This window comes from Aquibacillus kalidii (assembly GCF_014280935.1).
Lineage (GTDB): Bacteria > Bacillota > Bacilli > Bacillales > Amphibacillaceae > Aquibacillus_D > Aquibacillus_D kalidii.
Window position 1 is genome coordinate 1 of the sequence record NZ_JACLZI010000049.1, and the last position, 85,336, is coordinate 85,336.

Below are 85,336 nucleotides of genomic sequence, written 5' to 3' on the forward strand. Positions count from 1 at the left end.
TTCGCTTTGTTAAAGGGCAGCTAACATCGCGAAATTAGAAATACCATAAGATTTCGCTTTGTTAGAGGGCAGCTAACGTCGTGATATTAGAAAAACTATAAGATTTCGCTTTGTTAGAGGCCAGCTAACGTCGTGATATTAGAAAAATAATAAGAATTCGCTTTGTTAAAGGGCAGCTAACATCGCGAAATTAGAAATACCATAAGATTTCGCTTTGTTAGAGGGCAGCTAACGTCGTGATATTAGAAAAATAATAAGAATTCGCTTTGTTAGAGGGCAGCTAACGTCGTGATATTAGAAAAATAATAAGAATTCGCTTTGTTAGAGGGCAGCTAACGTCGCGAAATTAGAAATACCATAAGATTTCGCTTTGTTAGAGGGCAGCTAACGTCGCGAAGTTAGCGGAACAATAAGAATTCGCTTTGTTAAAGGGCAGCTAACGTCGCGAAATTAGAAATACCATAAGAATTCGCTTCGTTATATTGCCTATCCAACTTCTTACTGGTGATTCTATACAAAATACTATTACTTCACATCCAATATTATTGAAAATTTCACTTGAAAGATGAGTCCTATTACAGTTTTATTTCCCTACAACAAAAAAACATGCCATCATAATTTAGAGGCATGTTCAAAGATAAGCTTATCAAAATCCACTGTAAGAATCCCTGTGAAACCGACCATTGGCTTGGAAAAGGTAGTTTTCTGGAACAGCCTTTTCAATCATAGGAAAAATAACTCTTTCCTCAAGACGCACATGATCATTTAAAATTTCCCCTAGTTTTCGAAATGTATCCAGATTAGGGCGCTGCTTTCCTCGAATCTGTTGCACAAGACTGCGTATCTGAACATGTTGAATTAGCATATCTCGAATAGAATCCTGATCGACTGATTCGTATTGCGCATAAAGGGGGAGTAGAACCTCTTCCTCATCACGGAAATGGTCTTCTCCATCTGTTTGCCAGAAGTCTATTACTTGTCTTGTCATCTCTTGAATACTACTGTTCTCATCAGCCTTCTTTAGCTGCTGAGCCATTACTAAGGCATGATGATGGTGATGAGATAATGGATGTAACGCCTCATGTCTTTTCAAGATAAGATTCCTCCTCTTCAGCTTATTTATCCTAGTGTAACACTTCTATCAGTTATATTATGCACCTAAAATTGAACACTGTTTAAACAATACCATTCAAAAAAGGAGTTTGGAACTTAATCCATACTCCTTTTTACAATTTTATAACTTCGCTGTAGCTGCCAGGTTATTTAGTTCCTCAGCAAGTTTAGATAATTGTCCAGCACTTTGTGTTACCTCATCCATCGAGCTACTAGTTTGTTGGATAGATGCTGATGTTTGTTCAACACCAGCAGCTGATTCCTCTGATACAGAAGCTATTTCTACTATAGAACTACTCATTTTTCTACTATTTTCAGTCATGGAAGATAGATTCTCGGTTACCTTTTCGATGCTTGTAACCATATCTTTCATGTTTCGATTAATTTCTTTAAATGTTTCACCTGTCGTTTTAATTTGGCTTGTACCCTTTTCAACTTCTTTATAGCCGCCTTCTAATGAAGAAGCAACACTAGTTGATTCCGTTTGGATGTTTTCTACAATCGTTGTGATATCCGTAACTGAATCTGCCACTTGTTCTGCTAGTTTACGAACTTCGTCAGCTACTACTGCAAATCCTTTTCCATGTTCACCGGCACGCGCAGCTTCTATCGCGGCATTCAAGGCCAATAGGTTCGTTTGATTTGCTATATCTCTAATGACGGAAACTAATTGGGAGATCTCTTGTGATTGTTTATCTAAGCCTTTTACTTTTGACACAGCTTCTTTTACAATCGAGTCTACAATCGACATTTGTTCAACAGAATCATTCATTAATTTGGCTCCATTACTAGTGATACCCAATACCTGATTAGATGCTTCATAGATCTCTTTACCATTTTCGCTTGTCTCATCCATTTTATTCACAAATACTTCCATGCTAGATGATAAGTCCCCTGCATAACTTGCTTGTGACTCCGTACCAGACGCAAGCTCTTCCATTGTACTAGCAATTTGGTCTGAACCAGTTTTTACTTCATTAGCCGACTGGTGTAGTTCTTCACTTTGGTTAGAAACAGTAGTCGATACACTATTGATTTGTTGAAATAAATACCTTAGGTTATCATTCATTTGATTTGTTGCAGATACTAATTGCCCTACCTCATCTTTTGCTTCAGACTTCATAGGCTCATGACTTAAGTCACCGTCTGCAATTGACTTTAATCGTTGCATAATGGCTTTTATCGGTTTAGAAATTTGTCCTGATGTGAAAGTAGCAATAATAACGCTTAACACTACAACAATTAAAGCAATCACGGTTCCGACTATTAGAGTACCTTGACCCATTTTCAGTATTTCTTCCCCATGCTCTTCCACACTAACTTCACGGTTTTTGGATAGTTCCGCAAAACCACTCATAATTTCTCTCGCTAACGGTTGTGCATTGTCTTTCAGGTTTTGGATGGCAACCTCTTCATTACCCTGATCATATGTTTCAAAAATTTCAGACTGTACCATTTTTCGCCATTCGATACTTTTATTAATAAGTTCTTTAACTCCTTCAGAATGTTCTCCAGCAAGAATCTCCTCCTGGTACTGAATACTATCCGCTGTATAGAAGTCAAATTGGTCCTTAAACTCTTGATCACCATATAACACATAACCCCTTGCAAGAGCAATTCGTTGCGACATATTAAATGACAACTTTTCATCTGCAATTAACAAGGGCAATTCATCGTGTATTATTTTTTCTGTGTCAGTGTTGATTGCCGAAATGGATACAAAATTTATAATTCCTAATGCTATTACTAAAAACATGACTAAGCTGAACCCAAACATGATTTTCTTTCGAATACTCTTGAAATTTAGTAGTTTTTTCATAGTAATCTCCCCCTTATGTATTAATATTGTAATAAAAGCTAAGCAAAGATTCGTATGACTTGTGACCGCTTAAAAACTATAACTCATATAAATATATAAAAAGGCTATTCGACATTTACGTGAATAGCCAACTCAATAAAAATAAGTTTGGTAACCAGGCGTTTCCTAAAGATCATCGCTTTAGACCCTTGGCTTCGCACCCTATCCTTTCAGATAGTTTGCCTTTTCATCTGATATAAGTAATTTGTTTTTATAAAGTCAATAAATTTGCTCTTATACTTATTATATTACCGCATAATTCGACAATATTCAACAATATTTTCAAACGGTAGAAAAATGAGCCTATGACACTAAACATTCAACCTGTCTCTTATTTCAATATATCAAGTTTGGTCGTAAATTCTATCTAGTACGGAAACTTATGTTAACTTAGGACAAATGATTTAAAATCGACTTTTCCTGAACCCTTATAAGTAAAATACAAAGCCTGTTTCCCTCTCCCAATGTTCACTTCTTTACGAAAATAGGTATAGCTTAAACTCTGTTTAATCGGAATACTTGCAATCGGTTCAGAATGGAGTGAGGTAGCGATTAACATTTCTCCTGAACCAGTACAATTAACCTGGACTGCAATTCCCTTCAAATCCTTAAAGAAAAAATACTTATAGCCTGCAACTGCTCCATCTCTCATATTAGCTATGTATTGCGTTGGGTTATTTTCTCTATCTTTACCAGTTTGTGTCAAGTAAGGATGACCTCTAAACGTTATGTTGCCAAAATATGTACCATATCTCCCAGCACCGTTTTTTGACATAAGGTTGCATGCTATATACGATTCATACTCTCCTTTCCCTTGTAGAGGACCGTTGTTTAATCCAGAGCTAGTCATCTCTACCTGGGCAATAGAGCCATCCTCCTTTATTTGGATAGGTTCGGCAAGTGCTTGTCTGGAATAATGATGCCTATTCGTTTGTCTGTGGTAGAAGACGTACCATTGCCCCTTTACACAAACAATGCCTCCATGATTATTACCAATATAATTATAAGCATCTTTATCCTCATTAGATCCATTTATATATAAATCTCCATTACTTATAATGGTTCCTCCAAAAGTAAATCCTGCAGTCGGACTCTTACTAGTTGCATAACATAATTCATGTCCATTAATGGAAGAGTATATAAAATAATAGGTATCCTTAATTTTTCTAATAGAGCTTGCTTCAAAAAATTCATGACCCTCAAAACCAGTCCCTTCCGCTTCCCCTATTTTAGGAAAGAGAAGCTTTGGTTCACTAACAACGGTTTTCATATCAGAACCTAGCTCTATTACATACCCTCCTTCAAAGGTTCGTTTCTTAAAATCAGTAAGTAAACTAGGAACTCCTTGTTTTGGTGCAAACCCAGAGTATAAGTACACCTTTTCATCATCATCGACTAGTACACCTGGATCAAACAAATATGGATCACCTTTTTTATTCCATAAAAGTTCACCGTCCGGAAGACTAATATACCCATAGAATTCAAAATTCCCACTCGGAGTATCACATACGGCAACCCCGATAATACTGCGAAAACCAAGTGTATAGTATAAATAATATTTTCCATCTATACCTCTTGTTACATCAGGTGCAAACATTTGATAAAGTCCTAGTTTATTTTTAGGGTCCTGCTTCTTCCTGTAAATTATCCCTTCGTACCGCCAATCACTTAAATCATCAATTGGTGCTGACCAACAAACATAATCATTCAAGCAGAACAACTTTCCATTAAACCTATCATGAGACCCATATATATATAATCTATCGCCAAACACATATGGTTCTCCGTCGGGGATATATTCATAGCTTGGCAAAAATGGATTAACCGCTTGTTTTTCCAATATAAAAACCTCGATTCTATTTAAATTGATAATAATACTCTTTTTATAACCTATATAATAAAACGCTTTCATAAATAAAAACTAATTCATACATTAAAATCCTATCTTAGATTGCAACAAAACGACAGCAACAAAAAGTTAGGGGGGCTAAACTAATTGTTGTACAATACAACAATTTAAAAATATTTATATTTCATGTTTACCCTGATGGACGATTATTATTAGTAATTAGCATTGTAAACTAAATAAGAAGAGCTGTGTTGATGTGGTACATCAACACAGCTCTGGCTTTAATACTCTATATATTGTTTAATTAATATTAGCTAATTTTATCTTTTTTCGTCTTTCCTTAAACACATGTCTCAAACCTTTAAAAAATTGGCCATTTACCATCATTAAGATACCATCTAACATTGGCATGTTCACGATGCCCCCTGTTAATCTTGCAATCCCTCTAAAAGGCATATGATAGATAGACATCATAATTAGATTAGCAGTGCTTCTCTTTCCAATCTTCCATAAAGACCAGTGCGCAAACACAATGGAATGATATATAAGACGACCGAATAACCCTTTGGCATACTGACACTGCTCGATAGTGTCCGTATACCCTAATGGTTTAGTACGGTCCCACGTAGATACTGGCACTTCTCGTTCAAGTAATATTTCAAATTCTTCCTTACTAATATTATTTGCATTACCTGAGTAATAGGATGGCAACTTCTCCTTATCATAAGGAACTGATGCTCCGGTACCTTCAATAAATATAGTATCCTCTAAACGAATATCCGCGCTAGAAGCACCGATCATTATTTCATATTCAGCTTCTTCTACTTCCCATTTGTTTGTTCTGACATTAAAATAACGAAAAGTTTTATCGTCAAATGGAATGGCAACTGTCTTTGTTTCACCGGCATTAATAAATATCTTATCAAAACCCTTTAATTCTTTTTTCGCACGGAAAATTTCACTAGACTCACACCCAACATATAACTGAGCAACCTCCATCCCCGCTATGTCACCAGTATTAGTCAGTTTAAACGTTACACCATCTTTATCAACATGAATATCCGAGTATTCAAAATTAGTATAACTAAGTCCGTATCCGAACGGGAAAAGAACATCTACATCAGCCGTGTCATAATAGCGGTATCCAATATACAATGCTTCTCTGTACTCCACGCTAGCTTCGTTTCCAGGAAAGTTCTGGAAGGAGGGTGTTTCTTCATATCTTAAAGGGTAGGTCTCTGCTAATTTACCTGAAGGATTTACGTCTCCAGATAGAACTCTAAGAATAGCTCTCGCTCCCGCTTGTCCACCTAAATAACCATGTAGTAACCCTTTCACCTTGTCAATCCAGGGCATTTCTACTGCCGAACCACAGGAAAGAATAGCAACAATATTTGGATTAACCTTATGCAAAGCATATAATAAATCAACTTGATTATCTGGTATTTTCATATTTTTCCTGTCTAAACCCTCAGCCTCTGTCATTTCATCTAAACCAATGTATAAAAAAACAACATCTGCTTTCTCAGCCAGGGAACATGCTCGATTGATTAGCTCTACATTTTTCTTTCCATAGCGATCAAAACCTCGCTCATAGCCAATACTTAAAATGCCTGATTCCTCAAAACAATTCATTGTATGATCGAGAATGGTCGGATTTACAATCGAAGACCCTGCTCCTTGATAACGCGCATCTTTCGCAAAGTCACCAACAACAGCAACCTTTTTACCAAACTTAAGTGGTAACAAATTGTCTTCATTTTTGAGTAAAACGATAGATTCCTCTGCAACCTTTTGCGCAACACGGTGATGTTTCTCTACATCAAATTCCTTCTTATATGCTTTCTCAAATACTTCATTAGTAGAGAAAATCAAATCAAGCAGACGATCCACACTCTCATCTAGTACTTTTTCTTCAAGTTTACCTGACTTGATAGCTTCGATAATTTCTCGATCTGTTTGACCATCTGTTGTTGGCATTTCTAGTTCATTTCCTGCTAACAGACCTGCGATACGGTCATTACTACCTCCCCAGTCCGTAACAACCACACCATCATAATTCCATTCTTTCCTAAGTATCTCTTGCATTAAATGCTGATTTTCATTTGTATAATCACCATTTAGTCGGTTATAAGAAGACATGATAGTCTTGGTTTTACCTTCCTTAACCGCTATTTCGAAAGCGGTTAAATAAACTTCTCTAAGTGTTCTTTCATCAACTATGGTATCTATGGACATCCGTCTTTCTTCCTGGTTATTAACAGCAAAGTGCTTTACGCATGCAGAGACACCATGAGATTGAATACCCCTAATATAACTTGCAGCCATCTTGCCCGCATGATAGGGATCCTCACTAAAATATTCAAAGTTTCGTCCACATAGCGGATTTCTTTTCATATTAATTCCAGGACCAAGTAAAACATTTACTTTTTGAGCAATAGCCTCTTCACCAAGAAAATCGCCAACCTTTTCTCCTAAGTCGGCATTCCAACTATTAGCTACAGTTGCAGCTGTTGGATAACATGTAGCTGGAATACTAGCATTTAACCCCAATTGGTCTGCTGCTGCCTCTTGTCGTCTGATCCCATGTGGCCCATCAGCAAGAAACATACTATTAATTCCAAGACGCTTTATATCTTGTGTTTGCCAGAAGTCTTTACCTGACATCAAAGATGCTTTTTCTTCTAACGTCATTTGTGTAATTAACTCTTTATATTTCATTTCGATTCCTCATTTGAAATTTCAGCGGTACTCCCCCAAAGAGATACTTCCGAAAGCCTATTTAGATTATTTATGCTAACACTATAGAGATATTCTACTATAGAATGTATTCATTTTCTAATACTTCTCACTTCAAAAATAAACCGTGATTTCCATTTTACCCATTTATTTGAAAAAAAGAAAGTTTGGAATATTTATGAACAAAAGCGCAGAGCGCCGGTTAGCGACGTACGGACTGGACTGAGCCGTAGGAGATAAAGGCAACACGGTGAACGAAGTGAACCGATGTTAACTTATCGTACGAAGGCGAGGGAAGTCTCGCTAGTCGCTGGCGCTCGGAGCTGGACGAGGCTAATCTTGTAGGTTATCCACATTTAGCAGATTTTATAACTTCCAAAACTATTAAAAAAACAGGAAACATTGTTACGCCTTCCTGCTGAAGTAAGAAAATAACCATAATATAGACAATACAATAGAGAAAGGTGAGTATACCATAATGATGTTTAATCATTATTGTTTGGTTTACTATTTATTATTTCTCTCCATTGTAATTTTCCATCTTCTAAACCGCGGATGAGAATTTCAGCTGTTCCCATGTTTGTTGCTAGCGGGATACAATAAACATCACAAAGACGTAGTAATGCAATAATGTCTGGCTCATGAGGCTGTGCAGCTAAAGGATCTCTAAAGAAAATAACGATATCCATTTCATTATTCGCGATTAAAGCACCTATTTGTTGATCTCCACCTAGGGGCCCTGATTGGAATCGATGAATAGCTAAACCGGTCGCATCCATAATTAGTTGTCCAGTGGTACCGGTCGCAAACAGTTGATGCTTTTCCAATATAGGTTGATAGGCTTTCGAAAAATTAACCATATCACTTTTTTTCTTATCATGTGCAATCAAAGCAATTTTCATTATATAATCACTCCTTCGAATTCAGTTTCTTCCTATTTATAAGTAAAACTTTAAAAAAATGAGAACATCATAATGATGCTCTCATTATTTACATATATAATTTTGAATTTAGTTAAACCCAACTAATTTTTGAGATATTTTATATGCTCCCACAGAAATTCTACGTCCGGCACGTCCCGGTAAATTTATTAAATTACCCATAATTCCAAATTTCAAGCTGTGGTATAACTGGATATCTGTATCTTTAATATATCTCCACAGTTCCCTCTTCTTTTGAAGGTTCTCAACCGTACCCGACCGAATTAATAGAATCGCAGATACAACTGTAACGATTTCTAAATGTCTAATCAAATAGTGATGAAGCTTCGGATTCTCGATCAATTCAAGGTTTGCTTCTTCAATCATCAGCTTATTTACTTTTATTTGTTGATCTATTCGCTTGATCATAATGTTTTCCTGAACAGATTGATCCTCTCGTCCTATAAAGTATCTATAAAAGTCTACATTTACATAGTAGATTTTCTTTACATGTTTAAGTGGTGTAAAGACGTATAAATTATCTACATAGAACGTATGCTTAGGAAGCTCTAATCCACAATCTAATAATAATTGTGTCCGGTAGATAACCGAGTGCATCAAGATATACTGACCCTTTCGAAATTGCTTAATGTCATCCCAAGAGAAAACCTTGTTTTGCGGAAGTACATTATCATACTTCATGATCTTCTTATATCTTGTGCCCTCTTTTTCATATACAAAATTACTTATAACCATGTCAACCAAGCTATCGTTATCACTTAAGTTTTTTAGGGATTCTATTATTTTCATATACGCTCTAATATCAACCCAGTCATCACTATCTACTACTTTAAAATACAGCCCGGACGCATTACGAATTCCTGCATTCACAGCTTCCCCATGTCCTCCATTTTCTTGGTGAATGGCTTTAACAATGGAAGGATACTTCATTGCATAATCATCTGCAATTTGTGCTGTTTGATCAACGGAGCCATCATTCACTATCAGTATCTCTACGTCGTCCCCACCAGGCAAAAGGGATTCTATACAATATCTCATATAATCTTGTGAATTATAACAAGGTATAACTACTGATAATAATTTCATACTCACACTACCTTTTCTAATTCTATTTTTCTGGCCTTTGTTTAAAAATCACTTTAAATATCGGATAAAAAATCCAGAAAGAAATAGTACCATTAATTTTCATTGTAATCATGTCTGCTGTCGTTTCCCCAGCATGACCCATTTCCCACGTATTAATCAATAAGTTATAGATTGGTTCTTTGTACAAGCCTTGTGCTGCTGCAGCACCTATTGTAATAAGAATATACGCAATAACATACCAAATTGCAGCCGTCCAAATGTTACTATTCGATTTAAAGGTAATACTTCTTTGCACAAAGAAGTTAATAACCTGTGCAATTGCAATCGTTATTTGAACTGCCAGAAAATAGGCAAGCCCTCCGCCTCCACCAGAAGCAAGTGGGCCTGCCAAATAATCAAAAACATAATAAGCAGTACCGTCAAAATTATGACCAAGCTGTAAAACTTGAAAACTGATACTTACATATGATGTTTTTGCAAAAATACCTTTTATAACTGGCATGAGCACAAGTTGTAATGCTGTAACTCCATAACTTACAAAAAGAAATACTAGAAATTGTGCAATGTTTGGGTGCTTTTCCTTAAATCTAATCCAATGAACTGATACAGAAGCAGCAAGTTTCCATTCACTGTTACGCACGTTAACTCTCCTCTGCTGCTTCTTCCTTATCTCACTTACTACCTTATATATTAATACTCTATTTTAAAAAAACAACCCATTAATTATTAAAATAAACTAAATTTTCCATACAATGGTAACTCTTATTTAGTTTCAGTCTCAGGCTTTTCTTTAAAGATTATTTTAAATATCGGGTAAAATACCCAGAATGAGATCGCACTATTAATAATCATTGTAATAATATCAGCAGCTGTTTCACCAGTAGCACCTAATCCCCATGTATTCATTAATAGGTCATAAATTGGCGCTTTGTAGAACCCTTGTGCTGCTGCAGCACCGATTGTTATCAGGATATACGCAACAAAATACCAAAAGGCTGCATTCCAAATATTACTGTTAGATTTAAATGTAATAGTTCTTTGAGCAAAGAAGTTTATGATTTGTGCTATTGCAATCGTGATCTGTACAGCTAGGAAATAAGCTAACCCACCGCCACCGCCAGCTGAGAGCGCTCCTGCTGCATAGTCAAACACATAATAATCAGATCCGTCAAAATTGTGCCCAAACTGTAAAATTTGGAAACTAGTACTTACTAGTGACGTTTGTGCAAATATACTCTTAAAAACTGGCATAAGGACAAGTTGTAAGACTGTAATTCCATTACTCAACAAGAAGAACACTAGAAATTGCGCAATATTAGGATGGTTTTCTTTGTATCTTTCCCAGAAACCAAGCAATCCTGAAGTTTGCTTTTTTGCTTTAGCTTTTTCCATACTCATTTTACCTCTCCTTTGTCACTTAGGCTATGTTAATTATTGCCTTTCGCGACTTTTAGCATCTTGCTTCTTTCTTTTAATACATGGCGTAACCCTTTAAAGAATCGACCATTAACAATCATTAAGATACCATCTAACATCGGCATATTGATAATGCCACCAGTCATTCGAGCAACGCCTCTAAACGGCATGTGATAAACAGACATCATAATTAAGTTTGCTGTTTCTCTCTTGCCTATCTTTTTCAAGAACCAGTGTGAGAAAGAGATTGAACGAAAAGCGAATCTAGCAAATCCTCCTTTAGCATATTGACACTGAGCAATTGTATCATTATATCCTAATGGTTTACTGCGATCCCAAGTGGAAACAGGAACCTTTCGGCCAAGTAGCGTTTCAAATTCATCTTCACTCACGTTATTTGCTTTACCAGAATAGTAAGATGGTAGTTTCTCTTTGTCATATGGTAGCGGCGCATTCGTACCTTCGATAAAAATCGTATCTTCCAGGCGAACATCTACACTTGAAGCACCAATAGTAATAGTGTAGTTAGCCTCTTCCACTTCCCATTGATTCGTTTTTACATTGAAATAACGGAATGTTTTATCATCAAAAGGAATGGTTACTGTTTGTGTTTCTCCTGGATTTAAGAATACTTTTTTAAATCCTTTTAATTCTTTTTTCGGACGGAAAATTTCATTAGATTGACAGGCTACATACATCTGCGCAATTTCCATACCAGCTACCTCGCCACTATTGGTTAACTTAAAAGTAACACCGTCTTTATCCATTTGAATATCAGAGTAATCAAATGTTGTATAGCTCAATCCAAATCCAAACGGGAAACGAACCTCAACATTTGCACTATCATAATAACGATAACCGATATACATAGCTTCTCTGTATTCAACACTAACTTCCTTACCAGGAAAATGATGAAATGCAGGTGTATCCTCATAACGAACTGGATAAGTTTCAGCTAGTTTACCAGAAGGGTTTACTTCTCCCTTTATGATTCTAAGAATTGCTTTTGCTCCAGCTTGACCATTTAAATAGCCGTGCAATAAGCCTTTCACTTTATCTATCCAAGGCATTTCAACAGCAGCTCCACAAGATAGGATTGCCACAATATTAGGGTTCACTTCGTATATAGCATCTAATAAATCGATTTGATTTTGGGGAATTTTCATATTTTGTCTATCTAGACCTTCTGCTTCTGTTGCCTCATCTAGACCAATATATAAAAGTACAACATCTGCCTCTTTTGCAAGAGCACATGCTCTATCTATTTTATTCTGATTTTTTTTACCATAACGTTCAAAACCTGGTTCATATCCAACACTAACAATTCCAGATCCCTCTATACATTCCAATGTATTATCTAATACTGTTGGATTTACTATAGAAGATCCAGCACCTTGGTATCGAGGATTCTCAGCAAAATCACCAATTGTAGCTACTTTGATTCCGTCTTTCAATGGTAAGATATTTCCTTCATTCTTAAGAAGAACAATCGATTCTTCTGCTACTTCTTGTGCAACTTGATGATGTTCCTTTACATCAAACTCTGTTTTGTATGGCTTATTAAAAACTTCTTCTGTTGTGAAAATTAAATCGAGTATGCGATCTACCGCTTCATCTAATACTTCTTCTTTCAATTTTCCACTTTTGATTGCATCGATAATTTCTTTATTTGTTTCACCTGCTGTTGTTGGCATTTCCAACTCGTTACCAGCTATTAAACCTGCCACGCGGTCATTACTTCCGCCCCAGTCTGTGACAACAACTCCATCATAATTCCATTCATCACGAAGAATTTCTCTCATTAAATGAATATTTTCGTTTGTATAAGCGCCATTCAACATGTTATAAGAAGACATAACCGTCTTTGTATTACCTTCTTTAACTGCTATTTCAAATGCTGTTAAATAAATTTCTCTTAACGTTCTTTCATCTACGATTGTGTCAATTGACATACGTCTTTCTTCTTGGTTATTAACAGCGAAGTGTTTAACACAAGCGGAGATTCCGTGCGACTGAATTCCTTTAATATAACCTGCTGCAATTTTCCCAGCATGATAAGGATCCTCACTGAAATATTCAAAATTTCTTCCACATAAAGGATCTCTTTTCATATTAATACCAGGTCCGAGCAAGACGTTGACTTTTTGAGCAACTGCCTCTTCACCAAGGTATTGTCCAATTTTTTCTCCTAATTCTGTATTCCAACTGTTTGCAACAGTTGCAGCAGTCGGAAAACAAGTTGCCGGCAAACTTTCATTAAGCCCTAAATGGTCCGCCGCTTCTGCTTGCTTTCTAATTCCATGCGGTCCATCTGCAAGAAAAATATTATTGATCCCAAGTCTCTCTATATCTTGTGTCTGCCAGAAGTCTTTTCCTGACATTAAGGATGCTTTTTCTTCAATGGTCATTTTTTCTATTATGTCTTTGTATTTCATGTCCCCGATACCTCTTTTTTTAAGGAAGGCGGTACTCCTTTAAGAAGTACCGCCTATCCTAGTTTTTAAGAATCTTTTTAGAAACGGTTAAATGTATTTCAATTAATAACTTAAACCTTATTCTTCTTCCATTTTCCAAGTGCGAGATACTGCATAAAGTACGTTTTTACTTGCTCTTTGTAAATTGGAAATTGTAGCAATTTTTGTATCATTATTTTTTGAAGCCTCAACCCAGATTTTGCTTTGATTTTCTCCACCTTGCCAAGCAGCCATAGTATCTAGTGAAACATCTCCACCTGCGTACAGCATTTGCATAACATCCATATGTGGATACATATTTGCATCAGTTAAGATTAACCCTTCAAATCCCCATTCATTTCTTAGAACATTTGTGAGTAAACCTTCATGTCCACCAGCCCAAGTCAAACCGATGTAGTTAAAGGAAGACATAACACCCAAGCTTCCACCTTCTTTTACAGCAATTTCAAAAGGTTTTAAATATATTTCACGAATTGCTTGTTCATTTGACCATGTAAATAATTGGTTACGAACCCCATCTTCACGTTCATTTAACGCAAAGTGTTTAACGTAGGTAATAACACCTTTGTCTGTAGCGCCTTTTACAACTTGTGCGGCAATTTCACCAGAAAGAACGCCATCCTCACTATAATATTCAAAGTTTCTTCCATTAAATGGAGTTCTATGAATATTCATTGCAGGGGAATACCATCCACTGTAGCCAAACGCTTGTGCCTCTATTCCTACGCTAGTACCCATAATATAACCAGCATCCTTGTTCCAAGTTGATGCTGTTACAGCTGGAGCAGCATAAGTAACACCTACACCTTCAACACCCATTATTGGTCCTGAATATACGTTTGAAGCAATCGCCATTGAACCATCTGGTTGTAACACCTTTGGAACACCTAGTCTTTCTATTTCAGCAAGCTGATAAGCACCAGTACCACTTATTGTTGCCATTTCTTTCACCGTCAATTGCGATACAAATTCATCCCACTTCGGATCACCGTACGGTACGTCAACCATATCTGAAAGCATAATTTTCTCATCTAATTCTTGTCCAACTTTAGGTAAATCATCAGCAGTTAAGCCTAACTCTTTATCTGTTGGCACTTCATAAGTCATTGCATCGATAATTTCTTCTGATGCAGTAAAGTCTGCTTCTTGAGGTCCTGTAAATGCGCGACTCTCAGGATTCCATTCTCTAGTTAAATAGTCATCAATATGATAAGCATCTTCAAATTGATTTGTAGCAACTGCATTATCAGTAGATCGGCTTTCATCGTTATACACAATTGTTTCACTTACGGTGTACGTTTCTGAATCGATATTATCATGCGAGTTATCTCTAAGCATTAACTGATAATCGCCTTTTTCAAGTACGTAGGCATTATTGTTCTTATAATCATAAGAAGCCATGTCTTCTGCATTAATTGTAAGCGAGTAAATTTCTGTGTCACCTGGTTTAATTTCATTAGTTTTCTTAAAGTCAATTAGGTTAACAGTAGACTTCTCTATTTCACCAGTATAAGGTGGATTGTAATAAATTTGGATGGAATCCTTACCTGCTACATCACCAGCGTTTTTAACTGCTACACGTAAAGTGATTTCTCCATCTTTTTCAGTCATTTCCACAATTTCTTTTTCAAATGTTGTATAACTTAGACCGTGACCGAATGGAAACTTAACATCCTCATCATATTTATAACTCTCATCCGTGTCATGACGAGTTTCAAAGTACTTATACCCTACATAAATACCCTCATGATACTGTGTGAAGAATCCAAACTCTTCTTTAGCATTTTCATAGTGATTAGATCCTGCCCAATCCCCATTTTCATCTAGCTCTTTATAGTTATTTGCTGCAGGAATGCTTGTCAAATCAGAAACCCATGTATCTACTAAATGACCAGATGGGTTTACTTTACCGTTAAGAATTCTTGCTAGTGACTTAGTTCCACTTTCCCCTGGGAATCCCATCCATAAAACACTCTTAATTGACGGATATTCATCTAAAAAGTCTAATTGCATCACATTTACAGAGTTTATAACTAATATAACGTTTTCAAAATTTTCACTAACTGTTTCTATCATTGCTCGTTCGTCGTCTTGTAATTGAAGATCATTCGGGCTTAAATCAATCATTTCTCCACCACCACGACCAATTACGACAAGTGCAGTGTCTGAAAATTCTTGAGCATGTTCAATAACTGTTTTTCCATCTTCATATAAAGATGTATCTTCATAGGCCTTTTCAGGTACTTCTGGAAGAATAAAATTATTTCCTTCTCCTAAGATAGCAGAATCACTTTTATTCTTAGGTGCATTTGTTTCTTTTATTGATATATCTCCACTTTTATAAAAATTATAATGAAGGTATAACAAATCTTGGTTCAATTCGAAATTCCCGTCTGAACTTTGAAGGGCATCTTCTAATTTATTAGCTTTAGTAACATCAGTAGCAGTTGAACCACCAGAGTTAAATAATGTTACTACAGATCTTGTTCCAAAAACGTTAATTTTTTCTTTATCATCTTTCGATGTTTCAATTGGAAGAAAATTATTATCGTTCTGCATAAGCACAAAACCTTCGTCCGTAATTTTCTCTATTGTTTCTACAGCTGATGAATAGGAAAGTTTTTGTTCTTCAGTATCTGGTTTGAATTTCGCAATAAGCCAGTTACCTGTATCTGTAATGACAAACCCATAAACTAAAACTGCTGCTAGTATGAATCCAAATACACTAGAAGAAATAACTATTGTTTTTTTCTTCTTACTCCATTTTGTCTTTTGTTGTTTATCCATAAGAATAAGTCCTTTCTTGTGAAAGCAGTAACCTCATTTGTGATACGCTTTCATTTATGGTTTAATTGGGTCTTTCTAAACAAAAAGAATACTCCAGATTTGTCGAAAAAGTTCTAGGATTATTAAAGACTATAAGTTCTATTGCCAAACTGACCTCCTTTAACTTTATCGAAATGATCCTCTTTAATTCTCTTGCTACTTCAATGTAACCCATTTCATAATTTACGGCTATCAACCAAAAGTTAGGGGGTAGTAACTTTTAGTTTGTTACAACAAAAAAAAGTCGATTTAACGGGCTTTTTAGCACATTAAGTCGACTCACTTTTTTTCAGTTTTATCTTTTATATAACTTTTAAACAGCATAATTGCCTTTGATTGAATCCCTCTTTTGCGGGAAACTAAGTATATATTTTGTGGAATTTTCTCTTTTAACCTAACAACTTTTAAATTATTTTGTTGTAAAGTAGTTTCTACGAAGTCGACCGAAATAGCAACAAATCCATTTAATTCACATAGACGGTGCGCGGTTAGAATATTGCCAAATTCATGAACCACATTTGGGGTTATTCCTCTATCTAAGCATTTATCTACAAAACTATGGTCTTTACCCTTCCCGGCAGATTTGACAACTAAAGGTTCGTCTCTCAAATCATCAAGTGAAACTTCTTGCTTATCAGCTAACCGGTGATTATTAGAAACTACAACGACCGCTTCTCCTGAAGCAACTAATTCATGCTCACAGTTCTCAATATCCTCATAGTCTGTCACTAACCCGACATCCACGTCCTCTTGAAACATTTGATTAAGGGAAGAATCATCAGGCAACTCTCGAATTTTCACTTGTATATCAGGATAAGTCTTAGAGAACTCGTATAAAAAATCAATAGGAATAACAGATGTTGATGAATATGTAACTACAACATTTAACGTACCTTTGCTTCCACTAATAATACTGATTTCTTTTTTTAGATCTTCCATCAGATAAACAATATGCTGAGACCTTGCATATAGTAATTCTCCAGCTTCTGTTGCTTCCATACCACGTGGACCACGATCAAATAACTCTGCCTCAAGTTCTAATTCAAGTTGCTTTATCGTTTTACTAAGACCCTGTGGTGTAATAAATAGTTCTTTAGCCGCAGAATTAATACTATTCATCTGATAAACCTTATTAAAATGTTGAAGTGCTTCTATATTCATATATTCACCTTTTTGTTTTAATCCTAATTGTAAGTCTTAGTATAGCACTCTACTAGAACTTTTTGCAATGAACACTAGAACTATATCCCTATAGGGACGAAACTTCTCTTTATTAATTCATACTACTTTGTTATAATGCTCCCATTAATATATATCTTTGACATATTTGGATAAAATAGTCCTAAATTACATAGTTTATAAGGAGATTTTACATGTATGATTATCTAGTCGTGGGCGCTGGTTTGTTCGGTTCCGTTTTTGCCTATGAAGCAAACAAAAGAGGAAAAAGGTGTTTAGTTATTGATAAGCGAGATCATATTGGTGGTAATGTCTATACCGAACAAATGGAAGGTATCAACGTTCATAAATATGGGGCACACATCTTTCACACAAACAATCAGAAGATATGGGAATATATAAATCGCTTTGCTGAGTTTAACAGATATACTAACTCACCGATTGCAAATTATAAAGGAGAAATTTACAACCTTCCCTTTAACATGAACACATTTAACAAGTTATGGGGGACTGTCACCCCTAGCGAAGCTATCGCAAAAATTGAACAACAAAAAGTAGCTGCAGGTATTACAGATCCTAGGAATTTAGAGGAACAAGCTATTTCTTTAGTTGGAACAGATATTTATGAAAAATTAATCAAGGGCTATACCGAAAAACAATGGGGAAGATCAGCGAGTGAATTACCAGCTTTCATCATTAAACGGTTACCTGTTCGTTTTACATATGATAACAATTACTTTAATGATCGCTATCAGGGTATTCCGATTGGCGGGTACACAGGTATTATTGAAAAGATGTTGGAAGGTATTGATGTTAAATTAAATATCGATTTTTTTGAACAACGAGAAGAACTGGAGCGTTTAGCTAAAAAGGTAGTCTATACTGGTATGATTGACCAATATTTCGATTACAGGTTTGGCGTCTTGGAATATAGAAGCTTACATTTTGAAACAAAGGTAATAGGTGATACTGATAACTACCAAGGAAATGCAGTGGTCAACTATACGGATAAGGAAACCCCATATACAAGAATAATTGAGCACAAACATTTTGAATTCGGTACCCAAGAGAAAACCGTTATTACAGAAGAATATCCTTCCGAATGGAAGCCTGGTGATGAGCCTTATTATCCAATAAATGATGATAAAAATAATGATACTTACAAAAAATATAAATTGTTAGCTGACGATAAAAAGAATGTCATCTTTGGCGGTCGGTTAGCAACGTATAAATATTACGACATGCACCAGGTTATTGGTGCAGCTTTAGCTACAGTAGAGAGAGAATTTAGTTCATAGAAGAAAGTTGTGCTTGAGCTATTCAATAGAAGTTTGACTAGAACCCACTTAAAAACACGTTATGAAAATTCATAACGTGTTTTTATTCTTATTTATTTACTTTTCATCCTCATTTTCATCCAATAAGGAATCCTCTTCCACTTTCTTAAATTTATTTACCTGATTATTTAAATCGGTAACAATTTCACTATTATGCGCAGCCTCATCTGTAATAGTTGTAATCGAATTTAACAGGCTGGTTGTATTTTCATTTGATTCAATGACAGCTTTAACACTCTCTTCAACCGCTAGTGTTATTTCTTGAATTCCTTCAGCCATACTGCTAGAAATGGTGCTTAAATCCCCTGATCTAGTACTAAAACGCGTTAACATCTCATCAATCGTATCCATGTCCTGTTTATAGTTATTAGCTATTTCAACAAATCCATCATAATCAGCCAATACTTTTTCCATTATATAGGACATGATCTTATTTGCATTATTAACTAGTTCTTCGACAGACTCCGTTACTAACGTACTAATACTCTGAATATCGTTGGCAGTTTGTTCAGTACTTTCAGCAAGGATTCTTACTTCATCAGCTACCACAGCAAATCCTTTACCAGCATCACCTGCTCTTGCCGCCTCAATCGACGCATTTAATGCAAGCAAATTGGTTTGAGATGATATATCCAATATATTAGCTGTAAGTTGGTTTATTTTCTCAACAGAACGACTGTTTTCAATCGAAATAGACATTGTATGGTTAATATCCTTTAGTACCGACTCTGTCTGTTCTTTACTCTGACTGGACTGCGTACGTATTTGATCCGCACGTTCCGCAACACCTGCTACATAAGTAGAGCTTGACTTCGCATCCTCTGCAATTACATTAGCTGATGAAAGAACATTCTTAGAACCATCCTCAATATTCTGAATCGTACTACTGATTTCTTCCATACTAGCTGATAATTCATTCAACGCCGCAGAAATACTCGATGTAGATCTTTTGGATTCCACAAGGTGCCCACTCATGTTCTCCGTAGATTCTTGAATAATAGTTGATCCAGACTTTATGGAAATCATCGCATGTTGTAGTGTTTCTAGAAAACGATTAATACCTTTTGTTATCTGACCAATTTCATCTTCAGAACGAACGTCAATTCTAGCAGTTAAGTCCCCTTCATTGTTTTCTAATTTTTCAATGATGTCACCTAGACTACGATTAGCATTTTTCAACGGTGCAATGATCGTTTTCATCGTAATTCTGAATGCTACGGCTACAGCTAAAATAAAAATCGCTGCCATTGACCAAATGATCATCGTGGATCTAGCAACTCTAGAATCGATTAAGCTTTGTTCATGTTCAATACTACTATCTAATACTTCTTGAAATTCACTTTCAGTTGAAACCATAGTATCTGATAATTTGGAAAGCGTAACATAACCTTGATTTGCGGTTGTTAAATCACCACTTTGAATTGATCCTACTACGACAGTAGCCTCTTCCATATACGCTTCCATATCAGCTAAATATGGTTCATACGCATTACTTAACTTATCATCCATAGATTTTTCAGCGTATCCCTTTGTTATGGAGGCGATTTCATTAATACCCGTAGTAGCTCTTTCTATACTATTAGAGATAGATTCTGTTATTCCTTGCTCATTTGCCTCGTCACCTAATAAGTACGTCTGAATAGATAATTCTATGTTTCCCATTTCCTTCTCTACTTGCACTTGCTCTTTTTCCAAACTAATAAAATAATCGGAGAATAATTTGGAGGATAATTGCACTTGAGAGTTAGTTATTCCACTTAACACAGTATTTAATGTGAAGAGAAATGTTAAAAGTATTAAAATAAATAATATGCGGTATGCTATCGACTTTCGCATAAGCTTCCCCCTAATGGTATCGTTTTCTTTATAAGAATAAGCGAAAGCGTTTTTTTATGTCTATCAACTAAAAGTTGATGCTTGATTATATCAAATAGCTTTTTCATGCTTGAATGGTTTCCCATTCATTTATAAACAGGCGAACCTATAGTGAAATCTATGATTTTTTTATGGCTATGCTACCACATTTCATCAGGTAAAAAGAACCACAAAATAATTTTTCATAAAATATTGTAGTATTCAAAACCAATAAATAAAGGTATAATCGAAAATTAAGCTTATATAAGTTTCTAAATACTTAATCAATGATGATAGGTAAAAGGAAGCAGTTATGATTCCCTGCTTCCTTTTACCACTTTTTATTATTTCACTTCTGTCCTCTCCTCATCAGTAAATAGACGAGATCTTGTCAAAAACCGCTTCCCCTCAGGTCCCTCAAGAGAGAACATTCCCCCTCTTCCACTTACAACATCAATAATCAATTGCGTATGTTTCCAATATTCATATTGATCCTTTGACATGTAGAAAGGGGTATTACCTATATAGCCCAATAAAACATCAGACTTGCCAATTTTAAATTCACCTCTTGGAAAGCACATCGGGGAACTCCCATCACAGCACCCACCTGATTGATGAAACAACAATGGTCCATGTAAATCGATTAATCTATCAATTAACTTTATCGTTTGTTCCGTTCCTACTACCTTATCAACCATTTTTTCACCTCTTTATATGAAAGTGTTATCAAAACAGTCCAGTAGCTTCTGTACTATAGCTCACCAATAGATTTTTCGTTTGTTGATAATGGTCTAACATCATTTTGTGATTCTCTCGTCCGATACCAGATTTCTTATATCCACCAAATGCTGCATGAGCAGGATATGCATGATAGCAATTCGTCCATACTCTGCCTGCTTCAATGGCACGGCCAAACCGGTAAGCAGTGTTTATGTTTCGTGACCAAACCCCTGCACCTAATCCATATAACGTGTCATTAGCAATTTCCAAAGCTTCTTCTTCATTTTTAAAAGTAGTTACTGCCAAAACTGGTCCAAATATTTCTTCTTGGAACAATCGCATCTTATTATTCCCCTTAAATACGGTAGGCTTTACGTAGTAGCCATTAGCTAACTCACCATCGAGTTGATTCACTTCTCCACCTATTAAGACCTCTGCACCTTCTTGTTTGCCAATATCTAAGTAGGACTTTATTTTCTCTAATTGCTCCTCAGATGCTTGTGCTCCCATCATTGTATCTGTATCGAGTGGGTGCCCAATTTTTATAGATTCAATTCGCTGTATCGCCTTTTCCATAAATGTATCATAAATAGACTCGTGAATAAGTGCTCTGGATGGGCAGGTACATACTTCCCCTTGGTTTAATGCAAACATGACAAGCCCTTCAATTGCTTTATCTAAAAACCCATCATCTTCATCCATGACATCCTTGAAAAAGATATTGGGAGACTTTCCACCAAGCTCAAGTGTCACCGGAATAATATTTTCAGAGGCATACTGCATGATTAATCGACCGGTTGTTGTTTCTCCAGTAAAGGCTATTTTTGCGATCCGATTGCTAGAAGCTAGTGGTTTACCTGCTTCCAATCCAAAACCATTTACAATATTGAGCACACCCTTAGGTAATAAATCGTGGATAAGCTCCATAAGGATATGGATGGAAGCTGGTGTTTGTTCAGCAGGCTTTAATATGACACAATTCCCAGCAGCTAGTGCTGGCGCTAGCTTCCAGGTTGCCATCAAAATCGGAAAATTCCAAGGAATTATTTGTCCAACGACCCCTAATGGTTCATGAAAGTGATAGGCAACTGTATCTGCATCTAATTGACTCAAGTTTCCTTCTTGAGCACGAATAGAACCAGCAAAATAACGAAAATGATCAATGGCTAATGGAATATCTGCTGCCAGTGTTTCACGAACTGCTTTTCCGTTATCCCACGATTCTGCAACAGCCAGCATTTCCAGATTTGCTTCCATTCTGTCTGCTATTTTGTTTAATATGTTAGCTCTCTCCGTTGGTGATGTGCCACCCCAACTAGCTTTAGCAGCATGGGCTGCGTCTAAAGCTAATTCAACATCCTCTGCAGAAGATCTTGCAACTTTGCAAAACACTTTCCCGGTGACCGGACTAATGTTATCAAAGTATTTTCCATTTACAGGTGCTTGCCATTCTCCACCGATAAAATTGTCATACCTTTCCTTAAAGTTAACTTTAGCCCCTGGTCTATTTGGTATTTCATACTTCATCTTATATTCCTCCCCTTCATTATTATCCAAATTGATTTAGTGAACAACAAAATTGTAATCGCTTACAATATTATACTAACCATAAAGTAAAAAAATGCCTATCTGTGTTTTTTTATTCTTCTAATCGTTTTTAAGGAAAAAACAAGACCCTTAACTTTCAGGTAATATTTATTATTCTACAAGAAGATTAGGATTAAGAGAATTGAATCACTTTCTGTCCCTACAAGATAACTGTATAAAGGCTTTTAAATATAAATCACAGGGAAAATGAATAAACGCAAAAAGACTACCTCCTTATCGTTACAGGTAGTCTCTTTTAAGCTCCTATTTTCTTACATAAACATTAAATTTCATTGCTTTGTATTGCCTAGTATTCTCTTAATTATGTTATTTAATAGATTCTTCAGTAAAGGTTGTGTGCGCTAAGTATTTCTCTCGATATTTCTTTCCCCAATCATACATGGACTCAAGAATAGGCATTAGAGTCTGCCCTTGATCTGTAAGGGAGTATTCTACTTTAGGAGGTACAACAGGATATACTTCTCGGTGGACAATTAAATCTTCTTCAAGTTCTCTTAATTGATTAACTAACATACGTTGCGTAATTCCTGGGATTAATGACTTTAATTGATTAAAGCGAAGCGTGCCAACCTTACCTAAATGCCACATAATTAACATCTTCCATTTCCCACCAATAACATTTAACGTTAGTTCTTTTTCACAATTAAATACTTTCTCATCAAAACGACTCATTATGTCCTCCTTTTAGCACTTACCCCATTAGACAGTATACTTTTATACACTATATGACTTTAAAGTGCGTACTTTTTTTTTTGAACAATTCAAATATAATGGAAACCGTACAATAGTTCAAACAACACAATTTTAAGGAGGAATAGGATATGAAATTACAACTAGCATTAGATTTAGTGAATGTAGAAGAAGCAAAGCAAGTTGTAGGTGAAGTTCAAGACCATATTGATATTGTTGAGATTGGTACTCCTGTCATAATTAATGAAGGGCTTCATGCCGTCAAAGCAATAAAAGAAGCCTTTCCTTCCCTAACTGTATTAGCTGACCTAAAAGTTATGGATGCTGGTGGCTATGAAGTAATGAAGGCTTCTGAAGCTGGTGCTGGAATCGTAACTATTCTTGGTGCAACTGATGATGCAACAATTAAAGGTGCTGTTGAAGAAGCTGCAAAACACGGAACACAAATCTTAGTAGATATGATTAACGTAAAAGACATTGAACAACGTGCCAAAGAAATTGATGCTCTTGGAGTTGATTATATTTGTGTACATACTGGATATGACCTTCAAGCAGCTGGAGAAAACTCCTTTGAGCAATTGCGCACAATTAAACGCGTTGTTTCCAATACAAAAACTGCTGTAGCTGGTGGAATTAAACTAGAAACATTACCTGAAGTAATTGCAGCAGGACCTGACCTAGTTATTGTTGGGGGCGGAATCACAGGTAAAGATGATAAAAAAGCTGTTGCAGCTGAAATGGAAAAACTAATCAAAGATGCAACTTTAGTTTAATAGGATTGATATTCTATGGAGACTTCTTATTATCTGTCAAAAGTAATAGAAGAATTAACGAATTCTGTTCAATACATTGCTGACGCTGATGCTGAAAATCTAGTTAAAGCAATTAGCTCTTCAAATAAAGTGTTTGTTGCAGGTGCGGGTCGATCAGGATTGATGGCGAAGTCCTTCGCCATGAGAATGATGCACATGGGAATAGATTCTTATGTAGTTGGTGAAACAGTTACGGCTAATATCGCCGAAAATGATTTACTCGTTATCGCTTCAGGTTCAGGTGAAACACAAAGCTTAGTTTCCATGGCAAATAAAGCAAAAGGTTTCGGGGCTAAAGTAGCTGTTATAACAATTAATCCTGAATCCACAATCGGAGAGCTAGCGGATATAGTTGTAAAAATGCCTGGTTCTCCTAAAAACCAAGAAACGAGTGAATACAAAACCATTCAACCAATGGCTTCACTTTTTGAACAAACTTTGTTACTATTTTTTGATTCCATCATTTTGAGGTATATGGAATTAAAAGGACTAAACACCGATTCCATGTTCAGTAGGCATGCTAATCTGGAATAGTAGTTTTTTTTAAACAGAAAGGTATTTTTACCTTTCTGTTTAAAATTCCCAATACATTATTTTGAACTGAATATTTCAGGTTCATAATCAGACTGGTCATCGAGATTCACTCCCTAGAATTAATACCATATTCTAGCTCAATCACATTCCAAAGTGTTACTGCTTTCGGATGCTATTATTTTGGGTCATATTAATATTTTGAAATCTGTTACCTTCTATTTATTAAGGATCAACCTTCTAATGTATACTTTTAGCGTATTTCAACATCGAAAATATTGATAGACGTAAAAAAGGTTATGAATCTACAATCTTATCTATATTGATTTTTCCCTCTAAATTTTAGAATGTTTGACTTCCAATTGACCAATGTGTTTCATTCTCCATTTTAAACGAGATTTCTTCGGAATAAATTTTCGAATATCTGTTTCACTATAGCCTACCTGGATTCTCTTATCATCTACAATAATAGGACTCTTAAGTAATCTTGGATGCTTATGGATTAGCTCGAGAAATGTATGTAAAGGTAGTTCATCTAAGTCATCATATAAACTTCTTGATACCTCTTTATATATTTTTGACCTACTAGAAACAATGCCTTCTGTCCCCTCATCTGCCAAACGTAGAATATCCTGTAGTTCACAAACAGAAAGTGGTTTTTTTATTATATTCCTTTCAACAAAGAGTATCTCGTTCCTTTCGAACCACAGTCTTGCCTTTTTCATTGAGCTACTTTCCACTCCAAAAATTTTAACACACATTCACAAAATCCCCCTATATTTCAATAATTAGCAAAATCAGGTTATCATTTCCATAAACATCCTATTCAAATATATTTCCCCTAATAAATCCCCATTCTTTTTATTCATTAACACTCTCCTTTAGGGTTGAAGCATCCCCTCTAAATATAACCACAAAGCAATTGAACACTTACGCTATTTGGAAGTTAAGACATATAGACATTACTAAATTTTCTGCTTATACTTTAGAAGTTTTAACTATTTTTGAACAAGTTACAATAGATCTAAATTTCCTGTACTTTTGACTTGAGAAGCAAAATGCTCCAATAATTATGTGAAGTATAGAAGGTAAAATAAATAATAAGAGTTCTTTTACAGGTGAAAACATCTCCCCAATCCCCTTTGAGCTACGGAGAGAAGCATTGTTACACCTGCCAAAAATGTAGAATTGCGCATATCCCTATTACAAATCTGCCTCTTGATTTAATAAACTGCCTAAACTGATATTCTTTTATAAGAACGTAAGGTATAGTTTTCATTAAAGATCACCTTTACATCAACCGAACTTACATTGAACTCATAAGTATTCAGAGCAAATTTATACTTTATTAAAACTATCCTTAATTAGTTTATTGATTAAAAAATAGTAGTCGTGGCACACTCATAGGCTAGGAAAAATGTCGACAGTTCAAATTTCATTTTAAAATCATTTAAAGTTAATATCTTATAAATTTCCAATCCTTTTAGAGCCTCTTCAATCTTCACTTCTGACGTGACTCCTTTAATATCCAAATACAGTTCATTCATTAATAACACTCCAATTTCCATTTAGATAAAAGGCATGTTTAGATTTAATAAATTTAGAACCTTTCACAAAGTTATTACATAATCCCCTTTTTCCTTATCACTATTTTAGCGAATATATGTTTACGAGTTGTCAGAGAAATGTTAACGAGATATTAATTCTAATAGATACGGACAAAAGTAGACGTTAAAGGCAGAACCCATTAAGTTATTCCTGAAAGAATAATTATTATTAACACAAAAAAGCCAGAACCTAAATTGGCCCTAGCTTTTCAAAAGTAGCAATTTATTTAATTATTATTAGGTAATTACACGAAAAAACATTAAACTATTGGAATTTATTGTTAATAATTAGAACCAATTGATAGACTCTGGTTTAAGGTTATGAAAAATATGCTTTGTTTCTGTATATTCTTCTATCCCTAGTTTTCCTAGTTCACGTCCAATACCAGACTGTTTAAATCCACCCCATGGCGCATGTGGGAAATACAGGTTAAATTCATTAATCCAAACCGTTCCCATGCGCATCTTGGCTACACAACGTTCTGCTTTTACAATATCGTTTGTCCAAACACCACCAGCAAGTCCGTAGATAGAGTCGTTGGCAAGCCTTACTGCTTCCGCTTCTGTTCGGAACTTTTCAACTGTGATAACAGGTCCAAACGCTTCATCCTGAACAATGTTCATGTCTGTCGTGCAGTCTGTAAAAATAGTAGGTAAGTAGAAAAAACCTTTTTGTAGTTCTGGATCTTCAGGACGGCTACCACCAATTGCTAATGTCGCCCCTTCTTTAACACCCATTTCAACATATTTTTCTACTTTTGCTAGGTGCTCAGCTGAAATAAGTGGACCCATTTGTGTGTCTTCTTCAAATCCACTTCCCAACTTAAACTTTTTCACTCGCTCAACAAGTGCACTAACAAACTCATCATGAATGCTTTCTTCCACAATCAGTCTAGTACCAGCTGAACAGATTTGTCCTGCATGGAAGAATACCCCGTTTAACGCTTGATCCACAGCTATCTCAAAATCTGCATCCGCAAAGATAATGTTAGGATTTTTCCCACCAAGTTCTAATGCGAGTTTTTTTACATTAATACTTGCTGCTTGCATAATTTTCTTTCCAGTAACAATTCCACCTGTAAACGAAATAAGATCTACATCGATGTTACTAGATAGCTCTGCACCAACTGTAGTACCAGAACCGAGTACTAGGTTAGCAACACCAGCAGGGACTCCTGCCTCTTCCATTAATTCGAATACTTTAATTGTTGTAAGTGGTGTAATTTCACTTGGCTTCATAATTAATGTATTACCAGTAGCCAGTGCTGGAGCTAGTTTCCAAGATGCTTGTAGTAGTGGATAATTCCATGGTGTAATTTGGCCACAAACCCCAACAGGTTCGCGAACTACTCTACTGATAGAGTTTGGTACTGGAGAATCAATTAGTTCACCGCCATCTTTATCTGCAATCTCAGCATAATAACGAAATACACCAGCAATATCGTCCATGTCTCCACGGCTTTCTTCTACTGTTTTACCTGTATCTAAAGATTCTAATCTAGCAAGCTCTTCCTTATCTCTTTCTATTAATTCAGCTATTTTTCTTACTATATTCCCTCGTTCTGTTGCAGGTGTATCCGACCATTCTCCGTTATCAAATGCTTCTCTCGCTGCAGCAATTGCTGCCTTTGCATCTGACTCATCCCCTTCTGGAACAGTGGCAATAACCTCCTGGTTAAATGGATTTATAATATCACGTGTATTACCTGATATCGCATCCACCCATTTACCATTAATATATTGTTGTTGTTTTAGACCCAAATCTATCAACTCCAGTTTTTAAATAAATTAAATTTGTTAAAAATTTATTTAACGTTTAGAAAATCGTAACATTTCTATTTACGACTGTCAAAGATTTAAATACACTTAAAAGTTTAGAAAGATTTTAAATCCAGTAGAACACTTGTAAATACTAGGTTTTAACCCTCTTTCAAGCTATTAAAATCACAAATTCCATTTGACATTTAACCTGAACACGGTATCATAAAGTTTGTAAAGAAGATTTAAAAAATATTTAACACGCTTAACTTTATGTTAAAGGAGCGACTTTATGAGTGAATCTACTGAAAAGTCCAGAAATAAAATAGAAGATGCCAAAGATAAAGTCATCGGGGCCATTGCTGAGACAATGGATTTATATGGTGTAACACCAGCTGCCGCAAATTTATATGCCACGATGTATTTTAAAGATCAAATGACTCTTGATGAAATGCGTACGGAGCTCGGAATGAGTAAACCGAGTATGAGTACGAGTGTCCGCAAGCTCCAAGAAATAGAAATGGTCAAGAAAACATTTACACGTGGTTCTAGAAAACACACCTATGTAGCAGAGAAAAACTTCTTTCGATCCTTTATGGTGTTTTATTGTCAAATGTGGGAACGAGAAGTAAAAATGAACATGGAAGCAATTGAAGAAGCACAAGAGGATTTTATAAATGTTATTAAAGATTCTACAAGCACACCAGAAGTTGTCGCAGAGGCAAAAAAATTCTATGACCAATTAGAAGAATCTAAAACATACTATCACTGGTTAGAACACTTAGTTGCGAGTATAAGAAGTGGCAAGATATTTGAATTTTTACCTAAAGATCAGCAAGATTAAAAGAACAGAAGATATTAGGTAGTTAATAGAATGAACACTATTGACTACCTAGTATAAATATTTGTTTTACTCATCTCTTTTAAAATAGAGATTAATTAGTTTTGTATTATTGTTAAAAATATTCTTAATACATTTAACGCAGAATATTTTATATAAAAAAACAAAGGGGAGTTTTTTTAAGTGAACAAATGGAAAAAAGAACTTAGTCTAATTTTAGTACTACTATTGGTTGCAGTACTGACAGCGTGTGGGAGCACTAGTGATGAGTCAGGCACTGAACAAACAAGTGCAGAAACAAAAGCCAGTGATAAAGAATTAACGATAGGTCAGATTAACTGGGCCGAAAATATTGCAGTAACAAATATGTGGAAAGCAATACTAGAAGAAAAAGGATATAACGTAAAACTTAGCGTTTTAAACATGGGTACTACAATGAAAGCTTTAGAAAGCGGCGAGCTAGACGCTAGTTTAGAAATATGGTTACCTGTACAAGATGCAAACTATTTAGAAACGTATCAAGATAGTGTCAACTTCTCAGAAGAAACCTGGTTTGATAACGCGAAAGTAGGTTTAGTTGTCCCAACCTATTTAGAAGAAGTGAATAGTGTGGAAGACTTAAATGAGCATAAGGATTTATTTGAGGGCGAAATTGTAGGATTTGATCCCGGCGCTGGTACAATGGAAGTAACGGAACAATTAATCAAAGACTATAACCTTGACTTTGAGCTATTAACTAGTTCTGAACCAGCAATGTTGGCTGAGATTGGAAAGGCTGTAAAAAATGAAGAACCGATCGTGGCACCGCTCTGGAGCCCACATTGGGTATTTTCTAAATACGACCTAAAATTCCTAGAAGATCCGCAAAACACATTCGGTGGTGTAGAGAAAATTCACCATGCTACAAGACATGGATTTGAGGATGATTACCCAGAAGTAAATGAATGGTTTAAAAATTGGAAGATGGATGACCAGCAAATTGGGCAGCTTATCGATTATGTCGAAAGTGCCGAGGTTCCTCTTGACGGAGCAAAGAAATGGATTGAAGAGAATGAAGAATTGATTGGCGAATGGGTAAAATAAGACATAGGAAATAGTAGAAAAAAACTAGAAGTTAGTCTCTTATTTGGGAGACTAGCTTCTTTTGTATTTATAAATTACTACTAGCAGCATTTAAACTAAAAAAATAAACTCCTTGTTTCGCATTTTTTTGTATGTTCGAACATTTATTTCAGGAAAACTTGAAGTAAGTGGTATTTTCATAAGTTATCTTACACGGATATTCCTCATTTCAAACGGGGACGACAGCAAGCCAGGCATCCCATCGTACGTATCGCTTTCTAAAGATTCTGGTATATAAGGTCTTATTAAAACTATATCAATCATCCAATGTGCAAGAAGCAAATGCTCCCTGTATGTTTCCTAATAAACAAGGGTTTCCTAGGAATCGACCAAGGACGATGACTATAATTCATTGAAATAACCTCCAAAATGGAATCGATAATAGTACATCTGACAACAGTCCAACTACCAAATAAAGGACTTTGACAAATTTCTCCTAGAATATAAAATGCAATACCTGCTAATAACCCCTTCCTTCCGCTTTAACCTTACCATAAAGAAACAATTTTCACTTCATACAGATAGGTAAGGGGTTAATACTTGTCATTAACTTAAGCTATTCCTAACATAAGGAAGGCACTCTTTCATTTTGGAAAGAGTGCCTTCTAAGAGAAAATAATATTATAGTATTATGTTTAAGCTTTTACTGTGCCTGCGTCGGCTGGATGTACTCCATGACGATAATAGTCGGCATTAATAGGCTCTAGCGGTTTGCGCCCAAGAATTAAGTCCGCTGCCTTTTCCGCCAACATCAACACTGGTGCATGGATATTACCGTTAGTGACATAAGGCATAGCTGAAGCATCAACCACACGCACATTTTCGAGCCCATGGACCTTCATTGTTTGCGGATCTACAACAGACAATGGATCTGAAGCTGGCCCCATCTTTGCGGTACAACTTGGGTGAAGTGCAGTCTCAGCGTCTTTTGCCACCCAATCCAAAATTTCTTCGTCTGTACGAACGGAAGGACCCGGTGAGATTTCTCCAGAATTATAAGGTGCCATAGCTGGCTGAGACATGATTTCACGAGAAACCTTAATTGCTTCAACCCATTCACGTCGGTCCTGTTCCGTTGAAAGATAGTTGTAAACCATGCTCGGATGTTCCTTAGGATCTTTCGAACGAATCTTTAATGACCCTCGAGCATCAGAGTACATAGGTCCTACGTGTACCTGGAATCCGTGTTTAGTAGCTGCTTTTTGTCCATCGTACCGTACCGCTACCGGAAGGAAGTGGAACATCAAATTTGGATAGTCAACGTCCTCGTTTGAACGAACAAAACCTCCACCTTCAAAATGGTTTGTTGCAGCTGGACCTTTACGTCCAAGCAACCATTGCAAACCAATCCACGGCATCCGAGCTTTATTTAAGCTAGGCTGCTGTGAAACCGGTAGTGGACACGAGTATTGAATGTAGGTTTCAAGATGATCTTGAAGGTTTTCCCCTACACCAGGAAGATCAACTACTGGTTTGATACCAAGTGAACGCAAGTGTTCAGCATCACCCACACCTGAAAGTTGAAGTAGCTGTGGCGTATTGATTGCACCACCTGCAAGTATTACTTCGCCTGCTGCAACATGATGAGTCTTTCCATTTCGTTGATATGTCACACCACTTGCACGGGTACCATTGAAATCTATACTTATAACAAAAGCACGAGTTTGTACCGTAAGATTCTGACGTTCCATATTAGGATGCAGATATGCACGTGAAGGGCCAAACCTTCTACCTTTGTACACATGCTTATCAAATGGTCCAAATCCTTCTTGTCGAAAACCGTTTACATCTGGAGTGCGTGAGTAACCGGCCTCGACAGCTGCGTCAAAGAAGGCTTGAAATAAAGGATTAGTAGCTGGTCCACGTTCTAATTTTAAAGGACCATCATGACCACGAAGCTCATCACCTGGTTCAGAAGCTAATGCATTTTCCATGCGTTTGAAATACGGCAGACAGTGTGCAAAGTCCCACGTTTCCATGCCTGGGTCAGCTCCCCAACGTTCATAGTCCAATGGATTACCGCGTTGAAAAATCATACCGTTGATTGAGCCCGAACCGCCGAGCACCTTTCCACGGGCATGTTTGATACGTCGACCATTCATATATGGTTCAGGGTCAGATTCATATCTCCAGTCGTAAAGACTTTTTCCTGCAGGGAAAGGTAAAGCTGCTGGCATTTGGATTAATAAATCCCATGAAAAATCCTTACGTCCAGCCTCTAACACAAGAACACTGCGTTTCCCATCTGCACTTAGACGATCACCAAGTACAGAACCAGCACTACCGCCACCAACAATTACATAATCATACGATTGCTTCATTTTCCAACCCTCCCTTCGTATTTAATATTGAATGCAGAGATCATTTGTATAGTAAAATCATTCATTATAATTTCCCCCTTAGTTATTTAAATCAGTTAGTAGATTAGTAGTTATATAAGATAGGATATTTTACACATTTCAGTCGTTTAGGATTTTGGTACCAAATAGATACTCATTCTATGTACTCCACCAAGCAGATTTGCCTTATATAAGAGTGTTCATCTATCCAAGATTTTGAAAAATATCGGTGATGTCCATCGTTGTTTCTGAACCGTCCACAACCAATTCTAAGTTGAGTCTTTTTACTCTTTGTTAAATTAATTAAATTTTTATTTAACATTTTTAACACACTTAATATATCATATAGTATTTTTTTTGTAAACTGGCGTCCATAATCTTTTAGATATTTTTGATAATAGTTGTAGGTACAATATTATATGTATCTAGTGGTTGAATTTATAATTAACCATTTGAATCTTAATAATTATAACTACAATTAGGAATGGAGGATTCCCTTGCAAGTTGTGTTAATCAGAAGGTTAGTTACACTCGATCCTTAGAAGAATGATCTGATCTGGCAGTCATTAATCCTAAAAATCATGATATGGAAGGTGATTTTACCATGAAAAGGTTTGAGGAATTAACATATAAGGAAACCTTGTCTACAATTATTAACAATATTCCAGGAGGCATACCAATCATTGAAAAAAACAAAAAAGGCTTCAAAAAATTAAAATATCCTTGAGAAGCCTTTTACTAAAGTTATTTTTGGGATAGGCATGGCTTATTACATCATGAAGCCCGCATATAATAAAGAAATAATTAAAAATACATTCTTAAATTCCTGTTAAATCAACATTTCTTTTCAATAGCTAAATTATTGCAAGCAGAGATTTTGGAAGGTATTAATTGGCACTATAGTGGTTTTAAACTCTTAACGAATCCAGAGGAACAACTCTATACGGTGTTTATGTTGCCTTAATATCATAAACGCTTTAAAATAAGAATACTTTTGAGGACAATTTATGCATGAACTTTATGGAAAGTAATAGAAATCGGTACAGAATTAACTATATAAATATAGAAATGCATTGCTAGTATTAGCCCAATCACTGCCTATCAAGGTAGTAATGGTATTATTACCAAATTAATTAGATGAAACAATCTATCACAAACAAACGACCATAGTGATTCATATAATCTTGCGGATAATCATAAGGGCTACATTAGCTATTCCCCAATCTGATATGAATATTTCAACATTTTGTACTACTCTAATTATTATGTTGTTCATCCTCTATTAATTGTTTCTCTAACTTACACGTAGCTCTTGAGAGAGTGGTTTTCACCTTACTATCTGACCAATTCAGTTTTTCCCCTGCTTCATTAGTTGTATAATCCTTAAATCTACGCAATGTAATAACTTGCCTATAAGAAAGTTTTAATTTAGAAAATGAAATCATGAAATCCATGGTGCTTTCCATTGCAGGGTCTGGATGCCATAATGAATATGAATTCATTTTCACTCGCTGCAGACATACATTTAATTTGTTCTGTTTGCGTATATAATCAACAGCTACATTGTGTGCAATGGCATATAACCATGTCAATATATTTGAGTCTTTCTTGAACGTATCCATCTTTCTATACGCCTTAAGAAAAGTTTCATGCATGAGATCCTCTGCTTGATGATAATCTTTCAAAACTCTTGTGAGATAGTATAAAATATTTTTATTGAAATTCACATATATATCCTCAAAAATTTCCTTGTTTGTCATAATAGTTCACTCCTTACTAATCCTACTAGAAAGGGAAAATTCCAATATCGTAGCTTATTTAAAAAGTATTCGTATTCATCACCTGACATTCATTTAGGTAAATAAGAAGAATTAATTACTAATACAACACAAAAGTATTAAAACAATAAATGCCCAATGCAGGTAGATTTCCTTTATTATATTAATTTCTAAAATAATATTTTAGTAATAGGTAGGGATAACTTAAAATTATTATAGCTGCTGTTAACGTCAGGAGCACCAAAGAATAATTTGAGTCCTTTATCACCCAAATAACGACATAAACTCCAATCAATAGGTATAAGAAAATAGCGAATATCAAATACAATTAACACGCCTCTCCCTTGGTATATTTTGTTATAATGTAAGGAAATGGCTGCAATTAGCCATTTCCTTACCCCTATACTGCATTTCTTTACTTTTCATTCAAGTCTAAGTTGTACATAACTTTTCTTGAACCTCTTACTTTAGGTTGTGCCACCTCTTTCATAATTTCCTCACCTTCGATATCGAATTTCGGGAGAATCTTATCTAACCATTTTGGGAAGTACCAAGAAGCTTTCCCCATTAATGTCATCACAGCAGGTACAATCGTCATTCTGACAATAAAGGCATCAAATAGTACTCCAAATGCTAATCCCAATCCCATTTGCTTAATCGTAGGATCATGGGAGAAGATAAAGCCTGAAAATACAACTACCATAATTAAACCTGCTGCTGTTACAACCGCACCATTCTCTTTCATACCTACAAGAATTGCTTTTTTAGCATCACCAGTATGAAGGTATTCTTCTCTAATCCGACTTACTAGGAATACTTCATAGTCCATGGAAAGGCCAAACAAAATACCTATACATAGAACTGGTAATAGGAATAGTACTGATGTAGAGCCTGGAAAACCGAACACATCAATTAAGTTGCCGTCTTGTACAACAAACACCGTAAAACCAAGTGTCGCAGCAATCGAAAGCACAAAACCAAGAACAGCTTTTAATGGTACAAGAAGAGATCGGAATACTACCATCATGAGTACAAATGCAAACACAACAATTAGTGTCGCAAAAGTCGGTAAAGCATCCATGATGTGTTCAGTAACATCAATGTTAACAGCTGTAGAACCAGTAACCATTAGATTAATACCGTTTGCATCAGATAGATCTCTTATTTCTCTAACTACATCTTTTGTTTCTTGATCATTCGGTCCACCCTCCGGTGTTACATTTATTAAGAACATATCACCATCTTTGTTTGGCATTGTCGGAGAGGTGCTTGCGACATGATCTAAATCACTAATTTTGTTGGATAACGTTTCTAGTTTATCTTTTGTTGCATTTTTATCATTAGCAGGATCTGCAATAACAACTAATGATGCATGGTAACCCTCTCCATATGCTTCTGTTAATAAATCATAACCTTCTCTCTCAGCAAACTCATACGGTTTACTCCCATCGTTTGGGAGTCCAAGATTTAAGTGGAAAAATGGAATGGACATCACTACTAATGCAGTAATACCTAATATTGAAATAACCAATGGATGATTGGTGACAAATTTACCCCATTTATTCGTATTAGCATCCGTTTTTTTATTAGTACGATTAATTTTCTGTAAAAATTTATTTCCTTTTTCTACCCTAAGTCTGTGACCCACTAACCCTAGGATAGCTGGTACAACTAGAACTGCTACAATAATGGAAAATAAAACGACTACAGCTGTAGCAATACCCATTGATGTTATAAACGGAATATTAACAACAGAAAGTCCTAGTAGTGCTATCATAACTGTAATTCCAGCGAAGACTACGGCACTACCTGCAGTAGCGTTTGCTATTGCAATCGAATCTCTAACGGAAAATCCTTTTTTTAATTGTTGCTTGAATCTAGAGATGATAAATAAGGCATAATCAATTCCAACTGCTAAGCCCAGCATCCCTGCTAAAGTAAGAGAAACAGAAGATATATCAAAATAATTTGTTCCAATTAATATTAATAGAATACCTATTCCCAAACCGATAATCGCTGTAAGTATTGGCATTCCTGCAACAATGAAAGATGCAAAAGTGATAGTCAAAATGACATAGGCGACAATAACACCTATAATTTCACCAGGACCTCCACCAGCTTGTGTTTTTTCGAATTCTACGCTTCCTGCTAATCCTGTCTGAATACCTTGATCACGAGTGATCTCCAAGCTTCTTTCCACTATATCTTTTGATGTTTGAGATACATCTTCAGCTGGGGTTTTGTATGTTACGATAGCATATCCGATTTGCTTTTCCGAATTAATATTACCAACTTCCGCTGGTGTAGCAACCGATTTGACCGCATCATCTTTCTTAATTTCATTAAGTAATTCATTGATAACAGCTTTGTTTTCTTCTGAATCTAAGGCTTCATTATCTTGAGCCTTCATAACAATGTCGACTTCGCCTAAACTTTCACCACTTGAAAATTCCTTATTTAATACTTTTAAAGCCTCTTCTGATTCAGTACCTGGCATAGATGTTCCTTCACTAAAGGACATACCTTGAATTCCAACAATTCCACCCAAAATCGCACTAAAAAGAATAAAGGCAACTAACACCTTCTTACTATTAGCCCCTGCCCACTTACCTAGTTTAAATAATAACTTAGCCATTAATTCTACCCCTTTCTAAGATAACTTTTTTCTTTCAGTACATTTACGTAATGTCACTAATGCTACGATTACAGCTATCAAGCTAGTTATCAATTTACCTAACTTCTTCATGCTTTTCTCCCTTCATAGTAGAAACCTTTATTCTGACATTGTTTCTTTCGATGGATTCATTATTTCAAAAACATGTTTATAAGATGTAAGAAAAATGTTTGTGAAATGTTAAATGTTTAAGAAATGTACTACATGTATCCCAATCTTCCAATTCATAAGCGATTAAGTAATCTAAAAAAATTAGGCGAAACCAACAGTGAATAACCCCCTTTTTTGAAAAAAAGAAGGGGGGTGGTTTGTAAACATAAAAAGTCTGCTTGGCAAGAGAGTATCCGCTACAGTTTTTAATGATTTTGTCGATAAATATACTATAAAATAGAATGGAATGAGGATGTCATATGGATATGAAAAAAAAGAAGGGTTTCAAAATACAAAGTAGTTTAATTGTAAAAGTTATTTTAGGAGTAGTTATAGGTTTAATGATTACTTCGCTAATCTCAGAGGTAATCATTAAGGAATATTTAGCCAATTTCATACATGGTACTGTTGGGCTTATTATAAGTAACCTCGTTTCTTTTCTTATTACTACCATCGTTATTGTTTTACTTGTAAGAATTTTAGTAATAAATAGAATTAATAAAATAGCAGTCGCATTACAACAAGCATCACAAGGGGATCTAACCGTTCAAGTTCATGACCGATCCAATGACGAAATAGGGCGTTTAATAACATCCTTTAATGAAATGACAAATAACTTAAATTCACTAATTAAAAAAGCCAATGATACAACGACACATACTTCGGCCCATTCTGAGGAGTTAAAAAGTAGTACAGAACAATCAAGTGAATCAGTCAACCAAATTTCTAGTGCTATTCAAGAAATTGCCTCTAGTTCAGAAAAGCAAGTAAATAAAATTTTGGACTTAGAACAATTAGCACAATTAGTCGCTGATGAAATGGGTAACGTCACAGCTTCAATTCAATCTGTTTATCAGCTATCAAATGAAACGAATAATCAAGCAAATTCGGGAATTGAGTTAATAGAGGGAACCATTTCTAAGATGGATTTAATACAGACATCTGTTAAAGAATCGTCCGCAATCATTAATGCACTTGGTGAGAAATCAAAGGAAATTAGTAAAATTGTCTCTCTTATTACATCAATAGCTGAACAAACCAATCTTCTGGCCTTAAATGCTTCCATTGAAGCTGCTCGAGCTGGTGAAGCTGGTAAAGGATTTGCTGTGGTAGCTGATGAGGTTCGCAAATTGGCAGAAGAGTCCAGCGAAGCGGCCGGAAATATTAGTAAACTGATAACTGAAATCCAAAAGGAAACTGTTAATGCTGTAAGTTCAATTAAAAATGGAACAACAGTAGTTGAGGAAGGCACTAATATTATGAACAAAAGTGGTGAAGCCTTTAAGCATATTGTAGAATATGTTCACCAGATCAGTGACCAGTCAAAAATGGTCAATAGTAGGTCGTTAGAGGTGAATGAAAAAGCTAAAACGACTATAGAAATCATTAGAGTTATCACTAGTGATACAGCACAAATATCATCTAGTGTACAAAATGTAGCTGCATCAGTTGAAGAACAATCAGCTTCAAATGAAGAAATTTCTTCTTCTGCAGAACAGCTAAATAAAGTTGCTTTTGGGCTTAAAAATGAAATGAATAAGTTTACATTAAATAACAATTAACATAAAATTACTATTTTCTGAAATATGATGATATACACATCACTACACAAAATGAAATGAAAAATAGCAATCAACTACTTTATTTTTTTAAAAAAGATTCTCATAAGTTCAGTCCACTTATGAGAATCCTGCATTAATATTCTCAATGTTAGCATTTCACTCTCACCTCACTTAAATAACCATCCTCCTGATAACAAGGACTAATGCAATATTTTAAATAATCATTTTAAAAAAGAGAGAAGGATTCGCAGAAAGTTGCAAAAATTATCCTTTTTCTTTAGGCTCCATCATTTTTGTAATAGACCCCAAATTGCTTTCTACACTCGTCCATTATTTCCATTATTTCAAGACTATCTTTATGCTGTACCTCTTCACTTTCTAATTTTCCTAGCCTAATATCCTGAGCCACCTTATTAAATTGATAGGTATAACTACTACCATCCGTTTTATAGACAAACTTTTTCCCATCGGATGTTATAACTGCTTTGTTACCAGAAAAAAAATTAGGCACCTTGATTTTCCCATTATTTCCTATTATATTTGTCTGAATCATACTATATTTAAAGATGGAAGTTGATATATTACTTACTGAATCATTTTTATTAATTAGTCTAATTTCATCATCACCATCCACACCAAATTTGTTTAATTTCGTTTTGGCATCAATAGCTGATGGCTTTCCTAATAACATATGACTGTATGTTATAGGGTAAACTCCTAAATCAAGTAAAGCTCCCCCTCCTAACTCAGGTCTATTAACCCTTTTTCTTCTTGGAGACCAAACACAAAAACTAGCATCCAACTCTAAAATATCCCCTATATTCCCTGCTTTAACATATTCGTTTATAAATTTAGCTAATGGATTAAATTTCATCCACATTGCTTCCCCTATATACAAGTTGTGTTTAGTTCCGTATTCTAACAGCATCTTTAATTCTTTTGTATTTACTGTAATTGGTTTTTCAATTAAGACAGGCTTTTGGCATTTCAAGGCCAGCAATGCATTGTTAAAGTGTGCCGTGTGTGGTGTCGCTATGTAAACACCTTCTACCCCTTGCGCTTGTATAGCATCTTCCATTCTTTCAAATGCTAAACAATTGTATTTCTTAGCAAATTTATCTGAATTTTCTTTGTGTTTAGACCAGACTGATATGATCTTATGGTCACCTTTAGCAAGTATTTGATTAGCAGTTTTTTGTGCTATACTTCCACTTCCAATATATGCCCATCCAAATCGTTTATCCAATTTATATCATCCCCTATCTTCCTTCCAAGTTTACTACCTCATTATCAATTCGATATTATTGATAAACTCCCCTAAAGTGTAACTTGATCTGTCCCTGTGTTTTTAAGTGCTTTATCCTTAATCGAGTAAACAGCAAAAGTGAGATAAGCAGATATTTATCGATTAAATACTGAAATTGAGCTCGTTAAAGAGGGGATTTTAAAGAGGAAGTTCCCGCTTATGAAAGGAATTTTCACCATTTATATTGAGTTAGCTGTTTCAGCCCTGATTCCGCGTATTAAATTTCCTCTAATAACTCATTGCTTAATGTAATTACCTCCAATGAATATTTTTCTTTTCTTTTTTTTAGCAATGCCTTATAACATGGATTTGCGAGCAAAATCATTACAACTCCAGGTATTGCGGTAATAATCCCTGCTATTTCATGACTTAATGCCATATATAAGCTTAACCCACCACCAAAAACCAAAGTGCCAACTACACCAATAATCCAAGATATAATAATGGGAGTTTTTTTAACCTTGTTGTCCAACGCTTTCAATCGCTCCAATTTATCGCTGGTCCCATCTTCCTCTAAATACTGGTTACGGATCAGTTCTACCTCTCTACGAATTTTCTGCTTTTCACTCGCATGATAAGTGAAGCTATACCCACCATTCCCCTTATTTTCATCCATTTTTCACCCCTCCATATCCTCCGCGATTTCTATCCTCTTTTATTGTTTTTTTCGATACATACTTATTCACGTTTCTACTTAACTCTTGGGGCATATCTATTTGTTTTCTTCATGTAGTACTGCTTTATATCCAAGTCCATGAACCGTAACGATTTCAAATGCTTTGCATGCTTTAAATTTACTGCGAAGCTTAGTAATGTAAACATCAACCGATCTAGGGTCTGTTTCTGTCTCATATCCCCAAAACTCATCCATTAAATGTGCTCGTGTAAATGTTTTCTTTGGATAAGAGAGAAGTTTATATAATACATGAAACTCTCTTACTGTTACCTGAACCTCTTCCCCATCTAGATACGTGGTCATCTCATCCACATCCAATACCAAATCTCCTACTGTGAGTTTCCTTTCATTCACAATATTTGCTCGTCGGATTAAAGCCTCCACACGCATAATTAATTCGTCCAATTCAAGAGGTTTTACCATGTAATCATCAATTCCTAACCTGAATCCTTTTCGCTTCGAGGATATGTCATCTAGAGCTGACATAAAAAGAATAGGTATTGTATTATTTAGTTTTCGGACCGAACTTGCAAGTTCAAATCCATCAATCTCTGGCATCATAATATCAGAAATAATCATATCTACCATTTGTTCTGATAGTTGTGCTAATGCATCATTTGCATTCAAACAACTAATGACAGAATATCCGTGATCACTTAGATGTTTGCATACCACTTTATTTAAATTATCGTTATCTTCTACAACCAATATCTTATTCACTGTCTAACTCCTTTTTTAGATTTCAGTATATCATGGATATATTAATAAATTGTTAACATGAAGTACCATGACGCACTTATTCCATTAATGTCATGACAGCTTGTCACAATGGCATTCTTACAATAACAATACACCGAAGGCTAGGTAATATAGATGATATTTGCACTAGAGCTGTCTTGATGTCATTATGGACGAAACATATTTATAAGAAGTGAACGAATTATTAACGGAATATTTAAATGTTAACAAAGTGTATTTAAAAGCTGCTTCTTAGATAGATTAGGCTGACTAAATATGGTTGAAAAGGGTCTTGGTCGATGGAATGTACAAACGATAGATACCATTAGCTTAAGCAGCCATCAAGATTTTGGACTTAATACTATAATTGTGTACATGCCAATTTGTAATTTCATAAACAATAAAAAAAACAGACGCTTGGATCAATATCCAGCATTCTGTTTTGCTAATTTATAATTCTAATAATGACTATTTCTTAATTTCCACTATAAAAGTACTTCCTATACCTAGTCTACTTTCAACAGAAATATCACCCGCTAAAATGTCAACAACCCTTTTTACCATGGCAAGTCCTAAACCATTACCTTCCTTCGCGTGGGATGTATCTCCTTGATAAAACTTATCAAAGATATGCAATCCGGTTGTTTTATCAATTCCACAGCCTGTGTCCTGAACTTTCACTTCTATTGAATCTATTTTATTTTTTAGTGTGATTGTTATTTCTCCACCTGGATCAGTAAACTTAATTGCATTGGAAATAAGGTTATTCCATACAATTTCTAAAAGGTTTTCATCACAAGATACAATTGCATCCTCAATGTCAGCTGTAATATTTAAATTCTTTTCATTCCATACCTCTTCATATGAAAGCAGACTGCGTCTCAACTGCTCACTAATGTTGTATTCCTCTACTTTTGGATAAATCTCTTGATTCTCAAGTTTATTTAATTTCAGAATATTTGTTACTAAACCTGATAACCTTTTTGTTGCATCTGAAATAGTCTGCGCATATTCAATTCTGTTTTCATCCGACAGTGATTCATTTTGCTGTAACGTCGCATAGTTTTGAATAATAGCAAGCGGTGTCTTGATCTCATGGGTAACATTGGATATGAAGTCTGTTTTCAATGTCTCTACCTTTGCAAGTTCATCTGACATCTTGTTGATACCTGCAATAATTTCATCAAATTCATTCATTCTTTTTGTATGATGAGTAGCGACCTGGGTTCCAAATTCTCCCTTTGATATCTTCTCTACTGCCCCTAAAATTTTACGTACAGGCTTTTCTATCGTAAATTTCCTCCGAACTGCATCAAACACACTAAATATTATGCTTATAAATAGCAGATTTCCGAAAAGAAATACTTCCACTAGAATATCGTAGGAATCCATAATATTTACATACAAAGCAATATTGACTGAACCAACCAAAAACGTTAAGAAGAAAAAAATTAAAATATTGTTGAATGAGAACAAACTATACTTCCCTTTTTCTTTTGTAACCTTCCGCATACTTATCCTCATCCCTTTATTACTTTTTCATATGTTCTGCTTATTTTTCTTTATGAAAAGCTACCTCATTTATAAAAAAAGTGTAATGTCACGGTTTTCGTACTGTCTTAATTATAAGGCTACGGCTTAAAGTATAACCGGATAAACTTAACCTAGTGTTTAAATTCTCAAAACAGATTGAACTTACATGAACAATTTTCACCTTCTTCTTGTACTAGTGATCAAGGATCGAAATATTTTACACTTAGAGCTTGCCTTATAACTAAAATAAAGAAGGAGACAAAATATAAACGCTCCTATAAAGTTAACATAAAGATCACTCATTGTATCATAGAGTCCTATATCTAAATAACCATCAAGGTCGAGGTTCTTGCCATTTATGGTTACATCATTTATATTGTTAAAAACTGTTACTGAATGAGTAGATTCATTGATTTTCATTGAATTAATTGTACGTATAATTGTGTCTTTCTGCATATCTCTACCAAAAAAACTATCCATCACAAATTCATAGAATTCCCATATAACTCCAACAGTCATAGAGAAGCATAGTGCTGTAAATATGAAATGAATTTGCTTGACAATGCTTCTATTACTTGGATTTTGACCATCTATTATATTTAGTATTATATATCCAAACACAGCAAATAGAAAACCATTTATCGTATGTAGCATAGTATCCCAGTATGAAAACCTAATATAGAATGCTTGTACTTCTCCCAAAATCATTGCAGCAAATATAAATAACTGCACAGAAACGAATAATATGGACGGCAATTCTACTTTTAATATCCTATCAAGTAAAGACAGCATGATGAATAATAGTAGTACCTTGATACAAGTAAAAACATTTCCCCAATCACCCTGGGTTGCTGAATGATATAGTGTTATAACTACTAGAAGATTTAAAATGACATAGATCGTCATTACAAATTTGCCTCTTAGTTTAGAGAACGAAACACGTTGATATTCTTTTATGTCATTCATATAAGGTATTGACTTCATTATTGATCACCCACGAAATCTGAAACATCTAAAATCAGATTCTTTTATTCTTTTAACTAAATCATTTATTGCTCACCATAGATAGGTATAAGCACACCGTTCATTTTGTTCTGATCTTTTAATAAACGCACATCGTTATAAATCCTATTGATTTAATAGCTCCTCACTTAATTTTCTTATTTCTTCTCCATACTTAGCCTTCCCCTTCTTAAGAAATGATAAGTACACGGGAAAGGCTAGACCCATAATTAACATTCCTATAACACCTGTAATAATCCCCCATGGAAGTATATCAGTCAGTAAAACTAGACACATTCCCGAACCAAGTGTTAAAGAACCAACCACTCCTATCACAATAGAAACAATTAACCCCTGTCGTTTTGCTTTTTCATCTAACACTTTTATCTGATCGATAAGACTATCTTTTGGTGGATTATACTGCTGTAAGATTTTTTTCACCTCTTCCCTGTCTTCTTGTGTATATGATGAATCAGTGTACTCCATTGTTTCTTCTTTCACTTTTTTCCCCTCCCTTTTAAATTATTGTTCTTTTTGATTATCTATCTAAATTATAAGGAGGGATAATTATATGATGCTAAAGAAATGTTAATGAAATGTTAAATCATGAATTTTAATAGAATAAATTAGATGTTTGTCTGACTATTTGACACAGAGAGTGAAGATTTTATACTAAAAACTATTAATTTCTAGAAGTGACATGATAAACAGAAAAAAATACTATAAAAGATTAAATCATGTGCTGAAAAGATGGTTTTTTAAAGTAGAAGAAAGTAGCTGGGATTGGAGAGTGCTAGAATTATTTCAAACCTTGCATAGCTCTCCAGATAAGTACAAGGAATAATAAGGAAGATGCTTTTGGATGAATTGGGAACCTAAACACAATGTAAAGCTGATTATGAAAAATAAAAAGCGTTGTTGTGACTTGGAGTATAAATCGCCTTCTTATGTTCCGCTTTAACGATCTGACTACATATTTGATTGCACTGCTCCATAATCATAAAAGGGAGAGAGCTAATTAAGCTCTCCCCTTTTCATTCAACTACTCTAGTCCTCTTTCCCAATGATTTTTGAATACAAAGTATTTATTGAAAAAGAAGCTTGCTAGGGAGGATAAATACATGGATAGTCCCTTTGCTATATTTGTTTGAAGCCAGTTCGGAAGAGTGGAAGTCAATTCAAATACTCTCAATCCGCCAATAAAGACAATATTTGCGATCAACAAGCTCACGAATGCTTGAACGACAAAAACTGCAAATTGCTTCTTTGATTTTTTAATTTTAAATGTATATTTTGAATTCCAATAATAGCTATTTAAAATAGCTACCATATAAGACAAAGAATTATAGGTAGTTAACAAAACCGTATCATTTGTAGGGTAAAAATATAGAATTCCATTGAGTATACCAATATCTAGTACAGCACACACGATTCCTATCACACTATATTTTCCAAATTCAATAAAGCCATTTTTATACCGTTTAAGAAATTTCATTCCAAACACCGCTTTGGTTGTAATATTATCAATTGCTTTCTCTTACAAGTACAGATGAACGATGGTATTGTTTCACCGTCTTTTTATAAAAGGTTAACAATTGGCTAGAAGGTGCATCCCAACCAATTGCTTGACTCGTTTTGTGCGCTTCCATACCTAATAACCTACGATAATGATCATCCTTAAGTTTTAGAACACATTGAACAAAATCACCTTCATGGTCCGGATTGTAAAGCAATCCTGTTCTACCATGTTCAACTTGCTCACTCGTTGGACCACTTTGTGCAGCAACAACAGGTAAACCAGAAGACATTGCTTCTAATAGCACAAGTCCCAATGTTTCTGTTGTAGAAGGAAACACAAATATGTCCGATGAAGCATAGGCACAAGCAAGCTCATCTCCATGTAAAAAACCAGTAAATACCGTGTCTGTTTCTTTAAAGTAATCTTCTAAATAAGCACGGTGTGGACCGTCTCCCACAATCGCAAGGCAATAGTCATCAGACTGTTCCAATACCTTACGAATCTTTTCTATGTCCTTTTCCGGAGCAAGTCTACCTACATAGAGTAATAATTTCTTATCCTTATTACCACGCGTTAGCCTATCACGCATTTTTACATCAAAGTGATCTGGTTGATACTGCACAGTATCGACCCCTCGTTTCCAAAAATGGACATCTTTAAAGCGCTTCTGTTTTAATTCTTCCAATACAGATTTTGAAGTACAGAGGTTCACATCCGCTCTATTATGCAAAGAACGGAAATACCACCAAAGAATTGGCTTTAAGAACGGGACACGATAATATTCTGCATATTTTGGAACGTGCGTATGATAAGAAGCTACTAAAGGTAATCCTAATTGCTTTGTATAATAAATACCAGTTACCCCGAGAAAGGCCGGATTAACGACATGTACAATATCTGGTTGAAAATCTTTCAGGTGTTTCTTTACTTTAAGTGACAAAAAGGAATACTTTTTGTCTTTATATAAGAAGAAAGTATATGCGGGTACCCCAGCAATTGGAATACCCTCAAAGTCTGATACACCTAAATCAGGTGCAATCACTATCACATCATGCCCCTGATTTTCCAACCATCGAATCGATGCACATAATCTTGTTACAATCCCATCTGTAGATGGTAGAAACGTTTCTGTAATTATTGCAATTCGCATAAAAGTACACTCACCTTTAGGTGTTTTTTGTTTACACAGATTTACATACAGTGAGTCTTTGAAGATAATTATTAACTATACTGTATACCTTTATTATCAACAAAAATTGCCCAGGAAATTTTGACTTAAACCGGATCTACTACTTTCCTTGGAATTCCTGGTTTTTGTTCTTTCGTCCACATGCTCTTAGCTGGTATTTTTGCGTGATCGGCGCGATAAGCATATTGTTTAGCAACCTTTGTCACTTCTTGCAATAATCCATCATTTAACATAATAGGCTTTAAACCTTTCGATAAGAAAAGATCATTTTTAACATGTAATTCGTTTTCGGGAGCTTCTTTCCTTGGATTATCTACATAAGCGATTTCCCCGCCTGTCAGTTCACTAATTAGCTTTGCTAAATCTCTCACACAGTGCGTTTCTGTCATTTGGTTAAATATCATTACTTTTTCATCTCGTGCAGGTGGATTCTCAATTGCTAGTTGAATACATCTAACTGTATCTTGAATATGTATAAACGCACGTGTTTGTCCCCCAGATCCATGTACAGTAATAGGATAACCAACAGCCGCTTGCATTAAAAAGCGATTCAAAACCGTTCCATAATCACCATCATAATCAAAACGATTAATCAACCTCTCATCAAGCTTAGTCTCCATTGTATTTGTTCCCCATACAATCCCTTGATGAAGATCTGTTACTCTCACATTATCGTTTTTATTATAATATTGGAAAAGTAAATGGTCTTGGGACTTTGTCATATGATAAACGGAGCCAGGATTGGTCGGATAAAGAATTTGTTTATGTACCCGATCACCGGTTTCTGTTTTCACTTCCACATCCAAATAACCTTCTGGAATTTTGACACCAGCCGTACCGTATCCATAAACACCCATAGTACCTAAATGTACGAGATGGATATCAAGTCCAGATTCAACAATTGCACATAATACGTTATGTGTCGCATTAGAATTGTTGTTTACGGTATATCTTTTGTGTTTAGAAGATTTCATTGAATAAGGCGCTGAACGTTGCTCAGCAAAGTGGATAATTGCATCTGGTTTCTCTTTAATTATCACTCGGAGAAGCTCATCATAGTACGTGGCAATATCAATATTATAAAAATCTATTTTATTTCCGCTTATCTCTTCCCATGCAGTTAACCTCGTCCCAATCGGTTGGATCGGTGTTAATGATTCCGCTTCTAATTCATAGTCAATGTTACGTCTCGACAGATTATCAATAATCACAACTTCGTGACCTAAGTTCGACAGGTGCAAACTGGTTGGCCATCCACAAAACCCATCTCCTCCAAGGACAATGATTTTTTTATTTTTTAAATCCAATTGCGTATTATTATTCAAAATTATCCATCCCCCTATTTAAATAATTTCCATTATTATATTTTACTAGGCAATACACAGTAAGACAGTAATATACCAAAAATACAACTAATATGAATATCGCTAACAATGAGGTTTGCTTTTTACGAATAATTATTAGTGCTATAAGGTAATTAACCTATGCAATAATTTTCTTATCAGAATATTAACTAAGCGATGTTTTGATCATATCAGAGAAATGTTAGCAAAATGTTAAACTATACTTTTAAACAGCAATCCAATTTATCTGAATCTATGATGTTAGACCCTACCGAAAGACATATTGGGCATTTTTCGTTTATAGAGGACAGAAAGAGTATTAGTAATTAATAGATTGGTCAAAATCCTTATATAGACTCCGCAACACCTTTTGCTCGACCTCAGGCGTCCAGTTGATTTTGAGCTTATTTCTCGCACTGATAATAGAGCCGTGTAGAAAATGCTATGTGTTATAAGTTCGTCAATCTCGTCTGTTACGACGATTTTAACAGAGTTGTACTCCTTTGTGCCTTGTCGATGATACGGCATAAGCTACTTATGTAATTAAGCAATTCTACTAATACTGCTACGCCAAGCAGAACTAATACAAAAATAAAGATTGTCCGACATTAAAATAAAAGAGCAAAGTTCTGTAAAGATAGATTCTTTTCGGCAAATCCTTTTATTTAAAATATCTTTTGTATTTATATTCGGTTGTCCATCAAAAAATGTCCTGAAATACTTTAATATTGTGGAATAGATCCTCTTTTTACTCTTTCTTTACATTTTTTACCCAGTTTGTGTAACGGATACACATAGACGAAACTACATAGGGAAGAAAATAATAGATTTGTTTTTTTAAATCATTATTTTTAATAGAAACCTCCATAGATTTCTTTACATCAATAAGCAATCTTTTAGTCTATATGATATTTAGGATAGGTTTAAGGTTAAGTTAAGATTCGTCAATTGCTGTGATTCCGTATAATAATTATTAACATAGATACAAAACAAAGAAAAAAACCAAATCATTTGAGATTTGGTTTTTTTCTTTGTTTGATATTTTCATATATTCAGCTATCTAAACGATTAGGCTTTTCTTTTTCTCATGAAGAGGAAGAACATACCACTTAAGAAGAGTAAAAACCCTGCTAATAAATACTGATAGATCGTAGTAGCAGTTTCCGGTAGTTTTTGTTTGTCTTCCGTTACAGGCTGTTGTTCTATTTCTTCCTGTTCAAAAACGGTATAGGTGCTGAAGTGATCGGTTTGCGCTGTCACGTTTCCATCTTGCCACTCTCCGCCGATTGCTTCCCATTCTTCTAGTTCAGGATTCCAATAGAAAAGTTGCACCCGATCTTTATCATTAACTTTGTTATTATCAACAGAAAATGTCAGAGTCACTTTTTCGTCGAAGGTAGTTATTCTTTTTTCACCTTGTTTGATTTCAAAATCATAGACCACACTCAATGCTTGATCTATATCAGCTAAACGCTCTAACTGAATTGATGCAGCCTCGGATGCATTAGTGAAATTGGAGGCAGCAAGTTGCAAGCTGACATTTTTCAACTGAATGAAGATCGTTATACGATGCTCCTTCAGCCATTTTATTTGGTCAGAAGTAAATGCTAGATTAACAGAATCATTATGATCACGTAAATCTATCCGTAATTCACCATTATCAGCAAGCTGATTTAGCGAATCTGTTTCAATCGTTGCCTCACCATTGATAACGTCAGGTGATAAGGTAACACTGGTTTGTTTCTTTGGATCTTTTGAGTCTTCAGGACCTTCTGGATCGACAGGGTCTTTTGGATCTTCAGGATCTTCAGGATCTGGTGAACCTGGATCAGAAGTATCGATTGCTTGGATATGTGCAACAACACTATTATTGTTATAAGTGACAGTTACCTCGTAATCATCTGCTGTTATATTATCGAAATTACCTTTCACCTGGTCAGCAGTCATTAAAGTAATATTCGCAGCCTTGTCTATTTCATAATTAGAAAGATCCAAATTCAGATCCCCACCATCAAGGTATAACAGTCCATCTACATTTAGTTGCGTTTTGTCATTATCTATTGCAATATCTAGGCTTCCAGCTTCCATTGTTAAGTTACCATTTACATTCAGTGGTTCATCTACATTAACTAAAACTGTACCATTTTCTACATAAAGATCGCCTTCACCAAAAGCAGTCGCAGAAGTAGCTTCTAATGTTCCTTCTTGCAGCAATGTACCTCCTGTATAACTGTTATCTCCCGTCAATGTAAGAATTCCAGTTCCTTTTTTGGTAAGCATACCTTCGCCATTAATGTTATTTCTCCACCAGTCATGTGCATTAAATCTTCCTTTGGAGGCATCCATGTCTACCGTTACATTCTCTAAAAACGCACCGTATCCATCAGCTGCTGTTACCAAATCGATTCTTCCCCAACCATTGGATTCGTCAATTACAGGGTAACCAGATTCAATCTCAGTTGTATATAATACTTCTCTACGTTGTTCATCTGTTAAGTAAGGTTGACGAGTTTCCAATAAAACTTCAGCCCCTTTTGGTACTACAGGGTCTAAACCTTTTATGCCAGTCTGAGGTAATCCGTATGTAAGTTTTTCTCGATAGAATGCTTTATTTGCATCATGATTTTCCCATTTTTGTTCATCGTATGCACTTTCAAATGTATATTCTTCTGTTACAGTATGTGCATATTCATACAAACTCATGTTTTTAGCTTCTGCTAATTCTCCAAATACTTCTCCAGTATTTTCATAAGCCTTGTCTTTTACTTCTTTATTGGCTTCTCTACTTAATGCATATGCCGTCATAGCTGTAGACTGTATTCTTCCACCTATAACATCAAGTGGTGAGTGCATCCCAGATACTATTCTGTTTTCTCCCATTTGAGCTGCTCTAGCTAGAAATTCTGAATATCTTTCTGGTGTAGCATAAGCAAAAGCAAATGATGATAAATAAGCTGCGCTTGTATGACCACTTGGGAATGCTCCGTCTTTTCCTCTTCCGTCTTCCGCTTTTCTTTTTACATATTCTAACGCAGGAATTACCTTAACGTTTGTTTCATATTGTTGAAAATGTTTTTCTCCTGATTCCTTTTTTCCACCTAAAGGTAAATCTTCTGTTGTTGGTTCTCCGCTACCTATTGTATCCCAAACAGGCATTCCATTCTCATCAACAACTTCTATCACTTCACCGTTTGAATTCATTCTCCATGGTCTTGGAGATGAGAAAAAGTATTTAGAAGGACTTGAAGATGATGGGTTCCTGAATCTAATTACATCTACTAAACCTAACATACCTGAAAGCTCAGTATTAACCCAATCTGGTCCCATTCCTTGACTTTGATCTTCCGCTGTTTCTTCTTCTAACACCTTGTCCATTTCATCTATAGTTCGTACAACATCTGTATTTGGATTTACCATTTCTACATAGTCATTAGCCAACGGACCAAAAGCATCCATCATACTATAGATCTTATCTCTTTGATCATCATAATAGGCCGCTAAAGCCTCTTCATCCGTTCTGTTATTAGTAACGTCTTCTACATACTTAATATTAGCTTTCCAAGTCTGTGGATCTCTGATTTCTTCGTTAGCATATGTTTTCTTATCTGCTACTACCTTTGTCTGATCATTTTTATATCCATCAAAATAAACGGTAGGTCCGTCACCATATTTAGCAACCTTCCCATTTGCACCTGGTATAGTTAACGCTATTCCATTTCTCCAGTCTGGTTGATTCATAGACCATACTTGATCAAAACCATCTAAGATACTTATAAAGGGATTAGTCAAAGCTATATTCTTTAATTGTGAATCATTGGCATTTCCGCCATTATCGACTACTGGTAAAGGTTGCTCAACTTCAGGAGGATTTGTATTTATCTCTCCAGTAGTCCCTTGTGGCTTTGAAGGTTTTGTATCTTCCTGACTAGAATTTTGACTAGCGGCTAGAATAGGAAGCTCAAAAGTACCCATAGTTAGCACTACAAGTAGTAGTATTACTGTTATTTTTTTCATAAATTTCATACTTTTTTCATTTCTCCTTTTCTATTGTATATTTTTAAACCACAAATTTCATTTTATGGGATGTTTATTAATTGAATGTAGGGAATTTGTTTAAATTTGGTAAATTTTTTGTAAAATTGAAGAGATTTATTGTTGATTTTAATATGTTATCGAGGTTATAGCAGAACTTTATCAAAAAGGGATAAATACGATAAATAATTCTATTAAACACATATATGCAAAAGGTAAAATGAATGGATCGGAAAATATTCTGCAAAAGCTAGTAGTTCAAACCAAAGGAAAACAAGAAGTTGAAAATATATTTTTTCCTTAATACCCTTTTGGCATCATTAATGTCTTAATACAAAACAAATATTGGAAATAGTTTCTTGTCACTTAAGCAAGAAAAAGACTTCTCAAAAGTTATAAAGACTAAATAAGAAGTCTCAAATTTAAACATTATGTTAGCAAAATCGGCTAATTACCTTGTATATCAATAGTTCGAGCGGTCATTACATCACCTTAAGCCCTTTAAGAAGAAAAATTACAGAAAAGAAACTACTTCAGTGTTTTTATGATAGAATATAAAGAGATTATTTATTACCCTAATTTAAAATATACTTATTTAACTTTTAATAATCTATTTTATTATAAATAGGATTGCAGAATAAAATAAATTATGATAAATTCAATATATTGTAGAAAACAAATATCTACTGCACCATATATAGTAATGTAAGTGTAGGCGACATCTTTGTCTTAAAAGGGAAGACAGTTAATCCGTGACTACCCCGCATAGTAATTTTCGAGAAGGTTCTCAGGATGATGACCTAAGTCAATAGATCGCCAAACTTACTAGTGTTTCTTTTCTTCGGAGAGTAAGAACGGAAAACGATAGGATAAATAGTTACATACTGTCCTTTTATTTTACTTTCAAAATGGAAAGTCTTAGATGAGCTGCAGTCTGTTGAGATGCGAAAGCGCGATTTGCTTGCGTATTTTTATTGTTATTCTACTGTCGTTTTTTGTCCGTTCATGTTAATAGGAACGGCTTTTTTTTTGCCTTAGGCCATTTTTAAGCCGTGACCTTAGAAGACAATTAAAATCAATTTTATACAATAGGAGTGGTATCATGGTTACAGTTTATACTAAAAATAATTGCCCAAAGTGTATGATGACTAAAAATGTATTAGGTGCAGCAGGAATAGCTTTCCAATCTATTAACATTGATGAGGATCTAAATCCAAATGAAAGAGAAGAGAAAATTCAACAATTCAAGGGACTTGGTTTTATGACAATGCCAATAGTAATCAAGGAAGGCATGTCTCCTGATGAATACATTTCTGGCTTTAATCCTGAGAAACTTCAAACATTAAAGGACTGATAAATTGTGCTATTAGTTTATATGACTATAACTGGTAATGTTAAAGACTTTGTAGAACGAGTCGATATGAAGTCACATGAAATCAATCCTACTAATCCATTCCATGAAGTTTCCGAAGATTATATTGTTGTAGTTCCATCCTATGAAAATATGATTACAGAAGAAGTTAGTGATTTTATAGATTATAAAGGTAATAAAGAACACCTATTAGGTTTTGCCTCTAGTGGAAATCTTAATTTTGATGATTTGTATTGTGTAAATGCAAAAGAATTATCTGCTAAATATAGTAAGCCATTGATTTTCACATTTGAATACGCCGGTACAGATAAAGATGTAGATAACTTTAAAAAGGAAGTGAATAAGTTTGCAGTCTCCTCAATTAATGTCTAATAAAGCAGAAGAAACATATTTCACGCTGAATAACTTGTTAAACATAGTAAAGGATGGCAAGATCCAGATTAACAAAGACCATGAAGCTTGCAAGGCTTACTTCCTGGAATTTGTTAATCCCCATACGATGTTTTTCCATTCATTAGAAGAAAAATTAGATTACTTAGTAGAAAATAATTACATCAAAGATGATTTCTTAAATCAATATAAGAAAAGTTTTGTTAAGAAACTTTTCAAAAAAATCTATGAAAGTAAATTCCGTTTTCGTAGTTTTATGGGTGCTTATAAGTTCTATTCTCAATATGCTATGAAAACAGATGATGGTAAATGGTTTCTAGAAAGATATGAAGATAGATTAGCATTCAATGCGCTAGTATTAGCCAATGGAAATGAAGAATTAGCGATTAGTTTAGCAGACGAGTTAATTAATCAACGCTATCAACCTGCTACACCAACATTTTTAAATATTGCTAAAAAGAGGGCAGGGGAAATGGTTTCCTGTTTCTTATTAAATGTTTCAGACGATATGAATGGTATTGGTAGAAGTATTAATTCTGCCCTACAATTATCTAAAATTGGTGGTGGGGTTGGACTAAACCTTACAGATATAAGAGCTAACAATGATCCGATTAAAGGAGTTCATGGGTTAGCTGACGGTATTGTTCCGGTCATGAAATTATATGAAGATTCTTTTTCTTATGCCAATCAAGGCGGAGCAAGGGATGGCGCCGGGGTTGTTTATTTGAATATTTTCCACCCAGATGTGGTTGATTTTCTTTCCGTTCGTAAAGAAAACGCCGATGAAAAGGTTCGGATTAAAACATTATCTTTAGGATTAGTTGTTCCAGATAAATATTATGAGTTAGTAAAAAAGAATTCCGTAATGTATCTGTTTTCTCCTCATGATGTGGAAAAAGCTTATGGTAAACCTTTCTCAAGCATTGATATTACGAAAGAATATGAAAACATGGTGAATAATAAAGACATCCGTAAAACAAAAATAAAGGCTCGTGAATTAGAAACCGAAATAAGTAATATCCAAAATGAAAGTGGTTATCCGTATATTATTAACATTGATCATGCTAATAGAGCTAATCCAGTCGATGGTGTTATTTCCATGTCTAATTTATGTACAGAGATTTTCCAAGTTCAACGTCAATCTATTATAAATAATGATCAAACCTATCAGTTCTTAGGTAATGATGTTAGTTGTAACCTAGGTTCTACTAATGTTGTTCAATTAATGGCTTCCCCTGACTTTGGAAAATCTGTAAGAACCATGCTAAGAGCATTAACATTTGTAACAGATACTTCTAGTATTGATGTTGTACCTTCTGTCAGGAATGGTAACGATATGTATCACTCGGTTGGACTAGGAGCTATGAATCTTCATGGATTTTTAGCCAAGAATAAAATTCATTATGGTAGCCCTCAAGCTTTAGAAATTGTAGATGCATACTTCATGCTACTAAACTATTGGACATTAGTAGAAAGTAATAATATTTCCATTGAACGGAATGAGACTTTCTTTGAATTTGAAAAATCTGCTTACGCGGATGGTTCTTATTTTGACTTATATTTAAATGAACCTGAATTTGACTTTAAATATGAGGAATCAAAAAAATTGTTTGAAGGTATTTTTATACCAAAGCATGAAGATTGGAAGGAACTAAAAGCGTCTGTTATGAAGCATGGTATCTATAATGCTTATAGATTAGCAGTTGCACCGACGGGATCAATTAGTTATGTAAATGAAGCAACGGCTTCCATTCACCCAATTACTCAAAGAATTGAAGAAAGAACGGAAGGTAAACGTGGTAAAGTTTATTATCCAGCTCCAGGTTTATCTGATGAAACGATTCCATATTATGTCTCTGCATATGACATGGACCAAAGAAAAATTATTGATACCTATGCCGTTGCTGGTAGACACATTGACCAAGGTGCAAGTATGACTCTATTTATGAGAGAAGACTTACCTGAAGGCATGTATGAATGGAAGATCGATAGTGATTATCCTACTAAGAAAACAACTAGAGATTTAAATATACTTCGTAATTACGCTTGGAAAAAAGGTGTAAAATCTGTTTATTATGTTCGGACCTATACGGGAGATGGAGAAGAACTTGGAGCAAATTACTGTGAATCTTGTAGTATTTAGGGGGATAATACGTGAATAAAAAAATATATACGGCGACGAACTGGAACGCTGTGGAAGATATGGTTGATAAATTAACTTATGAAAAGTTAACAAGTCAATTTTGGTTATCAACGAGAATGCCTGTATCAAAAGATAAGCAAGATTGGCGAAAGCTAAGTGAAATTGAAAAAAGGTTAGTTGAAAAAGTATTTGGTGGGCTAACCCTATTGGATACACTTCAATCAAGAAGTGGTATAGAAGCTCTAAGGAAGAATGTTAGAACGGATTTAGAGATAGATGTTTTAAACAATATTCAGTTTATGGAAACGGAACATGCTCGAAGTTACTCTAACATTTTTAGTACACTCAACACCAACCAAGAAATTCGTGATATATTTGAGTGGATTGAATTTCATGAAACGCTCCAAACAAAAGCAAACATTATTGATGATATTTATGAAAATGGAACAGATCTACAACGTAAAGCAGCAAGTGTATTTTTAGAATCATTTTTATTCTACTCCGGCTTCTATACACCATTGTATTATTTAGGCAAATCAAAATTGATGAATGTTGCTGAAGTTATTAAGTTAATAATTAGAGATGAATCTGTCCACGGTACGTATATTGGTTATAAGTTTAGTTTAGGATTTAAAGAATTACCACAACAAGAACAAGAAGAATTAAAAATGTGGGTATATCAACTTCTATATCAATTATATGAAAATGAATGTAGCTATACTGAATATTTATATGATGAAATCGGGTGGACAGAAGACGTAAAAGTTTTCTTAAAATATAATGCGAATAAAGCATTAATGAATCTAAGACTTGACCCATTATTTGAAGATTCAGCTGAAGATGTTAACCCAATTGTTTTAAATGGATTATCAACCAGCACAACCAATCACGACTTTTTTAGCGCTGTTGGTAATGGCTACTTGATGTCAGTAGTTGAAACGATGAATGACGATGATTATAATTATTAAATAATTAGCTTTTTTACAGGGGATAAAAACTCTGTGAGAAAGCTATTTTTTTGTATTATAAATTAAAATAGCCTTCTTGACAATTTAGGTAAATAAGACCCCAAAACAAGAGAACGAAACAGAGTAAAAATAGTAAAAGATATCCACAACCCATGATTACCCAAAGTCGGAATTAATATATTTATTAATACCAAAAATATAATCATAGAAATTATAAATGAATTTCTGATTGGAGCAGCTTCTGTCGCTCCTGAAAAAACTCCATTTAAAATAATTCCCCAAAAACCTACTATAGGAAATAATAAAAGCCAGCCTTGGTATTGGTTAACACTTACTAATATTTGATCAATTGAAGTAAAAAGAGGATAAATAAAAGATGAACAAAGATATAACAAAGATGATAATAAGAATCCTGTTAGTACTCCCCATTTTAAAGAAAGCTTTATTGTGTCTGAAAACAATTGGCTATTATTTGCACCGATTGCTCTACCCACTAATACACTGCTTGCATTTCCAAAGCCACCTAAGCAATATGCCATTAAAAAATGTATTTGAAATAAGATCGCATTAGCAGCAAGTTCTACTTCCCCCATCTGTGCCCCTTTTGAAGTAAAAAGGGTATAGACAGTCAACAAACAAATCGACCTAATAAACAAATCACGATTAACCTTTATCATTTTGATAAATACTGATTTTTGAAAGACATTCTTTAACACAATTGACGGGATATTGACTAACTTTAGCTTTATTAATATGAAAATACCAACTAATGCAACTGTAATTTCTGAAATTAGACTAGCTATGGCAACACCTGCGACACCCATATTAAAGTTAGTAACAAACATAACATCTAATAATATATTTAGAACATTCATACCAATTTGTAAATATACCGTTAACTTTAAAAATGACAAACCGACAAGCCAACCAAGTATAGTATAGCTTATGAGCGTAAAGGGAGCTCCCCAAATTCGAATATCATAGTATAATGCAGCTTGTTCAATCACTCCAGCCGATGGCGTAATTATCCAAAAAGCTACTCCCTTAATTGCTTCTTGAAACAAGATAAATAAGCCACCAATGACTATTGCAATAAATATAGGACGTATTAAGGAGAAAAGTATCTCATCTTGATTATTAGCACCCTGGGCTTGAGAGGCAAAACCGGATGTACTTACCCTTAAAAAAACAAGCACCCAATATAATGTATTAAAAATTATACTACCAACGGCAACTCCTCCTATATAGCTTGGATCAGGGAGTTGACCTACTACTGCGGTATCAACTGCTCCTAGAAGCGGAGTTGTTATTTGAGAAATAATAATGGGTAATGCTAAGCCCATGTATTGTTTGTTTGTTAAAGATGTCTTCAGAGTGCCTGAACTTAAAGAATTTTGCAACATTATATAATATCCCCTTTAAACAACAAAAATGTCACAGCATTTTTACGTATGTTGTGACATCCATCCTTCATTTTTGCTTCTATCTTCACTACGATAACATTTTCGATTCACTGTATTGTATTTATACCATCTTTACATTCTTCGTTAGTGAACGAAAACGTGGATGTTCAGCAAGAATAGACTCCCTCATTCTTAAAATAACAGGGTTTCTTGAGTGAAAAAACTCATCTTTCGATTCGTAATACTCTATTAATTCTCCTTTTTCTAGTACCCCCAATGCATCAGAGATGGAAAAAGCAGCTTTAATATCATGGGTAATAAATAGATAAGATAAGCCAAAGTCTACTTTTAATTCTTTTAATAACTCTAGTATCAAGCTTTGAGTAACCATATCTAAGCTACTCACCGATTCGTCTAGGACGATTAGTTTCGGTTTAAGGGAAATCGCTCTAGCAATGTTAATCCTTTGCAATTGACCACCGCTAAACTGATAAGGAAACTTCTTTAAATCCTTTTCACTTAGACCTACACGTTCCAGTAGCGAAACAACTTTACTTCTACGTTCACCAATGGTTAGCTTTTCATAGTTCTCTAATGGTTCCATTATAATTTGTTCTGCTGTCATTCTGGGGTTAACCGATGAATAGGAGTCTTGGAAAACAACTTGTAGATCACGGCGTAATTTTCGCTGGGTTGCTTTGTCTACGTTATAAATGTCATGTCCTTGAAACAAAACCTTTCCATGTTGAGGACGTTGAATACCTAGTATCACTTTTCCTAAGGTGGTTTTTCCAGCCCCACTAGTACCAATTAAGCCTAAACATGATCCTTCCTCGATAGAAAAGGAAACATCATGAAGAACATTATTTGATTGATTGTTCGTCTTAAAAAGTCTCTTAGAATTAAATTTATGACTTACTTGTTCAACCTGCAATAAGCTCATTGGTATCCCCCTTAAGAATGATTCACCTATCACAACATATAAGTGTACGGTTGTTTTTTAAAATACAAAGTCGGCCTTGTTCTTAACAGCCTTTTTGTGTATTCATGTTGTGGATTATCAAATAAATCGAATACATTTGCAGTTTCTATAATTTGACCATTTTGCATTACCATTACATCATCTGCCATTTCCGAAATTACTCCTAAATCATGAGAAATGAGTAAAATGGATGTGCCATATTCAGAACGAATTCTTTCCAACAAACGGAGTACTAATAATTGGTTATGAAGATCGAGTGCTGTAGTTGGTTCATCAGCAATGATAACAGAGGGATGTAAGCAGGCGGCCATGGCAATCATCACCCGTTGAAGCATACCCCCACTCAACTGAAAAGGATAGTTTTTAAATATTATTTCAGGATCTGGCAAGTTTACACTTTGCATCACATCAATTGCAAGCTCCTTAGCTTGTTTTTTATTTAATGTTGTATGAGATCTAATTGTTTCCACAAGTTGTTGCCCTATTGTAAAAACAGGAGTGAAGGCATTCATAGGATTTTGCATAATAAATGCAATTTCCTTCCCTCTAAATTCTCGCAATTCCTTTTCTTTTAAGCCATTTAATTCCTTATTTTTTAATGTTATGCTTCCTTGGATGTTCATGTTTTTCCGATTTAATAATTGCAGTATAGACATACTTGTGACCGTTTTACCACTACCGCTTTCTCCAACTAAACCTAATACCTGTCCCTTTTTCATGCCAAAATTAATATTTCTAACAAGGGTAGACATACCTTCAGCAGTTTTCACTTGTACATTTAAGTCTCTTACATTTAAGATATATTGGTCTTTTGTCTCCATCATTGATCATTCCTTTTTTATTAACGGCGTTTGATTCCATATCGCTCCGATAGTGCTTCACCTAATAAATTAAAGGTAACAACAACTAGCATAATCATTAAACCCGGATAAACCATTAATGCTGGATTTGTTCTGATATAGGACTTCCCTTCATGAATCATAGCCCCCCACTCAGGTGTAGGTGGCTGTACACCTAGGCCTAAGAAGGACATCGATGATAAATTCATTATCGCCCAACCCATTTCTAATGTTCCCATTACCACTAATGAAGGAAGAACATTAGGAATAATATGCTTCTGCATGATGGTCCACGTAGAAGAACCACTGATTTTAGCCGCAGTAATATAGTTCTGTTCTTTCAGGCTTAGAACCATTCCTCTAATGACCCTTGCGTAATAAACCCATTGTACGAGAATTAATCCAAAAACAACTTGTTTAAGCCCAGTTCCCCAAATACCAACGAAACCAAGAACAAACAACAGACTTGGAATCGCCATCAGACCATCCCCTAATCTCATTAACAATTGATCAACCCAACCACCTATATATCCAGCAATAATTCCAATGATTAAACCAATACTTAAAGCTGACATAAATATTAGCATAGCATAACCCAGTGAAATTCGAGCCCCATATAGAATACGTGAAAATATGCACCGACCTAAATGATCTGTCCCAAACGGATAGTCTAAAGAAGGTCTTTGTAATTTATCAACAAAATTTACAGCAGTGGGGTCATTAGGTGCCAACCACGGAGCAAATAATGCCATTAAAAATAATACACAAAGTATAAGAGAACATATGACAATCACTTTTTGACTTTTTAATATACCACGAAACATCGCTATCATTGTAATTGCCTTCCTTTTCTAGAAATGCGTGGGTCAATATACATTTGGATAACATCAACAATTAAGTTGCTTATAAGGAATATTCCCGCTGCTAATAGCACATAGCCTTGAATAACCGGAACATCACGGTTAAAAATAGCCTCAATAAAATACCGCCCAAACCCTGGCCACGAAAAGACTGCCTCGACAATAATAGCTCCAGTCATTAAGTTTCCTAAATTCATTCCAAGCCCAGTAATCATTGGAGAAACGGCAATTCTTAATACATGCTTTCCCATTATAATCCTTTCATGAATCCCTCTCGTCCGTGCAAAAAGTACATATGGCTCTTGTAAATTTTCAAGAACACTTGCACGTAACAATCGGGTATATAGAGCTATTAAAGGGAAAGCCAACGTAATGGAAGGTAAGACTAAATGCTTCCAAGTTCCTATACCTTGCACTGGGAAAAGGTCTAGTTTTACGGAAAAGAAAAAAATAAATAAATAACCAAGCCAAAACGAAGGGATAGACGCCCCTATAAAAGAGAGAAACCGGCTAAAATGGTCAATTACACTATTCTTTTTTATACCAGCTAAAAAACCAATAGGAACACTTACTATGATGGCAATTAATAGACTGCCAATAGTTAACTGAATAGTCGCTGGCATTCGAGAGGTTATCTCTTCCCATACAGGTTTATTCGTAACATAAGATATGCCAAAATCAAATTGGCATATCTTAATAAGAGCGTTCCCATATTGGATTAAAAAAGGTTGATCCAAGCCAAACTCATTTCTTTTTTGTTCCAACATCTCATCTGTTGCCTGGATATGGGCTGCAGTAAAGTATGCTTCAGCTGGGTCTACTGGTGATAAGCGAATCATACTAAATGTTAGCAGGGTAGCCAAAAGAAAAATTGGAATGATAGTGATTATTCTTTTCAAGACATAAGTTCCCATGAAAACCTCTCCTGTCTCTTACTCGTTTACACTAATTCCTGTAAACGGATGCTCATCTCGATTAGCTGGGAACGTGAAATCCGAAACATTCTTTTGATGAATTGCTATTTTCTTAATATAAGATATAGGTACAATTGCACCTTGCTCTTGAAGTGAGCCTAAAATTGTTGTATATAACTGTTGACGTTCATTTTCATCCGTTGTTTGCTTAACTTCAGCTATTTGATTTAGTAACTCCTCTTTATTAGGGTAAGATGAAATGGCTTCTTTAAACCCAAATCCGTCTGTAGCAACGATGTTCACGTAAGTATGTGGGTCATATGGAGCCCCATAGTTACTGAAGAAATTCATATCAAATTCATTAGCTTTGAATCTTTCCACTTGAGTGGTAAGCTCTACTCCAACAATGTTTAACTTCACACCTAATCCTGCCCACTCAGATTGTAATGTTTCAGCCATTAATTTCTGTATTGACTCAGCAGAGTCGTACATTAATTCAAATTCAAGTGGTTTACCATCTTTTTCACGAATATCTTTACCTTCTGGTAGTTTCCAGCCTGCTTCGTCTAATAGTTGTTTCGCTTTTTCAACATTATAATCAACTGTCGTTGCATCAACATTCGAAGTGTATGGAAAGTTTGTTGGTAAGATATAGTCAGCCTTCTCTTCCAATCCAGATGTTACACCTTCAACCATTGCTTCCTTATCAAACCCATAATGTAATGCTTGACGAACACGTAGATCCGAAAGCTGCTCTTTATTTGTATTCATCACTAGCTGTCTAGTAGCAACTGGCTCAGATACACTAGTTTCATAGTTTTCTGTCGATTGTAATTGTTTGAATGCATCTAAGTTAATAACTCCCTCACCATATATAAGGTCTAAATCACCTTTTTCAAAAGCAAGTACACGTGTTTCAGCATCCGGAATAACTTTGACATGAATTTTCTCTACATTTGGAAGTTCACCCCAGTAATTTTCATTACGTTTAAATATGGCATATTCATCTACTTTATATTCATCCAATACCCATGGACCTGTTCCAACTGGCTGTGCTATACCTTCTGAAGTGTCACCACTTTCAGGAAAACCAGCTTCTCCAAGGAATCGGACTGGGCGTACAACAGCTAGTTCTTGAATAGTAGGATAATAAGGTTCCTTTAATGTTAATTTAAAGGTATGCTCATCAATGACCTCTGTTTGAGCTATCTTCGGAATAAATCCTAACCAACTATGCAAGTCTATATTGGTTAATATAGTATCAAAATTCTTCTTAACAATCTCTGCATTAAAGCTTGTCCCGTCAGAGAATTTTACATCTTGACGTAAGTTGAATACATATTCTGTCCCATCTTCAGAGATCTTCCAAGATTCTGCTAAATGTGGTTTTAGTTCTCCCCCATCTTGGTAGCTAACTAAAGGTTCATATACCATAGATTGGGCGAATAATTGATTTGGATTATAGACATGTGGATTCAATGCACCTACATCCCTTGGCCAAGCAAAAGTAATCATATTACTATTTTTACTAGTAGATTCTGTACTTTCTTTTGTTTCACTTGAACATCCTAGTAAAGTAATTGCTAAAATAAGAATGATTGCAGACATAAGTGAAATTCGTTTTTTATTTATTTGATTTGGCATACAAATTACCCCTCTCTAGATGAAACTGATAACCATTATCAATTGTATGGTTTGAATATATGATTGTCAATTGTTTTCAGACTTTTTTGATACATGGAAATTTTTTACTGAGGTGCTTAAAATAGTTTGGGATAGAGCTTCGTTACTTACGAAGAAGAGCATTAGAAAGTAAAAGAAAGATTTATTGAAAAGGAGTTACTGATAATATAGAAAGAGGCTTAATTATGCTTCTAGTTCTTTATGAGGACCAGCACTGTGACTAATGATTGGACTCATTGACAGTTGTTTTCTTTTGTTTAAATTGAGCAATGGTGTACTTGAAAACAAGTCCTTGTTCTTTTATTATACGCACAATACGGCGACGTGAAACTTGCTAGCCTTTCTTAGATAGCTCCTTCTTTATCTTGGTCATCACGGATTTTGGCTTCATAGTAGTACGTACTTCTTGGAAGTTGTAAGACAGCGCACATTGCTGATACAGCGTATTTGTGACTGTTATTACAAATCACAGCTAACTTTCGTCTCATGATCAGCGCGGCTTGCTTTAAAATATCATTCTCCATTGCAAGTCTTTGATTTTCTTTACGGAGTCTGATTAACTCCTCCTGTTCTGGAGTTCTGTTGTCTTTCTCTTCAAAAGATCCAGTTGTTTTATGTTGACTAACCCACTTATCAAAGGCAGAAGGCGTTAGCTCATATTCTTTGATAATTTCATTTCTAGGTTTACCTGAAAGGTGCAGCTGGACGATTTGTTCTTTAAACTCTTTCGAAAATGTTCTTCTTTCTCTTTTGACCATACTTGACTCTCCTCCGACATTAATTGAATTAAGTTTATATGCCCTTAACGAATCTGTCCAACTAAGTGTAATCTATCCAAAGCTTCCCTCAAGTTGATAAACTGATGAGAAGCCTCTTTTTAAATTTCTTAATTTAAATTATTTAATAACTCGTTCATCTCAAATTATTCAACAACTATATCAAGATTGTGTTTTAAGTTATACATAAAATTATTAGATAACCAAAATACTCTCCAAGAATTCGTCAGTCACTTTATATTCTTTAGGTCTTTGTTTAACAAATTTAACATATCCTTTATCTTCTAAGTTACTCATTATTTGGTTTACTTTATACCTTGATTTATTGGATATTTCCATCAGCTTCGTTACAGGAAAACTTGCATCATCATTTACAAATACACTAAGGTGAGTCATAATTCGTAATAATTCCGCTTCCTCAATCATCTCATCCCAAGTATTACTTATAAATGATTCTTTAATCCTCTCTATTTTGGACAAATTCATTTCTAAGTCTTCAATAATTCCTTCTTGCCCCGAGGAGAGCAACTCTAGCATATCTATTAAATAAAAGGTCATTTCACCCTTATTTAAAGGAGAAGGAATTTCTTCAAGAGCTTTATAATACTTTGATTTGTTCTTATTGACGGCATATGAAAAAGTAATAGCTGAATATCTCTCTAAATGACTTGATAAGTAACTACACGCTAATAAACGTCCTGTCCTTCCATTACCATCATAAAAGGGATGTATATACTCATAATAATAATGTGCAACCATGTACCGGTATAATTCTGAATGTTGTGCGTTATCAAGATAATTGATTAATGCATTTAGTGACTCAATAATTTTAACTTCCGAACTAATACCTATTTGAGTTGTTTTTGTTCCGTCATTTATCTCTACATACCCTTTTCTAAATAATTCACCATCAGGTTCATCATCTTTATCAATTTCATCTGAAACTAAATCATCATATAACTTTCTAAAATCAGATATTTCTGTAAAGGGTTTTATTTTATCAATATACAAGTAAGTTTTCATTAGTCCTTTAAACCTTTTACGTTTTTTGTCTGATCTTACTAAGTCACCTAATACTTCTTTTAATTCCTTCTTGGTACTACGAATACCTTCTATTTCATTATTACTTTGTGCTTCATTAACAATTAGTTTATGGAAATAGGGTTCTACAACGAAATTAGGAAGCTTACTAATTAATGAAGAAATCTTTGAACTATTTATCAATACTTGGTTATTTAACGACATTAATTTATGGGTATTTACATAAAACAATTCGTAGGATTCATTATTACTTTGCCCTTTTTTAAAACCTCTAATTGTTAAAGGAGTTAAATAGCTACCGTAACTATTTTTTCTTTTATCTATTTCTTTCTTATAATATTCATTACCTTCTTTATAAAAAATCTTTGTTAATTTTTCATATTCCATCATTATCACCTCTCTTATTTTAAATAATCGCCTTTTTTTAAAATTATATAACTGCATATTTATATTTTTCAATAAAAGTTTAATTATTTTTTAATTAATTACTAAATATAAACAAATTATTCTTAGAAATTATTTTAAGAAAGGTCTAATTAACCTATTGCACAGTATGAAGTTTACTACGAACATGTTAGTTACTTTATTGTCTTTTCCATTTGGGAAATTAATTTTTTTAAAAGTCAACAAAGTTGGCAGATATTAATGGCTGCCATCTAAGACCGACTAAGCAGAAATGGTAAGTAGATTAGCCATTAACGCTTTGATTTTAACCAGAAGTAGCAATAATAGTTAATCACGCAGTAGGTCTCACCTCATCTGCAAAAGAAAAAGGCTTCCCAAAAGTTTAATCAACTAATGAGAAGCCTCTTTTATATATCTGATGTTAGCACTTTCTTATTAAATAACTTATAAACCCTTATATATCAAGGGATTGAGCGGTCATTACATCATGCCGACCCTAAGGTGAGAGTGTGTAATTTCTTTAACTTGATGTGCTTAGAGTGCGTTATATCAAGGTTTTGTTAAATTATTACTATAACATCTTTAACAGGATTTAACCCTTTTTTACTTGTTGCGTTAGCAAAATGTTAGCATTTCTAATTATTCTCATATGGAGTTATACATCTTATATTTCTCATCCTCTTGCTTCTTCTATTAAATATTTGAACAAATAAGTTGAGTATTTTCAATGAAAACTACATATATCTGTTAGGGATTAGAATCCTTCATATAAAATTCGAAAGAAGAATTCGTTAAACAGATGCGACCAAATTTTTCAAGAGATATACAAGTGTTAATACGCAGTCCATCCACCATCGACAGTAACTGTAGTAGCATTAACGAAGCTAGCATCATCAGTAGCCAAAAATAGTGCTACTTTTGCTATTTCATCTGGTTGTGCCAAACGCGGATTGGTTGCCATTCCAGGTCTTGATTGCCCCAAACCAAACTCACTTACATTAGTCAGTGTAGCAGCGATATTTGTCTCCACACTTCCTGGAGCTACTGCATTACATCGCACACCACTTTTAGCATACATAAAACCAGTATTCTTAGTGAAACCAATAACAGCATGTTTAGATGCTGTATATGCTGCACCCGCACGACCTCCTTGAAGACCGCCATTTGATGCAATATTGACAATTACGCCTTTATTTTCATTCAAGAAGATAGGCAATACCTTTCTAGTCGTACGCATAACAGCTGTTGAATTAACTGCAAAAACTTTTTCCCATAAATCATCTTCCATTTCAGCGGCAGGAATAAAATTATCCATAACCCCAGCATTATTAACTAGAATATCTACTGTTCCAAAGGTATCTACTGTTGTATCGATTAGTGCTTGTACATCCTCTTCAATTGCTACATTCGCTAATACAGCAACAGCCTCTCCGCCCTTAGATTTAATTTCCTCCACTGTTCCTTCAGCAGTTTCCTTATTAATATCTGAAACCACTACTTTCGCACCTTCATCTGCATAAACAGTGGCAATCGCTTTCCCCATTCCAGATCCTGCACCTGTTACTACTGCCACCTTATTTTTTAGCTTCATTAAATCACCTCGTTAGAGTTTTTTAAATAGATAAATGTTAGGAATATATAAACTTTAAATTTTCTTTTTATGCCTTTGATTCGCTTAGCTTTTTAAAAGCTGAGCTAGTTTCTTCTTCCAATACTTGTTTGTTATTCTTGATAAAGAAAGCAAGTAGCAAACTAATTACTGCAATTATAATAATAACAAAGTAGGCATCATTTACTCCTTGAATCGAAGCTTCTATTATCATATGTTGTTGTGGTTCCGTATTTGTTCCACTATTGGCGATCAAGCTCTGAAGGTGGGTATTGGTTCTAGTGGTCATGACAGTAACCAGTAAGGAAGTTCCAACCGCCCCAGCCACTTGCCTAATGGTATTCCATATTGCAGAACCATGTGCACTAAGGCTAAGCGGTATCTGATTTAAACCAGCAGTTTGAATTGGCGTAATGAGTAAGGCCATACCTATACGACGCCCAGTAGACATTAGAACTAGATATGAAAAACTGGTAGAATCCGTTAAAAACGCAAAAGGTATTGTGGTAGCGATTGTAATAACTATACCGATAACAGTAATCCATTTTGCCCCGTATCGATCGAAAAGCTTGCCAGCAACCGGGCTAAGAGCCCCCATTAAAATTGCTCCAGGAAGCATCAGCAAACCGGATTCCATTGCTGTATAATCTCTCGCATCCTGAAGATAGAGAGGTAGTAGTATCATATCTGCATACATGATAATGGTAATTCCAATATTGATAATGTTAGTCAAGGTAAACATCCCGTACTTAAAAGTCCTGAGCTCAAGAAGTGGTTCTGCTGACACCAATTGCAGCCAAGTAAACAAACCAAGTGCAATAATCCCAACACAAAAAGAAACAATTACTACTGTACTTGACCAACCCTCATTACCAGCAACGCTAAAACCGTATAATAAACCTGAGAAACCTATAGTTGACAAGATTACACTATTAAAGTCAAGCTTTGCTGGAGCCGTTTCTGACACATCTTCTAGATAAAAATGGGCACCAAGTATCACTATCGCCACGATCGGAATTAGACCATAAAACATTGCTTGCCAAGAAAAAATATCAATTACATAACCAGCGAGAGTAGGTCCGATCGCTGGAGCAAAAAGAATTGCCAGTGAGACCATCCCCATTACTGTACCTCTTTTTGCAGGAGGATAAAGTTTCATAATAACATTATAAAGTAACGGAACAATAATTCCTGCCCCCGCAGCTTGAACTAAACGTCCTACCAATAGCAACGGAAAGTTAGTGGCGACAGCTGAAAGAATGGTACCGACTAGGAAAATAATCATGGAACTTTGAAATAGCTGTCGAGTTGTAAATCGTTTCATAAAAAATGCAGTGATTGGAATTAAAACCCCATTTACTAACATATAACCCGTAGTTAACCATTGAGCTGTTGCAGCTGAAATTTTAAGGTCTGCCATTAATTCTGGAGTTGCGACACTCATGATTGTTTGATTAAATGCTGTGAGAAAAGTACCCAAAATCATAAGAAATACAATGACTTTCTTCTTGATAGGGGGATTCTTTGTTGTATTTTCCAAGCGATCTTCTTCCTTTCTTTTGCTTATGTCTAAAAAACATACACAAACAATCTAACTACATAGCTTTATAATAACTTTTTAGAGAATAAACCTATTTAACGGCTAAGAGAATATTCTTTTCGTATGATGGTAAACCCCCAATACATTTAATTGTGATTTTTTATCACAATTAAATGTTATCAAATAATCTTTTGCAAAGTCAACTATTTTTTCTTTAATTAAACTACAAGGATTGGTAAAATATCATAGTTAGGAATAATTTTCATCTTAGGAAGTGAAAACATGAAATCGCATTTACAATTTGGGTATTTAGGAAATACAACATTTTTTGTTGCTTTGAAGTCCTTAGCTATATTAGCAAATTCAAAAGAACTTGTAACAAGTATCACACTTACCGAGAAACTGGGTATAGAATCAAGTTTTATACGTAAAGTGTTAGCTAAATTAATGCAATCACAGATTGTGGAAGGCTATAGTGGTCGCTATGGTGGTTATAGACTTTTAACAAAACCAGAAGAAACAACTTTATACGATATCTATATTGGTCTAATAAACGATACTAATAACAACGCAGAACCATCTAAGTTAGATAAAACAGACAAGCTAATTTTGTCTATTCTTTTAGAATCTCAAGAGGAAACCGAAAAAATTCTAAAGAAATATACACTTAGTTATATATCACAGCATATGTAAGGTTAAAGGTAAAAACTTACTATTCTAATTATACCTTCAACTGGATGGGCTGCAGTAGTAGCTCCAATCATAAAATCATCTCTCCATTTTTTCACATGTGTAATTCCTCCCCCCATTAATTGTTGTCTGAATTAGTCGATTTTTCCCAACTTAGTCTAAAGGATTATTTGTTATAATAAAAATAGACCTACATAAAAGACAATTATCAGCAAATTAACTTTTATTGGTGGTGGTCTATGGGGGAAGTTGCGTTTTTCGATCACGATGTTTATTTATTCTAAACTAGAAAACTATTAGGAGGATGTTGTAAGATGAAGATATGGAAAAAGTTTACCTTTGTATTTATGGCCACTGTATTATTCGTCGGAATAGTTGGAAGTTCAGTATCAGCCCAAGTGTCACCTTCTAAAAAAACAAATAAAAGCAACTTAACACAAGAGCAAATAGTATTGTTGCAAACTGTCTCTAATCACCTAGAGAATTACACAGATTCAGAAGGAAACAAGCAAATTAAAATCGTCAATAAAAATGAATTAGCGCATAAACTTAAAAACGTAGACACTTCACTTAACCTTGGACAATTACAATCAAGCATCAATAAATTTAATCGTTATATGGCAGACGGTGACAATGTAGTAACGGAAACGGCTGATAACATCGCACAAGAAATGAAAGACAATATGAATGGGCAACAAGGTGGAGTCTCTACAATGGGCTTTAGTTGTGGTGATGCCCTTACAGCTATAGGGTTAATCCATAGCGGTTCTTATTCTGCCGCTGCTTATCTTTTGGGTATCACTGGACCAGCAGCAGTAATCGTTCCACTTCTTGTTTCAACCGTATACGGAATAGCTTCGATAGCTTGTGAATAACATCAATGGTTTATTACTATTCATGTAAAGGAGTTTGTGAGATATGACCATAACACCTAAGAATTTTCGATACTCTTACATTTTTCTTGTTATTTCGCTTATTCTTTTTTCAACCTCTTTTTTATCTTATGACAATGCCTTAATCATAACAATTTTATTTTTATTACTCGTTAATATTACTTGCTTTTCAAACGAGTACCTGGTAATCAAATATTATCAAAAAAACCAACAGAAAAATCCTAATAAAGGGTATGCGCTATTAGTTATGATTCAGGTGTTATTCACTTTATTGATATTCGGTGTGTTTAAGTTCTTTTTTTAACTTAATCATAGAGAAAATCAATACTTAAAAATCACATCCCAAAAACGGGATGTGATTTTTTTAATACACTATTTGATCGGTTATTAATTTACTTTTTTGAACCGTATTTGTTATTTTTTTGGGTAATCGGATTATTTGGTGAAAATATCTTCCTCATTACTAATTGATACTTTCATAGGTTAGTCATTCATGTAGCGCAAGACAAGCGTTACACACACAATGAATTTAATTTCGCCTGCCAGCGATTAAATTATTTTATTATTTAAGTGTATTTGGCATTTAATTTTTGAATGAAATGGCAATCAGCAGTATAAGTATGGCAGTATGATGATTCATATCCATGATAACTTGACATGGGGCCTCTGTGGTAAAGGTGAAAAGCAATAGGGCAAGGGTTGGTCTTGTTTGGCAATTTAGCCTACCATCACCACTTCTCCATGTAAAGTTGTATTTATGCAGGAATTATTGCATACACCCGATTGCCAAAGGGTACATTTATTAAATGCCATAAACAATTTAAGACTTTCAATTCTCTTATTTTTATTAATGAATTTTATAATATCCTCACGATTGACGAGCACCTTACCTTCTAACTCAATAACTGATAAACCAAGTTTCTCTAATTTTTGCAAATCCCCAAAGGAAATACCGATAAACTCACAACATTGCTTTTTCGTCATGTACCTTCCTGCGCCACTTTCTTTTTTGGCAGCTTCAAAAGCTTCTTTGCTTAGTTCATAAAATAATTCAAAGTAATTACTCTTAAACTCATCCGAGACCTGTAGTGGTATAAACCCCTCCATAAGATTTTTCCCTACCTTCTTTTTACTTACCAATAAAATTCAAGGGGTATTCAATTCTAAATTCGGGCATAAAAAGGCCCTCCCTGCTGTATAAGAGCAAAGAGGGCAAAAGCTTGATATATAAAAGTATATTAACACTTTGAGATCTGTGGTGCACGACGTGCTTTCTTAAAACCGTATTTCTTATGTTCATTAATTGCCTCCTCATAAGCCCTTATCTCTAGTTCCTAATTTTTTTTGGAAACATTCCTTGACACAGATCTTATGTGGCTTGCATGCGTTCTTTTAGTTCTTTGATAGCATGGGCCATTATTTATATATTCCCTTGTAATTTTGTAAAAAATTTTAAATCATTGTTTGTGGCTGTCATGCTAGCTGTCATATCATCCAGAAATTGATCTACTTCTTCCTTCTTGAATAAGTATTTACTACCTACTTTGTAATACTTCAAACCATTTTTAATTAAACGATCTTCTATAATAGGCTTGCTGATGTTTAGGTAATCTGCTAACTCTTTGTAGGACATAAAATATTTTAGCTTAGCCAATTCCTCAACTCGTTCATTAATTGCTTTTTCTAACATTTCATTAACGGTTTTTTCATCTATTTGAACGTTAAACAATTTAATCCAGCTCCTTTAAATTATTTTTGTCACCTATTGGCGCCATTGATAGGTAAAAAATAAGTAAAACTAGGTAAAGTTCTATCGTTTTCAATATCAACGTAATAACTTCTTGAAATTCCAATTTTTTGAGCTGTTTCTTTTTGTGTCCATTTGCTTTTTTGACGTTCCTCTTTTAATCTCATCTAATAAACTGCACTGCTTTAAGATACATTTTTTACTCTACTTTCAAACTCTATCGGCGTCATTTCTTAAGTTTATTATCCCATATATGGAAAATATAGTAAATAAAATGTTTGCTATTGGCGTCATTTTTGGTATTATTAAGACATGGAGGTGAACCTATGGAAATAGGCGGTAATATCAAAGTGATACGAAAAGAGCGAAAACTTACACAAGAACAACTCGCTAAAGTAATGAATTTATCACGTTCATATTTAAGTGATTTAGAAAACAATAGAAAAAATCCAAGTTCTAAAACGATTGAATTATTAGCCGAAAAATTAAATGTTTCTATGCTTTACCTTACAACTGGCAAAAAGACTTTAAACGACCTTGATGATAATGAATTAAAAAAACAAATTGAATTTGTTGGAGATAATATTAAGGCTGAAAATTATAATGTAAGTAAATTTGTCAAAAAAAGTCTAAAAGAGCTGTCTGATAGTGAATTAGAATCCATAGTTAGTCAGTACCTCGCAAACGTATTAATTTTTCTTCGCACTTCCAATGAGGAAGAACTTAGAACTTTAACAGTTTTTATTGTTCAATTAATTAAAAATAGAAACATCGGTAAGCATGAATATACTAACCAAGAAGAATTATTAGAATTTATTGAGGGGCTAACAAAAGAATTCAAGGATTTTTTAATACATCATTTCCACTATAAAGCAGGTGATTAAATGGCATACCTCTACAAACAAGGAAAAAAGTGGGCTTATCGTGCTTACGCTGGAAAAGATCCCATAACTGGTAAAGATAAACAAACTAGTAAGTCGGGCTTTTTGACAAAAAAAGACGACCAACTTGCTGCTGCATTATTTGAAAGACAATTCCATAATAATGAATACGTTCAACCTTCAAAAATAACATTCAATGTATTATGTGATGATTGGGAAAAACACTACACTTCGTCACAGGGCGCGAAAGAAAGTAGTTTAAGGGCAAGAAAAATAGCATTGAAACATATTAGGGATGAGTTTGGCAATACAGCAATACAAAGAATATCAAAGAAAGCATACCAGGATACAATTGACAAATTGGCTAATAAATTCAGCACAAACTATGTTTCCAGTATTCATACCTCTGCCAATATGGTGTTTGAGTATGCAAAAGAGAATAAACTCATTAAAGAAGTACCAACAAATAACATTAAGCTACCTAAGAAAAAGAAAACCGTTGCTGATCTTGAAAAAGGAGATTCTATACAAGAGAAATTTCTTGAAAAAGAAGAATTAGGTGAATTTCTAACTGTTGCTAAAAATGAAGGCTTAGAGGGTGATTTACTTACTTTCACATTACTTGCTTATACCGGCTTAAGAGTGGGAGAAATGGTTGCTTTAAAGTGGTCTGATATTGACTTTAATAACCAAACCTTAAGAGTAATCAGAACCTATTACAATCCAACTAATAATAAATTAAAATACCAATTGCTTACACCAAAAACAGAAACATCAATCAGGACCATAAGTATAGATCCAACTGTAATTAATTTGTTACAACTTCACCAGGGACAACAAAACATCAACATTAAAGAGAATGGGCCGTTTTATCACGATAATAATTTTGTCTTTGCAACTAATGAAGGTTATCCAAAAACAATAAAGGCTATCTCCAATAGGTTGCTACGGCTGCTAAAGAAAACTAAGATTAAAAAAGATATTACACCACATTCCTTTAGGCATACTCACACCTCTTTGCTTATTGAAGCTAACGTACACATAAAGGAAATACAGGAACGCTTAGGACATAGCGATATTACTACGACTATGGATATATAAGCCCACATGACAAAGAACATAAAAAAAGAGGCTTCCACTAAGTTTGGTAACTTAATGAAAGACCTCTCGCAAAATCTAATTGATTAAAAACATGAGCAAAAGCATGAACATAGACAAGACCGAAGCTCTGTAAACCCTTATATATCAGAGTTTGCAGGTCTTTTTTACATCATGCCGCCCATTCCGCCCATGCCACCCATGTCAGGCATGCCGCCGCCAGCATTTTCTTCAGGGATATCTGCTACTACTGCTTCAGTAGTTAAGAACATTGCTGCAACAGATGCTGCGTTTTGAAGTGCAGAACGTGTAACTTTAGTTGGGTCAACGATACCGGCTTCAATCATGTTTACCCATTCGCCAGTTGCTGCGTTGAATCCAACACCAACTTCTTCGTTTTTCAAGCGTTCAACAACGATAGAACCTTCTAGTCCTGCGTTGTGCGCGATTTGACGAACTGGTTCTTCAAGAGCACGAAGTACGATAGACGCACCAGTAGCTTCGTCACCAGTTAGGTCTAATTCTTTTACTTTGTTGTAAACGTTTAGTAGTGCAGTACCACCACCAGAAACGATACCTTCTTGAACAGCTGCACGAGTAGAGTTCAATGCATCTTCAATACGTAGTTTACGTTCTTTTAATTCTGTTTCTGTAGCAGCACCAACTTTAACTACTGCAACACCACCAGAAAGCTTAGCTAAACGCTCTTGTAATTTTTCTTTATCGAATTCAGAAGTAGTTTCTTCTGATTGTGCACGGATTTGTGCAACACGAGAAGAGATTTTTTCTGGATCTCCAGCACCTTCAACGATTGTTGTGTTTTCTTTTGTTACCACAACTTTAGTTGCACGACCTAATTGCTCGATACCAGTGTTCTTAAGCTCAAGACCAAGATCTTCTGTGATTACTTCTGCACCTGTTAATGTAGCAATATCTTCTAGCATTGCTTTACGACGGTCACCAAATCCAGGAGCTTTAACTGCTACTGCATTAAATGTACCACGAAGTTTGTTCACAACTAGAGTTGCAAGAGCTTCGCCTTCAACGTCTTCAGCGATTAAAAGAAGTGGTTTACCTTGTTGTACTACTTGTTCTAGTACTGGTAATACTTCTTGGATGTTGTTGATTTTCTTGTCAGTGATTAAGATATATGGATCATCAAGTTCTGCTTCCATTTTATCTTGGTCAGTAACCATGTATGGAGATGCATAACCACGATCGAATTGCATACCTTCAACCACTTCAAGCTCAGTAGAGAACCCTTTAGATTCTTCAATTGTGATAACACCATCGTTACCTACACGTTCCATCGCTTCTGCAATTAGTTGACCTACTTCTTCATCAGCAGAAGAAATTGCAGCAACTTGTGCGATAGACTCTTTGCTTTCAATCGGTTTAGAGATGTTACGTAATTCTTCTGTTGCTACTTTTACAGCTTGCTCAATACCACGACGTACGCCTACTGGATTTGCACCAGATGCTACGTTTTTCAAACCTTCTTGGATCATAGCTTGTGCAAGTACAGTTGCTGTTGTTGTACCGTCCCCAGCAACATCGTTTGTTTGAGATGCAACTTCAGCAACAAGCTGAGCACCCATGTTTTCGAAATGATCTTCTAGTTCGATTTCTTTCGCAATAGTAACACCATCATTTGTAATTAGTGGTGAACCATATTTTTTATCTAAAACTACGTTACGACCTTTTGGTCCTAATGTTACTTTAACAGCGTTTGCTAATGTATCTACTCCACGCATCATAGCACGGCGAGCGTCTTCACTAAATTTAATTTCTTTAGCCATGTATAAAGCCCTCCTTAGTCAATTTAGGTTAGATTATGATATAAAAACTCTGTACTCCGCAATAATTAGCCGATTACAGCTAAGATGTCACTCTCACGAAGAATTAAGTATTCTTTTCCTTCATATTTAACTTCTGTTCCTGCGAATTTGGAGAAAATGATCAAGTTACCTTCTGCAACTTCTGGAGCAATTTTTTCTCCATTTTCTGTTACACGTCCTGAACCTACTGCAACTACCTTTCCTTCTTGTGGTTTTTCCTTTGCAGAATCAGGAAGTACAATCCCACTTGCTGTTTTTTCCTCTTGTGCCACAAGTTCAATAATTACACGATCACCTAGTGGTTTTAGCATTTAAAACCCTCCTTAAATTGTTAGTAAATAAATTGTTTTGATTTTTAGCACTCGCCTTTAATGAGTGCTAACACAATTATTATAATAATTAATTGTATTTGATTTTGCAAGCAATCTAGTTTATTTTTTTTTCGACGTTTTTTTCACTTGCTACCATCCGTTAATCACCTATAATACTTTGGACTAACTATTTCAATTCTATTCTATTTTTGTGTTAAAATACGTACAATGAAGTAAAATATGTAATTACTTTACAAAAGGAGTCGTTGCTTTTTGCCAAGAAGATATTGGTATGTTATTTTAACCTACCTATTAATGCAGTTATCTGGTGGAGTTGTTGCACCTTTTATAAGAAAATTACCAATAGATCCAACAACAGCTGGTGTCGGATGGAGTTTAATAAGCTTTATAGGAGCCTTAATCATTACTTTGTTTCTGTTAAGGCAAGATATGAAGGAAGGTAGTGTACGTGGTGCATCAAACATAGGCAACACGGTATTATGGTCGTTCCTTGGCATCATACTAGCTTACATGGCGCAATATGTAACAATTATAATAGAAGTATTTATCTTGGGTATCGAACCTGGCTCCAAAAATACAATGGACATTATGAGTATTGCTAGAGCAGCCCCTATCTTCATTGTGATTGTTTCCGTTATTGCTCCAATTTTGGAAGAAATCATTTTCCGTAAAATCATCTTTGGAAGTATCTATAAGCGTACGAATTTTATTCTTGCGGCAATTGTCTCTGCATTAATATTCGCCTTAGTACACGGTGATTTCACCCATACATTAACCTATATGGCCATGGGTATAGTCTTTGCCTTTCTTTATGTACAAACAAAGCGAATTATCGTTCCTATCATTGCACATATGTCGATGAATACCATTACGGTTATCGCACAATTAAATATGGATGAGAAGAAAGTGAATGAAATGTTAGAACAGTTGGAGAAGCTTCAAACAATATTAATAGGAGGCTAATCGTACAATGCGAACATCCCCACTGTTTATGGCTTCCTTGTACTTTGGTATGGGAGTCGTATTCACATACATAGCAATCCAGTCGGTAGAGGATACACTTTGGAATTTCATGACACTCCTCCTAGCCTTTTTTGCTACATTAGATTTTGCAGTGACAATAAGACTTGTAAACTTGCATTTCAAAATTAAACGCGCAAAGTCAAAAAATAAACAATAAAAAAACAGCTATCTGACAGGATAGCTGTTTTCTTTATTGTTCTTCATTTTCTAATGGGTAATGTTTCATAAAGTAAACTAACGATTGTAACTCTACCGCAAGGTCAATATGATGGACACGGACACCTTCTGGTACAGTAATTCTTGCTGGAGTGAAGTTTAAAATAGCTGTCACACCAGAACTAATTAGTCTTTCTGTAATGTTCTGTGCTTCAGATACCGGTACGGTTAGAATTGCTACTTTCACCTTCCCGATTTTTTCTTCTAAATCATCAATGTGATGGATTGGGATATCAGCTATTTCTGTTCCAACTTTACTCTTATCCGCATCAAAGGCTATTTCTATTTTTGTATTATTATTTTTGGTAAAGTTATAATTTAAAAATGCAGTTCCTAGGTTACCAACCCCAATAAGTACTACAGGTGTATTCTCGTCCTGGTCTAGAGTTTTTCTAAAAAACCCTAACAAATACTCTACATTATATCCATACCCTTTTTTACCTAGTGCACCAAAATAGGAGAAGTCCCTTCTTATTGTTGCCGAATCAACTTTAACAGCATCACTTAATTCCTTGGATGATACTCGTAGCTTGCCTTGGATATGTAAGTTATTTAAAAAGCGATAATATAAAGGTAATCTTTTCGCCGTCGCTTGTGGAATTTTACTTTGATCACTCATCCTAATTTCCCCTTCTTGTTTATTAGTTTGACCAGTACTCTTATATTTATTTTGATAACATTCTCTGTTAGCGCATCCATTTTTTATCTTAATATTATCAGTGTTTCACAAATAATGCTATTTAGTTCTACTCTATTTTACCAGATATTTATCATAATGTCGTGAGTAGTTTCACAGTCTTCCACTATCATTTGCTTGCTAGTTTTAAGAGGGTTACGATAAACTGAATTTATGAGGTGAAACTAATGATCTTAATGCAAGTAAACAATCTAATGAAACGATATGGAGCAGAATTAATTCTTTCCAATATTAAAATAGAAATTCAAACGAATGATCGAATTGCTATAGTCGGTAGAAACGGTGCAGGTAAGTCTACCTTGCTAAAAATTATTTCTGGTCATCTTTCATACGATGAAGGAGATATTCACAAACCAAAGGATGTTAGCTTGGGTTATTTAGCGCAAAACACAGGCCTAGAATCGAGCCAAACGATTTGGAATGAGATGCTAACAGTGTTTGAAGACTTAATAAAAAAAGAAAAAGAGCTACGTCGAATGGAGCAGCAAATGGGGGATCCAGACTTCATAGCAGATCAGGATGCTTATCAACAGTTATTAGAAAGCTATGATAACAAGCAGCAATCCTTCAAGATGGAAGGTGGCTATCAATACGAAGCAGATATAAAATCCGTATTAAACGGTCTACACTTTCAGGACTACGATTTAGCAACGCCTATTGATGAGTTAAGTGGTGGCCAAAAAACAAGACTTGCCCTTGGGAAACTATTACTAACTAAACCAGATATACTCATCTTGGATGAGCCTACTAACCACCTTGATATTGAAACACTAACATGGTTAGAAGGATATTTAAACAGTTATAGCGGTGCTGTCGTAATTGTATCTCACGATAGGTATTTTCTAGATAAGACGGTTAATATTGTCTACGAGATTTCACGAAATCAGTCCAATAAGTATATCGGTAACTATAGTAAATATTTAGTTCAAAAAGCAGCGAACTATGAGCGTGACAAAAAACAATTTGATAAACAACAAGCAGAAATTAAACGATTAGAAGACTTTGTCCAGAAAAATATAGTTCGTGCCTCGACAACCAAGCGAGCTCAAAGTAGACGAAAACAGCTAGAAAAAATGGATCGGTTAGATCGACCTAGTGGAGATGAGGCATCTGCAAAGTTTTCCTTCGATATTAATAAAAGAAGTGGAAATGATGTACTAAAACTAAATGATTTAACTTTTCGTTATGAGGATAACGAGGTTCCAATCTTTACGAACCTAACTTTCGATGTTTCTAGAGGTGACAGCATCGCATTAGTTGGTCCAAACGGTGTTGGTAAAACGACACTACTGAAAACAATAGTAGGAGATTTGAAGCAAAGTGATGGAAAAATCCAAATCGGCACGAATGTTCAAATCGGTTATTACGATCAGGAGCAAACAAATCTAAATACCAATAAAACTGTATTAAATGAGCTATGGGACGATTACCCGATGATGAATGAGAAGGATATACGAACCGTCCTTGGAAATTTCCTATTTTCTGGTGACGATGTTTTAAAAATGGTTTCCTCGCTAAGTGGTGGCGAGAAAGCACGTCTATCTCTTGCTAAGTTAATGATGGAAAAATCAAATTTATTAATTCTAGATGAACCAACCAACCATTTAGATTTAGACAGCAAAGAGGTTTTAGAAGCTGCACTTATCGATTTCCCCGGCACTATATTATTTGTCTCACATGACCGCTATTTCATTAATAAAATTGCCACGCAGGTTATAGAGATGCAGCCAAAGGAAACTACTGTTTTTCTTGGTGACTATGATTACTATTTAGAGAAAAAACAAGAAGAAGCAGAGCTATTACAATTAGAAGCTTTAGCTAAAGCTGATAAAGAGAAAGTAGTAGAAACAAAGACGAGCTTTGAGCAAGATAAAGAGCTCAAAAAAGAACAACGGAGGATTCAGCGACGTATAAGTGAGATTGAAAAAGAAATTGAGCAAATCGAACTTAAAATAGAAGAAATCGAAGAACTTTTATGCCAACCTGAGGTTTATCAAGATCATGAAAAATCTTTGGAGCTAACTACAGCTAACGAGCAAAACAATAATAAATTAGAAAAGTTAATGGAAGAATGGGCAGAATTACATGAATCAGATAGCGATCGTTGAATCGCTATCTTTTTTTAGTTTTATTGCAACAGTCATTGTTGAGATATATCGTGCTACTTCGGAATATCTCACCTAATGAAGGAGAAAGTTCATAGAAATCACTTAAAAAGAATACTTAGTAGGGAAAGCTTTCTATCAACCACGTAAAGAATAAGTTCTATTTCCCCAAAATAATTAGGATTAAACGTCATTCTTCCTTTTTTTATCGACAGATGCTGCTGAATTACATATCCATGTCACAATCCGTCGTTCCCTGGACGCAATGTGAATAAGCGAAAACTTATCCCAATCTTCCACAGGTTTATCCACACAAAATTGTTTATTATACCAGTTTTCAACAGCTTTATCCCCACAATCCACATTTTTTCTATTAGTTATACACAAAAGTTATCCCCACTATAAACACTGATATCACGCATCTGGGGATATGTTCATCCACATTTTTATTTACCAGCTGTTGATAAATGTTGTATTTTGTAGAATATGGTAGATAGTCTACAAATGGCGCCTCCTTTTCCCTAAAATTTTAGACATATATATTTATTAAACGTAGTTATACACATAAAAAGAGCCACCAATCTGGCAGCTCTCCTATCATTTATTCTTTTCGTAGTGAATATCTCTCTAAGCTCAGAGATGGATTCGCATTTAAGTCCCAGCCAGCTCGATGTCCCTGCTCATATGCAATACTTCCAGCAGCAGCAATCATCGCTGCATTGTCTGTACAGAGACTTAGAGGTGGAACGATTAACTCAACATTTTCATCCTTAAATTTCTCTTCTAAGGCACTTCTCAAACCTTGGTTAGCGGCAACCCCACCTGCAACAATGATCTGTTCAACGTTATATTCCTTCGCTGCCTGATAGGTTTTTGTTGTTAGTACCTCTACTACACTAGCCTGAAAACTTGCAGCAACATCTTCCTTAGGGATCACTTGGCTTCGCTGTTCCGCATTATGTAACTTGTTAATGACTGCCGATTTTAATCCACTAAAACTAAAGTCATAGGATCCATCTTCTAACCATGCACGAGGAAAGTCAATCGTTGGTTTTCCCTCAGATGCTAACTTATCGATTTGTGGTCCTCCTGGATAAGGAAGATCTAACGTTCTTGCAACTTTATCGTACGCTTCACCAGCTGCATCATCTCTTGTTTCTCCTATAATCTCAAATGATCCATGTTCGCGCATAAGTATTAATTCGGTATGCCCACCAGACACCACTAAAGCTAACAGCGGAAACCTAAACTCTTTTAGTAACCTGTTCGCATATATATGTCCGGCGATATGATGTACACCGATTAAAGGCTTGTCATTGGCAAAAGCTAATGCTTTCGCGGCATTTACACCAACTAATAAGGCTCCCACTAGCCCTGGACCCTCTGTAACTGCTATTGCATCAATATCATCAATACTCATATTGGCCTTCTTAAATGTCTCTTCTAAAACCAATGTCATCTGTTCAACATGATGTCTTGACGCGATCTCAGGAACCACCCCACCAAATCTTTTGTGACTTTCTATTTGGGAAGCAACTACATTTGCTACTATCTGATTGCCATTTTTTATAATGGCAGCAGCAGTTTCATCACAACTTGTCTCAATACCTAAAATGTACTGTTCATTCATAAATTCACCCACATAACTATAGCATCTTCATTATTATCCGTATAATAGTTTTTCCTAACTCCCCCAGGAACTAAACCAAACTTTCTATATAAGCCTTGAGCAACTATATTAGACTTTCTTACTTCTAAGGATAATCTTATCGCACCTAGGGTTACGGCCTGATTAATGACATATTGAAAAAGTGCTGCACCTAATTTATATCCTCTATATTGAGGGGAGATAGCAATATTAGTAATTTGCGCCTCATCTATCACAACCCATAATCCACAGAATCCGACTATCTGTTCCATCATTTCAATAACAAAATAATTAGCATATGGATTTTCTGTAAGTTCTTTCTCATAAATATCTTTTGTCCAAGGTACTGCAAAGGAGGATTCTTCTATGACAGCCACTTGATTGATATCTTCTCTTGTCATTCTACGTATAATTACTTCAGGCATTTTTCCTTTTCTCCTGCTCTTCTAACCACTTTGCTTCAGCTTCAACTAACCTTAAATAATTTGGTGTTAAAGTATGGACATTATCAGGCTCTCTTGTAGCACCTGCTAGCCCCAATAATGCCGGTCTCGGTAAATGATACGGGCTATCGGGAAAAATGGCTAGATCACCCATGTGTTGCTCAATTAGCGATCGATGTACCTCTAGATCTTGACTGAGAAATACAGTTGCTTTCTTTTCCTTAGCTAAGTCCATTAACCAGTCCTCAAACAATGTGTTTGTTTCTGGTTTTAGTAATTGTAATCTACCATGTTCGTCTGTCTGGTATAGCCCCGTATACACCAGACCGCGACGAGCATCAAAGAACGGACAAATCAACTGGTTAAATGATGGCCATTGATATGCCACTACCTCTAGGCTCGATACAGCAACGATCGGTATATTAAGTGTCCAAGCCATTGTTTTAGCCGTAGATAACCCTATACGGACACCTGTGTATGATCCAGGTCCTTTTGCGACTACAATTCTATCTAAATCATTTGGTTTCAATTGTGTATCTTTCATAACCTGATCAATTGCGGGCATTAGACGTACTGAATGATTGTTTTTTACAGTAGTCATATACTCACCGATTACTTTTCCATTAGAAATTACAGCAACACCCATTGTTTGATTGGATGTATCTAAAGCAAGAATATTCATCTAGCTAACTCCTTACATATCTGATCAAAATGATGCCCTCTAGGATTCAATGTAATAACCCTTTGATAGTCACCCTTTGATTGAATTGTTATATCTAATCTATGTTCAGGTAAAAATTCTTTTATAAAGCTTGCCCATTCAATTATCGTGATGCCAGGACCATCAAAGTATTCCTGGAAACCAATATCCTCATCACTATTTTCTAGTCGATAAACATCCATATGGTATAGTGGTATTTCGCCCATATATTCCTTTACAATTGTATAAGTAGGGCTATTTATCGTTCTAGTTATACCTAAGCCAGCACCAATTCCTTTGGTAAAGGTTGTTTTCCCTGCACCTAAATCGCCTTCTAAAGTAACTACATCCCCTGGACTTAGTAATAAAGCTAACTTTCCAGCTAACCGTAATGTTTCCTCTGTTGTTTCTGTATTAAACACATAACCTTCCATTTTATCACCTATTTTAAATGAGTATAACCAGATTTGTTTAGTACCTTTTTTTCATTTCCTTCATAAAGAAATACTTTACCGTTAGTAGAAGGATTAGAAGATACATAGCCTACTTCTGTGACTGGTGTTCCTGCAGCCTTCGCGATAGTCTTTACAAGGGGCCAGTCTTTTTTCGCTACTGTACCTATTAACTCATAGTCTTCACCACCAGAAAGCATCCAATCCATTTGCTGTTCTTTTGTAAACATTAAAAGATCTTTATGATTAGGAAGTTGTTCATAATATAAATTCATGGTGACAGAAGAGGCTTGAGCAATCTCCAACGCCTCACTTGATATACCATCACTTATATCGTTTAAAGTTACTCTTGATAATCTTGCTAAACTATTAGCAAACTTTACCCTTGGTGTGGGCATTCTATGTCTTTCGATTAAATGAGTGAATTCACTTTGATTATAGCTTGTTTTATTTAACAATACATGTAAACCAGCTGCTGAATCACCCAATGTACCAGTTACAAAGATAATATCGTCCGTCTGGGCATTTTTACGATATCTTGCTTTATTATTCTCAACAGTACCTATTATTGTAATAGAAACTACTAGCTGATCACCAGAGACGGTATCGCCACCAATTAAATCCATTCGGTACTTATTTGCTAGCTCAGACATTCCTGAATAGATTGCATGTAGGTCTGTTTCAGTCCAATTGTTTGGTATTACAATCGAAACTAAATAATAAGTAGGTACAGCCCCCATAGCGGCCATATCACTTATATTTGCTGCTAGTGCTCTGTAACCGATATGGAAGGGATCCATTGTTTCCCTCTTAAAGTGAATACCCTCAACCATCGTATCAACTGAAGTAACGATATCGTTATATGGTTGTCTAAAAACTGCGGCATCATCACCTACCCCTTTTAATAATGAAGATTGTCTATAGTTCTTTTGTTGAATTGATTTTATAAAGTCAAACTCATCCATGTTTAAACCCTCACTAAAGAAAGAAATATTAACTATATCATAGCAAAAACAGACAAATAATGAAAAAAAATTTTATGATAAAGAAAAGACCTTAGGAAACATCCTAAGGTCTTTGTATTTAATATGTATGGCGGTCCGGACGGGACTCGAACCCGCGACCTCCTGCGTGACAGGCAGGCATTCTAACCAACTGAACTACCGGACCATTGATTTTTTGCATAACAAAAATATCTTTCATTATTTACACTTTATTTGTTAAATAATTGGTTGCGGGGGCAGGATTTGAACCTACGACCTTCGGGTTATGAGCCCGACGAGCTACCAGACTGCTCCACCCCGCGTTAATGTTAGTAAACACATCCGTGTTACTAATTATAATATATAGATAATACAGCTTGGCGGCGTCCTACTCTCGCAGGGGCAAAGCCCCAACTACCATGGGCGCTGGAGAGCTTAACTACTGTGTTCGGCATGGGAACAG

Annotated in this window: 70 protein-coding genes, 2 tRNA genes, 1 rRNA gene, 2 pseudogenes and 1 riboswitch; of the genes and pseudogenes, 17 read left to right on the plus strand and 58 right to left on the minus strand. The window is 35.1% G+C overall.

Going from position 1 to position 85,336, the window contains the following annotated elements:
* Window positions 1-646 precede the first annotated feature (646 nt).
* The 11 genes from H7K77_RS13940 to H7K77_RS13990 all read right to left on the minus strand — a co-directional run bounded on the left by H7K77_RS13940 (window position 647) and on the right by H7K77_RS13990 (window position 17,463).
* Window positions 647-1,093 (minus strand): hemerythrin domain-containing protein, encoded by a 447-nt coding sequence (locus H7K77_RS13940; protein WP_186578468.1) that lies wholly within the window; start codon window positions 1,091-1,093, stop codon window positions 647-649.
* A gap of 141 nt (window positions 1,094-1,234) precedes the next feature.
* On the minus strand, window positions 1,235-2,932 hold the full coding sequence (locus H7K77_RS13945; RefSeq protein ID WP_186578469.1) for a methyl-accepting chemotaxis protein: 1,698 nt from the start codon (window positions 2,930-2,932) through the stop codon (window positions 1,235-1,237).
* Between the two features lie 146 nt (window positions 2,933-3,078).
* Window positions 3,079-3,165, minus strand: a riboswitch (cyclic di-GMP riboswitch).
* 191 nt (window positions 3,166-3,356) lie between these two features.
* The gene (locus H7K77_RS13950) at window positions 3,357-4,883 is read right to left on the minus strand and encodes a family 43 glycosylhydrolase (protein WP_235988940.1); all 1,527 of its coding nucleotides are present in this window, start codon (window positions 4,881-4,883) and stop codon (window positions 3,357-3,359) included.
* 237 nt (window positions 4,884-5,120) lie between these two features.
* The gene (locus H7K77_RS13955; RefSeq protein ID WP_186578471.1) at window positions 5,121-7,541 is read right to left on the minus strand and encodes a beta-glucosidase family protein; all 2,421 of its coding nucleotides are present in this window, start codon (window positions 7,539-7,541) and stop codon (window positions 5,121-5,123) included.
* A 503-nt stretch (window positions 7,542-8,044) separates the two neighbouring features.
* A complete protein-coding gene (mgsA, locus tag H7K77_RS13960) occupies window positions 8,045-8,461 on the minus strand; it encodes a methylglyoxal synthase (protein ID WP_186578472.1) in 417 nt (138 codons plus the stop codon).
* A 108-nt stretch (window positions 8,462-8,569) separates the two neighbouring features.
* A complete protein-coding gene (locus H7K77_RS13965; protein WP_186578473.1) occupies window positions 8,570-9,586 on the minus strand; it encodes a glycosyltransferase family 2 protein in 1,017 nt (338 codons plus the stop codon).
* Between the two features lie 22 nt (window positions 9,587-9,608).
* On the minus strand, window positions 9,609-10,226 hold the full coding sequence (locus H7K77_RS13970) for a hypothetical protein (protein WP_186578474.1): 618 nt from the start codon (window positions 10,224-10,226) through the stop codon (window positions 9,609-9,611).
* Window positions 10,227-10,348: 122 nt separating this feature from the next.
* Window positions 10,349-10,984 (minus strand): hypothetical protein, encoded by a 636-nt coding sequence (locus tag H7K77_RS13975; RefSeq protein WP_222599371.1) that lies wholly within the window; start codon window positions 10,982-10,984, stop codon window positions 10,349-10,351.
* A 29-nt stretch (window positions 10,985-11,013) separates the two neighbouring features.
* Complete coding sequence (locus tag H7K77_RS13980) at window positions 11,014-13,437, minus strand: beta-glucosidase (RefSeq protein WP_186578475.1); 2,424 nt, start codon at window positions 13,435-13,437, stop codon at window positions 11,014-11,016.
* 117 nt (window positions 13,438-13,554) lie between these two features.
* A complete protein-coding gene (locus H7K77_RS13985) occupies window positions 13,555-16,263 on the minus strand; it encodes a beta-glucosidase (RefSeq protein WP_186578476.1) in 2,709 nt (902 codons plus the stop codon).
* A 318-nt stretch (window positions 16,264-16,581) separates the two neighbouring features.
* The gene (locus H7K77_RS13990; RefSeq protein WP_186578477.1) at window positions 16,582-17,463 is read right to left on the minus strand and encodes a LysR family transcriptional regulator; all 882 of its coding nucleotides are present in this window, start codon (window positions 17,461-17,463) and stop codon (window positions 16,582-16,584) included.
* Window positions 17,464-17,675: 212 nt separating this feature from the next.
* Between H7K77_RS13990 and glf the strand changes: the two genes are divergently transcribed.
* Entirely contained in the window at window positions 17,676-18,779 is a 1,104-nt protein-coding gene (glf, locus tag H7K77_RS13995) for a UDP-galactopyranose mutase (RefSeq protein WP_186578478.1), read from the plus strand.
* A 96-nt stretch (window positions 18,780-18,875) separates the two neighbouring features.
* Here glf and H7K77_RS14000 read toward each other — a convergent pair whose 3' ends face one another.
* The 4 genes from H7K77_RS14000 to H7K77_RS14015 all read right to left on the minus strand — a co-directional run bounded on the left by H7K77_RS14000 (window position 18,876) and on the right by H7K77_RS14015 (window position 23,672).
* Window positions 18,876-20,654 (minus strand): methyl-accepting chemotaxis protein, encoded by a 1,779-nt coding sequence (locus tag H7K77_RS14000; RefSeq protein WP_186578479.1) that lies wholly within the window; start codon window positions 20,652-20,654, stop codon window positions 18,876-18,878.
* Between the two features lie 362 nt (window positions 20,655-21,016).
* Window positions 21,017-21,370, minus strand: coding sequence for a DUF779 domain-containing protein (locus H7K77_RS14005; protein ID WP_186578480.1), 354 nt, complete (start codon window positions 21,368-21,370; stop codon window positions 21,017-21,019).
* 28 nt (window positions 21,371-21,398) lie between these two features.
* A complete protein-coding gene (gene adh / locus H7K77_RS14010; protein WP_186578481.1) occupies window positions 21,399-22,919 on the minus strand; it encodes an aldehyde dehydrogenase in 1,521 nt (506 codons plus the stop codon).
* Between the two features lie 387 nt (window positions 22,920-23,306).
* Window positions 23,307-23,672, minus strand: coding sequence for a winged helix-turn-helix transcriptional regulator (locus H7K77_RS14015; protein ID WP_186578482.1), 366 nt, complete (start codon window positions 23,670-23,672; stop codon window positions 23,307-23,309).
* Between the two features lie 149 nt (window positions 23,673-23,821).
* Between H7K77_RS14015 and hxlA the strand changes: the two genes are divergently transcribed.
* Both hxlA and hxlB read left to right on the plus strand, forming a co-directional pair.
* Window positions 23,822-24,463 (plus strand): 3-hexulose-6-phosphate synthase, encoded by a 642-nt coding sequence (gene hxlA / locus H7K77_RS14020; protein WP_186578483.1) that lies wholly within the window; start codon window positions 23,822-23,824, stop codon window positions 24,461-24,463.
* A 15-nt stretch (window positions 24,464-24,478) separates the two neighbouring features.
* Window positions 24,479-25,036, plus strand: a complete 558-nt coding sequence (gene hxlB / locus H7K77_RS14025) for a 6-phospho-3-hexuloisomerase (protein WP_186578484.1) — start codon at window positions 24,479-24,481, stop codon at window positions 25,034-25,036.
* A 332-nt stretch (window positions 25,037-25,368) separates the two neighbouring features.
* Here the strand turns inward: hxlB and H7K77_RS14030 are convergent, their stop codons facing one another.
* From H7K77_RS14030 to betB, 3 genes are all read right to left on the minus strand, one after another.
* Window positions 25,369-25,794 (minus strand): Spx/MgsR family RNA polymerase-binding regulatory protein, encoded by a 426-nt coding sequence (locus tag H7K77_RS14030; RefSeq protein WP_186578485.1) that lies wholly within the window; start codon window positions 25,792-25,794, stop codon window positions 25,369-25,371.
* A gap of 615 nt (window positions 25,795-26,409) precedes the next feature.
* Window positions 26,410-26,580, minus strand: coding sequence for a hypothetical protein (locus H7K77_RS14035; RefSeq protein ID WP_186578486.1), 171 nt, complete (start codon window positions 26,578-26,580; stop codon window positions 26,410-26,412).
* 348 nt (window positions 26,581-26,928) lie between these two features.
* Window positions 26,929-28,401: a betaine-aldehyde dehydrogenase gene (gene betB / locus H7K77_RS14040; RefSeq protein ID WP_186578487.1), complete on the minus strand. Its 1,473-nt coding sequence runs from the start codon at window positions 28,399-28,401 to the stop codon at window positions 26,929-26,931.
* Between the two features lie 289 nt (window positions 28,402-28,690).
* On the opposite strand from betB, the gene cudC reads away from it, so the two are divergent.
* Both cudC and H7K77_RS14050 read left to right on the plus strand, forming a co-directional pair.
* Window positions 28,691-29,242, plus strand: a complete 552-nt coding sequence (gene cudC / locus H7K77_RS14045; protein ID WP_186578488.1) for a choline uptake/conversion transcriptional regulator CudC — start codon at window positions 28,691-28,693, stop codon at window positions 29,240-29,242.
* 180 nt (window positions 29,243-29,422) lie between these two features.
* Entirely contained in the window at window positions 29,423-30,322 is a 900-nt protein-coding gene (locus H7K77_RS14050) for a glycine betaine ABC transporter substrate-binding protein (protein ID WP_186578489.1), read from the plus strand.
* Window positions 30,323-30,505: 183 nt separating this feature from the next.
* On the opposite strand, the gene H7K77_RS14055 is transcribed toward H7K77_RS14050, so the two are convergent.
* From H7K77_RS14055 to H7K77_RS14070, 4 genes are all read right to left on the minus strand, one after another.
* Window positions 30,506-30,643, minus strand: coding sequence for a DUF2071 domain-containing protein (locus H7K77_RS14055; protein ID WP_186578490.1), 138 nt, complete (start codon window positions 30,641-30,643; stop codon window positions 30,506-30,508).
* A gap of 353 nt (window positions 30,644-30,996) precedes the next feature.
* Window positions 30,997-32,682, minus strand: coding sequence for a choline dehydrogenase (gene betA / locus H7K77_RS14060; protein WP_186578491.1), 1,686 nt, complete (start codon window positions 32,680-32,682; stop codon window positions 30,997-30,999).
* A 1,274-nt stretch (window positions 32,683-33,956) separates the two neighbouring features.
* Window positions 33,957-34,460 carry an RNA polymerase sigma factor gene (locus tag H7K77_RS14065; RefSeq protein WP_186578492.1) on the minus strand — a complete coding sequence of 168 codons (504 nt, stop codon included), beginning with the start codon at window positions 34,458-34,460 and terminating at the stop codon, window positions 33,957-33,959.
* A gap of 433 nt (window positions 34,461-34,893) precedes the next feature.
* Window positions 34,894-37,113 carry an MMPL family transporter gene (locus H7K77_RS14070; protein WP_186578493.1) on the minus strand — a complete coding sequence of 740 codons (2,220 nt, stop codon included), beginning with the start codon at window positions 37,111-37,113 and terminating at the stop codon, window positions 34,894-34,896.
* A 455-nt stretch (window positions 37,114-37,568) separates the two neighbouring features.
* Here H7K77_RS14070 and H7K77_RS14075 point away from each other — a divergent pair, with 455 nt between their 5' ends.
* Window positions 37,569-38,864, plus strand: coding sequence for a methyl-accepting chemotaxis protein (locus H7K77_RS14075; RefSeq protein WP_186578494.1), 1,296 nt, complete (start codon window positions 37,569-37,571; stop codon window positions 38,862-38,864).
* Window positions 38,865-39,141: 277 nt separating this feature from the next.
* Here H7K77_RS14075 and H7K77_RS14080 read toward each other — a convergent pair whose 3' ends face one another.
* The 10 genes from H7K77_RS14080 to H7K77_RS14125 all read right to left on the minus strand — a co-directional run bounded on the left by H7K77_RS14080 (window position 39,142) and on the right by H7K77_RS14125 (window position 52,184).
* The gene (locus H7K77_RS14080; protein ID WP_186578495.1) at window positions 39,142-40,110 is read right to left on the minus strand and encodes a Gfo/Idh/MocA family protein; all 969 of its coding nucleotides are present in this window, start codon (window positions 40,108-40,110) and stop codon (window positions 39,142-39,144) included.
* A 277-nt stretch (window positions 40,111-40,387) separates the two neighbouring features.
* Entirely contained in the window at window positions 40,388-40,786 is a 399-nt protein-coding gene (locus tag H7K77_RS14085; protein WP_186578496.1) for a hypothetical protein, read from the minus strand.
* Window positions 40,787-40,882: 96 nt separating this feature from the next.
* A complete protein-coding gene (locus H7K77_RS14090) occupies window positions 40,883-41,566 on the minus strand; it encodes a response regulator transcription factor (protein ID WP_186578497.1) in 684 nt (227 codons plus the stop codon).
* Between the two features lie 486 nt (window positions 41,567-42,052).
* A complete protein-coding gene (locus H7K77_RS14095; RefSeq protein ID WP_186578498.1) occupies window positions 42,053-43,096 on the minus strand; it encodes a HAMP domain-containing sensor histidine kinase in 1,044 nt (347 codons plus the stop codon).
* 198 nt (window positions 43,097-43,294) lie between these two features.
* Window positions 43,295-44,101, minus strand: a complete 807-nt coding sequence (locus H7K77_RS14100; protein WP_186578499.1) for a hypothetical protein — start codon at window positions 44,099-44,101, stop codon at window positions 43,295-43,297.
* Window positions 44,102-44,245: 144 nt separating this feature from the next.
* Complete coding sequence (locus H7K77_RS14105; RefSeq protein WP_186578500.1) at window positions 44,246-44,620, minus strand: GlsB/YeaQ/YmgE family stress response membrane protein; 375 nt, start codon at window positions 44,618-44,620, stop codon at window positions 44,246-44,248.
* Between the two features lie 541 nt (window positions 44,621-45,161).
* On the minus strand, window positions 45,162-45,614 hold the full coding sequence (locus H7K77_RS14110; RefSeq protein ID WP_186578501.1) for a GtrA family protein: 453 nt from the start codon (window positions 45,612-45,614) through the stop codon (window positions 45,162-45,164).
* A gap of 28 nt (window positions 45,615-45,642) precedes the next feature.
* Window positions 45,643-46,788, minus strand: coding sequence for a glycosyltransferase family 4 protein (locus H7K77_RS14115; RefSeq protein WP_186578502.1), 1,146 nt, complete (start codon window positions 46,786-46,788; stop codon window positions 45,643-45,645).
* Window positions 46,789-46,913: 125 nt separating this feature from the next.
* On the minus strand, window positions 46,914-48,152 hold the full coding sequence (locus H7K77_RS14120; protein WP_235988941.1) for an NAD-dependent epimerase/dehydratase family protein: 1,239 nt from the start codon (window positions 48,150-48,152) through the stop codon (window positions 46,914-46,916).
* Window positions 48,153-49,238: 1,086 nt separating this feature from the next.
* Window positions 49,239-52,184 (minus strand): phosphatase PAP2 family protein, encoded by a 2,946-nt coding sequence (locus H7K77_RS14125; protein ID WP_235988942.1) that lies wholly within the window; start codon window positions 52,182-52,184, stop codon window positions 49,239-49,241.
* A gap of 1,120 nt (window positions 52,185-53,304) precedes the next feature.
* On the opposite strand from H7K77_RS14125, the gene H7K77_RS14130 reads away from it, so the two are divergent.
* Genes H7K77_RS14130 through nrdF form a run of 4 tightly spaced genes read left to right on the plus strand, consistent with a single transcriptional unit; the run spans window position 53,305 to window position 57,075 of the window.
* Window positions 53,305-53,556, plus strand: a complete 252-nt coding sequence (locus tag H7K77_RS14130) for a glutaredoxin domain-containing protein (protein WP_186578504.1) — start codon at window positions 53,305-53,307, stop codon at window positions 53,554-53,556.
* Window positions 53,557-53,577: 21 nt separating this feature from the next.
* Complete coding sequence (nrdI, locus tag H7K77_RS14135) at window positions 53,578-53,946, plus strand: class Ib ribonucleoside-diphosphate reductase assembly flavoprotein NrdI (RefSeq protein ID WP_222599373.1); 369 nt, start codon at window positions 53,578-53,580, stop codon at window positions 53,944-53,946.
* The gene (gene nrdE, locus H7K77_RS14140) at window positions 53,939-56,107 is read left to right on the plus strand and encodes a class 1b ribonucleoside-diphosphate reductase subunit alpha (RefSeq protein WP_186578531.1); all 2,169 of its coding nucleotides are present in this window, start codon (window positions 53,939-53,941) and stop codon (window positions 56,105-56,107) included. The genes nrdI and nrdE overlap by 8 nt, the downstream gene beginning before the upstream one ends.
* Window positions 56,108-56,118: 11 nt before the next feature.
* On the plus strand, window positions 56,119-57,075 hold the full coding sequence (nrdF, locus tag H7K77_RS14145; protein WP_328701130.1) for a class 1b ribonucleoside-diphosphate reductase subunit beta: 957 nt from the start codon (window positions 56,119-56,121) through the stop codon (window positions 57,073-57,075).
* Between the two features lie 62 nt (window positions 57,076-57,137).
* Here nrdF and H7K77_RS14150 read toward each other — a convergent pair whose 3' ends face one another.
* The 10 genes and pseudogenes from H7K77_RS14150 to H7K77_RS14195 all read right to left on the minus strand — a co-directional run bounded on the left by H7K77_RS14150 (window position 57,138) and on the right by H7K77_RS14195 (window position 69,073).
* Window positions 57,138-58,478: an MATE family efflux transporter gene (locus H7K77_RS14150; RefSeq protein ID WP_186578506.1), complete on the minus strand. Its 1,341-nt coding sequence runs from the start codon at window positions 58,476-58,478 to the stop codon at window positions 57,138-57,140.
* 121 nt (window positions 58,479-58,599) lie between these two features.
* Window positions 58,600-59,421, minus strand: coding sequence for a nickel import ATP-binding protein NikE (gene nikE, locus H7K77_RS14155; RefSeq protein ID WP_186578507.1), 822 nt, complete (start codon window positions 59,419-59,421; stop codon window positions 58,600-58,602).
* A 29-nt stretch (window positions 59,422-59,450) separates the two neighbouring features.
* A complete protein-coding gene (locus H7K77_RS14160) occupies window positions 59,451-60,281 on the minus strand; it encodes an ABC transporter ATP-binding protein (RefSeq protein ID WP_186578533.1) in 831 nt (276 codons plus the stop codon).
* Between the two features lie 20 nt (window positions 60,282-60,301).
* Window positions 60,302-61,132: a nickel ABC transporter permease subunit NikC gene (gene nikC, locus H7K77_RS14165; protein WP_186578508.1), complete on the minus strand. Its 831-nt coding sequence runs from the start codon at window positions 61,130-61,132 to the stop codon at window positions 60,302-60,304.
* Complete coding sequence (gene nikB, locus H7K77_RS14170; protein ID WP_186578509.1) at window positions 61,129-62,073, minus strand: nickel ABC transporter permease subunit NikB; 945 nt, start codon at window positions 62,071-62,073, stop codon at window positions 61,129-61,131. Before nikB ends, nikC begins: the two co-directional genes overlap by 4 nt.
* An 18-nt stretch (window positions 62,074-62,091) precedes the next feature.
* On the minus strand, window positions 62,092-63,717 hold the full coding sequence (gene nikA, locus H7K77_RS14175) for a nickel ABC transporter substrate-binding protein (protein WP_186578510.1): 1,626 nt from the start codon (window positions 63,715-63,717) through the stop codon (window positions 62,092-62,094).
* 268 nt (window positions 63,718-63,985) lie between these two features.
* Window positions 63,986-64,514: pseudogene (locus tag H7K77_RS14180) on the minus strand (transposase); the annotation flags it as partial.
* A 213-nt stretch (window positions 64,515-64,727) separates the two neighbouring features.
* Window positions 64,728-65,960 carry a Fic family protein gene (locus H7K77_RS14185; RefSeq protein ID WP_186578534.1) on the minus strand — a complete coding sequence of 411 codons (1,233 nt, stop codon included), beginning with the start codon at window positions 65,958-65,960 and terminating at the stop codon, window positions 64,728-64,730.
* An 850-nt stretch (window positions 65,961-66,810) separates the two neighbouring features.
* Window positions 66,811-67,569 carry an SDR family oxidoreductase gene (locus H7K77_RS14190; RefSeq protein ID WP_186578511.1) on the minus strand — a complete coding sequence of 253 codons (759 nt, stop codon included), beginning with the start codon at window positions 67,567-67,569 and terminating at the stop codon, window positions 66,811-66,813.
* A 67-nt stretch (window positions 67,570-67,636) separates the two neighbouring features.
* Window positions 67,637-69,073 carry a DHA2 family efflux MFS transporter permease subunit gene (locus H7K77_RS14195; protein ID WP_186578535.1) on the minus strand — a complete coding sequence of 479 codons (1,437 nt, stop codon included), beginning with the start codon at window positions 69,071-69,073 and terminating at the stop codon, window positions 67,637-67,639.
* A 336-nt stretch (window positions 69,074-69,409) separates the two neighbouring features.
* Here H7K77_RS14195 and H7K77_RS14200 point away from each other — a divergent pair, with 336 nt between their 5' ends.
* Window positions 69,410-69,820 carry an Rrf2 family transcriptional regulator gene (locus tag H7K77_RS14200; RefSeq protein WP_186578512.1) on the plus strand — a complete coding sequence of 137 codons (411 nt, stop codon included), beginning with the start codon at window positions 69,410-69,412 and terminating at the stop codon, window positions 69,818-69,820.
* Window positions 69,821-70,131: 311 nt separating this feature from the next.
* On the plus strand, window positions 70,132-70,692 hold the full coding sequence (locus H7K77_RS14205; protein ID WP_186578513.1) for a hypothetical protein: 561 nt from the start codon (window positions 70,132-70,134) through the stop codon (window positions 70,690-70,692).
* A 735-nt stretch (window positions 70,693-71,427) separates the two neighbouring features.
* Here H7K77_RS14205 and H7K77_RS14210 read toward each other — a convergent pair.
* The 3 genes from H7K77_RS14210 to H7K77_RS14220 all read right to left on the minus strand — a co-directional run bounded on the left by H7K77_RS14210 (window position 71,428) and on the right by H7K77_RS14220 (window position 72,624).
* Window positions 71,428-71,817 carry a hypothetical protein gene (locus H7K77_RS14210; protein WP_235988943.1) on the minus strand — a complete coding sequence of 130 codons (390 nt, stop codon included), beginning with the start codon at window positions 71,815-71,817 and terminating at the stop codon, window positions 71,428-71,430.
* 313 nt (window positions 71,818-72,130) lie between these two features.
* Window positions 72,131-72,439, minus strand: coding sequence for a helix-turn-helix domain-containing protein (locus tag H7K77_RS14215; RefSeq protein WP_186578514.1), 309 nt, complete (start codon window positions 72,437-72,439; stop codon window positions 72,131-72,133).
* Window positions 72,440-72,468: 29 nt separating this feature from the next.
* Window positions 72,469-72,624 (minus strand): helix-turn-helix domain-containing protein, encoded by a 156-nt coding sequence (locus tag H7K77_RS14220; protein WP_186578515.1) that lies wholly within the window; start codon window positions 72,622-72,624, stop codon window positions 72,469-72,471.
* A gap of 159 nt (window positions 72,625-72,783) precedes the next feature.
* Between H7K77_RS14220 and H7K77_RS14225 the strand changes: the two genes are divergently transcribed.
* Both H7K77_RS14225 and H7K77_RS14230 read left to right on the plus strand, forming a co-directional pair.
* Complete coding sequence (locus H7K77_RS14225) at window positions 72,784-73,341, plus strand: helix-turn-helix domain-containing protein (RefSeq protein ID WP_186578516.1); 558 nt, start codon at window positions 72,784-72,786, stop codon at window positions 73,339-73,341.
* Window positions 73,342-74,526: pseudogene (locus H7K77_RS14230) on the plus strand (site-specific integrase). It begins immediately after the preceding gene.
* A 77-nt stretch (window positions 74,527-74,603) separates the two neighbouring features.
* Here H7K77_RS14230 and groL read toward each other — a convergent pair.
* Window positions 74,604-76,235 (minus strand): chaperonin GroEL, encoded by a 1,632-nt coding sequence (gene groL, locus H7K77_RS14235; protein WP_186578517.1) that lies wholly within the window; start codon window positions 76,233-76,235, stop codon window positions 74,604-74,606.
* A 65-nt stretch (window positions 76,236-76,300) separates the two neighbouring features.
* Window positions 76,301-76,585 carry a co-chaperone GroES gene (groES, locus tag H7K77_RS14240; RefSeq protein ID WP_186578518.1) on the minus strand — a complete coding sequence of 95 codons (285 nt, stop codon included), beginning with the start codon at window positions 76,583-76,585 and terminating at the stop codon, window positions 76,301-76,303.
* Window positions 76,586-76,858: 273 nt separating this feature from the next.
* On the opposite strand from groES, the gene H7K77_RS14245 reads away from it, so the two are divergent.
* On the plus strand, window positions 76,859-77,569 hold the full coding sequence (locus H7K77_RS14245) for a CPBP family intramembrane glutamic endopeptidase (RefSeq protein WP_186578519.1): 711 nt from the start codon (window positions 76,859-76,861) through the stop codon (window positions 77,567-77,569).
* Here H7K77_RS14245 and H7K77_RS21735 read toward each other — a convergent pair.
* A complete protein-coding gene (locus H7K77_RS21735) occupies window positions 77,555-77,680 on the minus strand; it encodes a hypothetical protein (protein ID WP_328701133.1) in 126 nt (41 codons plus the stop codon). The two genes, H7K77_RS14245 and H7K77_RS21735, sit on opposite strands and share 15 nt — an antisense overlap.
* Between H7K77_RS21735 and H7K77_RS21740 the strand changes: the two genes are divergently transcribed.
* Window positions 77,679-77,786 (plus strand): hypothetical protein, encoded by a 108-nt coding sequence (locus H7K77_RS21740; RefSeq protein WP_328701132.1) that lies wholly within the window; start codon window positions 77,679-77,681, stop codon window positions 77,784-77,786. The two genes, H7K77_RS21735 and H7K77_RS21740, sit on opposite strands and share 2 nt — an antisense overlap.
* Before the next feature lie 33 nt (window positions 77,787-77,819).
* Here the strand turns inward: H7K77_RS21740 and H7K77_RS14255 are convergent, their stop codons facing one another.
* Complete coding sequence (locus H7K77_RS14255) at window positions 77,820-78,464, minus strand: redox-sensing transcriptional repressor Rex (RefSeq protein ID WP_186578521.1); 645 nt, start codon at window positions 78,462-78,464, stop codon at window positions 77,820-77,822.
* 245 nt (window positions 78,465-78,709) lie between these two features.
* Here H7K77_RS14255 and H7K77_RS14260 point away from each other — a divergent pair, with 245 nt between their 5' ends.
* Window positions 78,710-80,650 carry an ABC-F family ATP-binding cassette domain-containing protein gene (locus H7K77_RS14260; protein WP_186578522.1) on the plus strand — a complete coding sequence of 647 codons (1,941 nt, stop codon included), beginning with the start codon at window positions 78,710-78,712 and terminating at the stop codon, window positions 80,648-80,650.
* A 180-nt stretch (window positions 80,651-80,830) separates the two neighbouring features.
* Here the strand turns inward: H7K77_RS14260 and H7K77_RS14265 are convergent, their stop codons facing one another.
* The 9 genes from H7K77_RS14265 to rrf all read right to left on the minus strand — a co-directional run.
* Window positions 80,831-81,010 carry a hypothetical protein gene (locus H7K77_RS14265; RefSeq protein ID WP_222599374.1) on the minus strand — a complete coding sequence of 60 codons (180 nt, stop codon included), beginning with the start codon at window positions 81,008-81,010 and terminating at the stop codon, window positions 80,831-80,833.
* 238 nt (window positions 81,011-81,248) lie between these two features.
* A complete protein-coding gene (gene tsaD / locus H7K77_RS14270) occupies window positions 81,249-82,277 on the minus strand; it encodes a tRNA (adenosine(37)-N6)-threonylcarbamoyltransferase complex transferase subunit TsaD (protein WP_186578524.1) in 1,029 nt (342 codons plus the stop codon).
* Entirely contained in the window at window positions 82,274-82,720 is a 447-nt protein-coding gene (gene rimI, locus H7K77_RS14275; RefSeq protein ID WP_186578525.1) for a ribosomal protein S18-alanine N-acetyltransferase, read from the minus strand. The genes tsaD and rimI overlap by 4 nt, the downstream gene beginning before the upstream one ends.
* Entirely contained in the window at window positions 82,713-83,420 is a 708-nt protein-coding gene (gene tsaB, locus H7K77_RS14280) for a tRNA (adenosine(37)-N6)-threonylcarbamoyltransferase complex dimerization subunit type 1 TsaB (RefSeq protein WP_186578526.1), read from the minus strand. The genes rimI and tsaB overlap by 8 nt, the downstream gene beginning before the upstream one ends.
* Window positions 83,417-83,872 (minus strand): tRNA (adenosine(37)-N6)-threonylcarbamoyltransferase complex ATPase subunit type 1 TsaE, encoded by a 456-nt coding sequence (gene tsaE / locus H7K77_RS14285; protein WP_186578527.1) that lies wholly within the window; start codon window positions 83,870-83,872, stop codon window positions 83,417-83,419. Before tsaE ends, tsaB begins: the two co-directional genes overlap by 4 nt.
* 8 nt (window positions 83,873-83,880) lie before the next feature.
* The gene (gene thiL, locus H7K77_RS14290; RefSeq protein ID WP_186578528.1) at window positions 83,881-84,855 is read right to left on the minus strand and encodes a thiamine-phosphate kinase; all 975 of its coding nucleotides are present in this window, start codon (window positions 84,853-84,855) and stop codon (window positions 83,881-83,883) included.
* Between the two features lie 128 nt (window positions 84,856-84,983).
* Window positions 84,984-85,060 (minus strand) — tRNA-Asp (locus H7K77_RS14295).
* A gap of 59 nt (window positions 85,061-85,119) precedes the next feature.
* Window positions 85,120-85,196 (minus strand) — tRNA-Met (locus tag H7K77_RS14300).
* 52 nt (window positions 85,197-85,248) lie between these two features.
* Window positions 85,249-85,336 (minus strand): 5S ribosomal RNA (rrf, locus tag H7K77_RS14305); the annotation flags it as partial.

Excerpts from the sequence above, each read along its gene's own strand:
- H7K77_RS13945 (WP_186578469.1), bottom strand. The coding sequence starts at position 2,932 with ATGAAAAAACTACTAAATTTCAAGAGTATTCGAAAGAAAATCATGTTT.
- H7K77_RS13950 (WP_235988940.1), bottom strand. The coding sequence starts at position 4,883 with ATGAAAGCGTTTTATTATATAGGTTATAAAAAGAGTATTATTATCAAT.
- H7K77_RS13955 (WP_186578471.1), bottom strand. The coding sequence starts at position 7,541 with ATGAAATATAAAGAGTTAATTACACAAATGACGTTAGAAGAAAAAGCA.
- mgsA (WP_186578472.1), bottom strand. The coding sequence starts at position 8,461 with ATGAAAATTGCTTTGATTGCACATGATAAGAAAAAAAGTGATATGGTT.
- H7K77_RS13965 (WP_186578473.1), bottom strand. The coding sequence starts at position 9,586 with ATGAAATTATTATCAGTAGTTATACCTTGTTATAATTCACAAGATTAT.
- H7K77_RS13975 (WP_222599371.1), bottom strand. The coding sequence starts at position 10,984 with ATGAGTATGGAAAAAGCTAAAGCAAAAAAGCAAACTTCAGGATTGCTT.
- H7K77_RS13980 (WP_186578475.1), bottom strand. The coding sequence starts at position 13,437 with ATGAAATACAAAGACATAATAGAAAAAATGACCATTGAAGAAAAAGCA.
- H7K77_RS13985 (WP_186578476.1), bottom strand. The coding sequence starts at position 16,263 with ATGGATAAACAACAAAAGACAAAATGGAGTAAGAAGAAAAAAACAATA.
- H7K77_RS13990 (WP_186578477.1), bottom strand. The coding sequence starts at position 17,463 with ATGAATATAGAAGCACTTCAACATTTTAATAAGGTTTATCAGATGAAT.
- glf (WP_186578478.1), top strand. The coding sequence starts at position 17,676 with ATGTATGATTATCTAGTCGTGGGCGCTGGTTTGTTCGGTTCCGTTTTT.
- H7K77_RS14000 (WP_186578479.1), bottom strand. The coding sequence starts at position 20,654 with ATGCGAAAGTCGATAGCATACCGCATATTATTTATTTTAATACTTTTA.
- H7K77_RS14005 (WP_186578480.1), bottom strand. The coding sequence starts at position 21,370 with ATGGTTGATAAGGTAGTAGGAACGGAACAAACGATAAAGTTAATTGAT.
- adh (WP_186578481.1), bottom strand. The coding sequence starts at position 22,919 with ATGAAGTATGAAATACCAAATAGACCAGGGGCTAAAGTTAACTTTAAG.
- H7K77_RS14015 (WP_186578482.1), bottom strand. The coding sequence starts at position 23,672 with ATGAGTCGTTTTGATGAGAAAGTATTTAATTGTGAAAAAGAACTAACG.
- hxlA (WP_186578483.1), top strand. The coding sequence starts at position 23,822 with ATGAAATTACAACTAGCATTAGATTTAGTGAATGTAGAAGAAGCAAAG.
- hxlB (WP_186578484.1), top strand. The coding sequence starts at position 24,479 with ATGGAGACTTCTTATTATCTGTCAAAAGTAATAGAAGAATTAACGAAT.
- H7K77_RS14030 (WP_186578485.1), bottom strand. The coding sequence starts at position 25,794 with ATGTGTGTTAAAATTTTTGGAGTGGAAAGTAGCTCAATGAAAAAGGCA.
- H7K77_RS14035 (WP_186578486.1), bottom strand. The coding sequence starts at position 26,580 with ATGAATGAACTGTATTTGGATATTAAAGGAGTCACGTCAGAAGTGAAG.
- cudC (WP_186578488.1), top strand. The coding sequence starts at position 28,691 with ATGAGTGAATCTACTGAAAAGTCCAGAAATAAAATAGAAGATGCCAAA.
- betA (WP_186578491.1), bottom strand. The coding sequence starts at position 32,682 with ATGAAGCAATCGTATGATTATGTAATTGTTGGTGGCGGTAGTGCTGGT.
- H7K77_RS14065 (WP_186578492.1), bottom strand. The coding sequence starts at position 34,460 with ATGACAAACAAGGAAATTTTTGAGGATATATATGTGAATTTCAATAAA.
- H7K77_RS14070 (WP_186578493.1), bottom strand. The coding sequence starts at position 37,113 with ATGGCTAAGTTATTATTTAAACTAGGTAAGTGGGCAGGGGCTAATAGT.
- H7K77_RS14075 (WP_186578494.1), top strand. The coding sequence starts at position 37,569 with ATGAAAAAAAAGAAGGGTTTCAAAATACAAAGTAGTTTAATTGTAAAA.
- H7K77_RS14085 (WP_186578496.1), bottom strand. The coding sequence starts at position 40,786 with ATGGATGAAAATAAGGGGAATGGTGGGTATAGCTTCACTTATCATGCG.
- H7K77_RS14095 (WP_186578498.1), bottom strand. The coding sequence starts at position 43,096 with ATGCGGAAGGTTACAAAAGAAAAAGGGAAGTATAGTTTGTTCTCATTC.
- H7K77_RS14100 (WP_186578499.1), bottom strand. The coding sequence starts at position 44,101 with ATGAAGTCAATACCTTATATGAATGACATAAAAGAATATCAACGTGTT.
- H7K77_RS14110 (WP_186578501.1), bottom strand. The coding sequence starts at position 45,614 with ATGAAATTTCTTAAACGGTATAAAAATGGCTTTATTGAATTTGGAAAA.
- H7K77_RS14115 (WP_186578502.1), bottom strand. The coding sequence starts at position 46,788 with ATGCGAATTGCAATAATTACAGAAACGTTTCTACCATCTACAGATGGG.
- H7K77_RS14125 (WP_235988942.1), bottom strand. The coding sequence starts at position 52,184 with ATGAAAAAAATAACAGTAATACTACTACTTGTAGTGCTAACTATGGGT.
- H7K77_RS14130 (WP_186578504.1), top strand. The coding sequence starts at position 53,305 with ATGGTTACAGTTTATACTAAAAATAATTGCCCAAAGTGTATGATGACT.
- nrdI (WP_222599373.1), top strand. The coding sequence starts at position 53,578 with ATGACTATAACTGGTAATGTTAAAGACTTTGTAGAACGAGTCGATATG.
- nrdE (WP_186578531.1), top strand. The coding sequence starts at position 53,939 with ATGTCTAATAAAGCAGAAGAAACATATTTCACGCTGAATAACTTGTTA.
- H7K77_RS14150 (WP_186578506.1), bottom strand. The coding sequence starts at position 58,478 with ATGTTGCAAAATTCTTTAAGTTCAGGCACTCTGAAGACATCTTTAACA.
- nikE (WP_186578507.1), bottom strand. The coding sequence starts at position 59,421 with ATGAGCTTATTGCAGGTTGAACAAGTAAGTCATAAATTTAATTCTAAG.
- H7K77_RS14160 (WP_186578533.1), bottom strand. The coding sequence starts at position 60,281 with ATGGAGACAAAAGACCAATATATCTTAAATGTAAGAGACTTAAATGTA.
- nikC (WP_186578508.1), bottom strand. The coding sequence starts at position 61,132 with ATGATAGCGATGTTTCGTGGTATATTAAAAAGTCAAAAAGTGATTGTC.
- nikB (WP_186578509.1), bottom strand. The coding sequence starts at position 62,073 with ATGGGAACTTATGTCTTGAAAAGAATAATCACTATCATTCCAATTTTT.
- nikA (WP_186578510.1), bottom strand. The coding sequence starts at position 63,717 with ATGCCAAATCAAATAAATAAAAAACGAATTTCACTTATGTCTGCAATC.
- H7K77_RS14185 (WP_186578534.1), bottom strand. The coding sequence starts at position 65,960 with ATGGAATATGAAAAATTAACAAAGATTTTTTATAAAGAAGGTAATGAA.
- H7K77_RS14190 (WP_186578511.1), bottom strand. The coding sequence starts at position 67,569 with ATGAAGCTAAAAAATAAGGTGGCAGTAGTAACAGGTGCAGGATCTGGA.
- H7K77_RS14195 (WP_186578535.1), bottom strand. The coding sequence starts at position 69,073 with ATGATTTTGGGTACTTTTCTCACAGCATTTAATCAAACAATCATGAGT.
- H7K77_RS14200 (WP_186578512.1), top strand. The coding sequence starts at position 69,410 with ATGAAATCGCATTTACAATTTGGGTATTTAGGAAATACAACATTTTTT.
- H7K77_RS14205 (WP_186578513.1), top strand. The coding sequence starts at position 70,132 with ATGAAGATATGGAAAAAGTTTACCTTTGTATTTATGGCCACTGTATTA.
- H7K77_RS14210 (WP_235988943.1), bottom strand. The coding sequence starts at position 71,817 with ATGGAGGGGTTTATACCACTACAGGTCTCGGATGAGTTTAAGAGTAAT.
- H7K77_RS14220 (WP_186578515.1), bottom strand. The coding sequence starts at position 72,624 with ATGAGATTAAAAGAGGAACGTCAAAAAAGCAAATGGACACAAAAAGAA.
- H7K77_RS14225 (WP_186578516.1), top strand. The coding sequence starts at position 72,784 with ATGGAAATAGGCGGTAATATCAAAGTGATACGAAAAGAGCGAAAACTT.
- groL (WP_186578517.1), bottom strand. The coding sequence starts at position 76,235 with ATGGCTAAAGAAATTAAATTTAGTGAAGACGCTCGCCGTGCTATGATG.
- groES (WP_186578518.1), bottom strand. The coding sequence starts at position 76,585 with ATGCTAAAACCACTAGGTGATCGTGTAATTATTGAACTTGTGGCACAA.
- H7K77_RS21740 (WP_328701132.1), top strand. The coding sequence starts at position 77,679 with ATGACACTCCTCCTAGCCTTTTTTGCTACATTAGATTTTGCAGTGACA.
- H7K77_RS21735 (WP_328701133.1), bottom strand. The coding sequence starts at position 77,680 with ATGAAATTCCAAAGTGTATCCTCTACCGACTGGATTGCTATGTATGTG.
- H7K77_RS14255 (WP_186578521.1), bottom strand. The coding sequence starts at position 78,464 with ATGAGTGATCAAAGTAAAATTCCACAAGCGACGGCGAAAAGATTACCT.
- H7K77_RS14260 (WP_186578522.1), top strand. The coding sequence starts at position 78,710 with ATGATCTTAATGCAAGTAAACAATCTAATGAAACGATATGGAGCAGAA.
- tsaD (WP_186578524.1), bottom strand. The coding sequence starts at position 82,277 with ATGAATGAACAGTACATTTTAGGTATTGAGACAAGTTGTGATGAAACT.
- rimI (WP_186578525.1), bottom strand. The coding sequence starts at position 82,720 with ATGCCTGAAGTAATTATACGTAGAATGACAAGAGAAGATATCAATCAA.
- tsaB (WP_186578526.1), bottom strand. The coding sequence starts at position 83,420 with ATGAATATTCTTGCTTTAGATACATCCAATCAAACAATGGGTGTTGCT.
- tsaE (WP_186578527.1), bottom strand. The coding sequence starts at position 83,872 with ATGGAAGGTTATGTGTTTAATACAGAAACAACAGAGGAAACATTACGG.
- thiL (WP_186578528.1), bottom strand. The coding sequence starts at position 84,855 with ATGGATGAGTTTGACTTTATAAAATCAATTCAACAAAAGAACTATAGA.